The 110521-nt window shown below is 72.5% G+C and carries 96 protein-coding genes, 1 tRNA gene and 3 pseudogenes (1 of these 100 only partly in view); 68 read left to right on the top strand and 32 right to left on the bottom strand.

The genetic code is table 11. The features are described 5' to 3' along the window. The 10 genes from murD to JK356_RS08890 all read left to right on the top strand — a co-directional run. On the top strand, positions 1-1182 hold the 3' portion of the coding sequence (murD, locus tag JK356_RS08845) for a UDP-N-acetylmuramoyl-L-alanine--D-glutamate ligase (RefSeq protein ID WP_201867137.1). The gene continues 237 nt to the left of window position 1, outside the view; the window shows 1182 of its 1419 coding nt (coding positions 238-1419); its start codon lies beyond the left edge, outside the window; its stop codon occupies positions 1180-1182. A 48-nt stretch (positions 1183-1230) separates the two neighbouring features. Further along, complete coding sequence (gene ftsW, locus JK356_RS08850) at positions 1231-2586, top strand: putative lipid II flippase FtsW (RefSeq protein ID WP_201867030.1); 1356 nt, start codon at positions 1231-1233, stop codon at positions 2584-2586. A gap of 29 nt (positions 2587-2615) precedes the next feature. Next, positions 2616-3707, top strand: a complete 1092-nt coding sequence (murG, locus tag JK356_RS08855; protein WP_201867031.1) for an undecaprenyldiphospho-muramoylpentapeptide beta-N-acetylglucosaminyltransferase — start codon at positions 2616-2618, stop codon at positions 3705-3707. 37 nt (positions 3708-3744) lie between these two features. Further along, on the top strand, positions 3745-4554 hold the full coding sequence (locus JK356_RS08860) for an FtsQ-type POTRA domain-containing protein (protein ID WP_201867032.1): 810 nt from the start codon (positions 3745-3747) through the stop codon (positions 4552-4554). Positions 4555-4835: 281 nt separating this feature from the next. Continuing rightward, the gene (gene ftsZ / locus JK356_RS08865; RefSeq protein WP_201867033.1) at positions 4836-6062 is read left to right on the top strand and encodes a cell division protein FtsZ; all 1227 of its coding nucleotides are present in this window, start codon (positions 4836-4838) and stop codon (positions 6060-6062) included. Between the two features lie 10 nt (positions 6063-6072). Continuing rightward, positions 6073-6804 carry a peptidoglycan editing factor PgeF gene (gene pgeF, locus JK356_RS08870; RefSeq protein ID WP_201867034.1) on the top strand — a complete coding sequence of 244 codons (732 nt, stop codon included), beginning with the start codon at positions 6073-6075 and terminating at the stop codon, positions 6802-6804. After that, positions 6801-7529: a YggS family pyridoxal phosphate-dependent enzyme gene (locus JK356_RS08875; RefSeq protein WP_201867035.1), complete on the top strand. Its 729-nt coding sequence runs from the start codon at positions 6801-6803 to the stop codon at positions 7527-7529. Before pgeF ends, JK356_RS08875 begins: the two co-directional genes overlap by 4 nt. Positions 7530-7668: 139 nt before the next feature. Then, the gene (locus JK356_RS08880) at positions 7669-8304 is read left to right on the top strand and encodes a cell division protein SepF (protein ID WP_201867036.1); all 636 of its coding nucleotides are present in this window, start codon (positions 7669-7671) and stop codon (positions 8302-8304) included. Positions 8305-8374: 70 nt separating this feature from the next. After that, positions 8375-8659 carry a YggT family protein gene (locus JK356_RS08885; RefSeq protein WP_201867037.1) on the top strand — a complete coding sequence of 95 codons (285 nt, stop codon included), beginning with the start codon at positions 8375-8377 and terminating at the stop codon, positions 8657-8659. Between the two features lie 49 nt (positions 8660-8708). Continuing rightward, entirely contained in the window at positions 8709-9887 is a 1179-nt protein-coding gene (locus JK356_RS08890; protein ID WP_201867038.1) for a DivIVA domain-containing protein, read from the top strand. Positions 9888-10016: 129 nt separating this feature from the next. Here JK356_RS08890 and ileS read toward each other — a convergent pair whose 3' ends face one another. Beyond that, a complete protein-coding gene (gene ileS, locus JK356_RS08895) occupies positions 10017-13154 on the bottom strand; it encodes an isoleucine--tRNA ligase (protein ID WP_201867039.1) in 3138 nt (1045 codons plus the stop codon). 696 nt (positions 13155-13850) lie between these two features. Between ileS and JK356_RS22530 the strand changes: the two genes are divergently transcribed. Genes JK356_RS22530 through JK356_RS08910 form a run of 3 tightly spaced genes read left to right on the top strand, consistent with a single transcriptional unit; the run spans position 13851 to position 15872 of the window. Beyond that, positions 13851-14282, top strand: coding sequence for a TraR/DksA family transcriptional regulator (locus JK356_RS22530; RefSeq protein WP_374100625.1), 432 nt, complete (start codon positions 13851-13853; stop codon positions 14280-14282). Positions 14283-14323: 41 nt separating this feature from the next. After that, entirely contained in the window at positions 14324-14917 is a 594-nt protein-coding gene (lspA, locus tag JK356_RS08905) for a signal peptidase II (protein WP_374100626.1), read from the top strand. A gap of 13 nt (positions 14918-14930) precedes the next feature. Beyond that, entirely contained in the window at positions 14931-15872 is a 942-nt protein-coding gene (locus JK356_RS08910; protein ID WP_201867042.1) for an RluA family pseudouridine synthase, read from the top strand. On the opposite strand, the gene JK356_RS08915 is transcribed toward JK356_RS08910, so the two are convergent. Then, positions 15844-16983, bottom strand: coding sequence for a mechanosensitive ion channel family protein (locus JK356_RS08915; RefSeq protein ID WP_201867043.1), 1140 nt, complete (start codon positions 16981-16983; stop codon positions 15844-15846). The genes JK356_RS08910 and JK356_RS08915 overlap by 29 nt on opposite strands. A 132-nt stretch (positions 16984-17115) precedes the next feature. Here JK356_RS08915 and JK356_RS08920 point away from each other — a divergent pair, with 132 nt between their 5' ends. Further along, positions 17116-17691 carry a dienelactone hydrolase family protein gene (locus JK356_RS08920; RefSeq protein ID WP_201867044.1) on the top strand — a complete coding sequence of 192 codons (576 nt, stop codon included), beginning with the start codon at positions 17116-17118 and terminating at the stop codon, positions 17689-17691. 56 nt (positions 17692-17747) lie between these two features. Here JK356_RS08920 and JK356_RS08925 read toward each other — a convergent pair whose 3' ends face one another. The 6 genes from JK356_RS08925 to JK356_RS08950 form a co-directional block, all read right to left on the bottom strand. Beyond that, positions 17748-18665 (bottom strand): thioredoxin domain-containing protein, encoded by a 918-nt coding sequence (locus tag JK356_RS08925; protein WP_201867045.1) that lies wholly within the window; start codon positions 18663-18665, stop codon positions 17748-17750. Between the two features lie 39 nt (positions 18666-18704). Next, a complete protein-coding gene (locus tag JK356_RS08930; protein ID WP_236670966.1) occupies positions 18705-19406 on the bottom strand; it encodes a hypothetical protein in 702 nt (233 codons plus the stop codon). A gap of 82 nt (positions 19407-19488) precedes the next feature. Further along, complete coding sequence (locus JK356_RS08935) at positions 19489-19968, bottom strand: hypothetical protein (protein WP_201867046.1); 480 nt, start codon at positions 19966-19968, stop codon at positions 19489-19491. A 67-nt stretch (positions 19969-20035) separates the two neighbouring features. Beyond that, positions 20036-20383 (bottom strand): alpha/beta hydrolase, encoded by a 348-nt coding sequence (locus JK356_RS08940; protein ID WP_201867139.1) that lies wholly within the window; start codon positions 20381-20383, stop codon positions 20036-20038. Positions 20384-20626: 243 nt separating this feature from the next. Beyond that, the gene (dnaE, locus tag JK356_RS08945) at positions 20627-24184 is read right to left on the bottom strand and encodes a DNA polymerase III subunit alpha (protein ID WP_201867047.1); all 3558 of its coding nucleotides are present in this window, start codon (positions 24182-24184) and stop codon (positions 20627-20629) included. A gap of 273 nt (positions 24185-24457) precedes the next feature. Then, positions 24458-24607 carry a hypothetical protein gene (locus tag JK356_RS08950; RefSeq protein WP_201867048.1) on the bottom strand — a complete coding sequence of 50 codons (150 nt, stop codon included), beginning with the start codon at positions 24605-24607 and terminating at the stop codon, positions 24458-24460. Between the two features lie 181 nt (positions 24608-24788). On the opposite strand from JK356_RS08950, the gene JK356_RS08955 reads away from it, so the two are divergent. The 4 genes from JK356_RS08955 to JK356_RS08970 all read left to right on the top strand — a co-directional run bounded on the left by JK356_RS08955 (position 24789) and on the right by JK356_RS08970 (position 28654). After that, complete coding sequence (locus tag JK356_RS08955; RefSeq protein WP_201867049.1) at positions 24789-26006, top strand: NYN domain-containing protein; 1218 nt, start codon at positions 24789-24791, stop codon at positions 26004-26006. Between the two features lie 84 nt (positions 26007-26090). Next, complete coding sequence (locus tag JK356_RS08960) at positions 26091-27119, top strand: ABC transporter ATP-binding protein (protein WP_201867050.1); 1029 nt, start codon at positions 26091-26093, stop codon at positions 27117-27119. Beyond that, positions 27116-27889: an ABC transporter permease gene (locus JK356_RS08965; RefSeq protein WP_201867051.1), complete on the top strand. Its 774-nt coding sequence runs from the start codon at positions 27116-27118 to the stop codon at positions 27887-27889. Before JK356_RS08960 ends, JK356_RS08965 begins: the two co-directional genes overlap by 4 nt. 78 nt (positions 27890-27967) lie before the next feature. Further along, a complete protein-coding gene (locus JK356_RS08970; RefSeq protein WP_307815483.1) occupies positions 27968-28654 on the top strand; it encodes a hypothetical protein in 687 nt (228 codons plus the stop codon). Between the two features lie 15 nt (positions 28655-28669). Here JK356_RS08970 and ybaK read toward each other — a convergent pair. Together ybaK and JK356_RS08980 are read right to left on the bottom strand one after the other, a co-directional pair. After that, positions 28670-29172: pseudogene (ybaK, locus tag JK356_RS08975) on the bottom strand (Cys-tRNA(Pro) deacylase). Positions 29173-29242: 70 nt separating this feature from the next. Further along, complete coding sequence (locus JK356_RS08980; protein WP_201867052.1) at positions 29243-30019, bottom strand: LON peptidase substrate-binding domain-containing protein; 777 nt, start codon at positions 30017-30019, stop codon at positions 29243-29245. Between the two features lie 102 nt (positions 30020-30121). Here JK356_RS08980 and hisD point away from each other — a divergent pair, with 102 nt between their 5' ends. Genes hisD through hisF form a run of 8 tightly spaced genes read left to right on the top strand, consistent with a single transcriptional unit; the run spans position 30122 to position 35934 of the window. Further along, the gene (gene hisD / locus JK356_RS08985; RefSeq protein ID WP_201867053.1) at positions 30122-31438 is read left to right on the top strand and encodes a histidinol dehydrogenase; all 1317 of its coding nucleotides are present in this window, start codon (positions 30122-30124) and stop codon (positions 31436-31438) included. A gap of 25 nt (positions 31439-31463) precedes the next feature. Beyond that, complete coding sequence (locus JK356_RS08990) at positions 31464-32621, top strand: histidinol-phosphate transaminase (RefSeq protein WP_201867054.1); 1158 nt, start codon at positions 31464-31466, stop codon at positions 32619-32621. 5 nt (positions 32622-32626) lie between these two features. Continuing rightward, on the top strand, positions 32627-33217 hold the full coding sequence (hisB, locus tag JK356_RS08995; protein ID WP_201867140.1) for an imidazoleglycerol-phosphate dehydratase HisB: 591 nt from the start codon (positions 32627-32629) through the stop codon (positions 33215-33217). Beyond that, a complete protein-coding gene (locus tag JK356_RS09000; protein WP_201867055.1) occupies positions 33214-33372 on the top strand; it encodes a hypothetical protein in 159 nt (52 codons plus the stop codon). Before hisB ends, JK356_RS09000 begins: the two co-directional genes overlap by 4 nt. Before the next feature lies 1 nt (position 33373). Then, positions 33374-34030, top strand: a complete 657-nt coding sequence (gene hisH, locus JK356_RS09005; protein WP_201867056.1) for an imidazole glycerol phosphate synthase subunit HisH — start codon at positions 33374-33376, stop codon at positions 34028-34030. After that, a complete protein-coding gene (priA, locus tag JK356_RS09010) occupies positions 34030-34758 on the top strand; it encodes a bifunctional 1-(5-phosphoribosyl)-5-((5-phosphoribosylamino)methylideneamino)imidazole-4-carboxamide isomerase/phosphoribosylanthranilate isomerase PriA (protein WP_201867057.1) in 729 nt (242 codons plus the stop codon). Before hisH ends, priA begins: the two co-directional genes overlap by 1 nt. After that, a complete protein-coding gene (locus JK356_RS09015) occupies positions 34755-35162 on the top strand; it encodes a Rid family hydrolase (protein ID WP_201867058.1) in 408 nt (135 codons plus the stop codon). The genes priA and JK356_RS09015 overlap by 4 nt, the downstream gene beginning before the upstream one ends. Position 35163: 1 nt before the next feature. Then, positions 35164-35934, top strand: a complete 771-nt coding sequence (hisF, locus tag JK356_RS09020; RefSeq protein ID WP_201867059.1) for an imidazole glycerol phosphate synthase subunit HisF — start codon at positions 35164-35166, stop codon at positions 35932-35934. 138 nt (positions 35935-36072) lie between these two features. Here hisF and JK356_RS09025 read toward each other — a convergent pair whose 3' ends face one another. From JK356_RS09025 to JK356_RS09035, 3 genes are read right to left on the bottom strand one after another with little or no spacing between them, the layout of a single operon-like run. Continuing rightward, the gene (locus JK356_RS09025) at positions 36073-36816 is read right to left on the bottom strand and encodes a succinate dehydrogenase/fumarate reductase iron-sulfur subunit (RefSeq protein ID WP_201867060.1); all 744 of its coding nucleotides are present in this window, start codon (positions 36814-36816) and stop codon (positions 36073-36075) included. Next, positions 36813-38762, bottom strand: a complete 1950-nt coding sequence (locus JK356_RS09030) for a fumarate reductase/succinate dehydrogenase flavoprotein subunit (protein ID WP_201867061.1) — start codon at positions 38760-38762, stop codon at positions 36813-36815. Before JK356_RS09030 ends, JK356_RS09025 begins: the two co-directional genes overlap by 4 nt. A gap of 1 nt (position 38763) precedes the next feature. Beyond that, on the bottom strand, positions 38764-39480 hold the full coding sequence (locus tag JK356_RS09035) for a succinate dehydrogenase cytochrome b subunit (RefSeq protein ID WP_201867062.1): 717 nt from the start codon (positions 39478-39480) through the stop codon (positions 38764-38766). Between the two features lie 108 nt (positions 39481-39588). On the opposite strand from JK356_RS09035, the gene JK356_RS09040 reads away from it, so the two are divergent. Then, positions 39589-40551, top strand: coding sequence for a LysR family transcriptional regulator (locus JK356_RS09040; protein ID WP_201867063.1), 963 nt, complete (start codon positions 39589-39591; stop codon positions 40549-40551). Here JK356_RS09040 and JK356_RS09045 read toward each other — a convergent pair. The 6 genes from JK356_RS09045 to JK356_RS09070 form a co-directional block, all read right to left on the bottom strand. Next, complete coding sequence (locus JK356_RS09045) at positions 40506-41147, bottom strand: hypothetical protein (RefSeq protein WP_201867064.1); 642 nt, start codon at positions 41145-41147, stop codon at positions 40506-40508. The genes JK356_RS09040 and JK356_RS09045 overlap by 46 nt on opposite strands. 62 nt (positions 41148-41209) lie before the next feature. Further along, entirely contained in the window at positions 41210-42118 is a 909-nt protein-coding gene (locus JK356_RS09050; protein ID WP_236670969.1) for a carbohydrate ABC transporter permease, read from the bottom strand. Next, the gene (locus JK356_RS09055) at positions 42115-43080 is read right to left on the bottom strand and encodes a carbohydrate ABC transporter permease (RefSeq protein ID WP_201867065.1); all 966 of its coding nucleotides are present in this window, start codon (positions 43078-43080) and stop codon (positions 42115-42117) included. The genes JK356_RS09050 and JK356_RS09055 overlap by 4 nt, the downstream gene beginning before the upstream one ends. Positions 43081-43134: 54 nt before the next feature. Continuing rightward, positions 43135-44433: an ABC transporter substrate-binding protein gene (locus tag JK356_RS09060; RefSeq protein WP_201867066.1), complete on the bottom strand. Its 1299-nt coding sequence runs from the start codon at positions 44431-44433 to the stop codon at positions 43135-43137. Positions 44434-45258: 825 nt separating this feature from the next. Next, positions 45259-46095 (bottom strand): ABC transporter ATP-binding protein, encoded by an 837-nt coding sequence (locus tag JK356_RS09065; RefSeq protein ID WP_201867067.1) that lies wholly within the window; start codon positions 46093-46095, stop codon positions 45259-45261. 96 nt (positions 46096-46191) lie between these two features. After that, positions 46192-46824: a TIGR03085 family metal-binding protein gene (locus JK356_RS09070; protein ID WP_201867068.1), complete on the bottom strand. Its 633-nt coding sequence runs from the start codon at positions 46822-46824 to the stop codon at positions 46192-46194. Positions 46825-46885: 61 nt separating this feature from the next. Between JK356_RS09070 and hisI the strand changes: the two are divergent. From hisI to JK356_RS09120, 10 genes and pseudogenes are all read left to right on the top strand, one after another. Next, a pseudogene (gene hisI / locus JK356_RS09075) lies at positions 46886-47253 on the top strand (phosphoribosyl-AMP cyclohydrolase). An 11-nt stretch (positions 47254-47264) separates the two neighbouring features. Continuing rightward, positions 47265-48785 carry an anthranilate synthase component I gene (locus tag JK356_RS09080; RefSeq protein ID WP_201867070.1) on the top strand — a complete coding sequence of 507 codons (1521 nt, stop codon included), beginning with the start codon at positions 47265-47267 and terminating at the stop codon, positions 48783-48785. Further along, a complete protein-coding gene (locus JK356_RS09085) occupies positions 48782-49393 on the top strand; it encodes a TIGR02234 family membrane protein (protein WP_201867071.1) in 612 nt (203 codons plus the stop codon). Before JK356_RS09080 ends, JK356_RS09085 begins: the two co-directional genes overlap by 4 nt. 65 nt (positions 49394-49458) lie before the next feature. Next, entirely contained in the window at positions 49459-49758 is a 300-nt protein-coding gene (locus JK356_RS09090; protein WP_236670970.1) for an HGxxPAAW family protein, read from the top strand. Positions 49759-49941: 183 nt separating this feature from the next. Beyond that, complete coding sequence (locus tag JK356_RS09095) at positions 49942-50343, top strand: DUF2752 domain-containing protein (RefSeq protein ID WP_201867142.1); 402 nt, start codon at positions 49942-49944, stop codon at positions 50341-50343. A 133-nt stretch (positions 50344-50476) separates the two neighbouring features. Then, the gene (gene trpC, locus JK356_RS09100) at positions 50477-51283 is read left to right on the top strand and encodes an indole-3-glycerol phosphate synthase TrpC (protein WP_201867072.1); all 807 of its coding nucleotides are present in this window, start codon (positions 50477-50479) and stop codon (positions 51281-51283) included. Positions 51284-51573: 290 nt separating this feature from the next. After that, positions 51574-52836 carry a tryptophan synthase subunit beta gene (trpB, locus tag JK356_RS09105; protein WP_201867073.1) on the top strand — a complete coding sequence of 421 codons (1263 nt, stop codon included), beginning with the start codon at positions 51574-51576 and terminating at the stop codon, positions 52834-52836. After that, entirely contained in the window at positions 52833-53678 is an 846-nt protein-coding gene (trpA, locus tag JK356_RS09110) for a tryptophan synthase subunit alpha (RefSeq protein WP_201867074.1), read from the top strand. The genes trpB and trpA overlap by 4 nt, the downstream gene beginning before the upstream one ends. Positions 53679-53797: 119 nt before the next feature. After that, the gene (locus JK356_RS22335; RefSeq protein ID WP_307815485.1) at positions 53798-55024 is read left to right on the top strand and encodes a DUF1266 domain-containing protein; all 1227 of its coding nucleotides are present in this window, start codon (positions 53798-53800) and stop codon (positions 55022-55024) included. A gap of 119 nt (positions 55025-55143) precedes the next feature. Beyond that, positions 55144-56211 carry an NAD-dependent epimerase/dehydratase family protein gene (locus JK356_RS09120; protein ID WP_201867075.1) on the top strand — a complete coding sequence of 356 codons (1068 nt, stop codon included), beginning with the start codon at positions 55144-55146 and terminating at the stop codon, positions 56209-56211. Positions 56212-56276: 65 nt separating this feature from the next. Here the strand turns inward: JK356_RS09120 and JK356_RS09125 are convergent, their stop codons facing one another. Then, positions 56277-57413 carry a HAMP domain-containing sensor histidine kinase gene (locus tag JK356_RS09125; RefSeq protein ID WP_307815486.1) on the bottom strand — a complete coding sequence of 379 codons (1137 nt, stop codon included), beginning with the start codon at positions 57411-57413 and terminating at the stop codon, positions 56277-56279. A gap of 4 nt (positions 57414-57417) precedes the next feature. Next, entirely contained in the window at positions 57418-58170 is a 753-nt protein-coding gene (locus tag JK356_RS09130; RefSeq protein WP_201867076.1) for a response regulator transcription factor, read from the bottom strand. A gap of 116 nt (positions 58171-58286) precedes the next feature. Here JK356_RS09130 and JK356_RS09135 point away from each other — a divergent pair, with 116 nt between their 5' ends. From JK356_RS09135 to JK356_RS09145, 3 genes are read left to right on the top strand one after another with little or no spacing between them, the layout of a single operon-like run. Further along, entirely contained in the window at positions 58287-58997 is a 711-nt protein-coding gene (locus JK356_RS09135; RefSeq protein ID WP_374100627.1) for a glycosyltransferase family 2 protein, read from the top strand. Then, complete coding sequence (locus tag JK356_RS09140; RefSeq protein ID WP_201867078.1) at positions 58994-59698, top strand: DUF2064 domain-containing protein; 705 nt, start codon at positions 58994-58996, stop codon at positions 59696-59698. The genes JK356_RS09135 and JK356_RS09140 overlap by 4 nt, the downstream gene beginning before the upstream one ends. Next, positions 59695-60378 (top strand): bifunctional 2-polyprenyl-6-hydroxyphenol methylase/3-demethylubiquinol 3-O-methyltransferase UbiG, encoded by a 684-nt coding sequence (locus tag JK356_RS09145; RefSeq protein WP_201867079.1) that lies wholly within the window; start codon positions 59695-59697, stop codon positions 60376-60378. Before JK356_RS09140 ends, JK356_RS09145 begins: the two co-directional genes overlap by 4 nt. Here the strand turns inward: JK356_RS09145 and JK356_RS09150 are convergent. The 3 genes from JK356_RS09150 to JK356_RS09160 are packed head-to-tail and all read right to left on the bottom strand — an operon-like array spanning position 60339 to position 63434. Then, positions 60339-60812 (bottom strand): hypothetical protein, encoded by a 474-nt coding sequence (locus JK356_RS09150; protein WP_236670971.1) that lies wholly within the window; start codon positions 60810-60812, stop codon positions 60339-60341. The two genes, JK356_RS09145 and JK356_RS09150, sit on opposite strands and share 40 nt — an antisense overlap. Continuing rightward, entirely contained in the window at positions 60809-62011 is a 1203-nt protein-coding gene (locus JK356_RS09155; protein ID WP_374100628.1) for a molybdopterin-dependent oxidoreductase, read from the bottom strand. The genes JK356_RS09150 and JK356_RS09155 overlap by 4 nt, the downstream gene beginning before the upstream one ends. A 34-nt stretch (positions 62012-62045) precedes the next feature. After that, the gene (locus JK356_RS09160) at positions 62046-63434 is read right to left on the bottom strand and encodes a hypothetical protein (RefSeq protein WP_374100631.1); all 1389 of its coding nucleotides are present in this window, start codon (positions 63432-63434) and stop codon (positions 62046-62048) included. A 113-nt stretch (positions 63435-63547) separates the two neighbouring features. On the opposite strand from JK356_RS09160, the gene JK356_RS09165 reads away from it, so the two are divergent. The 9 genes from JK356_RS09165 (at position 63548) to JK356_RS09205 (ending at position 76155) form a co-directional block, all read left to right on the top strand. Next, the gene (locus tag JK356_RS09165) at positions 63548-64300 is read left to right on the top strand and encodes a thioredoxin domain-containing protein (RefSeq protein WP_201867081.1); all 753 of its coding nucleotides are present in this window, start codon (positions 63548-63550) and stop codon (positions 64298-64300) included. Positions 64301-64378: 78 nt separating this feature from the next. After that, on the top strand, positions 64379-65392 hold the full coding sequence (gene lgt, locus JK356_RS09170; RefSeq protein ID WP_201867082.1) for a prolipoprotein diacylglyceryl transferase: 1014 nt from the start codon (positions 64379-64381) through the stop codon (positions 65390-65392). A 118-nt stretch (positions 65393-65510) separates the two neighbouring features. Then, positions 65511-66227 (top strand): VIT1/CCC1 transporter family protein, encoded by a 717-nt coding sequence (locus JK356_RS09175; RefSeq protein WP_201867083.1) that lies wholly within the window; start codon positions 65511-65513, stop codon positions 66225-66227. 333 nt (positions 66228-66560) lie between these two features. Beyond that, positions 66561-71123: a glutamate synthase large subunit gene (gene gltB / locus JK356_RS09180; RefSeq protein ID WP_201867084.1), complete on the top strand. Its 4563-nt coding sequence runs from the start codon at positions 66561-66563 to the stop codon at positions 71121-71123. After that, a complete protein-coding gene (locus JK356_RS09185; protein WP_201867085.1) occupies positions 71116-72576 on the top strand; it encodes a glutamate synthase subunit beta in 1461 nt (486 codons plus the stop codon). Before gltB ends, JK356_RS09185 begins: the two co-directional genes overlap by 8 nt. Positions 72577-72719: 143 nt before the next feature. Beyond that, on the top strand, positions 72720-74024 hold the full coding sequence (locus JK356_RS09190; RefSeq protein WP_201867086.1) for an extracellular solute-binding protein: 1305 nt from the start codon (positions 72720-72722) through the stop codon (positions 74022-74024). Further along, positions 74014-75063, top strand: coding sequence for a carbohydrate ABC transporter permease (locus JK356_RS09195; protein ID WP_201867087.1), 1050 nt, complete (start codon positions 74014-74016; stop codon positions 75061-75063). Before JK356_RS09190 ends, JK356_RS09195 begins: the two co-directional genes overlap by 11 nt. Beyond that, positions 75060-75890, top strand: coding sequence for a carbohydrate ABC transporter permease (locus JK356_RS09200; protein ID WP_201867088.1), 831 nt, complete (start codon positions 75060-75062; stop codon positions 75888-75890). The genes JK356_RS09195 and JK356_RS09200 overlap by 4 nt, the downstream gene beginning before the upstream one ends. A 52-nt stretch (positions 75891-75942) precedes the next feature. Further along, on the top strand, positions 75943-76155 hold the full coding sequence (locus JK356_RS09205) for a DUF6011 domain-containing protein (protein WP_201867089.1): 213 nt from the start codon (positions 75943-75945) through the stop codon (positions 76153-76155). A gap of 52 nt (positions 76156-76207) precedes the next feature. Here JK356_RS09205 and JK356_RS21785 read toward each other — a convergent pair. Further along, positions 76208-76762, bottom strand: a pseudogene (locus tag JK356_RS21785) (aminoglycoside phosphotransferase family protein); the annotation flags it as partial. A 158-nt stretch (positions 76763-76920) separates the two neighbouring features. On the opposite strand from JK356_RS21785, the gene JK356_RS09210 reads away from it, so the two are divergent. Both JK356_RS09210 and JK356_RS09215 read left to right on the top strand, forming a co-directional pair. Continuing rightward, entirely contained in the window at positions 76921-77268 is a 348-nt protein-coding gene (locus JK356_RS09210) for a chorismate mutase (protein ID WP_201867090.1), read from the top strand. Between the two features lie 42 nt (positions 77269-77310). Then, the gene (locus tag JK356_RS09215) at positions 77311-77691 is read left to right on the top strand and encodes a VOC family protein (RefSeq protein ID WP_201867091.1); all 381 of its coding nucleotides are present in this window, start codon (positions 77311-77313) and stop codon (positions 77689-77691) included. A gap of 36 nt (positions 77692-77727) precedes the next feature. On the opposite strand, the gene JK356_RS09220 is transcribed toward JK356_RS09215, so the two are convergent. Further along, a complete protein-coding gene (locus JK356_RS09220) occupies positions 77728-78441 on the bottom strand; it encodes a TetR/AcrR family transcriptional regulator (RefSeq protein ID WP_201867092.1) in 714 nt (237 codons plus the stop codon). Between the two features lie 439 nt (positions 78442-78880). Here JK356_RS09220 and pepN point away from each other — a divergent pair, with 439 nt between their 5' ends. The 5 genes from pepN (at position 78881) to JK356_RS09245 (ending at position 86994) form a co-directional block, all read left to right on the top strand. Continuing rightward, positions 78881-81430, top strand: a complete 2550-nt coding sequence (gene pepN / locus JK356_RS09225) for an aminopeptidase N (protein ID WP_201867093.1) — start codon at positions 78881-78883, stop codon at positions 81428-81430. A gap of 199 nt (positions 81431-81629) precedes the next feature. Beyond that, on the top strand, positions 81630-83093 hold the full coding sequence (locus JK356_RS09230; RefSeq protein WP_201867094.1) for a pyridoxal-dependent decarboxylase: 1464 nt from the start codon (positions 81630-81632) through the stop codon (positions 83091-83093). Then, on the top strand, positions 83090-84517 hold the full coding sequence (locus tag JK356_RS09235; protein ID WP_201867095.1) for a lysine N(6)-hydroxylase/L-ornithine N(5)-oxygenase family protein: 1428 nt from the start codon (positions 83090-83092) through the stop codon (positions 84515-84517). The genes JK356_RS09230 and JK356_RS09235 overlap by 4 nt, the downstream gene beginning before the upstream one ends. Before the next feature lie 87 nt (positions 84518-84604). Continuing rightward, the gene (pyk, locus tag JK356_RS09240; protein WP_201867096.1) at positions 84605-86038 is read left to right on the top strand and encodes a pyruvate kinase; all 1434 of its coding nucleotides are present in this window, start codon (positions 84605-84607) and stop codon (positions 86036-86038) included. A gap of 221 nt (positions 86039-86259) precedes the next feature. Further along, positions 86260-86994: a cupin domain-containing protein gene (locus JK356_RS09245; protein WP_201867097.1), complete on the top strand. Its 735-nt coding sequence runs from the start codon at positions 86260-86262 to the stop codon at positions 86992-86994. Between the two features lie 6 nt (positions 86995-87000). Here JK356_RS09245 and JK356_RS09250 read toward each other — a convergent pair whose 3' ends face one another. Both JK356_RS09250 and JK356_RS09255 read right to left on the bottom strand, forming a co-directional pair. Beyond that, a complete protein-coding gene (locus tag JK356_RS09250; RefSeq protein ID WP_201867098.1) occupies positions 87001-87780 on the bottom strand; it encodes a helix-turn-helix domain-containing protein in 780 nt (259 codons plus the stop codon). 73 nt (positions 87781-87853) lie between these two features. Further along, positions 87854-87937 (bottom strand) — tRNA-Leu (locus JK356_RS09255). Positions 87938-88030: 93 nt separating this feature from the next. On the opposite strand from JK356_RS09255, the gene JK356_RS09260 reads away from it, so the two are divergent. The 6 genes from JK356_RS09260 to JK356_RS09285 all read left to right on the top strand — a co-directional run bounded on the left by JK356_RS09260 (position 88031) and on the right by JK356_RS09285 (position 94188). Further along, positions 88031-88720 (top strand): ANTAR domain-containing response regulator, encoded by a 690-nt coding sequence (locus JK356_RS09260; protein ID WP_201867099.1) that lies wholly within the window; start codon positions 88031-88033, stop codon positions 88718-88720. 323 nt (positions 88721-89043) lie between these two features. Beyond that, positions 89044-90192, top strand: coding sequence for a branched-chain amino acid ABC transporter substrate-binding protein (locus JK356_RS09265; RefSeq protein ID WP_201867100.1), 1149 nt, complete (start codon positions 89044-89046; stop codon positions 90190-90192). A gap of 102 nt (positions 90193-90294) precedes the next feature. Further along, entirely contained in the window at positions 90295-91218 is a 924-nt protein-coding gene (locus tag JK356_RS09270) for a branched-chain amino acid ABC transporter permease (RefSeq protein WP_201867101.1), read from the top strand. Next, positions 91215-92657 (top strand): branched-chain amino acid ABC transporter permease, encoded by a 1443-nt coding sequence (locus tag JK356_RS09275; protein ID WP_201867102.1) that lies wholly within the window; start codon positions 91215-91217, stop codon positions 92655-92657. Before JK356_RS09270 ends, JK356_RS09275 begins: the two co-directional genes overlap by 4 nt. Positions 92658-92662: 5 nt before the next feature. Beyond that, on the top strand, positions 92663-93463 hold the full coding sequence (locus JK356_RS09280) for an ABC transporter ATP-binding protein (protein WP_307815489.1): 801 nt from the start codon (positions 92663-92665) through the stop codon (positions 93461-93463). Continuing rightward, positions 93460-94188, top strand: coding sequence for an ABC transporter ATP-binding protein (locus JK356_RS09285; RefSeq protein WP_201867104.1), 729 nt, complete (start codon positions 93460-93462; stop codon positions 94186-94188). Before JK356_RS09280 ends, JK356_RS09285 begins: the two co-directional genes overlap by 4 nt. On the opposite strand, the gene JK356_RS09290 is transcribed toward JK356_RS09285, so the two are convergent. Further along, positions 94149-94637 (bottom strand): PaaI family thioesterase, encoded by a 489-nt coding sequence (locus JK356_RS09290; RefSeq protein WP_201867105.1) that lies wholly within the window; start codon positions 94635-94637, stop codon positions 94149-94151. The genes JK356_RS09285 and JK356_RS09290 overlap by 40 nt on opposite strands. Positions 94638-94661: 24 nt before the next feature. After that, positions 94662-96929, bottom strand: coding sequence for an FdhF/YdeP family oxidoreductase (locus tag JK356_RS09295; protein WP_201867106.1), 2268 nt, complete (start codon positions 96927-96929; stop codon positions 94662-94664). Positions 96930-97038: 109 nt separating this feature from the next. Here JK356_RS09295 and polA point away from each other — a divergent pair, with 109 nt between their 5' ends. The 5 genes from polA (at position 97039) to coaE (ending at position 105169) form a co-directional block, all read left to right on the top strand. After that, a complete protein-coding gene (gene polA / locus JK356_RS09300; RefSeq protein ID WP_307815490.1) occupies positions 97039-99765 on the top strand; it encodes a DNA polymerase I in 2727 nt (908 codons plus the stop codon). A gap of 106 nt (positions 99766-99871) precedes the next feature. Then, entirely contained in the window at positions 99872-101446 is a 1575-nt protein-coding gene (locus JK356_RS09305) for a lytic transglycosylase domain-containing protein (RefSeq protein ID WP_307815491.1), read from the top strand. Positions 101447-101869: 423 nt separating this feature from the next. After that, the gene (gene rpsA / locus JK356_RS09310; protein ID WP_201867109.1) at positions 101870-103360 is read left to right on the top strand and encodes a 30S ribosomal protein S1; all 1491 of its coding nucleotides are present in this window, start codon (positions 101870-101872) and stop codon (positions 103358-103360) included. Between the two features lie 164 nt (positions 103361-103524). Then, complete coding sequence (locus JK356_RS09315) at positions 103525-104466, top strand: proteasome assembly chaperone family protein (RefSeq protein ID WP_201867146.1); 942 nt, start codon at positions 103525-103527, stop codon at positions 104464-104466. Positions 104467-104551: 85 nt separating this feature from the next. Then, positions 104552-105169, top strand: coding sequence for a dephospho-CoA kinase (gene coaE / locus JK356_RS09320; protein ID WP_201867110.1), 618 nt, complete (start codon positions 104552-104554; stop codon positions 105167-105169). A gap of 19 nt (positions 105170-105188) precedes the next feature. Here coaE and JK356_RS09325 read toward each other — a convergent pair whose 3' ends face one another. Then, entirely contained in the window at positions 105189-106580 is a 1392-nt protein-coding gene (locus JK356_RS09325) for a sodium:alanine symporter family protein (RefSeq protein WP_201867111.1), read from the bottom strand. A gap of 176 nt (positions 106581-106756) precedes the next feature. Between JK356_RS09325 and JK356_RS09330 the strand changes: the two genes are divergently transcribed. Continuing rightward, entirely contained in the window at positions 106757-108904 is a 2148-nt protein-coding gene (locus tag JK356_RS09330; RefSeq protein WP_201867112.1) for a tetratricopeptide repeat protein, read from the top strand. Here JK356_RS09330 and JK356_RS09335 read toward each other — a convergent pair. Then, positions 108802-110451, bottom strand: coding sequence for a translation initiation factor 2 (locus JK356_RS09335; RefSeq protein WP_307815498.1), 1650 nt, complete (start codon positions 110449-110451; stop codon positions 108802-108804). The two genes, JK356_RS09330 and JK356_RS09335, sit on opposite strands and share 103 nt — an antisense overlap. Positions 110452-110521: the final 70 nt, after the last annotated feature.

A 110521-nucleotide genomic window follows, 5' to 3' on the forward strand; every position in this document is an offset into this window, starting at 1 on the left:
GCGGCCGCGGCCGAGACGGGGGTGGAGGTCGTCGGCGATGTCGAGATCGCCTGGCGGCTGCGCGGCACGCGCGGCGGGGAGCCCGCCCCCTGGCTGGCCGTCACCGGCACCAACGGCAAGACCACGACCGTGCGCATGCTCGCCGCCATCCTCCAGGCGGCGGGCCTGCGCACGGCGGCGGCCGGGAACATCGGCACCCCGCTGACCGACGTGGTGCTCGCCGACGAGCCGTACGACGTGCTGGCGGTGGAGTTGTCCAGCTACCAGCTGCACTGGGCCCCCTCGGTCCGCCCCCACTCGGGGGCGGTGCTCAACCTGGCGCCCGACCACCTCGACTGGCACGGCTCGATGGCCGCGTACGCGGCCGCCAAGGGCCGCGTCTACGAGGGCAACACGGTCGCCTGCGTCTACAACACGGCCGACCCGGCCACCGAGGAGCTCGTCCGCGCCGCCGACGTCACCGAGGGCTGCCGCGCCATCGGCTTCACCCTCGGCGTACCCGGCCCCTCCGAGCTCGGCGTCGTCGATGACCTGCTGGTCGACCGGGCCTTCGTGCCCGGGCGCCACCGGCAGGCCCAGGAGCTGGCGGCCGTCTCCGATGTGAACCCGCCCGCCCCGCACAACGTCGCCAACGCCCTGGCCGCCGCCGCCCTGGCCCGCGCCTACGGCGTCGGGCCCGCCGCGGTCCGTGACGGCCTGCGCTCCTTCCGCCCCGACTCCCACCGCATCGCGCACGTCGCGGACGTCGCGGGCGTGGCCTACGTCAACGACTCCAAGGCGACGAACACCCACGCCGCCCAGGCCTCGCTGACGGCCTATCCCCACGTGGTGTGGATCGCCGGCGGGCTGGCCAAGGGCGCGGAGTTCGACGACCTGGTGCGCGCGACCGCCGGACGGCTGCGCGGCGCCGTGCTGCTGGGGGCCGACCGGGGGCGCATCGCGGGTGCCCTCGCGCGACACGCCCCGGATGTGCCCGTCGCCGACCTGGACCGGACGGACACTGGGGCGATGGCGGCCGCGGTGCGCGAGGCCGCGCGGCTGGCCCGGCCGGGAGACACCGTACTGCTGGCCCCTGCCTGCGCCTCGTGGGATATGTTCGCCAACTACAGCCAGCGAGGCGACGCCTTCGCCGCAGCCGTCCGCGACCTGGCCGCCGGTCAGGACCGAGGAAGCGCTCAGTAGACCCCGGCGGCCCGCGGACCGCAGGCGCGGGGCGAGGAGGGGCCGACCATGACACGCGAGCAGACGTCGGCGCGCAGGCCGCGCGCCGCCCGCCGGTCCGTCCCGGCGCGGCGCCCCGCCCGGGCCCCGTCGCGCCCGAGACGCCCGGCCCCTCCGCCGCCGCGCCCGCCGCGGCTGGCCCGGCTCACCGGCCTGGTGACCCGGGCGCGGCGCGCCTGGGACCGGCCGCTGACGGCCTACTACGTCCTGGCGGGGACGGGGCTGCTGCTGACGTCCCTCGGGCTGGTCATGGTTTTCTCCGCCTCGCAGATCCAGGCGCTGCGCTACGACCTGCCCGCCACGTTCTACTTCCGCAAGCAGCTGCTGGCCGCCGTGCTCGGGGCCGGGCTGCTGCTGCTCGCCGCGCGCATGCCGGTGAAGCTGCTGCGCGCCCTGACCTACCCGGTGCTGGCCGTCTCGGTGGTCCTGCTGGCGCTGGTGCAGGTGCCAGGGGTCGGCGTGGAGGTCAACGGCAGCACCAACTGGCTGAACGTGGGCGGCCCCTTCCAGTTGCAGCCCAGCGAGTTCGGCAAGCTCGCCCTCGTGCTGTGGGGCGCCGACCTGCTGGCGCGCAAGGGCGAGCGCGGGCTGCTGGCGCAGTGGCGCCACCTGCTGGTGCCGCTGGTGCCGGTCGCGCTGCTGGTCTTCGGACTCGTCATGGTGGGCGGCGACATGGGCACCGTGATGATCATGACGGCGGTCCTCTTCGGCCTGCTCTGGCTGGCGGGCGCCCCGACCAGGCTGTTCGCGGGTGCGCTGGCCACGGGCGCGGCACTCGTGGTGTTCTTCATCGTCACCGCCCCGCACCGGCTGGACCGCCTGGCCTGCATCGGCGCCACCGACCCCGGCCCGGACGACCGCTGCTGGCAGGCGGTGCACGGCCTCTACGCCCTCGCCTCCGGCGGCTGGCTCGGCTCCGGGCTGGGCGCCAGCGTGGAGAAATGGGGCGAACTTCCCGAACCGCACACGGACTTCATCTTCGCCATCACCGGGGAGGAGCTCGGCCTGGCAGGGACGCTGTCCGTGCTCGGTCTGTTCGCCGCTCTAGGCTATGCGGGTATCCGCGTGGCCGGGCGCACGGAGGACCTCTTCGTCCGTTACGCGGCGGGCGGGGCGACGGCGTGGCTCATGACCCAGACCGTGATCAATATCGGCGGGGTGCTGGGCCTGCTGCCCATTGCCGGGGTGCCCCTGCCGCTGTTCTCGTACGGAGGGTCGGCCCTGCTGCCCACGATGTTCGCCGTGGGGCTGCTGATCTCGTTCGCCCGGAGCGATCCGGCGGCCAAGGCGGCCCTGGCCATGCGGCGGCCGGCGACGCGCACGCTCGCGGGCCTGGGACGGAAGACGAAGCGACGGCGCGGGTGACCCGCCGTCCCGGAGAGCGGTGACATTCGGTGCATGTAGTTCTCGCCGGCGGAGGGACCGCCGGTCATATCGAGCCCGCGCTGGCACTCGCGGACGCCCTGCGCAGGCAGGACCCGACCGTGGGGATCACGGCGCTCGGCACCGAGCGCGGGCTGGAGACGCGACTGGTGCCACAGCGCGGGTACGACCTGGAGCTCATCCCCGCGGTGCCCCTGCCGCGGAAGCCCACACCCGAACTCCTCACCGTTCCCGGCCGGCTGCGCGGCACCATCAAGGCCGCCGAGGAGATCATCGAGCGCACCAAGGCCGACTGCGTCGTGGGCTTCGGCGGCTACGTCGCCCTCCCCGGCTATCTCGCCGCCAGGCGGCTGCGGGTGCCGATCGTCGTGCACGAGGCCAACGCCCGGCCGGGCCTGGCCAACCGCATCGGCGCCCGCTACACCAGATTCGTCGCCGTGGCCACGCCCGACAGCAAGCTGCGCCACGCCCGGTACGTGGGCATCCCGCTGCGCCGCAGCATCGCCACGCTTAACCGCCCGGCCATGCGTTCCGAGGCGCGGGCGTTCTTCGGGCTCGACGCGACGCTGCCGACCCTGCTGGTCTCCGGCGGCTCCCAGGGCGCGCGGCGGCTGAACGAGGTCGTGGCGGCCGCCGCACCCTTCCTCCAGCGGTCCGGCGTGCAGGTGCTGCACATCGTCGGCCCCAAGAACGACCTGCCGGAGCTGGACACGATGCCCGGTATGCCGCCTTACATACCGGTATCGTATGTGGACCGCATGGACCTCGCGTACGCCGCGGCCGACATGATGCTCTGCCGGGCGGGAGCGATGACCGTCGCCGAACTGTCCGCCGTCGGGCTGCCCGCCGCCTACGTCCCGCTGCCCATCGGCAACGGCGAGCAGCGGCTGAACGCCCAGCCGGTGGTCAAGGCGGGCGGCGGTCTCCTCGTCGACGACGCCGAACTGACGCCGGAGTGGGTCAGGGGCAACGTCCTGCCCGTGCTGACCGATCCGGCCCGGCTGACCGCCATGTCGCGCGCCGCCGCCGAGTTCGGCCGCCGGGACGCCGACGAGCTGCTCCTTGGCATCCTCCACGAGGCGGTCGCGGCGGGCAGAGGATGACGGGCGCCAGCCCTGGTTGCTGAGGAGTTGAGGGAGCGTGGCCGGACCGACGACCGCGGAGCGGGGCGGTGACCGCCGTCAGCGTCCGGCCGGCCCGCGCCAGCCCGCCGGGAGACCGGCGCGCCTGCTCGGGCTGCGCCGGCGCACCGCCGTGCTGCTGCTGGCGGTTCTGGCGGTGCTGCTCGGGGGCTTCGGCGCCTGGGCGCTGTACGGCTCAAACTGGCTGCGGATCGAGCGGGTCTCGGTGCACTGGCAGCAGGGTCCGCGCGAGCTGACGGAGGAGCAGATCATCGAGGCGGCCAGCGTGCCGGTCGGCTCTCCGATGGCCTCGCTGGACAAGGGCGCCGTGCGCGACCGGCTGCTGGAACGGCTGCCGCGCCTGGAGTCGGTCGAGGTCGTCCGCGGCTGGCCGCACGGGGTCACCCTGAAGGTGACGGAGCGTGAGCCCGAGCTCCTGGTGCCCCGCTCCGGCGGCTACACGCAGGTGGACGACGACGGCGTCGCGTTCGCCGAGACCCGCAGCCGGCTGCCGGGCGTGCCGGTGCTGGAGATGGCACTGGAGGACAGCCCCAGCCGTCACCGGTTCGATGAGGAGCGGGTGCTGCGTCATGTGGCCGCGATGGCCGCCGAGCTCCCCGCAGAGCTGCGCGACCAGGTCCGCCTCATCCGCGTTACCTCATACGATGCGCTGACGCTTCAGCTGACGGGCGATCGCACGGTGCGCTGGGGGAGCCCGGAGGACGCCAGAGCCAAGGCGGAGGCGCTCGCGCGCGTGATGGACGCGGCCGGGGAGGCAGCGTACTTCGACGTGAGCGTGCCCAGCGCCCCGGCAGTGTCCGGCGGCTGACGGCAAGCCACTTCCTGACGGGGGCGCACCCTGGTTGACGGCCCCCGAGCGCGATCACATAGGGTGAAAAGAAAAACGGGAGGTTCGGCGTGTTCATTGAACGCGTACCGCTCGCGACTTAGTGTCCGTTGCGAGGAATACGACGAACGGCAAGCACAGGTAACCCTAAACTGAAGCGTTAGGGTTCGGGACGGCTTATCCATCCGTCCCATCGGCATCAGTCGGCGCACTGCGGCCCCCGCGGGGCGACGACACGTAAATCGAGGCGAGAGGCCTTCGACGTGGCAGCACCGCAGAACTACCTCGCAGTCATCAAGGTCGTCGGTATCGGCGGAGGTGGCGTCAACGCCATCAACCGGATGATCGAGGTCGGTCTCAAGGGCGTCGAGTTCATCGCGATCAACACCGATGCGCAGGCGCTGCTGATGAGCGACGCCGACGTCAAGCTGGACGTCGGCAGGGAACTGACCCGGGGACTGGGCGCAGGCGCCAACCCCGAGGTGGGACGCAAGGCTGCCGAGGACCATCGCGAGGAGATCGAGGAGGTCCTCAAGGGGGCCGACATGGTCTTCGTCACCGCGGGCGAGGGCGGCGGCACGGGCACCGGCGGTGCCCCCGTCGTGGCGAACATCGCCCGTTCCCTCGGCGCGCTGACCATCGGCGTCGTCACCCGGCCCTTCACCTTCGAGGGCCGCCGCCGGGCCAACCAGGCGGAGGACGGCATCGCCGCCCTGCGCGACGAGGTGGACACCCTGATCGTCATCCCGAACGACCGGCTGCTGTCGATCTCCGACCGCCAGGTCAGCGTGCTCGACGCCTTCAAGTCCGCCGACCAGGTCCTGCTCTCCGGTGTCCAGGGCATCACCGACCTCATCACCACCCCGGGTCTGATCAACCTCGACTTCGCCGACGTGAAGTCGGTCATGTCGGAGGCCGGTTCGGCCCTGATGGGCATCGGCTCGGCGCGAGGCGATGACCGCGCGGTGGCCGCCGCCGAGATGGCGATCTCCTCGCCGCTGCTGGAGGCCTCTATCGACGGCGCGCGCGGCGTGCTGCTGTCGATCTCCGGTGGTTCGGACCTCGGCCTCTTCGAGATCAACGAAGCGGCTCAGCTGGTCAGCGAGGCGGCGCACCCTGAGGCGAACATCATCTTCGGCGCCGTCATCGACGACGCGCTCGGCGACGAGGTCCGGGTGACCGTGATCGCCGCCGGGTTCGACGGCGGTCAGCCGCCCGCCCGCACCCGGGAGAAGGTGCTCGGCTCCTACGGCGCCAAGGACGAGTCGGTTCCTCCGCCGCCCGAGCGCGAGCCCGAGCCCGAGCGTCCCGCCTTCGGCGGCATCGGCTCGCTGACCCCGCGCGAGCCGCTGGGGAGCGAGCGGGACCCGATGGGTGAGACGGCCGACCCGCCGGCCGAGCCCAAGCCGCCGACGCCGCAGGTGCCTTCCGCTCGTCCCTATGACTCGGGCCAGGTCGAGGAGCTCGACGTCCCCGACTTCCTGAAGTGACGCGAGGCACGTGATAGACCGGCAGCACACACCCAGCGGCGCCCACTTCGCCTTCACCGACCGGTGGGGCGGAGTGAGCGCCGCTCCGTATGACACGCTCAACCTGGGCGGCGCGGTCGGCGATGACCCCGCCGCCGTGCGCGCCAACCGCGAGCTGGCCGCGAAGACCCTGGGCCTTGCGCCGGACGCGGTCCGGTGGATGAACCAGGTACACGGCCGTGAGGTCGTCGTCGCCGACGGGCCGTGGCCCGGGGGCGAACCGCCGGAAGCCGACGGCGTGGTGACCGTGGCGGGCGGGCTGGCACTCGCGGTACTGACCGCCGACTGCGTGCCGGTGCTGCTGGCCGACCCGGTCGCGGGTGTGGCCGGAGCGGCGCACGCCGGGCGGCCTGGTCTGCTGGCGGGTGTGGTGCCCGCGACGGTGGAGGCGATGCGCGGGCTGGGCGCCGACCCGGCGCGGATCGTCGCCCGGACCGGTCCCGCGGTCTGCGGCCTGTGTTATGAGGTCCCGGCCGGGATGCGGGACGAGGCGGAGCGGACGGTGCCCGGCAGCGGTGCCGTCACCCGCGAGGGGACCCCGGCCATCGACATCCCCAGGGGCGTGCGGGCGCAGCTGGCGGCGTGCGGCGTCACGGACGTCGCCAGCTCGCCGGTGTGCACCCGCGAGTCGCGCGATCACTTCTCCTACCGGCGTGAGGGCACGACCGGGCGGCAGGCGAGCTATGTGTGGGTAGCGCCATGACCGCCACTCGCCGTGCCGAACTGGCCGCCCGGCTCGCCCGGGTGGAGGAGCGCATTGCCCGCGCTTGTGACGCGGCGGGGCGCGCACGAGAAGACGTGACCCTGATCGTCGTCACCAAGACGTATCCCGCCGACGATGTGAGAATCCTCGCGGAACTCGGGGTGCGGCACGTCGCGGAGAACCGTGACCAGGAGGCGTCCCGGAAGGCAGCTGCCTGCGCAGATCTTTCACTCACGTGGCATTTTGTGGGGCAGCTGCAAACAAACAAGGCGCGTTCGGTGACGAGTTACGCGGATTTTGTGCATTCCGTTGATCGCGAACGGCTGGTGAAGGCGCTCTCCGAGAGCGTCATGCGCCGGGAGCGCGCTCCGTTGCGCTGTCTCGTCCAGGTGGCGCTGGAGAAGGAGGACGGCGAAGGCGCTGCCGGGCGGGGCGGCGTAGCTCCCGAGGGGGTGCCCGAACTGGCGCGCGCCGTGGCGCGAGCGCCTGGGCTCACGCTCGCCGGACTCATGATGGTGGCACCGCTGTCCGGGTCGTATGCGGGCCGCCCAGGCGTAGCCTTTGCACGGCTGAGGGAAATCTCAAGAAGCCTGCGCGGGATCGATCCGGCTGCGACGATGGTCTCGGCGGGTATGAGCGCGGACCTGGAGGAGGCGATCGCGGCGGGAGCGACACACGTGCGCGTCGGAAGCGCGGTGCTCGGAGTCCGCTCCGGCCTCCGGTAACGTCGCCACGCAAGGGGATCACAACCGAAAATATGGTCAATCCCGGCGTGCCGGGAGGGGCCACGCCGAAAACGCAGGTGACGTGGATTCATGGCCCCGCAGGCGGAGCCGATCCACCACAGAGCGGAGGACGCAGTCGATGGCTGGCGCGATGCGCAAGATGGCGGTCTACCTCGGCCTCGTGGAGGACGACGGCTACGACCGCCCGGGTTACGGACCCGACGACGAGTTCGAGCCCGAACCGGAGCCGGAGCCCGAGACGGAGCGGGGGCGACGTCAGCAGACGCATGAACCCGCGCCTCGTGAGCGTGCGGAGGAGCCGGTGCGGGTAGTTCACCCGCCGGCGCAGCGGGAGACGGAGCCCGCACCCGCCTCGCTGCTGACCGAAAACAGACGGCCCGGGAGGATCGCTCCCGTGTCTTCCATCACATCAGAACGGCAGAACGTGGAGAAGAGCGCGCCGGTGATCATGCCCAAGGTCGTGTCGGAGCGGGAGCCCTACCGGATCACCACGCTCCACCCCAGGACGTACAACGAGGCCCGTACTATCGGGGAACACTTCCGCGAGGGCACGCCGGTGATCATGAACCTGACCGAGATGGACGACACCGACGCGAAGCGACTTGTCGACTTTGCGGCTGGTCTGGTCTTCGGTCTTCATGGCAGCATCGAGCGCGTGACGCAGAAGGTGTTCCTTCTGTCGCCTGCTAACGTCGACGTAACGGCGGAGGACAAGGCCCGCATCGCAGAGGGCGGGTTCTTCAACCAGAGCTGACAGACAGCACCGGAAGGACAGCGCCCGGCCGCCCGGCCGGGCCGGGAGACAGGGGAGAGGGACAGGCAGGATGGGCATCGTTCAGCAGGTGATCCAGATCGCCCTGTACTGCCTGGTCGGACTGCTCCTCTTCCGGCTGGTGATGAGCTACGTCTTCATGTTCGCGCGCTCATGGCAGCCCGGTAAGGCGATGATTGTCGCCCTGGAGGCCACCTACACTGTCACCGATCCGCCACTGAAGGCGCTGCGTAAGGTCATCCCTCCGCTGCGCTTCGGGGGTGTGGCGCTTGATCTGTCCTTCTTCGTACTCATGATCATCGTCTACATCCTGATCATGGTCGTGGCCGGGCTGTGAGTGAGTACGGGCTTGGTCGTATGCCGACGATTTACGTTGAGGTGAAGAGATGCCGCTGACTCCCGAGGACGTGCGGAACAAGCAGTTCACGACCGTCCGCCTCCGAGAGGGCTACGACGAGGATGAGGTCGATGCCTTCCTCGACGAGGTCGAGGCAGAACTGACCCGGCTGCTCCGGGAGAACGAGGATCTGCGCGCCAAGCTGGCCGCGGCTACGCGAGCCGCCGCGCAGAACCAGCAGAACATGCGCAAACCGGAGCCGCAGGAGCGTCCCGGCGGCCCCATGCCCACTGCCATATCCGGACAGCAGCCGGGCCCGCAGCAACAGCAGCAGATGGGCGGACCGCCCCAACTGCCCGCGGGTCCCGGTGGTCCTGGCGGTCCCGGCGGCCCGCAGTCGCACCCCGGTGGCGGTCCGATGGGTGGTCCCGGTGGTCCCGGTGGTCCCGGGCACATGGGTCCGGGCGGCCCGCAGGGTCACCCCGGCGCCCCGGCGCCGATGGGCGGCCCCGGTGGCGGCCCCGGTCCGCACCTGCCCGGTGGCGGCAACGACAGCGCCGCGCGCGTGCTCTCCCTCGCGCAGCAGACCGCTGACCAGGCGATCGCGGAGGCCCGTTCCGAGGCCAACAAGATCGTCGGTGAGGCGCGCAGCCGCGCCGAGGGCCTGGAGCGCGACGCCCGTGCCAAGGCCGACGCGCTGGAGCGTGACGCGCAGGAGAAGCACCGTGTGGCCATGGGCTCCCTGGAGTCCGCCCGCGCCACGCTGGAGCGCAAGGTCGAGGACCTGCGCGGCTTCGAGCGCGAGTACCGGACGAGGCTGAAGTCCTACCTGGAGAGCCAGCTGCGGCAGCTCGAGAGCCAGTCGGACGACTCGCTCGCCCCGCCGCGCACGCCGGCCACCGCGTCGCTGCCGGCCTCCCCGTCGCCGTCGCTGGCCTCCGCCGGCGCGCCGTCGAGCGGTGGCGGCACCATGGGCGGCGGCGGACACCAGTCCATGGGCACCATGGGCGGCAACCAGTCCATGGGCGGCGGCAACCAGTCGGTGGGCGGCGGCCAGTCCGGCAGCAGCGGTGCCGGCAGCCAGCCCTCCTACGGCAGCGGCCAGCAGCAGATGTCCCCCGCCATGACCCAGCCGATGGCGCCGGTCCGCCCGCAGGGCCCGCAGCCGGTGCAGCACCAGGCTCCGTCTCCGATGCGCGGCTTCCTGATCGACGAAGACGACAGCTGAGGGCGTCGGCCGCACGCCCCGTGACGCGGCATCTGACATAGGGGCGGGGCCCGGATCACCTGATCCGGGCCCCGCCCCTTTTCTCCCCTTTTCTCCCTTTTTCCGGTTCTTTCCGCGTGCGTGCCGCGGTTACGCCTTGCGCAGCCGGAAGGTGAGGCCGAGCGCCTCGTCGCGGAAGGGCTCGCCGTAGGAGTCGTCGCCGTCGCCCTCGGCGAAGTCCGTGGCCAGCACCTCCGAGCTGATGAGCGCCTGGTGCTCCGCCACCGCGCGGCTCAGCTCGTCGTCACTAGCCCGCCACCGCACGGTGATGCGGTCGGTGACCTCCAGGCCGCTGTTCTTGCGGGCCTCCTGGATCAGCCGGATGACGTCGCGCGCCAGGCCCGCCCGCCGCAGCTCCGGCGTGATCTCCAGGTCCAGCGCGACGGTCGCTCCCGCGTCCGAGGCCACCGACCAGCCCTCGCGGGGCGTCTCGGTGATGATGACCTCCTCTGGGGTCAGCGGCACCCGCTCGCCCTCGACCTCGACCGCTGCCGTGCCCTGGCGGAGCGCGGCCGACAGCGCCGCGGCGTCCGACTCGGCGATGGCACGGGCCACTTCCTGGGTGCGCTTGCCGAACCGGCGTCCCAGCGCCCGGAAGTTCGCCTTCGCCGTGGTGTCCACCAGGGAGCCGCCGACGTCGGACAGCGAGGCCAGCGTGGCGACGTTCAGCTCTTCCGCGATCTGCTGGCGCAGCGCGTCGTCCAGCAGCTCGAAGCCCTGCGCCGCGATCAGCGCGCGGGACAGCGGCTGCCGCGTCTTCACACCGGACTCCGCGCGAGTGGCGCGGCCCAGCTCCACCAGGCGGCGCACCAGCAGCATGTCGCGCGACAGGTCCGGGTCGATCAGCGACCGGTCGGCCTCGGGCCAGGCGGCGAGGTGCACGGAGTCGGGGCCGTCCGGCGCCACCGGGACGATCAGGTCCTGCCAGACCCGCTCGGTGATGAACGGGACGATCGGCGCCATCAGCCGCGTCACCGTCTCCAGCGCCTCGTGCAGCGTGCGCAGTGCGGCCGGGTCGCCCTGCCAGAAGCGGCGGCGGCTGCGGCGCACGTACCAGTTCGACAGGTCGTCGATGAAGGTCGAGATCAGCTTGCCGGTGCGCTGGGTGTCGAAGTTCTCCATCGCCGACGTCGCCATGTCGACAAGGGAGTTCAGCTCGCTCAGCAGCCAGCGGTCCAGCAGCGGCCGGTCAGCGGGTGCCGGGTCCGACTCGCTGGGCGACCAGCCGGAGGTGCGGGCGTACAGCGCCTGGAAGGCGACCGTGTTCCAGTACGTGAGCAGCGTCTTGCGCACGACCTCCTGGATCGCGCCGTGGCCCACGCGCCGTGCCGACCAGGGGGAGCCGCCCGCGGCCATGAACCAGCGCACGGCGTCGGCGCCGTGCCGCTCCATGAGCGGGATGGGCTCCAGGATGTTGCCCAGGTGCTTGGACATCTTCCGCCCGTCCTCGGCCAGGATGTGGCCCAGGCAGACGACGTTCTGGTAGGAGGAGGCGTCGAAGACCAGCGTCCCGACGGCCATCAGCGTGTAGAACCAGCCCCGGGTCTGGTCGATGGCCTCGCAGATGTACTGCGCCGGGTACTGCCGCTCGAACATCTCCTTGTTGCGGTAGGGGTATCCCCACTGCGCGAACGGCATCGACCCGGAGTCGTACCAGCCGTCGATGACCTCGGGCACCCGCTCGGCCGTCAGCGAGCAGCCCACCGCGGTGCACGTGAATGTGATCTCGTCGATGTAGGGGCGGTGCGGGTCGAGGCCGGACTGGTCGGTGCCGGTCAGCTCAGTCAGCTCGGCGAGGGAACCGACACAGGTCAGGTGGTCCTCCGGGCAGCGCCAGATCGGCAGCGGGGTGCCCCAGTAGCGGTTGCGGGACAGCGCCCAGTCCACGTTGTTGTTGAGCCAGTCGCCGTAGCGGCCGTGCTTGACCGACTCGGGGTACCAGGTGGTCCGCTCGTTCTCCCGCAGCATCGCGTCCTTGACGCGGGTGGTGCGGATGTACCAGGACGGCTGGGCGTAGTACATCAGCGGCGTGTGGCAGCGCCAGCAGTGCGGGTAGCTGTGCTCGTACGAGACGTGGCGCAGCAGCAGGCCGCGCTTGGCGAGGTCGGCGACGAGTGCCTCGTCGGCCTTCTTGAAGAACTGGCCGCCCACCAGCGGCAGGTCCTCCTCGAAGGTGCCGTCGGGCCGCACCGGCGTCACCACCGGCAGGCCGTAGGCGCGGCAGGTGCGCAGGTCGTCCTCGCCGAAGGCGGGGGACTGGTGCACCAGGCCGGTGCCGTCCTCGGTGGTGACGTAGTCCGCCAGCACCACGAAGTGGGCGCGCGTGTCGAACTCCACCAGGTCGAACGGCCGCTGGTACGTCCAGTGCTCCAGCTCCGAGCCGCGGAACGTCTGCCCCGTCGGCTCCCAGCCCTCACCCAGCGCCTTGGCCAGCAGCGGCTCGGCCACCACCAGCTTCTCCTGGCCGTCCGTGGCGACCACGTACGTCACTTCGGGGTGGGCCGCCACCGCCGTGTTGGACAGCAGGGTCCACGGTGTCGTCGTCCACACCACCAGGGACGCCTCCCCGGCCAGCGGGCCGGAGGTCAGCGGGAAGCGGACGTAGACCGAGGGGTCGACGACCGTCTCGTAGCCCTGCGCCAGCTCGTGGTCGGACAGGCCGGTGCCGCACCGGGGGCACCACGGCGCGACCCGGTGGTCCTGGACGAGCAGGCCCTTGTCGAAGATCTGCTTCAGCGACCACCAGACCGACTCGATGTAGGACGGGTCCATCGTCCAGTAGGCGTCGTCCAGGTCGGTCCAGTAGCCCATGCGGGTCGTCAGCTCGGCGAAGGCGTCGGTGTGGCGCGTCACCGACTCGCGGCACTTCGCGTTGAACTCCGCGATGCCGTACTCCTCGATGTCCTTCTTGCCGCTGAAGCCGAGCTCCTTCTCCACGGCCAGCTCGACGGGCAGGCCGTGGCAGTCCCAGCCCGCCCGGCGCACCACGTGATGCCCGCGCATCGTCTTGTAGCGCGGGAAGATGTCCTTGAAGACCCGGGCCTCGATGTGGTGGGCCCCCGGCATCCCGTTGGCGGTCGGCGGGCCCTCGTAGAACACCCACTCCGGCCGGCCCTTGGACTGCTCCAGGCTCCGGGCGAAGGTCTTCGACTCGCGCCACAGAGCGAGCACCTCGTGCTCGAGCGCGGGCAGGTCGACCTGGGCGGGCACGGGCCGGTACTTGCTCATGGGATCGTCCTCCGGCGGACACGGCTGTGATCTCCGTCAGAGGGACGAGAGCCGCCGCACGGGCTCCCGCGGTACCACCCTCCTTGGCCGGTGCGTACACGCCTTGCCCCGGCCCCCTCATTGGGCTGCGAATGCCGGTTCTACTCACGCTCGGCACGGGCCGAGGCTTTCTTCCGGCGGCTCCGGGGTGATCTTCACGTCGCGCTCGCCCCCGGGCTCGCACCGTCCCCGGGTCGCTCACGGCTGCTGGACGACGCTACTCGTCCCCATCCACGCCTTTTCGCTGGCCACCAGTGTACGGGCACGCGCACCGCGTCAGCGACCGGTTATGCATCAGCCCGGCCGGGGCACAACGCAGGGAGACCGGCGCGCCCTCGTTGCCCAGGACGTGTGGTCGATTTATCGTTCCCGGCACGATTCGCGAGCAAGATCACACTATGTGAAGGGGTCGCCGCCATGGTGGCGAGCAACACCGCGCCGGACGCGCCGGACGCTCCGGTACCGGAGAACGCCACGGGGCAGGCGGCGGAACGGCTCTCTCCGGCGTCCGGGGATGCCGCTCCCGCGAAGCAGACGACCGGGAAACGGACGGGAAAGCGGGCCGCCGCAGCGGCGGACGGGAAGACAGCGGACCGGAAGACGGGAGCCAGGAAAGTGGCGGCGAAGAAGAGCTCGACAGACAGTTCCCCGACCGCGGTGCCCCTCGCCCGCGCCTCAGCCCCGGTCGACCCCGCAGACCTGGCGGTCCGGGCGGGGGAGGAGCCGTGGAGCGCCGAGGAGGTCGACGAGGCCCGCGCCAAGCTGACGGCCGAGGCCGACAAGCTCCAGGAAGAGATCGTCTCCGCCGAGAAGGCGCTCACCGGGCTGATGCGCGACTCCGGCGACGGCGCGGGGGACGACCAGGCCGACACCGGCAGCAAGAACGCCACGCGCGAGCACGAGCTGGCGCTGGCGGGCAACTCGCGCGAGGTGCTCTACCAGACCCAGCGGGCGCTGGCCCGGCTCGAGGCGGGCACCTACGGGCTGTGCGAGAGCTGCGGCAACCCCATCGGCAAGGCGCGGATGCAGGCCTTCCCCCGCGCCACGCTCTGCGTCGACTGCAAGCAGCGGCAGGAGCGCCGCTTCTGACGGGTTCCGGCACGGGAACCGCCGTGTCGTACCCTCGTCACGTGAGCAGCGAGGCGGAGCCGACCATCGAATCACCCCAGGATCCCGGCGGCGGGAGCGAAGCGGCCGGTGAGACCGGCGGGGAGCGGGGCGGCGCCGCCGCGCCGGCGGCCCGCCGGCGGGTGGGCGTGCTGGCCGCGGTCGCGGCCGTCGCCTACGTGCTCGACCTCGCCACCAAGACCTGGGTCGTCGAGTGGCTGGAGGGGCGGGAGCCGGTCGAGGTCCTCGGGGAGTGGCTGCGCTTCGAGGCGGTGCGCAACCCGGGCGCCGCGTTCGGCGTCGGCGAGGCGCTGACCGTGGTGTTCACGTGCATCGCCGCCGCCGTGATCGTCGTCATCGTCCGGCTGGCCCGCAAGCTGTACAGCGCGCCCTGGGCGGTCGCGCTCGGCCTGCTGCTCGGCGGCGCGCTCGGGAATCTCACGGACCGGCTGTTCCGTGCGCCGGGCGTGCTGGAGGGGCACGTCGTGGACTTCATCGCCCCGAAGTACTTCGCCGTCTTCAACGTGGCGGACTCGGCGATCGTGTGCGGCGGCATCCTGATCGTGCTGCTGTCCTTCCGTGGTCTCGACCCCGACGGAACGGTTCACCGGGACTGACATACTCGGACGGGTGAGTACGCTTCCCGAGACCCGTACCCTGCCGGTTCCCGAAGGCCTGGAAGGCGAGCGCGTGGACGCCGCACTCGCCCGGATGCTGGGCTTCTCCCGTACCAAGGCGGCCGAGCTCGCCGCCGCGGGCAAGGTCAGGCTCGACGGTGCGGCGGTCGGCAAGTCCGAGCGCGTGACCGGGGGCTCCTGGCTGGAGGTGGAGATGCCGCCGCCGCCCGGCCCGGTGCGCGTGGTGGCCGAGCCCGTGCCCGGGATGACCGTGGTCCACGAGGACGGCGATCTCATCGTGGTCGACAAGCCGGTCGGCGTCGCCGCCCACCCCAGCCCCGGCTGGAACGGGCCCACCGTCGTCGGCGGCCTGGCCGCCGCCGGGTACCGCATCGCCACCTCGGGCGCGGCCGAGCGGCAGGGCATCGTGCACCGGCTGGACGTCGGCACCTCGGGCCTGATGGTCGTGGCGAAGTCCGAGCACGCCTACTCACACCTCAAGCAGCAGTTCCGCGACCGGACCGTCGAGAAGCGGTACCACGCCGTGGTCCAGGGGCACCCCGATCCGCTCAGCGGCACCATCGACGCGCCGATCGGGCGCCACCCGCAGCACGACTACAAGTGGGCGGTGACCGCCTCGGGCAAGCCCTCCGTCACGCACTACGACCTCATCGAGGCGTTCCGTGCCGCCAGCCTGCTCGACATCAAGCTGGAGACCGGCCGCACCCACCAGATCCGCGTGCACATGGCGGCCCACCGCCATCCGTGCGCCGGGGACCTGACCTACGGCGCCGACCCGGTGCTGGCCCGCCGGCTCGGCCTGACCCGGCAGTGGCTGCACGCGGTGTCGCTGGGCTTCACGCACCCCGCCGACGGGCGCTGGAGCGAGTTCACCAGCGACTATCCCCAGGACCTGGCCAGGGCGCTCAGGACGCTGCGTGAGGAGAGCGCCTGACCACGCCGTTGCCGGTCCCCTCCGGTGCCCCGGACCCGTCGCCCGCCCGCTCGGCCTGCTCGGCGGGGCGGGGCGGACGGACGGCCGCCTCGGACGTCGGGACGCGGGGCAGCGCGTACGGGTGGTGATCGCGCAGCCAGGTGATCAGCTCCTCGCGCACCGCGCAGCGCAGCGTCCACACGTCGCTGGCGTCACGGGCGGACATCGCGGCGCGCACCTCGATCGTCGTGGGCGTGGTGTCGGTGACGACCAGGCTCCAGGAGCGGCCGTCCCAGTCCTTGCGGCCCAGCAGGAACTCCCGCAGGTGCTCCCGCAGCTCGGCGATGGGCGCCGCGTGGTCCAGGTAGAGGTAGACGGTGCCGGTGATCTGCGTGCCGCCGCGCGACCAGTTCTCGACGGGCTTGCTGTTGAAGTACGACACGGGCATCGTCAGCCGCCGGTCGTCCCAGATCCGCACGGTGAGGAAGGCAAGGGATATCTCCTCCACGGTGCCCCACTCGCCGTCCACGACCACCGTGTCGCCGATCTTGACCGAGTCGCCGAAGGCGACCTGGAGCCCGGCGAAGAGGTTGCCCAGTATGGACTGGGCCGCGACACCGGCGATGATGCCGATGATGCCGGCCGAGGCCAGCATGGACGTGCCCAGCGCCCGCAGCTCGGGGAAGACCAGCAGTATCGCCACGGCCGCGGCGACGACGCCCAGCACGGTGGTGACCACCCGCCGGATCATGCCGAGCTGGGTGCGGAACTGCCGCACCCGCGCGGTGTCGTCCGTGCGGGCCTCGTAGCGGGAGATGTAGTTCTCGGCGACCGCGCCCGCCGCGCGTATCACCAGCCACGCGGAGGCGGCGATGGTGATCGTGGCGAGGATGTCGCGGAAGACGTCGCCGCGCCGGACGTTCAGCTCGAAGGCGTCGTAGGCGACGTACACGGCGGAGGAGGCCAGCAGCAGCTGGAGCGGCGTCTGGCAGCGGCGCAGCAGGCCGAAGAGCCGGGTGTCGTGCCGCCGCTCGTCCGCGGCGCGCAGCAGCCGGTCGATGAGCCAGCCGATGAGCACGGTCAGCGTGAGGGTGCCGCCGATCACGAGTACCGGCCGCAGCACGTCCTGCATGGCGTCCTCTCAGCTCCTTGTGTCTGTGGTCACCGGCGGCGCGGAGCCGCGCAGTCCGTCTGCCAGGCTAACTGGCACGATGGTGGCTCCTGGATGGGTGACCATGCCTAGCACCGGAAGGCGGCCGAGACCATGACGGATGTCATGCTGTTCCACTCTGCGTACGGGCACCGCTCCGCCGTGGTGGAGGCGGCGGCCAGGCTGCGTGACGCCGGCCACCGGGTCTTCACCCCGGACCTGTACAACGGGCGTACGGCCCGGACCATGGCGGAGGGGGCGGAGGTCTCGGAGGAGATCGGCCGGGACGAGCTGCTGCGCCGGGCCATCGCCGCCAGCGCGCCGCACGCGGACGGGGGCCTGGTGTATGCCGGGTTCTCGCTGGGCGCCGCGATCGCGCAGCGGCTGGCGCTGGGCGACGAGAAGGCGCGGGGGCTGCTGCTCCTGCACGGCACCGCGGACATCGAGGACGGGACGACGGTGGACGACCTGCCGGTGCAGCTGCATGTCGCCGATCCCGATCCGTTCGAGACGCACGACTGGCTCAGCGCCTGGTACCTGCGGATGCGGGCGGCGGGGGCGGACGTGGAGGTCTACCGCTACCCGGGCGCCGGGCACCTGTTCACCGACGCCGGGCTGCCGGACTACGACGAGGAGGCGGCCGAGGCGGCGTGGCGCACGGCGCTGGGCTTCCTCGACAGCCTCGGCTGACGCGGGCGGCGCGCCCGCCGCCCGCGTCACAGCCGGGATAACCACCGGCTACGGGGTCACTGCGTGTTCTGCTCGACCATCGCCTCGAACTCCTCGGCGGTCTGCGGAGTCTGGATGATCTCGTCGTTCCACGCCAGCGTCGGCGTGCCCTCGACGCCCTCGGCGTTGTTGAACTTCTCGGACATCTGCAGGGCCCAGGCGGCGAAGGTGCTGTTGCGCACGTCCCGCTCGAACTGCCGGTTGTTCTCCAGCTCGGGGACAGACTGGGCCAGCTCGATCAGGTGCTCGTCGTCGCCGAAGGCGTCCTCGGACTCCGGCGGGTGGTTCTCCGCCGTGTACAGCGCGTCGTGCAGGTCGAGGAACGCCTCCTCGCTGACGTTGAGCGCGGCGCCCAGCGCGGACAGGGCGTTCTTGGAGCCGGTGCCGCCGGCCACGCCGTCGAGGAACGTGCCGAAGACGTACTGCACGCGGTAGGTGCCGTCCTCCATGCCCTGGCGGACGTTCTCGCCCATGAGCTGCTCGAAGGAGGCGCAGGCGGGGCAGCGCGGGTCCTCGTAGAGGGTGAGGGTGTGCTCGGCGTCCTCGTCACCGATCTCGATGGTCAGGCCGTCCTCGCCGGAGGCATGGGCCGGGGCCTCGATGGGATACGACGGCGTGCCCTCGGCGTTCTCGCCGCTGTCGGCGTTATCGGCGTTGTCAGAATTGTCGGAGTTGTCTGAGTTATCGCCGTCGCCCTCACTGGCCGCGTCGAGCTGTTCCTGGACGGCCTCCCAGTCCGTGGCGTCGCCGCTGCCGTCGTCGCCCATGTTGGCGACGGCCAGGCCGATGCCGCCCGCGATGGCCAGGACGACAACCACCGCTCCGGCGACGGTCAGCTGGCGGCGGATCCTCTCCCGCTTGGCCTGCTTCTCCCGCTCGGCGCGCAGGCGTTCGCGGGCGGCTCGCTTGGCTTCGGCTGAGTTGCGCTTGCTCATGGCTGTTCCGGTTCTCTCCGTGTGTGCGTCGGACGTGGTCTACAGGCCGGGGTGAAGGCGCGGCGGTGGACCACGGCGGAGCACCGTGTGGGAGAGCAGCGGCAGGGCCGGGGCCGGCAGGCTCAGGCGGGCCCGCGGCGCGGGGCGGGGCTCGGCGTGCGGGGCCGGGCTCAGGGCGGCGACGGCCACGAGCAGCGGGCGGAACGTGGCCGCGGCGGCGGCGCGCAGCAGGCGGACCAGCGCGGCCTCGCCGCCGCGCAGCCAGGCGGCCGCGGTGAGGCCGACGGCCACGTGCGCCGCGAGCAGCAGCCACGGGCCGGCGGGGTGCGCGGTCGCCAGCGGGTCGTCGGCGCCGGAGGCGAGCCGGGCCAGCGGGGTGCCGACCTCCCCGCCCGCGCATACCAGGTCGATGCCCATCACCCGCAGCGGGCCCGTCACGGGACCGCCGCCGGGGCCGTAGCAGGCCGCCTGGCCGGTGGTGAAGACGGTGTCGGCGGCCAGCTGGAGCGGCAGCAGCAGCGCCGCGATCTGCCAGAACCGGCGCTCCCGCCCGCCCGCCAGCGCGAACGCGATCAGGAACACTCCGGCCGCCACGGCGGCGACCACGGGCACCGGCAGCGGCTGTCCCGACAGCAGCACGTGGGCCCCGGCGGACAGCGTGACGCACAGTGCGGCGAACACCGCCGCGCGCGCCACGCGCATGCCCGGGGTGCGAGGGGCACCAGATGCTGATACGACCATCGGGCCGAGTGTGCCATGGCTGGCGTCAAGGAGGTATAAGCGGTAGCCGTTCAGTTCCGGTCAGCTGTCCCGGACCGGCGCGTCAGTGCTCGTTTTTCGCGCTTTCATGACCAGGTGTGCTGAAACAGGCGGACACCAGCGAGACGTGCAGTCGTGGGTCGTCACTGTCCGGGCCGATGAGTGAGACGTGAGCCGCGTACTCCAGGGTGCGGTTTTCGAAGAGTACGACGGGCTGGCGGTCAGGGCTGTCGGCCCTTCGGTCCTCGATGATCTCCCAGCCCTGTCGGGGCAGTTCCCTCCGGAGGTTGTCGAGCCCTTCCTCCAGCTTCGCCGTCGGCAGCCCGTAGATGGACCAGGGATGCCGCATGAGGAACAGCCGGTCGTTACCGGTGGCCCGGTCGTTCCCCGGGCAGTCACTCACTCCCGGGCCGGGCTCGGTGACCTCGCCGCGGATGCCCGCCGCGTCCAGGATCGCGCTGGAGATCTCTGCCGCCTCCTGTCGCCCCTCGTCTGCTGACTTGATCGCTGGAGGATCCTCTTCCCGGGCTTCCGTGCTGTCCATAAAACCACAACCTGACATAAGAAAGAGAAGTAAGAGGGCGATCCTGCCCTTATGAGGTCTCACTGCGTCATCCGTTCGTGGCATCGTCGTAGTTCCCGACGATCACGCGCGCCTGGTTGAGCAGGCTCTTGCTTCCTGGTTTCCAGTAATCGGTGGTCGCGATACGGCCTGGTTCCAGAGCTGCGGCTCCGATGACCGTGCTGCCGTAGCTGTGGCCGACCAGCGTGGTATGGCTGGCGTCGGGGCCGCCTTGTGCCACGGAGAGTCCGTCGAGGAAACTGTTCAGGGCTGGGGCGGCGTCCCGGGCATAGTGCTCGAAGGGGGCGTCACGGATTGCACTATCGGGAGCGTCGTAGCCTAGCCAGGTGATGGGGGAAACCGTGCCGCTTGTAAGGACGCTGTGGGTCCTTGCCAGCTCGCCGTTCCTCGGAGCGGAAGTCCCGCACTAAGCCGTCGACACCCTCAGCCTGGCCGTCAGCGAAGTCAGCAACGCGCCGTAGCTCCCCCGGTGCTGATGCCAAGATCCGCCGCAGCACCGCTGTCCGTTCCGTTAACGCGCATCGTTCAACTCCTCCCCAGCCGTGCCACGGGGTGCGCTCCCTCGCACTCCCGTGCCGGCACGGGAGAGATTGTGGCACGGCCGGGGAGGGGAAGAGGGTCAGGCGGCGATGCCGGCCCAGGCGGACTGGCCGAAACTGCCCTTGATCTCGGAAGCGATGTGCTCCGGGTTGACCAGGAAGCCCAGCTCGTAGACGACCGTCTTCTCGCGGCCCTCGACCTTCAGGCGGACGGGGGAGTCGCCCGGGTGGGCGCTCAGGGTCCGCTTGAGCTCGCCGACGACCTCCGGGTTGATGCGGTGCTCCGGCAGCACGAGGACGACGGGAGGCATGCCGCCGTGCTCGGCGGCCGAGATGTCCAGCGCCGTGATCTCCTGGCCGAAGACGCTGATGCTGCTGTCCCGCTCGTTCAGTCGCCCGCGCACGGAGATGACGTTGTCGTCGACCAGCTCGTGCTGCACCAGGGCGTAGGTCTTGGGGAAGAACAGCACGTCCACGCTGGCGTCACGGTCGGCGAGCGTGACGATCGCCCACGGGTCGCCCTGCTTGTTGATCCGCCGGTCGATGGCGCTGATCAGGCCGGAGAGCCTGACCTCGCCCTCGGTGCGGCCGGAGGCCAGCAGCTCCGCGATGGAGGTGTCGCGGTTGCGGGCCAGGATGTGCTCGGCCCCGTCCAGCGGGTGGGAGGAGACGTACAGGCCGAGCATCTCGCGCTCCAGCGCGAGCTTCGTCTTGCGGTTCCACTCCTGGTCGCTGATGGGGAAGTCCAGGCCCATGGCCGGGCTGTCGTCCTCGCCCGTGTCCATCGAGCCGAACAGGTCGTCCTGGCCAATGGCCTGCTGCTTCTTGATCGGGATGACGGCGTCGATCGCCGTCTCGTGGATGTCGCACAGCCCCTTGCGGGTGTGGCCGAGGGAGTCGAACGCGCCGGCCTTGATGAGGGAGTCGATGGTGCGCTTGTTGCACACCGTGAGCTCCGACTTCTCGAGGAAGTCCGCGAACGACGTGTACTTGCCCTTGCGCTTGCGGGTCTCGACCAGGGACTCGATCACGTTGGCGCCGACGTTGCGCACGGACTGGAGGCCGAAGCGGACGTCGTCGCCGACGGCCGAGAAGTCGGCCACCGACTCGTTGATGTCGGGGGAGAGCACCCGCACGCCCATCTTCCGCGCCTCGGCGAGGTACAGGGCGGCCTTGTCCTTGTCGTTGTCCGTGGACGTCAGCAGCGCGGCCATGAACTCGGCCGGGTAGTTGGCCTTCAGGTACGCGGTCCAGTAGGACACCATGCCGTAGCAGACGGTGTGCGACTTGTTGAACGCGTAGCCGGAGAAGGGGACCAGCACGTCCCACACCGCCTGGATCGCCTCGTCCGAGTAGCCGTTCTTCCGGCAGCCCTCCCGGAACGGGACGAACTCCTTGGCCAGCACCTCGGGCTTCTTCTTGCCCATGGCGCGGCGGAGCAGGTCGGCCTGGCCGAGGCTGTAACCGGCCAGGATCTGCGCGGCCTTCTGCACCTGCTCCTGGTAGACGATCAGGCCGTAAGTCGGCTCGAGCACCTCGCGCAGCGGCTCCTCCACCTCCGGGTGGATCGGCTCGATCTCCTGCTGCCCGTTCTTGCGCAGGGCGTAGTTGGTGTGCGAGCCGACGCCCATGGGGCCGGGCCGGTACAGCGCGAGCACGGCGGAGATGTCGTCGAAGCAGTCCGGCTTCATCAGCCGCAGCAGGGAGCGCATCGGGCCGCCATCGAGCTGGAACACGCCGAGCGTGTCGCCCCGGGCCAGCAGGTCGAACGTCTTCTTGTCGTCCAGCGGGATGTCGGCCGTGTTGATCTCGATGCCGCGGTTTTCCTTGATCAGCTGGATGGCGTGATCGATGACGCCCAGGTTCCGCAGGCCCAGGAAGTCCATCTTGATCAGGCCCATCTCCTCGCACTGCGGGTACGAGAAGCCGGTGATGATCACGCCGTCCCGGTCCCGCTTGTGCATCGGGATCAGGTCGAGCAGCGGGGTGCGCGAGAGGATCACGGCGGCGGCGTGGACGCCCGTGCCGCGGATGAGGCCCTCGATGCCGCGGGCGGTGTCGAGGACCTTCTTGACGTCCGGCTCGTTCTCGTACATCTGCCGGACCTCGGCCGCCTCGTTGTAGCGGGGGTGCTCGGGGTCGAAGATGCCGGAGAGCGGGATGCTCTTGCCCATCACGTCCGGCGGCATCGCCTTGGTGATGCGGTCGGACATGGAGAACGGGTAGCCGAGGATGCGCGCGGCGTCCTTCACGGCGGCCTTGGCCTTGATGGTGCCGAAGGTGTTGACCTGCGCGGTGTACTCGGTGCCGTAACGCTCGCTCAGGTAGCGGACCATGACATCGCGCTGGCGGTCGTCGAAGTCGATGTCGACGTCCGGCGGGTTGATGCGCTCGGGGTTGAGGAAGCGCTCGAAGAGCAGGCCGTGGCGGAGCGGGTCGACCTCGGTGATGCCCGTCAGGTAGGCGACCAGGGAACCGGCCGCCGAGCCGCGGCCGGGGCCGACCGGGACGCCGTTCTCGCGCGCGTAGCGGCAGATGTCGGCGACCACGAGGAAGTAGGAGTCGAAGCCCATCGGCGTGATGACGCCCAGCTCCGTCTCCAGGCGCTCGCGGACCTCCGGCGGCGGGTTGTCGCCGTAGCGCTTCTTCAGGCCGCGCTCGCACTCCTTGCGCAGCCAGCTCGCCTGGGTCTCGCCCTCGGGCACGTCGAACTGCGGCATCTGGTCGACGTAGGCGAAGACCTCCTCGTACGACTCGACCATCTCCGCGACGCGCAGGGTGTTGTCGCAGGCCTCGGGGAGATCGCGGAAGAGCGCGCGCATCTCCTCGGGGGTCTTGATGTAGTAGCCGGAGCCGTTGAACTTGAACCGGTTCGGGTCGGCCTTCGTCTTGCCAACGCCGACGCACAGCAGGCTGTCGTGGGCGTCAGCCTGGTCCTCGGTGACGTAGTGCGAGTCGTTGGTCGCCAGCAGCGGGATGTCCAGCTCCTTGGCGATCTTCAGCAGATCCTGGCGGACCTCGCGCTCGATGTCGATGCCGTGGTCCATCAGCTCCAGGAAGTAGTTCTCCTTGCCGAAGATGTCCTGGTATGTCGCGGCCGCCTTCAGCGCCTCGTCGTACTGGCCCAGGCGCAGCCGGGTCTGGACCTCACCGGAGGGGCAGCCGGTGGTGGCGATGATGCCCTCGGAGTACTGCGAGATCAGCTCGCGGTCCATGCGGGGCTTGCCGTAGTAGCCCTCGAACGAGGCGAGCGAGGAGAGCCGGAACAGGTTCCGCAGCCCACGCGCGTTCTTCGCCCACATCGTCATGTGGGTGAACCGGCCGCCGCCGGAGACGTCCTTGCTCCCCTCGCCGTCCTCGGAGACGGCCCGCTTGCCGCCCGGGCCCCAGAAGACTGGCTTCTTCACGAAGCGCGACTCGGGCGCGACGTACGCCTCGATGCCGATGATCGGCTTCACGCCCGTCTTCTTGGAGATGTCGAAGAACTCATACGCGCCGAACATGTTCCCGTGGTCGCTCATCGCGATGGCGGGCATGCCCTGGCGCTCCGCTTCGGCGAACAGCTTGCTGTTCTTGGCAGCTCCGTCGAGCATCGAGTACTCGGTGTGAACATGCAGGTGAACGAAGCTGTCAGCCATGTGGCGAGGGCTCCTCGTGAATGGTTCACAGGGGATACGCGGAAATGAGGAGACCCACCCTAACGCGCGGGACACGGGCTGACGGGGGCGGCTGGCGGGGCGTCAGGGGCCGCTGCGGCAACGGCTGCCGGGAGCCCTTGGCGGCAGCCGGGGCGGAGCCAGAGATGTGACGTGCGTCATGTCGAGTCGGGGGTGCGCCAGGCAGCGCGCACGCCAGCGGGCGCGCTCCGTGCCACGAGCGCGCCCGCTGGCGGCGGTAACGGACGCCGCCGGTCAGTTGTGGCCGAACCGCCGCTGTCGCTTGCGCGGCATGTCGGCCGGCGTCGCGGTGGTGCGCGGCGGGCTGGGCGCGGGAGCGGGCTGCTCACGCGGGGGCGCGGGAGCGGGTGACTGCCGGCGGTCGCGGTTCTTGTTCTTTGCCATCTTCGCCTCCTTGCGGCCTCCTTGGGACGAGGATCGCATCTGCTCGCATAGTTCGCATGTCGGATAATGAGGGCAGCCGACTCGCCACGCCGAAGATCGAGTTGGGGCAGATAAGAACCGGCTGGTCGGGCAGACTCATGAAAATGCCCGAGGGGCGAGGCCTGGCGAAAGAAGGTGCATCGTGGACCGCTGCGTCGTCCTGGTGGACGCCGGTTACCTGCTGGGCGCCGCCGCCAGCCTGCTGGCCGGCGAGCCGTCCCGGCCGCGCATCACCGTTGACCACGCCGCGCTGATCCAGGGGCTGCGCGAGCGGGCCGAAGAGGAGACCGGGCGGGGCCTGCTGCGCATCTACTGGTTCGACGGCGCCCCCGACCGCGTCCCCCAGCCCGAGCACCGGCGGCTGCGTGTCATGCCACGCGTCACCGTGCGGCTCGGCGCCCTCACCCGCAGCGACGGGCGCTGGGCGCAGAAGGGCGTGGACGCCGCCATGCACGCCGAACTCACCGAGCTCGCACGCAACCGCGCCTGCGCCGACATCGTCCTCGTCACCGGCGACGGCGACCTGCTGCCCGGCCTGATGTCCGCCAAGGAACACGGCGTCGCCGTGCACCTGTGGGCGGTGCAGGCGGCCGACGGCGACTACAACCAGTCCGAGGACCTCGTCGCCGAGGCCGATGAGCGGCGCGTGCTCGACCGGGCCTGGATCACCCGCGCCGTCCGCCTCAGCGAGCCGCCCGCCGCGTCCCCCCACCCGGAACCCCGTTCCGAGATCGCCGCCATCCTGGCCGCGCCGCCGCCCGAGCCCGCCCCGGCCCGGCCCGCCGTCCACCCGGCCCCGAGCCGGAACGGCACCACCCCGCCCCGGCCGCCCGCCGCGTGCGCGGCGCCCGCCGGCCGCGACAGCGCCCCCGGCGGCCACAAGACCGTGCCCACCCCCAAGGACCTCGCCACGCTGGGATCCCGCCCGCCGCAGCCGGAGCCCGAGCCCACCGCCACGCTGCGCTGGTCATCCGACCGCGGCTGGGTCGACCGGGGCGTGCCGGAGGAGTCACCCGAGGCGGCGGCGCTGCCGATGCTCTCCGAACTCACCTCACCCGAACAGCGCTGGGCCGACCGCGAGGAGGACATCACGGCCGTCAGCGGCGATCCGTTCGAGGTCGGGCAGGTCTTCGCCCGCCGCTGGGCCGAGCGCCTCACCACCCCCGCCCACCTGGCCCAGCTGGCCGGCCAGTACCCCCGCATCCCGCACCGCATCGACGGCGAGCTGCTGCGCTACGCGGCCCGCTTCGGCCTGCTGTCACACAAGGACGACCAGCTCGACGAGCGCGACCGGTACGCCATCCGGGCCGGCTTCTGGCGGGAGGTTGACGCCAGGACCGGCACCGAACGCGCCTCCTGACGGTGGTCCGGCCCGCCCCGCGGGCCCGGCGGAGCCAACCCCCGCTGCCCGCGCGCGGCGGCCGGCCACGTAGGCTCGGCTGCCGTGCCCACTTCCACCGCGCGGGCCGGGCAGCAGGCCAACGACCGCACCGCGCCGCCCGGCACGGCCGCCGAGGCGGCCTTCACCGTGCGCGGACTCGTCAAGACCTACCGCGGCAAGCGGGGCACCGAGCCGGTGACGGCCAGCGACGGCGTGCACCTCGACGTCGCCCGGGGCGAGATCTTCGGCCTGCTCGGCCCGAACGGTGCCGGCAAGACCACGCTCGTCAAGCAGCTCACCGGGCTGCTGCGCCCCGACGCGGGCAGCATCACGCTGCTCGGTCACGACCTGGTGCGCCACCCCCGCCGGGCCGCCCGCCTGCTGGCCTACCTCGGGCAGGAGTCCACGGCGCTGGATGAGCTGACCGTCGCCCTCGCCGCCGAGACCACCGCGCGGCTGCGCGGCCTGGCCGCGCCCGCCGCCCGCCGCGAGCGGGACGAGGTCCTCGACGAGCTGGGCCTGGCGCCGCTGGCCTCCCGCCCGCTCAAGCGCCTCTCCGGCGGCCAGCGGCGGCTGGCCTGCGTCGCCGCCGCGCTGACCGGCGGGCGGCCCGTGCTCGTGCTCGACGAGCCCACCGCCAACATGGACCCCGTCGCCCGCCGCGCCGTGTGGGCCGCCATCGACCGGCGCCGCGCCGAGCACGGCACCACCGTCCTGCTCGTCACCCACAACGTCCTGGAGGCCGAGACCGTGCTCGACCGGGTCGCCGTGCTCGACGCCGGACGGGTCATCGCCTGCGACACCCCCGGCGGCCTGAAGGCCCTCGTCGGCACCGACGTGCGCCTCGACCTCGTCTGGCGCGCCGATCCGCCCGGCGACGAGCCCGCGCTGGCCGCCCTGCGCGCCGCCGCCGACGTCAGCGGCCGCCGCTGGACGCTGCGGCTGCCGCCCGAGGAGGCCCGGGCCGCCGTCACCACCGTCACCCAGGGACCGGCGTTCGCCGCGCTGGACGACTTCACGCTCGCCACCCCGAGCCTGGAGGACGTCTACCTGGCGCTCGGCGGCCGCGGCACCGGGCTGGTGCGCTCATGACCGCCCCGCTCGCGCCGCCCGCCCGGCTGTGGCCCGCGCTCGCCGCGGTCTACCGCGCCCAGCTCTCCCGCGCCCGCGTCGCCCGCATCCCGCTGCTGTTCGTCGCGACGTTCCAGTCCCTGGGAATCATGGTCCTGATGCGCGGCGTCGTGGACGGAGGCGGCGGCGCCGACGCGGACGAGGCCCGTGCCGTCGTGGCCGGGTCGGCCGTGCTCGTCGTCGCCTTCGTCGCCCTCAACCTCCTCGCCCAGTACTTCGGGCAGCTGCGCGCCACCGGCGGGCTCGACCACTACGCCACGCTGCCCGTGCCCGCCGCTGCCGTGGCGCTGGGGACGGCCGCCGCCTACGCCTCGTTCACCGTGCCCGGCGTGCTCGTCACCGCCCTGGCCGGCGGCCTGCTGTACCAGCTGCCGCTGGGCGGGATCTGGGTGGCGCTCGCCGTCGTCCCCCTGGCCGGCGCGGCGCTCGCCGGGCTCGGCGCCGCGCTCGGTCTGCTCGCGCCGCGTGCGGAGCTCGCCACACTGTGCGGGCAGATCGGCATGTCGGCCGCCCTGCTCCTGGGCGTGCTGCCCGCCGCCAGCCTGCCCGGGCCGGTGCGCTGGCTGCGCGACCTGCTGCCGTCCACCTACGGCGTGGAAGCGCTCGCCGGGGCGCTGCGGCCCCGCCCGGACTGGGGCTCCATCGCCGCCAATCTCGGCGTCTGCGCGGCCGTCGGCGCCGCCGCCCTCGCGCTCGCGACCTGGGCCTACCGCCGCGCCGCGCGGCGCTAGGGCCGCGCGCACGGCCACGCTCAGCCGAACGGCCGTCCCAGGCACCGAACACACGCCCGCACCTGGCAGGATGACCGGGTGACCCCACCTCAGCCATCACCCGACCACGACACTGATCGCGACACGGACCACACCGCCGGCGCCGGCGGTGCCCACGGCCCCGCCCCCGCCTCGCGGCATGACCCCTGGGCCGCGCCCCCGCCCGCCGGGGATGACGCCGGGCCCGCGGCGGCGGGCCGGTGGCGCGGCGAGATAGCCGAGGGGCTGGCGGTGGCGGCGGCGGTCGCCGCCGTGACCGGCGTGGCGCTGGGACTGCTGTGGCTGTGGCTGGCGCCGCGCGTGCCGCTCGTCTACGACGGCGAGGCCGTGCTGCTCAGCAACGCCGAGGGCGAGGAGGCCATCGGCGCCGACGGCACGTTCCTGCTGCTGGGCCTCGGGCTCGGCGCCGTGGCGGGCGGCGTGGTGTTCCTGCTGCGCCGCCACGGCGGCGTCGGGGTGGCCGCAGGTCTCGCCGCGGGCGCGCTGGGCGGCTCCCTGCTGGCCTTCCGCCTCGGGGTCTGGCTGGGCCCCGGCGAGGACATCGCCGCCCGCGCCCACCAAGCGGGCCGCGGTGTCGTCTTCGACGCGCCGCTCGACCTCGGCGCCCACGGTGTGCTGTTCGGCCTGCCGTTCGCCGCGCTCGCTGTGCACCTGCTGTGCGTCGCCGCCTGGGGGCCGCGCGACCCCGAGCCGCGGCCCGCCGAACGGCCCCACTGGGGCGGCTGACTCCCCTTTGCCTGCTCAGTCCCGCGCGATCGGCGCGGTCACCGCGCCGGTCAGCGCCACCAGGCGGGGGCCAGCTCGATCTCCAGGCCGCGCCGCCCGGCCGAGACGAACACCGACGGGTGCCCCAGCGCCGAGCCGTCCACGACGGTCGGCAGCCGCTCGCGCTGGCCCAGCGGCGAGATCCCGCCCCGCACGTACCCGGTCGTCCGCTCGGCCACCGCCGGGTCGGCCATCGCCGCCCGCTTCCCGCCCACCGCCGCCGCCAGCGCCTTCAGGGCGAGCGAGCCCGCCACCGGCACCACGGCGACCACCAGCGCCCCGTCCACCTCGGCGACCAGCGTCTTCAGCACCCGCGCCGGGTCAGTCCCCAGCGCCCGCGCCGCCTCCTCGCCGTACGAGGCGGTGCCCGGGTCATGTGCGTAGGAGTGCACGGTGAACGGCACGCCCGCCCGCGCCGCCGCCACCGTCGCCGGGGTGCTGCCCGCGCCCGCCTGGCCGTCCCGCCGCTTCCTGCCCACGCTCCGCCTCCCCTCGCCGCCCGGCGGCCCCGGGCCTTGTCAGTCAGGTCAGTCAGGTCAGACAGGTCAGTCAGTTCAGGCTGGTCGGCCGCGCCGTCAGGTCGGCGGCGGGCACCGACGGCACCCTGCTGATCAGGGCGGTCTCCCGGCGCAGGACCGACAGCTCCTCGGCCAGCCGCGCGGCGGTGTCGGGCATCTCCAGCAGCCGCTGCTTGTCGGCCGTGTACAGCCTGGCCGCCGCCGCCACCAGGTAGGAGACCACCCCCGGTTCCCGGGGCAGCTCCTGCCCCGGCGCCAGCGTGCGCTCGCTCGCACCCGCCAGCGCGCGCTGGTAGGCGCGGAACGCCCGCAGCACGCCCTCCGCAAGTGCCCCGGCGCCTTCGCCCGGCTCCTCCGGCACCCGCTCCACCTCGGCCGTCAGGTACGGCCCCGAGGCGTCGACCGACAGCAGCCGGCACCGGGTCGTGCCGGTCGCCAGCACCTCATAACCGGCAGCATCCCCGGCAGCACTCCCGGCCGGGCCCGCCTCCGGCCGGGGCCGGATCGTCGAGGCGTCCGCGACGCAGCCGACGCGGTAGAACGAGTCCATCGGATCGGGCGCGAACCCCGCGCCCGGCCCCGCGTCCGGCGGCTGGGCGCCCTCCTCCGGCAGGCCGGTCGCGGCCGGGACCACCTCGTGCCCGTCTTTGATCGCCACGACCACGAACGGTCTGGGGCCGTCCTCCGGCAGGTCAAGCAGGTCCCGCATCAGTGCCCGGTAGCGCGCCTCGAAGACGTTCAGCGGCAGCACCAGACCGGGAAACAGCACCGTGCTGAGCGGGAACAGCGGCAGACGGGTGGTGGTCACAGGGGGCGAGCCTATCGGCTGGCCCGGCACGCGGGACCGCTGCCGAGCCCGCATCGTGAAACCGGCTGAGGGGTCACCCGCGCGGTCTGCGAGACTGGAGCCGTGCTGAACCGAATCGATCTGCGGGACTCCGGCTCCCCCGGGGTCGACCGCGAGCTGCTGCCGCGCGCCGAACTCGACGTCGAGGCCGCCGTTGAGGCGGTCCGTCCCATCTGCGAGGACGTGCGCCATCGCGGCACCGCGGCACTGATCGACTACGCGGAGCGATTCGACGGCGTCCGCCTCGAGACCGTGCGCGTCCCCGCCGAGGCGCTCGAGCGGGCCCTGGCCCAGCTGGACCCGGCGGTGCGCGCGGCCCTGGAGGAGTCCATCCGGCGCGCCCGGGCCGTCCACCGCGACCAGCGGCGCACCGACTCCACGGTCCAGGTCGTGCCCGGCGGCACCGTCACCGAGCGGTGGGTGCCCGTGGACCGCGTGGGCCTGTACGTGCCGGGCGGCCGGGCCGTCTACCCGTCCTCCGTGGTGATGAACGTGGTGCCCGCCCAGGAGGCGGGCGTCGGCTCGCTCGCCGTGGCCTCGCCCCCGCAGCGCGAGCACGGCGGCCTGCCGCACCCCGCCATCCTCGCCGCCTGCGCCCTGCTCGGCGTGGAGGAGGTCTACGCGGCGGGCGGCGCCCAGGCCGTCGCGATGTTCGCGTACGGCACCGAGGACTGCGCGCCGGTCAGCCTCGTCACCGGCCCGGGCAACGTCTACGTCGCCGCCGCCAAGCGGCTGCTGCGCGGCCTCGTCGGCATCGACGCCGAGGCGGGGCCCACCGAGATCGCCGTCCTGGCCGACGGCAGCGCCGACCCGCGCATCGTGGCCGCCGACCTGATCAGCCAGGCCGAGCACGACGTGCTGGCCGCCGCCGTCCTGGTCACCCCGGACGAGACGCTGGCCGACGCCGTGGACGCCGAGCTCGCCACGCAGGTCGCCGCCACCAAGCACCAGCAGCGCATCACCCAGGCGCTCGGCGGGCGCCAGTCCGGCACGGTCCTGGTCCGCGACCTCGGCCACGGCCTGGCCGTGGTGAACGCCTACGCGCCCGAGCACCTGGAGATCATCACCGAGGACCCCGCGGGGCTGGCCGCGGGCGTGCGCAACGCCGGGGCGGTCTTCCTCGGCCCCTACGCCCCGGTCTCGCTGGGCGACTACTGCGCGGGCTCCAACCACGTCCTGCCCACGGGCGGCTGCGCCTGCCACTCCTCGGGGCTGTCCGTGCAGTCGTTCCTGCGCGGCATCCACGTCGTGGACTACGGCCGCGAGGCCCTGGCGGAGGTAGCGCGGCACGTGGTCACCCTCGCCGACGCCGAGGACCTGCCCGCCCACGGCGCGGCCGTCCGCGCGCGGTTCGACTGGAAGACCCCGCCAAGCCCGTGAGCACCACCCCCCGACGACAGGCACCATGACCAGCATCGACGATCTGCCCATCCGGGACGAGCTGCGCGGCAAGTCGCCCTACGGCGCCCCGCAGCTGGAGGTCCCGGTGCGGCTGAACACCAACGAGAACCCCTACCCGGTCCCGGACGCCCTGGTGCGCCGCATCGCCGAGCGCGTCTCCGAGGCCGCCCGCACCCTCAACCGCTACCCCGACCGCGACGCCGTCGCGCTGCGCACGCAGCTGGCGTCCTACCTCACCCGCACCACCGGCTACGAGCTGGGGCCCGCCCGGGTATGGGCCGCCAACGGCTCCAACGAGATCATCCAGCAGCTGCTCCAGGCGTTCGGCGGTCCCGGGCGCACCGCCATCGGCTTCGACCCCACCTACTCGATGCATGCCCTGATCGCCCGGGGCACCGGCACCGGCTGGATCTCCGGGCCGCGGCGCGAGGACTTCACGGTGGACACCGAAGCGGCCACCGCCGCCATCCGCGAGCACCGGCCGCACGTGGTGTTCGTCTGCTCGCCCAACAACCCCACCGGCACCGCCGCCGATCCCGAGGACGTCATCGCCCTGTACGACGCGGCGCAGCGGGCCGCCGGGGGGCACGGCGCGCTGCTGGTCATCGACGAGGCGTACGCCGAGTTCAGCCACCGCCCCTCGCTGCTGCCGCTGCTGGAGGGGCGCCCCAACCTCGTCGTGACGCGGACGATGTCGAAGGCGTTCGGCGCGGCCGGGCTGCGGCTGGGCTACCTGGCGGCCGACGCGGCCGTGGTCGACGCGGTCCAGCTGGTGCGGCTGCCGTACCACCTCTCCGCCGTGACGCAGGCCACGGCGCACGCGGCCCTGGAGTTCGCCGATACGCTGCTCGGGTACGTCGAGGAGCTCAAGGCCGAGCGCGACCGGGTGGTCAAGGAGCTGCGCGCGATGGGCTGCGAGGTGACCGACTCCGACGCCAACTTCGTGCAGTTCGGGCGCTTCGACGACCCCAGGGCCGTCTGGCAGCGGCTGCTGGACCGGGGCGTGCTGATCCGCGACTACGGCATTCCCGGCTGGCTGCGCGTGACGACGGGTACCCGGCCGGAGAACGACGCGTTCCTCGACGCGATGCGCGCGGTGATGGACACGCCGTCGGGCGGCGGGGGGAACAGCAAGAGCAGGGAGAGCGAGGGCAACACATGAGCCAGGTGGGACGCGTGGGGCGCGTGGAGCGCACCACCAAGGAGACCTCCGTGACCGTCGAGATCAACCTCGACGGCACCGGCCAGGTCGAGGTGGCCACCGGCGTCGGTTTCTTCGACCACATGCTCGACCAGCTCGGGCGGCACGGCCTGTTCGACCTGACGGTCAAGACCGAGGGCGACCTGCACATCGACAGCCACCACACCATCGAGGACACAGCCCTGGCGCTCGGCGCCGCGTTCCGCCAGGCGCTCGGCGACAAGCGCGGCATCGTCCGGTTCGCCCACGCCTCCGTGCCGCTGGACGAGTCGCTCGCCCACGTCACCGTGGACCTGTCCGGCCGCCCCTACCTGGTGCACTCCGAGCCGGAGGGCATGGCCCCGATGATCGGCTCCTACGACACCACGATGACGCGGCACATCCTGGAGTCGTTCGTCGCCCAGGCCCAGGTCGCGCTGCACGTCCAGGTGCCCTACGGGCGCAACGCCCACCACATCGTGGAGTGCCAGTTCAAGGCGCTGGCCCGCGCCCTGCGGTACGCCAGCGAGCTCGACCCGCGCCAGACCGGCATCCCCTCGACGAAGGGCGCGCTGTGAACGGCGTCTCGACCCTGCTGATCGTCGTCGGGCTGTTCCTGGCGGGCGGCGTGTACTCCTTCCACAAGCAGCAGATGCCCAGGGGAGTCGTCGTGCTGCTGGCCATCGGCAGCGCGATGTGCCTGCTGGCCGGCGTGCTGAGACTGGAGGTGTGAGATGGCGGCCTCGGCCGCGGCGGCGAAGGACGTCGTCGTCTTCGACTACGGCTTCGGGAACGTCCGGTCCGCCGAGCGCGCGCTCGCCCGGGCGGGCGCCCGTGTCGAGATCACCCGGGACTTCGACCGCGCGATGAACGCCGACGGGCTGGTCGTGCCCGGCGTCGGGGCGTTCGCCGCCTGCATCGCCGGGCTGCGCGAGGCCCGGGGGGACTGGGTCATCCAGCGGCGGCTCGCGGGCGGCCGGCCGGTCCTCGGCATCTGCGTAGGCATGCAGATCCTCTTCGAGCGGGGCATCGAGCACGGCACCGAGAGCGAAGGGCTGAGCGAGTGGCCCGGCACCGTCGGGCCGCTGAAGGCGGACGTCGTCCCCCACATGGGGTGGAACACCGTGCGCGCCCCCCAGGACTCCGCGCTGTTCGCCGGGACCGGCCCCGAGGAACGCTTCTACTTCGTTCACTCCTACGCCGTCCACGACTGGGAGCTGCCCGCCCCGGCCTCGGCGGCGGTGACCGCGCCGAAGGTCACCTGGTCCACCCACGGCGAGCCGTTCGTCGCCGCCGTGGAGAACGGCCCGCTGTGGGCCACCCAGTTCCACCCCGAGAAGTCCGGCGACGCCGGCGCCACGCTCCTCACCAACTGGATCGAGACCCTGTGATGACCCCCGCACTCGAACTCCTTCCCGCCGTCGACGTCCGCGACGGCCAGGCCGTGCGCCTCGTGCACGGCGAGTCCGGCACCGAGACCGGCTACGGCGACCCGCTGACCGCCGCGCTCACCTGGCAGCGCCAGGGCGCGACCTGGCTCCACCTGGTGGACCTCGACGCCGCGTTCGGCACCGGGAACAACCGGGAGGTCATCGCCGAGGTCGTCCGCGCCATGGACATCCGCGTGGAGCTGTCCGGCGGCATCCGCGACGACGACACGCTCGCCGCCGCCCTGGCCACCGGCTGCACCCGGGTGAACCTGGGCACGGCAGCGCTGGAGTCCCCCGAGTGGGTCGCCAAGGTCATCGCCGAGCACGGAGACCGCATCGCCGTGGGCCTCGACGTGCGGGGCACCACCCTGCGCGGCCGGGGCTGGACCCGCGACGGCGGTGACCTGTACGAGACGCTGGAACGGCTCAACCGCGAGGGCTGCGCCCGGTACGTCGTCACCGACATCAACAAGGACGGCACCCTCAAGGGCCCCAACCTCGACCTGCTCCGCTCGGTCTGCGCGGCCACCGACCGGCCCGTCGTGGCCTCCGGCGGGGTGTCCTCCCTTGACGACCTGCGCGCCCTGGCCACCCTGGTACCGCAGGGCGTCGAGGGAGCCATCGTGGGCAAGGCGCTCTACGCCAAGGCGTTCACCCTGGAAGAGGCGTTGGAGGCAGTGTCGGTATGACGATCGAGCGCGTGCGGACCGGAGCGAGCCCGTGGCAGGAGAGCATCGGATCCGCGCGCGCCGTGGCGGCCGGCGACCTGGTGCTGGTGGCGGGGACGATGCCCCCGGCGGCCGGCGCCGCCGCCACGGGCGACCCGTACGAGCAGGCGCGCGCCGCGTTCGCCGACGCGGTGGCCGCGCTGGGGCCGTTCGGCCTCGGCGTCGAGTCGGTCATCCGCACGCGCGTCTACCTCAGTCACGGCAGGGACGCCGAGGAGGTCGTGCGGGCGCACAAGGACGTGTTCGGAGAGACCGGCCCGGTCGCCACGCTGGTCGTGGTGGCGGGCTTCGCCGACTCCCGGGTGCTGGTCCAGGTCGAGCTGGAGGCCTACCGGGGGACGGCTGCACAGCGAGGAGAGCCGTAGCGTGAGTCTGGCCGTACGAGTCATTCCCTGCCTGGACGTGGACGGCGGCCGGGTCGTCAAGGGCATCAACTTCCAGAACCTCCGGGACGCGGGCGACCCCGTGGAGATGGCCCGCGTGTACGACGCGGAGGGCGCGGACGAGCTGACGTTCCTCGACATCACGGCCTCCTCGGGCAACCGGGAGACCACCTACGACGTGGTGCGGCGCACGGCCGAGCAGGTGTTCATCCCGCTGACGGTCGGCGGGGGAGTGCGCTCGGCCGAGGACGTGGACCGGCTGCTGCGCGCCGGCGCGGACAAGGTGGGCGTCAACACGGCGGCCGTCGCCCGGCCCGAGCTGGTGCGGGAGATCTCCGAGCGGTTCGGCAGCCAGGTGCTGGTGCTGTCGGTGGACGCCCGGCGCTGCCGCGAGGGCACCACCACGCCGTCCGGCTTCGAGGTGACCACCCACGGCGGGCGGCGCGGGACCGGCATCGACGCCGTCGAGTGGGCGCACCGCGCCGCCGAGCTGGGCGCCGGCGAGATACTGCTGAACTCCATGGACGCCGACGGCACCAAGGACGGCTACGACACCGAGATGATCAAGGCGGTGCGTGCCCACGTGCGCATCCCGGTCATCGCCTCGGGCGGCGCGGGCGCGCCCGGTCACTTCGCACCGGCGATCGAAGCCGGCGCCGACGCGGTTCTCGCCGCCTCCGTCTTCCACTTCGGCGACCTGCGGATCGGCCAGGTCAAGGACGCGCTGCGGCAGGCCGGCCAGCCAGTGCGCTGACGGTGCCCGCAGGGCCTGCAGGCCGCACGCCCCGGTCGGGAGGCGCGCCACCGTAACGGCGGCGCCCCCGCCCGTCCGGAGCCGTGCGGCCCGGACAGGCGGGGGCGCGGGGTGCGGGGGCATGCCCAGGGGAGCCGCTCATCCCCCCTTGCGCGCCGCCCGCAGGTACTCGCGGTTCATCGTGGAGATCGCCGTCAGCGGGATGCCCTTGGGGCAGACCGTGGCGCAGGCGCCGGTGTTGGTGCAGCCGCCGAAGCCCTCGCTGTCCATGGTGTCGACCATGTCGAGCACCCGCGACTCCCGCTCGGGCGCGCCCTGCGGCAGCGAGTTGAGGTGCACCACCTTCGCCGAGGTGAACAGCATCGCCGAGCCGTTCGGGCAGGCCGCCACGCAGGCACCGCAGCCGATGCACTCGGCGTGCTCGAAGGCCGTGTCCGCCGCGTCCTTGGGCACGGGCGTGGCGTGGGCCTCCGGCGCCGAGCCCGTCGGAGCGGTGATGTAGCCGCCGGAGCCGATGATCCGGTCGAACGCCGACCGGTCCACCACGAGGTCCTTGACCACGGGGAACGCCGCCGCGCGCCACGGCTCGATGTCGATGGTGTCGCCGTCCGAGAAGTGCCGCATGTGCAGCTGGCAGGTCGTGGTCCGCTCGGGGCCGTGCGGCTGGCCGTTGATGACCATGCCGCAGGCACCGCAGATCCCTTCGCGGCAGTCGTGGTCGAACGCCACGGGCTCCTCGCCCCGCTGGATCAGCTCCTCGTTGAGGGTGTCGAGCATCTCGAGGAAGGACATGTCGGGGGAGATGTCCGTGACCTCGTAGGTGGTCATGGCGCCCTCGGCGTCGGGACCGGACTGGCGCCAGATGCGCAGGGTGAGGTTCACGCGTAGCTCCGCTGGGTCGGGTGGACGTACTCGAAGGTCAGGGCCTCCTTGTGCAGGACGGGAGCCTGGCCGGTGCCGGTGAACTCCCAGGCCGCCGCGTAGCAGAACTCGTCGTCCCGGCGGGCGGCCTCGCCCTCGGGCGTCTGGCTCTCCTCGCGGAAGTGGCCGCCGCAGGACTCCTCGCGGTGGAGCGCGTCCAGGCACATCAGCTCCGCCAGCTCCATGAAGTCCGAGACGCGGTTGGCCTTCTCCAGCGACTGGTTCAGCTCGCTGCCGCTGCCCGGCACCCGGATCCGCTCCCAGAACTCCTCGCGCAGCGCGGGGATCCGCTCCAGCGCCTTGCGGAGCCCGGCCTCCGAGCGGGACATGCCGCACTCGTCCCACAGCAGCTGGCCCAGCTCGCGGTGGAAGGAGTCGGGGGAGCGGTCGCCGTTGTTCGACAGCAGCCGGTAGAGCCGGTCGGTGACGTTGCTGACGGCCTCGGTGACGGCCGGGTGGTCCTCGCCGATCTCCTTGTCGCGCGGGTTGCGGGCCAGGTAGTCGGCGAGCGTGGCCGGGAGGATGAAGTAGCCGTCGGCCAGGCCCTGCATCAGCGCCGAGGCGCCGAGCCGGTTCGCGCCGTGGTCGGAGAAGTTGGCCTCACCGATGGCGAACAGCCCCGGAATGGTGGTCTGGAGGTCGTAGTCCACCCACAGGCCGCCCATCGTGTAGTGGATGGCCGGGTAGATCCGCATCGGCACCTGGTAGGGGTCCTCGGCCGTGATGCGCTCGTACATCTCGAAGAGGTTGCCGTACTTCTCGGCGACCTTCTCGCGGCCCATGCGGGCGATGGCGTCGGCGAAGTCCAGGTAGACGCCCTGCCCGCCGGGGCCCACGCCGCGGCCCTCGTCGCAGACGTTCTTGGCGGCCCGGGAGGCGATGTCGCGCGGCACCAGGTTGCCGAAGGACGGGTAGATCCGCTCCAGGTAGTAGTCGCGCTCGTCCTCGGGGATCTCGGCGGGCGGGCGGGTGTCGCCTTTGCGCTTGGGCACCCAGATGCGGCCGTCGTTGCGCAGCGACTCGCTCATCAGCGTCAGCTTCGACTGGTGGTCGCCCGAGCGCGGGATGCAGGTGGGGTGGATCTGCGTGAAGCAGGGGTTGCCGAAGTAGGCGCCGCGGCGGTGGGCCCGCCAGATGGCTGTCGCGTTGGAGTTCTTGGCGTTGGTGGACAGGTAGAAGACGTTGCCGTAGCCACCGGTGGCCAGGACGACGGCGTCCGCGAGGTAGGTGTCCACCCGGCCGGTGATCAGGTCCCGGGCGACGATGCCGCGCGCCCGGCCGTCGACCACGATCAGGTCGAGCATCTCGGTGCGCGGGTGCATCTCGACGTTGCCCGCCGCGATCTGGCGGGAGAGCGCCTGGTAGGCGCCCAGCAGCAGCTGCTGGCCGGTCTGGCCGCGGGCGTAGAAGGTGCGGGAGACCTGCACGCCGCCGAAGGAGCGGGTGTCGAGCAGGCCGCCGTACTCGCGGGCGAACGGCACGCCCTGGGCCACGCACTGGTCGATGATCTCGACCGAGACCTGGGCCAGCCGGTAGACGTTCGACTCGCGGGCGCGGAAGTCGCCGCCCTTGACGGTGTCGTAGAACAGGCGCTGGATGGAGTCGCCGTCGTTGCGGTAGTTCTTCGCGGCGTTGATGCCGCCCTGGGCGGCGATGGAGTGGGCGCGCCGCGGCGAGTCCTGGTAGCAGAACTGCACGACGTGGTAGCCCTGCTCCGCCAGCGTGGCGCCGGCGGCGCCGCCCGCCAGGCCGGTGCCGACGACGATCACGGTGTGCTTGCGGCGGTTGGCGGGGTTGACCAGTTTCGCCTCGAAGCGGCGCCGGTCCCAGCGCTCCTCGATCGGGCCGCCCGGCGCCTTGGTGTCGGCGATGGGCTCGCCGGTGGTGTAGTCCGCGTAGGAGGGCATGTCAGTCCACCAATCCCGTCATCACGCCGATGGGTACGGAGAGGAAGCCGGCGATCAGCACCAGGGCGAAGCCGTTGGCGGTCGCGCGCAGCACGCGGTTGCGGGCCGGGCTGCCGGCGCCCAGGGTCTGGGCGGCGCTGAAGAGGCCGTGCCGCACGTGCAGCCCGACGGCGAGCATGGCCACGATGTAGATCGTGTTGCCGTACCAGGTGCTGAACGTCTCGGTGATGTTGTGGTAGGGCTCGCCGGACCGGAAGTCGGGGTTGACCGTGCCGGTCGTCAGGTCGAGCACGTGCCAGAGCACGAACAGCGCGATGATCACGCCGCCCCAGCGCATCGTGCGGGTCGCGTAGGTCTGCGGCTGGCGCCGGTGCACGTAGCCCACGGGGCGGGCGGCCAGGTCCCGGCGGCTGAGCTGGACGGCGGCGACGATGTGCCCCACGACGGCGGCGAGCAGCACCGGGCGCATGAGCCACAGGAACCACTCGTGGTGCAGCACGGGCTCGCCGATGGTGCGCAGCCAGTGGGCGTAGCCGTTCATCTCGTCCGGGCCGAAGAACACCTTGAGGTTCCCCAGCATGTGCGCCACCAGGTAGAGCAGCATGATGACGCCGGTGACGGCCATCACCGTCTTCTTGCCCACCGTCGAGCGCCAGACCCTGACCACCATGGGGGCCGGCGCACGGGGGCCGCTTCGCTGATCACTCGCCACAGCCATGACATCAGACGGTAGGAAAGACCAGCGTCATCAGTCCAAGACATAGCTTCGCTGATTCCCATAGGCATCGCCTATCGAGGTCGGGTCCCTGCGAGTAGGCTCGGTGCCATGCAGCTCCAGCAGCTCCGCTACTTCACCGCCGTCGCCGAGATGCGGCACTTCACGCGGGCGGCGCAGCGCGAGCACGTGGCACAGCCGTCGCTGTCCCAGCAGATCCGCGCGCTCGAACGCGAGCTGGGAGCCGAGCTGTTCCACCGGGCGCGCGGCCACATCACGCTGACCGACGCGGGCACCGCCCTGCTGCCCCTGGCCCGCCGCATCCTCGCCGACGCCGAGACCGCACGCCGCGAGGTGCAGGAGGTCGCCCAGCTGCGACGGGGGCGCGTGCGCCTGGGCGCGCCTCCCAGCCTCTGCGCCAGCCTGGTGCCCGACGTGCTGCGCAGGTTCAAGGACAGCTACCCGGGGGTGGACCTCTTCGTCCACGAGGACGGCTCCCAGGACCTGGTGCGCATCCTCGCCGCCGGCGAGCTGGACCTGGCCCTGATCATCACGCCCGTGCCCGGCCAGGCGCCCGCGCTGACCACCCGCGAGCTGCTGCGGGAGGAACTCGTCGTGATCTCCGCTCCCGAGGACCCGCCGCCGGTGCCCGAGGGATCACGCATCCGCATCCGCGACCTGCGCGACCGGCCGCTGGTGATGTTCCGGCGCGGCTACGACCTGCGGGAGCTGACCCTCGCGGCGTGCGGCCGCGAGGGCTTCGAGCCGGCCTTCAGCGTCGAGGGCGGCGAGATGGACGCGGTGCTCAACTTCGTGCGGGCCGGGCTGGGGCTCGCGGTGGTGCCGAGCATGGTGGCCGCGCGCTCCGGGCTGCGCGCCACGCCGTTCGCGCCCCCCGGGCTGCACCGCACCATCTCAGTCGCGCACCGCAGCGACGTCTCGCCGCCGCGCGCGGCCCGCGAACTCCAGCGCATCGTCATCGGTTCGGTCCGTCCGGCCCGTGACGGCGGCCACGTCCCGCAGACGGGTCAGGCCGCCCCCGGCTCCTCGGCCGGCTCGCCGTCCCCGGCCTGACGGGTCTGCCTGCGGTGCTCCACGGCCACGGTCGCCAGGGCCAGCAGCCCGCCGGTCACGAGCAGCAGCGGCAGCAGCATCCACACGAACACGCCGCACATCACGCAGGCGAAGGCCAGCAGCACGGACCCGGAGACGTCCCCCGCCGCCCGCTGGGCCGCGGCACGCACCAGCGCGCCCGCCGCCGCGGCGCCTGCCGCCTCGCGCGGCCCCTCCTCCCAGGCGGCCGCCGTGCGCAGCAGCAGCACCGCCAGCGCCGCGAGCAGCACCAGCGAGGCCACGCGCACGCCGCCGGACCCGGGAACGACGCCGGCCTGCCCCAGCGACAGGTTCCACAGCAGCAGCAGCGCAACCAGGGTGAAGCCGGCCGCGGCGGCCCACAGCGCGCGCCAGGCCGCCGCGAAGTCCCGCAGCAGGTCGGCCATGCGCACGCTCCGCCCGGTTACGTGGCGCCTGAGATGCGCGACGCCGGCCGCCACCGCCGGGAGGGCGGTGACGACCGGCAGGGACAGCACGGCGACCACGACGCCCGTGATCAGGATCTCGCCGAACAGACTGAACCCGGTGGTCCAGCGCCTGGCGCCCGGCTCGGCCATCTGGTCCGTCCCTTCTGTCGCTGCTCAGGGCCCGTCCGGCCTGCCTGGCCGGCCCGGCCGCGTCAGCTCTTCATGCCCGAGGTGGCCATGCCCTCGACGATATAGCGCTGGAAGAGGGCGAAGAACAGCAGCACGGGGACGAGCGCGAGGACCGCCGCCGCCATCTGGCCGCCGTAGTCCGAGACGCTCGTCTGGTCCACGTACTGGCGCAGCATGAGCGGCAGGGTGTAGTTGTCCGGCGACCGCAGGTAGATCAGCGGCGCCAGGAAGTCGTTCCAGCTCCAGATGAACGCGAAGATCGACGCGGTCGCCAGCACGGGCCGCATCAGCGGCAGCATGATCCACAGGAAGATCCGGCCGTGGCCGCAGCCGTCGATGCGCGCCGACTCGTCCAGCTCCCGCGGCACCGTGCGCATGAACTGCACCATCAGGAAGACGAAGAACGCCTCCGAGGCCAGGAACTTGCCGATGAGCAGCGGCGTGAACGTGTCCACCCAGCCCAGCTCGTTGAACATGATGAACTGCGGGATGATCACCACGTGGTACGGCAGCAGCAGCGTGCCGATCATCAGCGCGAAGTACAGGTTCCGCCCCGGGAAGGAGATCCGGGCGAAGGCGTAGGCCGTCAGCGAGCACGACAGGCAGACGCCGATCACGGACCCGACCGCGAGGATCATCGAGTTCGTGAAGTACGTCCAGAACGAGATGCCGCCGATGCCCTCCAGAGCGGTTCTGAAGTTGTCCAGCGTGCTCTCGTCCGGTATCAGCCCGGTCTCGCCGATGATGTTGCTGCTCGGCCGGAACGCCGAGATCACCATCCAGGCGCCGGGGTAGAGGATGATCACCGCCAGCGCGATCGACACGGCGTGGAACACGACGGTCCTGGCGGCGCGGCGGCCCCGGCGGCGCTGCGGCCGTGCGGCGTGACGCGGCGGTGTGGCGGCCGTCTTCCGGGTCATGATGGTGGTCATCGCCCCTCCCCCGCGTAGAACACCCAGTAGCGGGAGGTCCGAAAGAAGATCAGTGTGATGATGCCGACGGCGATGACCAGCAGCCACGCCATCGCGGCGGCATAGCCCAGCTGGCCACGGGGACCGAAGCCGCTCTCGTACAGGTAGAGGGTGTAGTAGAGCAGCGAGTTGTCCGGGCCGTGCCCGCCCTGGGCGATGATGTACGCCGAGCCGAAGACCTGGAACGAGTGGATCGTCTCCAGCACCAGGTTGAAGAACAGCACGGGCGACAGCATCGGCAGCGTGATGTGCCAGAAGCGGCGCACCCTGCCGGCGCCGTCCATGGCCGCCGCCTCGTACAGCTCGTTCGGGATCTGCTTCAGACCGGCCAGGAAGATGACCATGGGCGCGCCGAACTGCCAGGTCGTCAGCAGGATCATCATCGCGAGCGTCAGGTCGGGATCACCGATCCAGCCGCCCTCGGACAGGCCGAAGAACTGGCCGGTCTCGTCGACGATGCCGTTGTCGTTGAACATCGCCCGCCAGACGATGGCGATCGAGACGCTGGCGCCGATCAGCGACGGCGCGTAGAAGAGCGAGCGGTACGTGCCCTGCCCGCGGCGCCGGTTGTTCAGCAGCATGGCGATGGCCAGCGCTGCCGCCAGCTTGACGGGCGTGCCGATGACCGCGTACTTCACCGTCAGCTCGACGGAGTCGAGGAAGAGCGGGTCATCGAAGAGCCGCTCGAAGTTCTCCAGTCCGATCCACTCGCCGCCTCGGATCGGGTGGTAGTCAGTGAACGCCAGGTAGGCGGACGCGACCATGGGGCCCGCCGTCAGCGCGATGAACCCCAGCAGCCAGGGGGCGAGGAAGACATAACCGGCCCGGGTCTCGGCCCCCCGGCGCGCCGGCCGCCGCGAGGACGGCCGGCGCGCGGGCTTGCCGGTCTCCGGAGCCCGGGGCGCCTCTTTGGTGATAGTCACGAGGAGCTTCCGTTCGGTGGTGCGGTGCGGTCGGACGTCCGGACACCGGCACGATCAGTAGGTGACGATGTTTGTTTCGAGGGAGTCGAAGACACGTGAGACGTACTCGTCGACGCCGATCGTGCCGAAGCCGAACTCCTTGCCGATGATTTCGACGTACTCGTTCTCCACGGCGCCGAAGCCCTGCGCGTGGATGGGTGTGGTCTCGGTGGCGTAGCCCTCTTCGCGGACGCGCTGCTCGTACTCGATGACCTTCTCGTCGTAGCTGCCCGGCTCGACCTCGAGGGCCTCCAGGCGCTGCTGCGAGGCGGGCACGCCAACCTCGGTGCCGATGATCTGCCCGGCCTCGACGTCGTTGACCAGGAAGTTGATCAGCTCGGCGGCCTCTTCGGGGTGGTCCGTGTTGGCCCCCATCGACATCTGCATGCTCGGCTTGAAGAACATGTGCTTCTGGCCGTCAGGGCCGGAGGGCGGAGGCATCAGCTCCAGGTTCTCGGTGTCCAGCTGGGAGCCGTAGTTGGCCAGGAAGTTGTCCCAGGTGAACTCGGCCACGGACTCGCCCGAGTCGAACGCGCCCAGCGGCTCCAGCTGCTCGTTGCGCTCCGCGGGGAAGGTGTAGGGGCGCACCTCGTCGCCGGACTCCAGGAACTCCTGCAGGTCGTCCTCGGTGAAGTTCCAGTCGCCGTCGGGGTCGAACGGCTGGATGCCCTGCTGGAGCAGGTGGTGCATGAACAGCCACCAGATGGTGGTGTGGTCCGTGGCGCCGTAGATCCGCGGGTCGTGGTCCTCTCCGGCCTCGGTCACCTCGGCGACGAAGTCGTAGTACTCGTCCCAGGTGTAGTCCCAGTCGGGCGCCTCGACGTCGAGCTCGTCCAGCAGGTCCGGGTTGATGATCAGGGACCAGGTGTTGGTGCTCAGCGGGATCCCGACCCGCTGCTCATTCACCACTCCGGCTTCCAGGACATTCTCGTCAATAGTCGATATGTCGAGCTGCTCTCCTTCGAATTCGCTCATGTCGTACAGCAGGCCGTTGTTGGCGTATTCCTGGATGTACGACGTGTCCATCTGAAGGACGTCCGGGAGGTTGCCGCCCGTGGCATCCGTGCTGCGCTGCGTCCAGTAGTTAGGGAAATCGGCGAAGCTGGTCTGCACCCTGATGTTCGGATGCTGCTCCTCGAAGAGCTCGATGGCTCGCTCGTACCGGTTGGCCCGCTCATCGGCGCCCCACCATGTGAAGTTGAGGGTCACCCGGCCGCCATCGTCGCCTCCGTCGCCGGAGCCGCAGGCGGTGAGCGCCAGCGAGCCGACGGCGGCTGCGGCCAGACCGCGCATCGCGGTCCTCTTGATTGACATGAGAGCCTCCCTGCTCTGTCAATGCGTAACGGCACTTCGCAAGCCGTGTGTCTGCTGTGCATAAAGCGTTCTGTGACACGCGCGAAGTGAATCGTTACAATACCGCCACGAAGTGTGAAGGCAACGCGGCAGCGGATAACTATTCGGACACGCCATATCCGTCAGCTGGGCCGTCGCCAATTCCCCTGCGGTGGCAGGGGTTTCGGCAGCCGGTTCAGTCTGGGCGGAAGCGGGAATGCCCGGCTCGCGGTGCCCGGTGGCGGCCTGGGGCGGGCGCCGTCGCGGCCGCGTGGGCTTCGCGGCTCCCTTACCCATGGCGGTGACCCTTTCCTCGGTCCACTCGTGAATCGATTCATTCCACGCTCGGCCGGTGCCCCGGTCAGAAAAAAGGGGGAGAGGGGCGCCTGCCGGACGCAGCGCTAGAAGGTAAGCGCTTTCGGAGCGTGCAGGGAGTCTGGCAACGCCTGATCCGCCGCGTCAAGGGCCGCAGGTGATTTGTCGCTTCCCATCGCGCCCCGTAGTCGCCTGGCTCCGCCTGGCGAGGATGAGTGGTGATGTGTGGTTGTGATTAACTTCGGCTGTCTCTGTGCGGAACGGCGGCGCGCGGACCCGCCCGTGTTCCGCGCGGGGGCTCACGCGACGCCACCGCCTCCCCGGCGCCGCCTCGCGGACCGCCAGGGGCGCACGGCGGCGGTGGCACGCCCAGCCTGAACGTCCCGCTTCCGCCAGGCGCGCCGGCCGCAACCGCGGCCGGCGGCCGGCACCGCGGCAGGCCGCGGCAGCGGCCGCCGTCCGGCACGCGCGGAACGGATACCGGGCAGGCCGTCAGGACCTGCCGGGGGCGGTGCGGCCGGAACGGGCCAGCCAGCGGCCCTCGTGGCGGGTGACCGCGATGGGGCGGCCGAAGCATGCCGACAGCAGCTCGCCGGTGAGCGTGCGCGCGGCCGGGCCGCTCGCCAGCGGCCGGCCCTCCTTGAGCAGCAGTACCCACCCGGTGCTGGGGGGCAGCTCCTCCAGGTGGTGGGTGACCGTCACGGTCGCCAGCCCGGGGCGCGTCACCGCCAGCCGGTGCATGGCGTCAATCAGGTCCTCGCGGGACGGCAGGTCGAGGGCGTTGAACGGCTCGTCGAGCAGCAGGAGCGCCGGGTCGGCCATCAGGGCGCGCGCCAGGAGCACCCGGGCGCGCTGCCCGCCCGAGCAGACGCCGAACGGGCGGTCGGCCAGCTCCTTGCAGTCGAGCTCCGCCAGCAGCGCGTGCGCCCGCTCCCGGGTGGCGTCGTCGTACTTCCGCCACAGCGGCTGGACCGTCCCCGTCGCCCCGGTCAGCACGACGGTGTGGGCGGTGGCGCTCTGCGGGACCTTCTGCGCGGCGGACACCAGGCCGATACGGGTGCGCAGCTCCCGCAGATCCACCCGGCCCAGCTGGTGCCCGAGCACCTCCACCGTCCCCGTGGTCGGGTGCGTCACCGCGCCGAGCAGGCGCAGCAGCGTCGTCTTGCCCGCGCCGTTCGCCCCCAGCAGCGCCCAGTGCTCGCCCGCCCGCACGGTCCAGTCGATGCCGTCGAGGATCACCTGGCCCGTGGTGAGCCGGCGGACGCCGACTCCCGACAGCGCGGCGACGACAGGGGGTGCAGGGGCGGAGGTGAGGGGCTGGGCTGTCACGGGCGGCAGCCTACGTGCGCCCGCCCGGCGCGCGCTGGGCGTTCCACTACGCGAACGGGCCGGGGCCGGTGAGAGGGCCGGGCGCGGCGGAGCCGCTCAGCCCAGGCCGAGCGCGGCGTCGCGCGCGCGGGCCACGGCGGCCTCCTCGCCGGCCAGCTCCACCTTCGCCGCCGCCTGCCGGCCGGAAACGAAGAGCAGCAGCTCGCCCGGCTCCCCGGTCACGGTCACCACCGGGGTCCCCTTGTGCGCCACCACCGTCTGCCCGTTGGGCCGCCGCAGCACCAGCCCCACGGGGCTGCGCCTGCCCATCATCCGTGCAGCCCGCTCCAGCCGGCGCCACAGCACCTCGGCCAGCGGCGGATCCACCTCGCGCGGCGTGCCCAGCGGCCGGGCCCGGCGGACGTCCTCGCCGTGGATGAAGAACTCCACGGTGTTCGCCGCCTCGTCCACCTGCTTCCAGGCGAACGGCGACATCTTCGGCGGCCCCGTCCTGATGAGCTGGAGCAGCTCGTCGTAGGGCCTGGCCGCGTACTCAGCGCGCGTCCGCTCCAGCCGGGACGCCAGCGGCTTGATCACCAGCCCCGCGGCGTCGGCGCTGCGCTCGCGCACCACGACGTGCGCGGCGAGGTCCCGGGTCGTCCAGCCCTGGCACAGGGTGGGGGCGTCCGGGCCCGCCTCCTCAAGGACATCGGCGAGCAGTTGCCGCTCCCGCTTGGCGTGTGTCGACATGCCTCCCAGCCTAGGCGCTCGCCCCCCGTGGCCGTCCGTCCTCGCGCGCGCCGGGGGCAGAATGGGGGCATGCCCGCCAACGTCCCCGTTCTCGACCCGGCCATCGCCGCCCGCCTGAAGCGGAACGCCGACGGCCTCATCGCCGCCATCGCCCAGCAGTACGACACCGGCGAGGTGCTGATGCTCGGCTGGATGGACGACGAGGCGCTGCGCCGCACCCTGACCACCGGCCGCTGCACCTACTGGAGCCGCAGCCGCCGCGAGTACTGGACCAAGGGGGACACCTCCGGGCACGTGCAGCACGTGAAGTCCGTGGCACTCGACTGCGACGGCGACACCGTGCTCGTCAAGGTCGACCAGGTCGGCGGCGCCTGCCACACCGGAGACCGGACCTGCTTCGACGCTGGCGCGCTGCCGCTGGCGCAGTAGGCTCGGCCGCCATGACGACCCTGGACCTCGACCGCTTCCGGGTGCTGGCGAAGGACCGCCGGGTGATTCCGGTGACCCGGCGCCTGCTCGCCGACGGCGACACCCCGATCGCCCTGTACCGCAAGCTTGCCGCGGGACGTCCGGGGACGTTCCTGCTGGAGTCCGCGGAGAACGGCCGGACCTGGTCCCGTTACTCCTTCATCGGCGTCCGCTCCGCCGCGACCCTCACGGTCCGCGACGGGCAGGCGCACTGGCTCGGCACGCCCCCGGTCGGCGTGCCGGCCGGCGGGGACCCGCTGCGGGCGCTGCGCGAGACCCTGCGCGTGCTGCACACCCCGAGGGACCCGGACCTGCCGCCGTTCACGGGCGGCATGGTCGGCTACCTCGGCTACGACGTGGTGCGGCGGCTGGAGCGGATCGGGGAGCACACCCAGGACGACCTCGGGCTGCCCGAGCTGACCATGCTGCTGGCCTCCGACGTCGCGGTGCTCGACCACCGCGACGGCACGGTGACGCTCATCGCGAACGCCATCAACCACAACGACCTCGACACCGGCGTGGACGAGGCCTACGCGGACGCGGTGGCCCGGCTGGACGCCATGGCGGCCGACCTGGACCGCCCGGTGCCGGCCGGCGCCACGGCGCTCCCGCCGTCCGTGCTGCCGCCGTTCACCGCCCGCTGGGGCAGCACGGGCTACCAGCACGCCGTCGAGACCGTCAAGGAGTACATCAGGGCAGGAGACGCCTTTCAGGTGGTTCCGTCGCAGCGGTTCGAGACCCGCTGCGAGGCCAGCGCCCTGGACGTGTACCGGGTGCTGCGCGCGACCAACCCCAGCCCGTACATGTACCTGTTCCGCTTCGGGGGCGACGGCCGGGCCGGCGAGGGCTTCGACGTCGTCGGCTCCAGCCCGGAGGCGCTGGTGAAGGTCGAGAACGGCCGCGCCATGCTGCACCCCATCGCGGGCACCCGGCCGCGCGGCGCGACGCCCGGCGAGGACGCCGCGCTGGCCGAGGAGCTGCTGGCGGACCCCAAGGAGCGGGCCGAGCACCTGATGCTGGTGGACCTGGGCCGCAACGACCTGGGGCGGGTCTGCGAACCCGGCAGCGTTGAAGTGGTCGACTTCATGTCCGTCGAGCGGTACAGCCACGTGATGCACATCGTCTCGACCGTCACCGGCCGGCTGGCCCGTGACCGCACCGCCTTCGACGCGCTCACCGCCTGCTTCCCGGCCGGCACGCTGTCGGGGGCGCCGAAGCCGCGGGCCATGCAGATCATCGAGGAGCTGGAGCCCACCCGGCGCGGCCTGTACGGCGGCTGCGTCGGCTATCTGGACTTCGCCGGCGACGCCGACACCGCCATCGCGATCCGGACCGCGCTGCTGCGCGGCGGGACGGCCTACGTGCAGGCGGGCGCGGGCGTCGTCGCGGACTCCGACCCTGCGGCCGAGGACACCGAGTGCCGCAACAAGGCGTCCGCCGTCCTCAGGGCGGTGGCGGCGGCAGCGAGCCTGCGCGGTAGCGTGGAGGGGTGACCCGGAACCCCAGCGGCAGCGGCAGCGGAACCAGCGCGACCCGTCGCGCGCTGGCCGCGGCGTTGCTGTGCGGTGCCGCCGGAGCCGCCGTGGTGCTGATCTCAGCCGGGCAGACCTGGGGGGAGGCGGAGGCGACCATCGCCGACGCCGACTTCCCGGTCACCGCCAGCGGCTCGGACGTCTCCGGGCTGCCCAGTGCCCTGGCGCTGGTCGGCCTGGCCTCGCTGGTCGCGGTCTTCGCCGTGCGCCGCACGGGCCGGACGATCGTCGCCTCCGTGCTCTCCCTCAGCGGCGCGGGCGCCATCGCCGCCGCGCTGCTGGGCTCGGGCGACACCGAGGCGCTGGAGGCGAGCGCCGCCGAGGCCACCGGGCTGACGCACGCGGCTGTCGCCGGCGTGAGTCACACTGGATGGCCGTGGGTCTCCTCCCTGGGGGGCCTGCTGCTGCTGTTCGCCGGACTGCTCGCGCTCAGCTACGGACGGCAGTGGCCCGCCATGTCGGGCCGGTACGAGCGCGCGGCGCGGCGCGCGCCCCGGGCGGTCGACCCCGACCGTCCCGAGGACCTGTGGCGCGCACTGGACCGGGGCGAGGACCCCACCACCCCCTGATCCGTCCGGGACCATCCCGGAGCCACCGACGAGACACCGACGAGATACCGGAGCAAGGAGCACGCATGGCGGGCCACAGCGACCACGGAAACACCCCGGCCGCATGGACCGGTGTGATCATCATGATCATCGGGGCTGGTGTGGGGGGATACCTCACGATCCAGCAGCAGTGGCTCGGGATCGCGGCCGGCCTGGGCATCATGCTGCTGGGGCTGGTCGTCGGCCTGGTCATGCGCGCCATGGGCCTGGGCAAGCAGCCCGAGGCAGCCTCCCCGGCCGCCGGCCGGGTCAGCGTTCCGGCGCAGGCCAAGGCCGCGCCGTCCGGTGCCGCCGCGGAGCGGAAGCGGGCGGTCGCCGGCAAGTAGCCCGCCGCGCCACGGGCCCGCGCGGCCCGGACCGGCGCGGCAGCACACGTGAGCCAGGCCCCGGGCACCCCGCCCGGGGCCTGGCGGTGTGGTGGCGGCGTCACCGTCCCGGGCCCCCGCCGACGGCGCCGGGTTGCCGCGGCGGGCGGCGCGGCCGACGGTGGGAACGTGCGCCGTACCGAGATGACGCCGCTGGCCGGGCCGCTCGCGGCGCTCGGCTGCGCGGCCGCCGCGTCCGGCTATGTCGCGGCCGTCGACCCCCGGGAACCCGGGCACTATCCGGCCTGCCCCGTGCCCGCGCTCACCGGGCTGCACTGCCCCGGCTGCGGTGGCCTGCGCGCCGCCCACGCCCTGGCCCACGGTGACCTGGCCGCCGCGCTCGGCGCCAACGCGCTCGCCGTCGCCCTGATCGCCGCCGGGGCCGTGGCGCTGGCGGGCTGGCTGCTGGTCTCGCTCACCGGCGTCCGCGCGCCCCGCGTGCGCGCCGGCGCGTGGCCGCGCGTTCTCGGCTGGGCCGCGCTCGCCGCCACCGCCGCGTTCACCGTGCTGCGCAACGTGCCGCCCGGCGCCGCCCTCGCGCCCTGACCGGTGCGGGGTGGCTGCCAGCCGCCGCCCAGCGCCCGATACCATCGGAGTGTCTGATCCCTCGGTTACCGCCCCTCGGCCGCCAGCCAGGGACAGGGGCGGGGCCGACCCCGACGAGAAAGGGGCCGCTCGCGTGAGTGTGCTCGACGAGATCATCGAAGGAGTCCGCGCCGACCTCGCCGAGCGGCAAGCGCGCGTCAGCCTCGACGACCTCAAGGAGTCCGCCGCGAAGGCCCCGCAGGCGCGGGACGGAGTCGCCGCGCTCAAGGGCGATGGCGTCACCGTGATCTGCGAGGTCAAGCGCTCCAGCCCGTCCAAGGGGGCGCTCGCCGCCATCGCCGACCCGGCCGCGCTCGCCGCCGACTACGAGGCGGGCGGCGCCGCCGCGATCTCGGTGCTGACCGAGCGCCGCCGCTTCGGCGGCTCGCTGGAGGACATGGCCGCCGTCCGCGCCCGGGTCGAGGTGCCCGTGCTTCGCAAGGACTTCATCGTCACGTCCTACCAGCTGTGGGAGGCCCGGGCGCACGGCGCCGACCTGGTGCTGCTGATCGTGGCCGCGCTGGAGCAGCCCGCGCTGGTCTCGCTGGTGGAGCGCGCCGAGTCGCTGGGACTGACGCCGCTGGTCGAGGCGCACGACGAGGAGGAGGCGCGCCGCGCGGTGGACGCCGGCGCGAGGCTCATCGGCATCAACGCGCGGGACCTGAAGACCCTGGAGGTCGACCGGTCGACGTTCGAGCGGGTCGCCCCCGTGATCCCCGACGGCATCGTCCGGGTCGCCGAGTCGGGCGTCCGCGGCCCGCACGACCTGATCGCCTACGCGAACGCGGGCGCCGACGCCGTGCTCGTCGGCGAGTCCCTGGTGACCGGCCGCGACCCGCGCACGGCCGTCGCCGACCTGGTCGCCGCCGGCGCTCACCCGGCCCTGCGGCAGGGGCGCTGAGGCCCGTGCCGGCTGCCGCGCCCGCCGCCATCACGGCGGCCACCGCTCCGCCCGCCTTCGCCCGGCTCGCACCGGGCGCGCGCCCGCGCGGCTGCCGTGCGCCGGCGCGGCGGGCCCGCGGGCGGCGGGTGCGCTACCACATCGGCTGTGAGCCCGGCCAGATCAACGGGCGGCGATGGCGCTGAGCCGGCGGCCCGCATCCTTCTGACGCCCGCGGCCGTTACCCGACGTGGCCACCGCCAGCCAGCTGGCACCGACTTTCACCGCCTGATGCCCCGGAGGGCTCACGCATGTCCGAACCGCAGTTCTTCTTTCCCGACCCCGCCGGGTCGCTGCCCAGCGCCGAGGGATACTTCGGCGGCTTCGGCGGCACCTTCATCCCGGAGGCCCTGCGCGCCGCCGTGGAGGAGGTCGCGGCCGAGTACGACAAGGCGAAGAACGACCCGTCCTTCGGCGCCGAGCTGTCCGCCCTGCTCGCGGACTACGCCGGGCGCCCCAGCCCGCTGACCGAGGTCAGCCGCTTCGCTGAGCACGCCGGCGGCGCCCGTGTCTTCCTCAAGCGCGAGGACCTCAACCACACCGGTTCCCACAAGATCAACAACGTGCTCGGCCAGGCGCTGCTGACCCGGCGCATGGGCAAGACCCGCGTCATCGCCGAGACCGGCGCGGGCCAGCACGGCGTCGCCACGGCGACCGCCTGCGCCCTGTTCGGCCTGGAGTGCACGATCTACATGGGCGAGATCGACACCCAGCGGCAGGCGCTGAACGTCGCCCGCATGCGGATGCTCGGCGCCGAGGTGATCCCCGTCTCCTCGGGCAGCCGCACCCTGAAGGACGCCATCAACGAAGCGTTCCGCGACTGGGTCGCCAACGTGGGCCACACCCACTACCTGTTCGGCACCGCCGCCGGGCCGCACCCGTTCCCCGCGCTGGTGCGCGACTTCCACCGCGTCATCGGCGTCGAGGCCCGCGAGCAGGTGCTGCGGGCTGCCGGGCGGCTGCCCGACGCCGCCGTGGCCTGCGTCGGCGGCGGCTCCAACGCCATCGGCCTGTTCCACGCCTTTCTGCCCGACGAGGGCGTGCGGCTGGTCGGCTGCGAGGCGGCCGGCCACGGCGTGTCCAGCGGCGAGCACGCCGCGACCCTTGCCGCGGGCGAGCCCGGCATCCTGCACGGGTCCCGCAGCTACGTCCTGCAGGACGAGGAGGGGCAGATCACCGAGCCGTACTCGATCTCCGCCGGGCTCGACTACCCCGGCGTCGGCCCCGAGCACGCCTACCTCAAGGACAGCGGGCGCGGCGAGTACCTGCCCGTCACCGACGAGGAGGCGATGCAGGCGCTGCGGCTGCTCTCCCGCACCGAGGGCATCATCCCGGCCATCGAGAGCGCGCACGCCCTCGCGGGCGCCCTGACGGTGGGCCGCGAACTCGGCCCCGGCGGGCTGATCGTCGTCAACCTGTCGGGCCGGGGCGACAAGGACATGGACACCGCCGCCCGCTACTTCGGGCTGTACGACGGCGAGGACGGCACGAGCGGCGAGGGAGCGGCCGAATGAGCGGCACCAACGGCACCACCAGCACCACAGACAACGGCGGGCTCGCCTCCCTCAGCGGCGTGCTGGCCACGGCCAGGCAGGAGAACCGGGCGGCCCTCATCGGCTACTTCCCGGCCGGCTTCCCGACCCTGGAAGGCGGCATCCGCGCGGCCACCACCATGGCCGAGTCGGGCTGCGACATCATCGAGATCGGCCTGCCGCACAGCGACCCCGTCCTCGACGGCCCCGTCATCCAGACCGCCGACGACATCGCGCTGCGCGGCGGCATCCGCATCGCCGGGGTGCTGCGCACCATCCGCGAGGTCCACGCCGCCACCGGCGTGCCCGTGCTGTGCATGACGTACTGGAACCCCGTGGACCGCTACGGCCCCGAGCGCTTCGCCGCCGAGCTGGCCGAGGCGGGCGGTGCCGGCTGCATCCTGCCCGACCTGCCCGTCGAGGAGTCCGAGGCCTGGCGCAAGGCCGCCGAGGCCCACGGGCTGGCCACGGTGTTCGTCGTCGCCCCCAGCAGCCGCGACGAGCGGATCGCCGCGGTCGCCGCCGCGGGCAGCGGCTTCGTCTACGCCGCGTCGCTGATGGGCGTCACCGGCACCCGCGAGTCGGTCAGCCAGGACGCCGAAGACCTGGTGCGCCGCACCCGCGGTGCGACCTCGCTGCCGGTCTGCGTGGGCCTGGGCGTCTCAAACGGCGAGCAGGCGGCGAGCGTCGCGGCCTTCGCCGACGGCGTCATCGTCGGCTCGGCGTTCGTGCGCCGCGTCCTGGACCACCAGGACGACGAGGCGGCCGCGGCCAGCGCGATCCGGCAGCTGGCCGGGGAGCTGGCAGCGGGCTGCCGCCGGTAGCGGTCCGGCACCGGGCTGGCGGGGGCGGCGGGCAGCCGTCAGGTAGAGTCATCGCCCATGGCTGGTTACCTTCCCCAAGTGCGGCCGCAGCGCGCCGGGTTCGCCGGAAGGGGCCGGCGGTGAGCGGCCCGGCAGCCGCCGGGGAGCCGCCGTGGCAGCCGCCCTCCGCGGTGGAGCAGGCGCTGTACGAGGCCGGCTCGGCCGGCGACTGGGACGCCTACTTCGCCGCCCTTGCCGGCACGGACCTGTACCTGCCGCAGTCCAGGGAGTTCTCCGACGCCGTGCCCGACCGGTTCCGGCCGGAGCCGTTCCGCGATCCCCGGTTCGACGGGCTGTGCGTGGCGGCGTTCACCCGCGGCATGGTGCCGCCGCCCGCCGGCGGCCGGATCTTCGAGCGCGCCACGCTCAGAACGCTCGCGAAGATCTGGCCGCAGCCGGTCCGCTGGCTCGCCGTCAACCCCGGCACGCCCGTGGAGACCTACCTGCCCGCCGACCCCAAGCGGTGGAAGCGGCATGCCAAGCGGGCGCCCGAGGAGCCGCGCCTGAAGACGCTGTGGACCGGCCACGTGCGCGACGCCATGGCCCACGGCCTGGCCTGCGGCGCCCTGCTGATGGTCAACAACGGCGCGCTGTGGAACCACCTCGGCTGGCAGCACGGCGGCTACACCGAGGAGAAGACGCTGCTGAAGACGTGGTGGGACGTCACCCGCCGCGACGACTGGCTGCACCTGACCAGTCTGCTGCTGCGCGGCGAACTCTCCCCGCCGGTCTGGGAGTTCGTGCTGCGGGTGCGGCAGGCGATGCGCGCGGACTCCGGTGTCCTGCCCGCCGCCGCGCAGTGGCGTGACACCGCCGAGCGGGTGATGGTCTCCCGGGCGGCCCAGGTCGTCGACGCCACCGGCCAGCCGCCCGGCTTCGACCTGCACGCCGACATCGCGCTGGTGCAGGAGCTCATCGGCCGCGTGCTGCGCTACGAGGCGCGGTTCCGCGCCGACGGCCTGCTGGCGGAAGGGGAGTGCGTGCGGTCCGTGCTGGCCTGGGACATCGGGCGCGGCTCCTGCATGGCCCGCTGGGGGCTGGGCGCGCAGCTGTGTGACCTGGACGAGACGCGGCAGGCCGTGCTGAGCGCGGGCGCGGCGGCCCGGCAGGTCTACAGCTCCTGGGGCGACTTCGCCGCCGGGTACGTCCTCGGCCGCTGCCTGCACTTCGACAGCGAGGAGTTCGGCAGCTGGTACACGGAGATGGTCGACGTGCACCGCCTGCTGACCACCGACCCGGAGAGCCCGTGGCTCAGCGTGCCGTGGTACGTCGACGAGCAGCCGCCGGCCGGCCCCGCCAGGGCCTGAGGACCGCCGCGCCCCGGGCAGCCGGGGGAACTCAGGCCGCGCGCCGGCGGATCTTACGGAACGCTGACGCTCCGCGTTTGGCCCGCCGCCAGGGCGCCGCCCGCGCCTAGCGTGGGCGCATGCGCGTGCTCGTCACCGGAGGGGCCGGGTTCATCGGCTCCCACATCGTGGAGGAACTGCATTCCCGCGGGCACCAGCCGGTGGGCTTCGACACCCGCCCGTGGCCGGGGGCGCCGCCCGGCGTGCCGTGGATCACCGGCGACGTCCGTGACGCCGTGGCCCTGGCGGACGCCCTGCGCGGCGTCGACGCCGTCTGCCACCAGGCCGCGCGGGTGGGCCTGGGCCGCGACTTCGCCGACGCGCCCGGCTACGTGGACGTCACCTGCCTGGGAACGGCGCGGCTGCTGACGGCCATGGCGCGGGCAGGCGTGGACAAGCTGGTGCTCGCGGGGTCGATGGTGGTCTACGGCGAGGGCCGGTACGACTGCTCCGAACACGGCACCGTGCGCCCCGGGCCACGCCGCGAGGAGGACCTGGCGGCCGGGCGGTTCGAGCCGCGCTGCCCCCGCTGCGGTGCGGCGCTGCGCCCCGGCCTGGTCACCGAGGACGCCCCGGCCGACCCCCGCAACGTCTACGCCACCACCAAGCTGGCGCAGGAACACCTGGCGGCCTCGTGGGCACGCGAGACCGGCGGCCGCGTGATCAGCCTGCGGTACCACAACGTCTACGGCGACCGCATGCCGCGGGACACGCCCTACGCCGGGGTCGCTTCGTTCTTCCGCTCCGCGCTGGCGCGCGGTGAGGCGCCCCGCGTCTTCGAGGACGGCGCGCAGCGGCGTGACTTCGTGCACGTCACGGACGTGGCCGCCGCCAACGCCGTGGCGCTCACCGCCCTGCCCGGCCGCCCGGCGGGCACGCTGCGCGCCTACAACACCGGCAGCGGCGAGGTCAGGACGGTCGGGGAGCTGGCCCGCGCGCTCACCGCGGCCTGCGGCGGCCCCGAGCCGGTCGTCACCGGCGAGTACCGGCTGGGCGACGTGCGGCACATCACCGCCTCCTCGGAGCGGCTGCGGCGTGAGCTCGGCTGGCGCCCCGGCGTCGGCTTCGCCGAGGGCATGGCGCGCTTCGCGGCGCACGAGCCCGCCGCGGACACCGCCGGGCAGGCGGACCCGTCGCCGGCCTCCTGAACGCCCCGCGCACCGCGCCGCACGGCCCCAGCGCGGCCGTGCGGCGCGGCCCTGCGGCGGCGGCGTCACACGCCCTGCGGCGCGGCCGGCAGGATCACCTCGAAGCGGCAGCCGCCCGGCACGTTCCGCACGCCGGTGCGCCCCTCGTGCGCCTCGACGATGCCGCGCACGATCGCCAGGCCGAGCCCCGCGCCCGACGGGGGAGTACGGGCGTCGGTGCCGCGCCAGCCGGTGTCGAAGACCCGCGGCAGATCGCCCTCGGGGATGCCGCCGCAGCCGTCGGTCACCGACAGCACCACCGAGTCCTCCCGGCGCGTGGCCGCCACCGCGACCGTGCCGTCGGCCGGCGTGTGGCGTATCGCGTTGACCAGCAGGTTCGCCAGCACCCGGCTCATCTCCTTGCCGTCCACCTCGACCGGCACGGACTCCACGCCCGCGTCCGCCAGCCGCACCCCGCGCTGCCGCGCCAGCGGGTCCGCGCCGGCGATGGCGTCGCTGATCAGGTCGTACACCGACATGCGGCTGGGGGTGAGCGCCAGCGCCCCGGCCTGGATCCGGGACAGCTCGAACAGGTCGCCGACCATCGTGCTCAGCCGCTCCACCTCGCTGCGGATCTGCTGGTGGTAGCGGGCCGGATCCTCCGCGATGCCGTCCTCCAGCGCCTCGGCCATGGCCCGCAGCCCCGCCAGCGGGGACCGCAGGTCGTGCGAGATCCAGGCCACCAGCTCCCGGCGTGAGGACTCCAGCGCGCGCTCCCGTTCCCGGGCCGCGGCCAGCCGGCGGCTCGCGCCGTCCAGCTCCCGCGCCAGCGCGGCGAGTTCGGCGGGCATCGGGCCGCCCGGCGGGGTGAAGCCGCCGCCCTCGCCCAACACGCGCGCCGCCCCGGCCAGGCCCCGGTGCGCGCCGATCACCCAGCGCCCCAGCAGCAGCGCGGTCACCGTCGCGGCCACCGCCGCCACCAGGCCGACCGTCACGACTACGGCCAGGTCGTGCGCCGAGAGGAACATCGCCCAGGCCACCGACAGCGTGCCCGCCAGCATCGCGGCCACGGTCACCGCCGTCAGCACCGCCAGCGACACCGCGACTGAGCGGCGCCGGACCGCCGCCAGCGCCGCCGCCCCCGCCGCGCCCGCCACCGCGGCACCCACCGCCGCGTACAGGGCGATCAGCGGCAGCTCCCTGAGCAGATCCGCCGGACCCACGCCGTCAGCCCTCCTCCCCGTTGCCGGTTCCGGCCCCGGCCCCGGCGCCGACGCCGGCCGCGCCGTCGAAGCGGTAGCCGACCCCCCACACCGTCGTGATCAGCCGGGGCCGCGCCGGGTCCGCCTCCACCTTGTGCCGCAGCCGCCGCACGTGCACCGTCACCGTCGACAGGTCGCCGAAGTCCCAGCCCCATACCCGCGACATCAGCTCCTCCCGGCTGAACGCCACCCCGGGGTGGCGCAGGAAGTGCGCGAGCAGGTCGAACTCCCGCAGCGTCAGCCGCAGCGGCCCCCTGCCGTCGGCGGCCGTCCGCGCGGCCGGGTCCACCGTGATGCCCCCGCCGTGCAGCACCGGACCGCCCGGGGCGGCCCCAAGGCCGCCGGCCGTCCGCCGCAGCACCGACGACACCCGCAGCACCAGCTCCCGCGGGCTGAACGGCTTGGTCACGTAGTCGTCGGCGCCGACCTCCAGCCCCAGCACGCGGTCCTCCTCGTCGCCGCGTGCCGTCAGCATCACCACCGGCACCGGCCCCAGCTTCTCCCGCAGCCGGGTGCAGACCCGCAGCCCGTCCAGGCCGGGCAGCATCAGGTCCAGCACCACCAGGTCCGGCGGCGCGGCGGCCGCGCGGGCCAGCGCGGACGGGCCGTCGGCCGCACGGTCCACGGTGTAGCCGGCTCTCAGCAGGTAGCCGGCCACCACCTCGGTGACGGTCGGATCGTCGTCCACGACGAGCACGCGGCGGGATGGCTGGTTCATGCCAGCGAGTCTCACACCCGCGGCCGCCCGGCGTGGCGCGGGGCAGGGGCACGCGGCACCGACGTCAGGGTTTCGTAAGACGCCAGCGCCCGGTATGTCCGGTTCGTGCTCGTAGGGTGGGGGCCGTGATCCAATCCCAACACCCCGTTGGCGACCTCGTGTTGCCCTGTCTCAACGAAGCTGAGGCCCTGCCCTGGGTGCTCGGCCGCGTCCCGGCCAGATGGCGCCCGGTCGTCGTGGACAACGGCTCCACCGACGGCTCCGCCGCACTCGCCGAGCGCCTCGGCGCCCGCGTCGTCCACCAGCCCGTGCGCGGTTTCGGCGCCGCCTGCCACGCCGGGCTGGCCGCCGCGACCGCGCCGCTGGTCGCCTTCTGCGACTGCGACGCCAGCCTCGACCCCGCGGACCTGCCGCGCCTGGCCGAACCCGTGCTGACCGGGCAGGCCGACCTCGTCCTCGGCCGGCGCCGGCCCACCGCACGCGGCGCCTGGCCCGCCCACGCCCGCCTCGGCAACCGGGCGCTGGCCCGCATGACGCGCCGCCGCACCGGAGCACCGCTGCACGACCTCGGCCCGCTGCGCGTGACCCGCACCGAACCGCTGCGCGCCCTCGGCCTGACCGACCGGCGCAGCGGCTACCCGCTGGAAATGGTGGTCCGCGCCGCCGACGCCGGCTGGCGCATCGAGGAGACCGACGTCGCCTACCGCCCGCGCGCCGGCCGCTCCAAGGTCACCGGCACCTGGCGCGGCACCTGGCACGCCGTCCGCGACATGCGGTCCGTCCTCGCCGCGCCCGCCGCGGCGCCCGGGAAGGCGGTGACGCCGTGACCCGGCCCGCCCGCACCGCTCCGGACGCCCCGGCCGGCCCGGCCGCGCTGCTCGTCATCGCCAAGGAACCCGTGCCCGGCCGCGTCAAAACCCGGCTCACCCCGCCGTTCACACCGGTCCAGGCCGCCCGGCTGGCCGAGGCCGCCCTCGCCGACACCCTGCGCACGCTGCTGCGCGTGCCCGCGCGGCGCCGCGTCCTCATCCTCGACGGCCGCCCCGGCCGCTGGCTGCCCCGCGGCTGGCACGTCGCGCCGCAGCGCGGCGACGGCCTCGACGACCGCATCGCCCGCGCCTTCACCGCCTACGGCGGGCCCGGGCCCGCGCTGCTCGTCGGCATGGACACCCCCCAGCTCACCCCCGGGCTCCTCGCACCCGCCACCGCGCCCGACGGCTGGCCCCCAGGCCGCGCCTGGATCGGCCCGGCCGCCGACGGCGGCTTCTGGGCGCTCGGGCTCCGCGAGCCGGGCGACGCCCGCCACGTGCGCGGCGTGCCGATGTCCGAGCCCTACACCGGCGCCGAGCAGCGCCGCCGCCTCGAAGCGGCCGGCCTGGACGTCCGGGACCTGCCCGAGCTGCGCGACGTGGACACCGCCGCCGACGCCACCGAGGCCGCCAGCCAGGCCCCCGGCAGCGCCTTCGCCGCCGTCCACCGCAAGCTGCTCGCCGCCGGATCCCTACCCGAGGAAGCCGTCCGCCGATGACCACCGCTACCGCAACCCCTGCCCACGGGCCGGCCTCAGAGCCCTGGTCCGCCGACCCCTACGCCCGCGCGCTGGCGCGCGGCCGCGGCCCGCTGTACCTGCGGTGCTCCGACGGCCGCCGCCTGCCGCTCGACGTGGCACGCTGGTGCGCCGGCCCGAACCCGGCCGACCGCACCGTCCTGGCCCGCTGCGCCGGCGCCGTCCTCGACGTCGGCTGCGGCCCCGGCCGCATGGTCGCCGCGCTCGCCCGGCAGGGCCGCCCCGCCCTCGGCATCGACACCGCACCCGCCGCCGTCGCCCGCACCCGCGGCGCGGGCGGCGCCGCCCTCCTCCGCTCCGTCTTCCAGGACCTCCCGCGCGAAGGCTGGTGGGGCAGTGTCCTGCTCCTGGACGGCAACGCCGGCATAGGCGGCGACCCCGCCGCCCTGCTGCGGCGCCTGTACCAGCTGACCGCCCCCGGCGGCCTGCTGCTCGCCGAGGCGGCCGCGGGGCCGCCCGACGCCGACGAACGACTGACCGCCCGCCTCGACGACGGCGACGGCCCGGCAGGCCCGCCGTTCCCCTGGGCCAGAACCGGCCACCAGGCGCTGCGGGCCCACGCCGAACGCGCCGGCTGGCACACCGCCGGGCAGTGGACCGTTCAGGACCGGCCGTTCCTCGCACTGCGCCGGCCCGCCTGAGCCGCCCGCCGCCGCCCCACCGCGACCGCCCGCAGCCACAGCAGGCACGTCACGGCCGCCGTCACCCCCAGCACCAGCAGCAGCCCGCGCGGATAGTCCAGCGGCAGCACACTCGGATTGGCCGGCTCCCCGGGCCGCAGCAGCGCCGGCAGCGCCACCAGCACCGCGCACCCGGCGACCACCAGCCCGCCCCGCACCACCCCCGCCGCCGGCAGCCGCCGCACCAGCCAGCCCACCGCCAGCACCAGCGGCGCCAGCAGCGCGTCGTGCACCACCGCCGCCCCCGCCAGCCACACCGCCACCCGGCGCGGCGTCTCCGGCCCCGTCAGCGCAACCAGCTGCCACACCCCCACCGCGCCCAGCGCCACCCCGCACACCCCCAGGGCAGCCCGCACCACCGTCAGCGTCCGCACCGCCGTACCCGTCCCCCTCACCGGTCCGCCTCCCCGCCCGCCGGCCCGGCCGGCTCCAGCCGCCCCACCCACTTCGTCTGGCACACCCCCGGGCGGTTCGGCGCGATCACCCGCGCCGGAAAGCCGTGGTCCAGCGACAGCACCTCGCCGTTCAGCCGCAGCGCCAGCAGCGTCAGCGGATCCCACGCGTACGGGCCCGGCATCTCCGTCACCCCGAACGAACCCCGCTGCTGAAGCGACACCACCCGCACCGGCGAGCCCTCCGCCGCCCCCGCCCGCCGCAGCAGCTCCGCCAGCCGCACGCCCGTCCACTCCGCGTCCGCGCTCCACCCCTCCACGCACGCGATCGGCAGCCGCGCCGTGTGCTGCGGCATCGCCCGCAGCTCCGCCAGCGACACCGTGAAGCCGCGCGGCCCGGTCACCGTCAGCCGCCACACCGACGGTGACAGCTCCGCTTCGCTCAGCCCGGCCTGCGCCGCCGTCCGGTTCACCGGCAGCCCCTGCGGGCCGTGGTCCGGATGGCGGGGCGCCAGCAGCGTCAGGTCCCGCAGCGGCGGGAACGTCTGCCCCGCCGTCACCGCCGTCACCGTCGCCGCCGCCGCGCCCACCCCGCGCAGCAGCGACCGCCGCTCACCCGCGAACTCCCCGGCGTCACCGGCGTCCCCGGCCCGGGCGCGCCGCCAGTGCGCCACCACCACGGGCGCCACCACCGCCAGATGCACCAGCAGCGCCCCCGCCAGCACCCACGCCAGCGCCCAGTGCACCCGGCGGAAGGAGAACGGCCACGGGTACCACCCCACGATGTTCACCGCCCCGAGCACCACCTCCAGCAGCGCCGCCGCCACCAGCACCGCCACCGACGCCCGCGCCAGCCCGTGCCGCACCGACCGCACCGGCGGCCAGGCGAACAGCCGCGGATACACCGACCACAGCTTCGCCAGCAGCACCGGCACCAGCGCAAGCCCCGTGGCCACGTGCAGCCCCTGCGAGACCCGGTACCCCCACACCGGCCGCGTCGGCAGCTGCGGCGCCAGCCAGCCCGGCGGCGTCTGCAGCAGGTGGCTGATCAGGCCCGTCACCAGGCACACCGCCATCCCCGCGCCCAGCCACCGGCCGAGCACCACCACCGTCCGCGCGTCCCGCGGCCCGCCCCTGAACCGGGGCCACCACGCCGGCGGCGTCTCCCGCTCCAGCCTCAGCACCCTCGCACCCCTTCGCATCCCCAGCCTTGAGTCCCTTGCGCCCTCGGCCCTCTCACCACCGCGTCAGCCACAGGTGGTTGACGGCCAGCGCCAGCACCGCCTGCGCCGCCAGCCACCACCGCACCCGCTCCCGCGGCAGCAGCGCGGCGGCCGGCAGCAGCCACAGCAGGAACGGCAGCCAGATCCGCTCCGTCTCGGCCTTGCTCATCCCCGACAGGTCCGCGACCGCCATCGCCAGCGCCCCGGAGGCCACCAGCAGCACCAGCGCGGCCCGCCCCCGCACGACCTCACCCGCACGCCACGCCGCCGCGTACGCGCGGCCCGCCCCCGGCAGCGCCACCCCCCAGCGCCGCAGCGCCGCCGCCGACGCCAGCCCGGCGGTCAGCACCTGCGCCGCCAGGTTCGCCCACACGAAATACGCGTATGGGCGCGTCGACGCCGCCCCCTGGTAGTAGCGCTCCACCAGCGTCAGATAGCCGTCCAGCCACCAGAACCCGCCCGCCGTGAACGCCACCACCCACGGCACGATCCCGGCCAGCACCCACGGCAGCGGCCGGGCGTTCCGCGCCAGCAGCAGCACCCCCGCCCCGATGATCCCGATCAGCACCAGCCCGTACGACAGGTACAGCAGCAGCCCGAACAGCACGCCCGAACCGGCCGCCGCCGCGCGCGGCGCCCGCGCCGCCCCCGTCGCCGCCAGCGTCAGCAGCGCCACCGCCCAGGCCGCCACGGCCGCGAAGTAGCCGTCCGCCGACACCCCCAGCCACACCGCGCCCGGCGCCAGCACCACGAACGGCGCCGCGCGCCGCGCCAGATCCTCCCCGGCCAGCTGCCGCACGGTCACCAGCACCGCCGCCGCGGCGCTGCCCGCCGTCGTCACGCAGAACACCGCCGCCCAGCCGCCGCCGCCCAGCCCGATCCGGTCCAGCGCCTCGAACGTCAGCAGCGCCCCCGGCGGATGGCCCGCCACGTGCGCGGGCCAGTTGAACTCCGGCGAGCCGAACAGGATGTGGTCGGTGAAGGTCCGCAGGAAGTGACCGACGTCCCCGACCTCGCCCACCGACGCCAGGTACTCGTTGTGGTACAGCAGCCGTCCGGCGGCGCCGCGCTCCCAGCCGTCCACGAGCGCCAGCGCCCACACCCACGCCATCGAGCCGCCCCAGGCGCCCCACAGCAGCCGCCGCCAGGGCAGCCGCCGCGCCAGCACCGGCCCGTACGCCACCGCCAGCCCCGCCAGGGCCAGCGCGGCCGGCGTGCCGGGCCCCACGTGCGGATTCCACCGCGCGTGGATCGGCGGCCACGGCAGTACCAGATCGTTCTCGTCATTGATCGCCGCCCCCGTGACGGCCGCGGCGGCGAACAACGCCACCGCCGCGCCCGCGGCGGCCACATCGGCCCGTTGTGTCACCCGGCTCACGCTAAGCGCGCCGCACCGCCCCAGGGCCCGTCACCCAGGGAAGCGTCACCGCTTCGTCAGATCCCGGTCCGCCGGATCCCGGCGCCGCCGCCGGCACCCGCCCGTGTCCTGCCCCGCGGCGGGGTCGTTGGCCTGGCGTGAGCCAGAACAACCACAGCAACCGGAAGCCCAAGCGCACCGCCCGCGAGCGGCTGCGGCAGGAACGGAAGAAGGAGAGGGCGGCCGAGCGCCGCAAGCGGACGCTCAAGGTCGCGGCGGCCGCCGTCGCCGTCCTCGCCATCGCCGCCGGAGCCGGCATCATCGCCACCGGGCGGGACAGCGACGACTCCGGCAACGGCCCCGAGGCCCGCCCGGTCTCCGTCGGCCAGAACGACGCCCCCGCCACCCTCACCGTCTACGAGGACTTCCGCTGCCCGGCCTGCGCCGCCTTCGAGACCGGGTTCCGCGACACCATCCACGAACTGACCGGCGCCGGGAAGCTGCGGGTGGAGTACCACCTGGTCACGATCATCGACGGCAACCTGGGCGGCTCCGGCTCCCGGCAGGCCGCCAACGCCGCCGCCTGCGCCCGCGACGAGGGAAAGTTCACCGAATACCACGACGTCCTCTTCGCCCGGCAGCCCGCCGAGACCGAGGACGCCTACGCCGACACCAGCCACCTGCTGGAGCTGGCGGACGAGGTCAGCGGCCTGGACAGCCCGGCGTTCCGCGACTGCGTCACCGGCGGCAAGCACGACGACTGGGTGCGCCGCTCCAACGCGGCGTTCCTCGACTCCGGCTACAACGCCACCCCCACCGTGCTGCTCAACGGTGAGGACGTCTACGGCGACAGCTCCGACCCCCTCACCCCCGAACGCCTCGAAGAGCGGGTGAACGACCTCGCCAGCTGACCGCCCGGATGACAGCACGCCCGTTACCGCCCCGTGGTTTACCCCCCGGAGCCGGGGCACGGTAGCGTCTGGGACACCATGGAGATCCTTGCCTCTATCCCCAGCCCGAGCGAGAGCGAGGTCCACCTCGGACCGTTCCCGCTGCGCGGCTATGCGCTGTGCATCATCATCGGCGTCTTCGTCGCGATCTGGCTCGGCGGCCGCCGCTGGGTCGACCGGGGCGGACGGCCGGGGACCGTCGCCGACATCGCGGTGTGGGCGGTGCCGCTCGGGCTGGTCGGAGCCCGGATCTACCACGTCGTGACCGACTACCAGCTGTACTTCGGCGAGGGCCGCGACTGGGTCGACTCGGTCAAGATCTGGGACGGCGGCATCGGCATCTGGGGCGCCATCGCCGGCGGCGCGCTCGGCGCGTGGATCGCCTGCCGTACCCGCGGCATCGCGCTGCCGCCGATGGCCGACGCCATCGCGCCCGGCATCGCCTTCGCGCAGGCCATCGGCCGCTGGGGCAACTGGTTCAACCAGGAGCTGTACGGCCGCGAGACGGACCTGCCCTGGGCGCTGGAGATCGACAACGGCCTCGACCAGGGCACCTTCCACCCGACCTTCCTGTACGAGTCGCTGTGGTGCCTGGGCGTCGGCCTCCTGGTGATCTGGGCCGACCGCCGGTTCCGCTTCGGCCACGGCCGCGCCTTCGCCCTGTACGTCGCGGCGTACACGGCCGGCCGCTTCTGGATCGAGTCACTGCGCATCGACGAGGCGCACGAGGTGCTCGGCATGCGGCTGAACAACTGGACGTCGCTGCTGGTCTTCACCCTCGCCGTGCTGTACCTCGTGCTCTCCGCCCGCCTCAGGCCGGGCCGCGAGGAGACCGTCGAGCCCGCCGACGAGGACACCGCCGGGGACGGGGACGACGGCCACCAGGACAGGCAGAACGGCCCGGACGGGCAGCACAGCCAGGACGGCCAGGGCAGCCAAGGCAGCCAGGACGGCCAGAACGACGGGGACACCGGCGGGAACGGCACCGGGCCGGCCACCGCGGCGGACACCGGGAAGACCAGCGGCAACGCCCAGGACCCCTCCCGCGCCTAAGGCCGCCCGCACACCGCGGGCGGGGCCTGGTCAGTATGGCCTGCCTTGCTAGCGGACCGCCGCGGCCCGTGCCACCCTTGCACCCGGTGAACACCCGAGTCAGGGGGAGGTCAGCGCCATGTCCGCAACCGCGTCCGTCTCCGCTGAAGCGCACCACAGCCACCGCGACGTCAGCGGTGGCTGGCTGCGTCCCGCTGTCTTCGGCGCCATGGACGGCCTGGTGTCCAACCTGGGCCTGGTCTCCGGCGTCGCGGGCAGCTCCGCTTCCTCCTCCGCCGTCGCGATCGCCGGAATGGCGGGCCTGGCCGCGGGCGCGTTCTCCATGGCGGTGGGGGAGTACACCTCGGTCGCCTCGCAGCGCGAGCTCGTCCTCGCCGAACTGGAGGTCGAACGCCGTGAGCTGCGCCGCCACCCGGCCGCCGAGCTCGACGAGCTCACCCAGGTCTACGTGCGGCGCGGCGTCGCACCCGAGCTGGCCCGGGAGGTGGCGCGGCAGATGTCGGCCGACCCGGAACAGGCGCTGGAGATACACGCCCGCGAGGAGCTGGGCGTCGCACCCGGCGACCTGCCCTCGCCCACCGTGGCCGCCCTCTCCTCGTTCTTCTCCTTCGGCGTGGGCGCGCTGCTGCCCGTGCTGCCGTATCTGCTCGGCGCCACGGCGCTGTGGCCCGCCGCCGTGCTGGCGCTGCTCGGCCTGTTCCTGTGCGGCGCCGTCGTCAGCCGCGTGACCAGCCGCAGCTGGTGGTACAGCGGCCTGCGGCAGCTCCTCCTCGGCGCCGCCGCCGCGGCCGTCACCTACGGCGTCGGAGCCCTCTTCGGCACCGCGCTCACCTAGGCCACCCGGCGCGCCCCCCGGCGCCGCCAGACCGCGCGGGAGGCGCGGGGAACACCCACGCGGTACTGTGTGTTTCCCCAGGGTTTCAATTGTTTGACAGCGGGCATGAGCCCACCGGCCCATGGGCATAGGCGCCCGCACAGGCCACTCCTCCCGGCGGCCATGCCCGCCCTCTCCGGATCACTCGGGCAGCGCGAAAGTCCACATCGCGGACGTTCCTATCCGCTTCCCGGGAACCGGGCCATCGTGTAACCTGCACGAAAATTTCCCTCTCCATGCCAGGGCCAGCGTCGTCCCTCGGAGCCACGCACCAAGACGACGACGGGAGAGCCGATGCGTTCTGCGTCCCACCCGGCACGACAGGGGATGTACGACCCGCGCTACGAGCACGACGCCTGCGGCGTCGGCTTCGTCGCCACGCTCACGGGTGAGGCCAGCCACGACCTCGTCGACAAGGCCCTCACCGTCCTGCGCAACCTGGAGCACCGCGGCGCCACCGGCTCCGACCCCGACACCGGTGACGGGGCAGGCATCCTCCTCCAGGTCCCCGACGCGTTCCTCCGCGACGTCGTGCCGTTCCCGCTCCCGGCCGCCGGCTCCTACGCCGTCGGCACCGCTTTCCTTCCCACCGACGGCCCCGACGCCGCCGCCAGCCAGGTGGCCCGCATCGCCGAGAGCGAAGGGCTCACCGTCCTCGGCTGGCGGGACGTCCCCGTCGCGCCCGAGCTGCTCGGCGAGGCGTCCCGCGCCGTGATGCCCGTCTTCCGGCAGCTGTTCGTGGCCGACGCCAAGGGCGCGCTGGAGGGCATCGCCCTCGACCGGCGCGCCTTCGTTCTCCGCAAGCGCGCCGAGCACGAGGCCGGGGTCTACTTCCCCTCGCTGTCCGCGCGCACTCTCGTCTACAAGGGCATGCTCACGACCGGGCAGCTGGAGCCGTTCTACCCCGACCTGTCTGACCGGCGGCTCGCCAGCGCCATCGCCCTGGTCCACTCGCGGTTCTCCACCAACACCTTCCCGAGCTGGCCGCTCGCCCACCCCTACCGGTTCGTCGCCCACAACGGCGAGATCAACACCGTCCAGGGCAACCGCAACTGGATGCGCGCCCGCGAGTCCCAGCTCGCCAGCGACCTGTTCGGCGAGACCATCGACGGCAAGACCCCGCTGGAGCGGGTCTACCCCATCTGCACCCCGGGTGCCTCCGACTCCGCGACCTTCGACGAGGTCCTCGAACTCCTCCACCTCGGCGGCCGCTCCCTGCCGCACGCCGTGCTGATGATGGTCCCCGAGGCGTGGGAGAACCACGAGTCCATGGACCCGGCCCGCCGCGCCTTCTACCAGTACCACTCCACGCTGATGGAGCCCTGGGACGGCCCGGCCTGCGTGACGTTCACCGACGGCACCCAGGTCGGCGCCGTGCTCGACCGCAACGGCCTGCGCCCCGGCCGCTACTGGGTCACCGACGACGGGCTCGTCGTGCTCTCCTCCGAGGTCGGCGTCCTGGACATCCCGCCCGCCAAGGTCGTCCGCAAGGGCCGCCTCCAGCCGGGCCGGATGTTCCTGGTGGACACCGCCGAGCACCGCATCATCGAGGACGACGAGATCAAGGCCGCCCTGGCCGCCGAGCACCCCTACGAAGAGTGGCTTGAGGCCGGCCTCATCGACCTCGGCGACCTGCCCGAACGCGAGCACGTCGTCCACACCCACGCCTCGGTCACCCGCCGCCAGCAGACGTTCGGCTACACCGAGGAGGAGCTGCGGGTCCTGCTGGCCCCCATGGCGAAGACCGGCGCCGAGCCGATCGGCTCCATGGGCACCGACACCCCGATCGCCGCCCTGTCGGACCGGCCGCGGCTGATCTTCGACTACTTCACCCAGCTGTTCGCGCAGGTCACCAACCCGCCGCTGGACGCCATCCGCGAGGAGCTCGTCACCTCCCTGCACTCCTCGCTCGGGCCGCAGAGCAACCTGCTCGAGCCCACCCCCGCGTCCTGCCGCAGCGTGACCCTGCCGTTCCCCGTCATCGACAACGACGAGCTGGCCAAGCTCATCCACATCAACGCCGACGGCGACATGCCCGGCTTCGCCTCCGCCACCCTCTCCGGCCTGTACCGGGTCGCGGGCGGCGGCCAGGCGCTCGCCGACCGCCTCGCCGAGATCTGCGCCGAGGCCGACGCCGCCATCGCCAGCGGCGCCCGCCTGCTGGTCCTCTCCGACCGGCACTCCGACGCCGAGCACGCCCCCATCCCGTCGCTGCTGCTCACCTCCGCGGTCCACCACCACCTCATCCGCACCAAGCAGCGCACCCAGGTCGGGCTGCTCGTCGAGGCCGGCGACGTCCGCGAGGTCCACCACGTGGCGCTGCTCATCGGCTACGGCGCCGCCGCCGTCAACCCCTACCTGGCCATGGAGACGGTCGAGGACCTCGTCGCCCGCGGCACCTACCTGCCCGGCATCGACGCCCAGACCGCCATCCGCAACCTCATCAAGGCGCTCGGCAAGGGCGTGCTGAAGGTGATGTCCAAGATGGGCATCTCCACCGTCGCCTCCTACCGCGGCGCTCAGGTCTTCGAGGCCGTCGGCCTGGACCAGTCGTTCGTCGACACCTACTTCCACGGCACCACCTCCAAGATCGGCGGCGCCGGGATCGACGTCATCGCCCGCGAGACCGCCGAGCGTCACGCCAAGGCCTACCCCGCCTCCGGCGTCGCCCCGGCCCACCGCAACCTGGAGATCGGCGGCGAGTACCAGTGGCGCCGCGAGGGCGAACCGCACCTGTTCGACCCCGAGACGGTCTTCCGTCTCCAGCACTCCACCCGCGAGCGGCGCTACGACATCTTCCGCCAGTACACGCAGCGGGTGAACGAGCAGTCCGAGCGGCTGATGACGCTGCGCGGCCTGTTCCGCCTGAAGACCGGCGAGCGCCCGCCCGTGCCGCTGGAGGAGGTCGAGCCCGCCAGCGAGATCGTCAAGCGGTTCTCCACCGGCGCGATGAGCTACGGCTCCATCTCCAAGGAGGCCCACGAGACCCTCGCCATCGCCATGAACCGGCTGGGCGCCAAGTCCAACACCGGCGAAGGCGGCGAGGACCCCGAGCGGCTGCGCGACCCCGCCCGCCGCAGCGCCATCAAGCAGGTCGCCTCCGGCCGCTTCGGCGTCACCAGCGAGTACCTCGTCCACGCCGACGACATCCAGATCAAGATGGCGCAGGGCGCCAAGCCCGGCGAGGGCGGCCAGCTGCCCGGCCACAAGGTGTACCCGTGGGTCGCCAGGACCCGGCACTCCACGCCCGGCGTCGGCCTCATCTCGCCGCCGCCGCACCACGACATCTACTCCATCGAGGACCTGGCGCAGCTCATCCACGACCTGAAGAACGCCAACCCCAGCGCCCGCATCCACGTGAAGCTGGTCTCCGAGGTCGGTGTGGGCACCGTCGCCGCGGGCGTCTCCAAGGCGCACGCCGACGTCGTCCTCATCTCCGGCCACGACGGCGGCACCGGCGCCTCGCCGCTGACCTCGCTCAAGCACGCCGGCGGCCCCTGGGAGCTGGGCCTCGCCGAGACCCAGCAGACGCTGCTGCTCAACGGGCTGCGCGACCGGATCGTCGTGCAGACCGACGGCCAGCTCAAGACCGGCCGCGACGTGCTGATCGCCGCGCTGCTCGGCGCCGAGGAGTACGGTTTCGCCACCGCCCCGCTGGTGGTCTCCGGCTGCGTCCTGATGCGCGTGTGCCACCTGGACACCTGCCCGGTCGGCATCGCCACCCAGAACCCGGTGCTGCGCGAGCGGTTCACCGGCAAGCCGGAGTTCGTCGAGACGTTCTTCGAGTTCGTCGCCGAAGAGGTCCGCGAGCTGCTCGCCGAACTCGGCTTCCGCAGCCTCGACGAGGCCATCGGCCACGCCGAACTCCTCGACGTCTCCCGGGCCGTCAACCACTGGAAGGCCCAGGGCCTGGACCTGGCGCCGCTGCTGTACGTGCCCGAGCTGCCCGACGGCGCGGCCCGGCGCCGCACCACCAGCCAGGACCACGGCCTGGCCAAGGCCCTGGACAACGAGCTGATCCGGCTGGCGGCCGACGCGCTGTCCGCCCCCACCGCCGAGGAGGCGCAGCCGGTCCGCGCCCAGCTCCCCATCCGCAACATCAACCGCACCGTCGGCACCATGCTCGGCCACGAGGTGACCAAGCGGTTCGGCGGAGCCGGGCTGCCCCGGGACACCATCGACATCACCTTCACCGGCTCCGCCGGGCAGTCCTTCGGCGCGTTCGTGCCGCACGGCATCACGCTGCGCCTGGAGGGCGACGCCAACGACTACGTCGGCAAGGGCCTGTCGGGCGGCCGCATCATCGTCCGCCCCGACCGCGACGCGGAACACCTCCCCGACCACTCCGTCATCGCGGGCAACACCCTCGCCTACGGCGCCACCGGCGGCGAGATCTACCTGCGGGGCCGGGTCGGCGAGCGGTTCTGCGTGCGCAACTCCGGCGCCACGGTCGTCGCCGAGGGCGTCGGCGACCACGGCTGCGAGTACATGACCGGCGGCCGGGCCGTCGTGCTCGGCGAGACCGGCCGGAACTTCGCGGCCGGCATGTCCGGCGGCATCGCCTACGTCCTCGACCTCGACGAGCGCCACGTCAACCCCGGCTTCGTCCAGATCGAGGGGCTGGAGGAGGATGACCGGCAGTGGCTGCACGAGACGGTGCGCCGCCACGCCGAGGAGACCGGCTCCGCCGTCGCCGCCAGGCTGCTGGCCAACTGGGAGGCCGCACTGGCGCGTTTCAGCAAGATCATGCCCACCACCTACAAGGCCGTGCTCGCCGCCAAGGACGCCGCCGAGCGGGCGGGGCTGAGCGAATCGGAGACCCACGAGAAGATGATGGAGGCGGCGACCCATGGCTGACCCGAAGGGCTTCCTCACCACCGGGCGCGAGGTCGCCCAGACCCGCCCGGTCAGTGAGCGCGTCAAGGACTGGAACGAGGTATACGTCCCCGGCTCGCTGCTGCCCATCATCAGCAAGCAGGCCGGGCGGTGCATGGACTGCGGCATCCCGTTCTGCCACAACGGCTGCCCGCTGGGGAACCTCATCCCCGAGTGGAACGACTACGCCTACCGCGGCGACTGGGCCGCCGCCAGCGAGCGGCTGCACGCCACCAACAACTTCCCGGAGTTCACCGGCCGGCTGTGCCCCGCGCCCTGCGAGTCCGCCTGCGTCCTGGGCATCAACCAGCCCCCCGTGACCATCAAGAACGTCGAGGTCACCATCATCGACAAGGCGTGGGAGGCCGGGCGCGTCACCCCGCAGCCGCCGCAGCGGCTGTCCGGCAAGACCGTCGCCGTCATCGGCTCGGGCCCTGCCGGCCTCGCCGCCGCCCAGCAGCTCACCCGCGCCGGCCACACCGTCGCCGTCTACGAGCGCGCCGACCGCATCGGCGGCCTGCTGCGGTACGGCATCCCCGAGTTCAAGATGGAGAAGCGGCACCTCAACCGCCGCATCGAGCAGATGCGGGCCGAGGGCACCAAGTTCCGCACCGGCATCGAGGTCGGCCGCGACATCGACGCCGCCGCGCTGCGCAAGCGGTACGACGCCGTCGTCATCGCCGCGGGCGCCACCACCCCCCGCGACCTGCCCGTGCCGGGCCGCGAGCTGAAGGGCGTGCACCAGGCCATGGAGTACCTGCCGCTGGCCAACAAGGTGCAGGAGGGCGACCTGGTGGAGTCGCCCATCTCCGCCAAGGGCAAGCACGTCGTGGTCATCGGCGGCGGCGACACCGGTGCCGACTGCGTCGGCACCGCCCACCGCCAGGGCGCCGCGTCCGTCACCCAGCTGGAGATCATGCCCAGGCCGGGGGAGGAGCGGCCCCCGCACCAGCCGTGGCCCACCTACCCGATGACGTTCAAGGTCACCTCCGCGCACGAGGAGGGCGGCGAACGCCTCTACGAGGTGTCCACCACCCGCTTCGAAGGCGACGAGAACGGCAACGTGCAGTGGCTGCACCTGGTCGAGGTCGACTTCCGGGACGGCAGGTTCCACCCCCGGCCGGGCACCGAACGCCGCATCCCCGCCCAGCTCGTCACCCTCGCCATGGGCTTCACCGGCACCGACCAGGAGAACGGCCTGGTCAGCCAGTTCGGCCTGGAGCTCGACGAGCGCGGCAACATCGCCCGTGACGCCGACTACGCCACCAACGTCGACGGCGTGTTCGTCGCGGGCGACGCCGGGCGCGGCCAGTCCCTCATCGTCTGGGCCATCGCCGAGGGCCGCGCCGCCGCCAGGGGTGTGGACCGGTACCTCACCGGGGAGAGCAGCCTGCCCTACCCGATCCGGCCCACCGACCGGGCGCTCGCCGTCTGACCCCTCCCACCTCACCGTCCCCTCCAGTGGTGTAGACCACTAACGGTGCCGTTCCGTGATACCGGCATCTAGTAAGCCCGCGGGCGCGCTGCCACAATCGACGCTCACCAGCGCGATGGTCTACGCAACTGGAGGGGACCGCCATGACGCACTCTCCCCGGGGCAGAACCCCCCGCGGCAGGGCCCGCCGGCTGACCGCCGCAGCGGCCGTACTCTCCCTCGCCGCCCTCACCGCGTGCGGCGACGAGGGCAGCGGCTCCTCCTCCGGCGGCGGCACGCTCGACGTATGGATCATGGAGGGCACCAACCCCGACGCCCGCCCCTACTTCGACGACCTCGCCGCCGCCTTCGAAGAGCGCACCGGCGCCACCCTCAACGTCCAGTTCATCCAGTGGGCCGACGCCCACGACCGCTTCATCACCGCCATGGCCGGCAACGAGCTGCCCGACGTCGCCGAGTTCGGCACCACCTGGGCCGCCGAATTCGCCGCCGCCGGCGCCCTGACCGACCTCACCGACACCATCGAGGAAGCCGGCCTGACCGACGACCTCGTCCCCGCACTCGCCGAGGCCGCCACCGTCGACGGCCGCATGTACGGCATGCCCTGGTACGCCGGCGTCCGCTCCCTGATGTACCGCGCCGACATCTTCGACGAACACGACCTCGAACCCCCCACCACCTGGCAGGAACTGCGCGACGTCGCCCTCCAGCTGCGGGACCTCGAACCCGACATGATCCCCTTCCCGGTCAGCGGCGACAGCGAGTACGGCCTCTACCCGTTCATCTGGGGCGCCGGCGGCGACCTCGCCCGCCAGAACGACGACGGCCAGTGGGAAGCCACCATCAACGAACCCGAAGCCGTCGAAGGCATCGAGTTCTACACCTCCCTCGCCACCGAAGACGGCCTGTCCGTCGCCGCCGCCAACACCTGGCTGGAGACCGACCAGCTCGAAAGCTTCCAGAACGGCGAAGCCGCCATGGTCCTCAACGGCAACTGGACCGTCGCCACCCTCCTCGAAGACGACCCCGCCTGGGAAGACCGCCTCGGCGTCGTCCCCATACCCGGCCAGGACGGCGGCTTCAGCCCCTCCTTCGTCGGCGGCTCCCTCCTCGGCGAGTTCAACAGCGACCAGCCCGACCTCGCCTGGGAACTCATCGAGATGATGTCCACCGGCGAGTACGGCGCCCAGTGGGCCGAGGAATCCGGCTACTTCCCCGGCCAGCAGTCACAGCTCGAACAGGTACAGCAGCAGGCCGACCCGCTCGTCGCCCCCTTCGCCCAGCAGATGAACGAAGCCGGCGCCACCGTCCCCGTCGCCGAACCCTGGGGCGCCATCCAGGGCGAAAAGATCATCAGCCAGATGCTCCAGGCCATACTCGGCGGCGAATCCGTGCAGGCAGCGGCCGACCGGGCCGCCGAAGCGATGGACGAGAACTTTGCCGGCTGACACCCAGACCACCGGCGGCCCCAACGGCGCCAGCGACGGGGGCGGTGCCGCCGGCGGCACCGCCCCCGCCCCCGTCAAGGCCCCCGGCACCCCCGGCAGCAGCGGCACCCCGCCCCGGCCCCAGCGCCCCCGCAGAACCGGCCCGGCCCGCGCCGCCCTGCGGCCCTGGCTGCTCCTGGCCCCCGCCCTCGCCGTCCTCGCCGTCCTGCTGCTGTGGCCGATCGCCCGCGTCGTCATGCTGTCCTTCCAGGACTACGGCCTGCGGGAGATCAACACCGGCGAGACCAACTACACCGGCCTCGACAACTACCGGGACATCCTCAGCGACGGCTTCCTGTGGGACACCGTCCTGCCCAACACCGTGGTCTTCGCCGCCCTGTGCGTCGGACTCACCGTCCTCCTCGGCACCCTCGTCGCCCTGCTGCTCCAGCGCCTCGGCCGCACCTGGCGCACCATCTGCTCCACCGTCATCCTCGCCGCCTGGGCCATGCCCGCCGTCACCGGCACCTACGTGTGGATCTGGATCTTCGACCCGCTCAACGGCATCGTCAGCGGCGGCCTCGACAGCATCGGCGCCATCGAACCCCGCGAAACCAACTGGTTCACCGACCGCTGGGCGTTCTACGGCATCGCCACCCTCAACGTCGTCCACCACAGCTTCCCGTTCGTCGCCCTCACGGTCTACGCCGGACTGCTCACCATCCCCCGCGAACTCCCCGAAGCGGCCCTCATGGACGGCGCCAACGCCTGGCAGCGGTTCCGGCACATCACCGTCCCCACCCTCCGCCCCGTCTTCCTCGTCGTCACCATCCTGTCCACCATCTGGGACTTCAAGGTCTTCGCGCAGATCTACCTCATGCCAGGCGGCAGCGGCAGCAACCCCGACGTCCTCAACCTCGGCGTCTGGTCCTACATCGAGTCCTTCAACCGCAACGCCTACGGCACCGGCTCCGCCATCGCCGTCCTCCTCACCCTCCTGCTCCTGGCCATCACCGTCCTGTACGTCAGGGCCCTGTTCAAGGAGAGGGACGAACTGTGACCCGCGCCCGCCGCTCCACCGCAAGCCGCCTGGGACTCGGAGCCGCCGTCGCCGCCCTGCTGGCCTTCACCCTCTTCCCCGTCTACTGGATGGTCAGCTCCGCCCTCGACCCCGGCGCCGGCCACCGCGGCGCCGCCGTCCTCCCCGAAGGCCTCACCCTCGACCACTTCCGGTACGTCCTCGACACCGGCGACTTCAGCCGCTACCTCGCCAACTCCGCCCTGGTCGGCCTGGGAACCGTCCTGCTCTCCGGCCTGCTCGCCCTCTTCGCCGCCGTCGCCGTCGCCCGCTTCCAGTTCCGCATGCGCACCACCGTGCTCGTCCTCATCCTCGTCGTGCAGATGGTGCCGCTCGAAGCCCTCGTCATCCCGCTCTTCCTCCAGATGCGCGACCTGGACATGCTCAACAGCCTCCTCGGCCTCACCCTCGTCTACCTGGCCTTCTCCCTGCCGTTCGCGGTCTGGACCCTCCGCGGCTTCGTCGCCGCCGTCCCCAGGGAAGTCGAGGAAGCCGCCTACCTCGACGGCTGCGGCTGGTGGCGCATGTTCACCTCCGTGCTGCTGCCCCTCGTCGCCCCCGGACTCGTCGCCACCAGCATCTTCGCCTTCATCGTCGCCTGGAACGAGTTCGTCCTCGCCTTCACCTTCCTCCAGGACGACACCAAGTACACCGCCGCCGTCGGCCTCCACCGCTTCTTCGGCCAGTACGACACCGAATGGGGCGCCGTCATGGCCGGCTCCACCCTCATCACCCTCCCGGTGCTCGTCTTCTTCGTCCTCGTCCAGCGCCGCCTCGCCGGCGGACTCGCCGCCGGCGCCATCCGCTGACCCCCACGCACCCGGCCGCCGCCTGACCGCCGCGGATGGTATGCCTGCTGCCATGACCGCTGACCCCCAGCCCCTGCCTGGCGCGGACGAGGCGCCGCCCGAACAGCCGCCCGAGGTGCTGTGCGCGCTGTGCGGGCGGCCGCTGCACGACCGCCTGGCCCGGCAGTGGCGCCTGGGCCCCGAATGCCGCGAGAAGCTGAAGCTGCGGCTCGCCCCCTCACCGCCGCCGCACGAACCGGCGCAAGAGACGCTGCCGGGCATCTGACCGGACGCCAGCACCCAAGCGGCGCGCAGCCCGAACACGGCCTCACATCCGGGACCACGTCGACCTCACAGCCCGGCGCGAAGGGAGCAAACCCTGCGCCAGCAACGGGCGTATGACCACCAGGCACCGCAACGACGACCACACGCGCACCACATCGAGGCCGGCCCCGCCGCCGTATCCGGCGAGCAGGTCGCCAAGGCGGTCCGGAGCCCGCGGCCGCAGGGCCGCCCCGGCCATCTCGCGGCTGCGGGCGACCAGGCCGGCAGGCAGAACGCCGGTGGCCACCAGCCGCTCGCACTCCTCGTCAAGCTCCGCCGCCAGCGCGGCGGCGCCTCGCGCACCCTCCGCAGGGCGGCACCCGCCGCGGCCCACGCCCGCCGCCGACGCACCCGACAGCCCCCCGAGACGCCCCAGCACGGTGCCCGGCACGCGGCGGTCGCCAGCACCGGCGGCTGCCGCCACAGCACACGCGGAACCGGAACCAGCGCCCGCGACATCGCCCCCCGGCGTCGACGCGCGCCTGGCCGGTATCCACTTCCAGCAACACCTCACCCACGCGCAGGGGCGCCCCCTCAGCATGGCCGACGACGACCTCGCCCCCGGCCATGAGCGGCAAGCGTCCCCGGAGAAGCACGCCCGCGCCACGGAAGTCCCGGGCGCCGCCGCTGCCCGCGCTCCGCCGCACCCGGCGCCCCGCCCGGCCAGCGTCCGGATCGTGGCCTCACCCCGCTCACCCCCCGCCGCGGCCGCATAGGCTTAGCCACCATGAAGAGCCTCGATGACCTCGACGACAGCGTGCGCGAGGAGCTGCTCCAGCTCCGCGAAAGCATCGACAACATCGACGCCGCCGTCGTCCACATGCTCGCCGAGCGCTTCAAGTGCACCCAGCGCGTCGGCAAGCTCAAGGCGGAACACGACCTCCCGGCCGCCGACCCCGAACGCGAGGCCCGCCAGATCGCCCGGCTGCGGCGCCTCGCCGAAAGCGCCCGCCTCGACCCGGGGTTCGCCGAGAAGCTGCTCAACTTCATCATCGCCGAGGTCATCCGCCACCACGAAACCCTCGCCAGCGCCTCCGACACCGCCAGGCCGGACGGCGGCGCCCGCCGCCCCTGAAACCCCCTGGCCCCGGCGGCCGCGACCGCCTACGGTGCCCGCATGCACAGAAGCCGCGTCTACGCCGTACTCATCGACACACCAGAAGAAGAAGCGGAGCAGGCGGCGGCCTTCTGGTCAGCGGCGCTCGGCGCCACCGCCCGGCCCGACCCGGACCACAGCCAGTTCACCGTGCTCCACGGGGCGCTCCCCGGCATCGTCGCCGCCATCCAGTCCGTGAACGACGCGCCGCGCTACCACGTCGACATCGAGTCCGACGACCCCGAAGCCGAGACCCAGCGGCTGATTGCCCTCGGCGCCACGGAGATCACGCGCTGGCTCGACTGCCGCGTCCTGCGCGCCCCCGGCGGCCACCTGCTGTGCGTGCTGCCCGTGCACAGCCCGCCCGAAGTCTTCCAGGCCGAGGCCCGCACCTGGCCCTGACACCGCCGCGCCCGGCCAGCCGGCCGGGCGGGCCGCTCAGACGCCGGGCTGGAACAGCCCCGTCAGCACCCGCCCCAGCAGGCGGTCGAAGAGCCGCTCCGCGGGCTCACCACCCTCACCACCGGCAGCCGGCTCCGCCAGCGCAGCGGCCACGTGCGGATGCCCGCCCGCCTCAGTCAGCCGCGCCAGGTACTCCTCGTGCGCCCGCTGCCACTGCGGCATGGTCCGGCCCGCGCGGCGCTGAGCCAGCTCGGTGCGGCTGAGCGACGCGACCACCGTGTTCATCACGCCGACCGCCTCCAGCTTGTCCCGCGCGGACACGGGCACCTCAGCGACCGCCGCCAGGGCATGCTCCAGGAAGACAGCGGCGCGCGGACCCGCCGGCATACCCGAGGCCGTGGCATCCAGCAGCCACGGGTGACGGTGGTAGACGCCGCGGACGCCCCGGCACAGGACCAGCAGGTCATCGAGCCACCGCCCCGTCCCGAGCCCGTCATAGGAGATCTCCCCGTACACGCGGTCGGTCATCAGCTCGATCAGCTCGTCCCGCGTGGCCACATACCGGTACAGCGAGGCGGGGGCGGAACCAAGCTCCTGGGCGACGGCCCGCATGGTCACGGCGGCCAGGCCCCGTTCGTCGGCCACCGCCACCCCGGCGCTGGCCAGGCGGTCCCGGTCGAACGCCGGGGCCGGGCCCCGCCCGGAGCGCTCGGGGCGCAGCCAGATACTGGCCGGAGATCGGTCGGGCACCATCTCCTCCTTCTGCGAACGACGTACGCGGTATCTTAGCCGGGCGCGCACCGCCCCCACCGCCACGCCCCCAGGGCCGCCGGCACCCCACCCGCCGCAAAACCCACTGCCCAACCCCGCCCGCCCAGACCGGGTTGCGCGGTGCCGGAGACAAGACACCACCCACTCCCGCCGGGCAGCCACACCCCTCACCCCCAGCGAAGGAACCTCCCGTGCCGCCCGCCCCACCTGACCGAACCCCCCGTCACCGACAGCGGCGCCGGCCCCCTACGCCCTCACCCCCGGCCCTGACCGCGCCATCTGGGCCGCTCACGAAAACAGCGCCGCCGCCCGCCTCACCCGCCCCCGCACCTGACCCCACGACACACCGCGATCGCCCACCCCCACCAGCGGGGGAGCGGGACACCAACCCCCCGCCACCGTGCGGCAGCATGGCCCCATGGCAGCACTCACACGCGACGAAGCCGAGGCCCGCGCCCGACTCCTCACCGTCCACCGCTACACCATCGACCTCGACCTCACCCGCGGCCCCGACACGTTCGTCTCCACCACCACCATCGACTTCACCACCCGCCACCCCGGCGACACCTTCGCCGAACTCCGCCCCGCCACCCTCCACCACGCCACCCTCGACGGCCAGCCCCTCGACCCCGCCACCCTCACCGACGGCCGCCTCCCCCTCACCGGCCTCACCCCCGGCGACCACCGGCTCACCGTCACCGCCGACATGTCCTACTCCCGCACCGGCGAAGGCATGCACCGCTTCACCGACCCCGCCGACGGGCTCACCTACCTCTACAGCATGTGCTGCCTCACCGACGCCCCCGCCATCTTCGCCGCCTTCGACCAGCCCGACCTCAAAGCCGTCTTCGACGTCACCGTCACCGCCCCCGACGACTGGACCGTCCTCGGCAACGGCACCGCCACCCCCGTCCCCGGCCAGCCCGGCCGCTGGCGCTGCGCCACCACCCCGCCCCTGAGCACCTACGTCATCGCCATCGCCGCCGGCCCCTACCACAGCATCCGCACCGAACACGCCGGCATCCCCTTCGGCCTCCACGTCCGCCGCTCCCTCGCCGAACACCTCGACAAGGACGCCGGCGAAATCCTCGCCCTCACCCGCGCCTGCTTCGACCGCTACCACCAGATCTTCGACGAGCCCTACCCGTTCGACTCCTACGACCAGGCATTCGTCCCCGAATTCAACGCCGGCGCCATGGAAAACCCCGGCCTGGTCACCCTCCGCGACGACTACATCTACCGCTCCGCCGTCACCGACAGCCAGCGCGAACAACGCGGCGTCGTCATCGCCCACGAAATGGCCCACATGTGGTTCGGCGACCTCGTCACCCTCCGCTGGTGGGACGACATCTGGCTCAACGAGTCCTTCGCCGAATACATGGGCTACCAGGTCCTCGCCGACGCCACCGACTACCAGCCTTGGACCGAATTCGCCGCCACCCGCAAACCCTGGGGCTACGACGCCGACCAGCGCCCCTCCACCCACCCCGTCGCCCCCGCCCCCGGCGCCGTCACCGACACCGCCGCCGCCTGGACCAACTTCGACGGCATCTCCTACGCCAAAGGTGCCTCCGCCCTCCGCCAGCTCGTCACCTGGCTCGGCAACGACACCTTCCTCAAGGGCGTCAACGACCACTTCGCCCGCCACCGCTTCAGCAACGCCACCCTCGACGACTTCATCGACGCCATGGCCCGCGCCTCCGGCCGCGACGTCCACGCCTGGGCCCACGCCTGGCTCCGCACCCCCGGACCCGACACCCTCACCCCCGCCATCGAACAAAGCCCCGCCAACGACACCTGGACCCTCCACCTCACCCACACCAGCCACCCCCACACCCCCCGCCCCCACCGCCTGCGCCTCGGCTGCTACGACACCCCAGAGACCCCAGAGACCCCAGAAACCCCCGGCACCCACACACCCCAGCCCACCCCCCGCACCCCCCACCACCTCGACCTCCCCGCCGACACCACCACCACCCACCACACCTTCAACGGCCCCCGCCCCAGCCTCCTCGTCCTCAACGACGGCGACCTCACCTACGCCAAAATCCGCCTCGACCCCCACTCCCTCACCACCGCCACCCACACCCTCTCCACCCTCCCCGACCCCCTCACCCGCGCCGTCGTCTGGAACGCCCTCCGCGACATGGTCCGCGACGGCGAACTCCACCCCACCGCCTACCTGGACACCGCCCGCCGCCACCTCCCCACCGAACCCGTCACCTCCCTCACCGAAGCCGTCCTCACCTTCGCCCGCACCGCCATCGCCGACACCTACCTCGGCCCCACCCAGCGCATCACCGCCCTGGCCACCCTCACCGCCCTCGCCCACGACCTGCTCACCAGCCCCGACCCCGCCCGCCGCCTCGTCGCCACCCGCACCCTCATCGACACCGCCACCACCCCCGACGAAATCCGCTCCTGGTGGCACCACGGCACCGTCCCCGGCGGCCCCGCCCTCGACCCCGAACTCCGCTGGCGCCTCCTGCACCGCCTCGCCGTACTCGGCGCCACCACCCCCGACGAAATCGACGCCGAAACCGCCCGCGACCCCAGCGCCACCGGCGCCCAAGGCGCCGCCCGCTGCCGCGCCGCCCTCCCCGACCCCGCCGCCAAACAAGCCGCCTGGGACGCCATGTTCGGCCCCGACGACCGCCTCTCCAACTACCTGTTCACCGCCACCGCCCAAGGCTTCTGGCACCCCGAACACCACCACCTCACCGCCCCCTACCGCACCCGCTACTTCACCGACGCCCCCGCCCTCGCCGCCCGCCGCGGCCACGCCCTCGCCCAAGCCGCCACCCGCACCGCCTTCCCCCGCACCCACACCGACCACGACACCCTCCGCCACGGCGAACACTGCCTGACCACCACCCTCACCCCCGCCTTCCGCCGCGGCCTCACCGACCAGCTCGACGACCTCCGCCGCGCCCTCCGCGTCCGCGAACGCCACCACACCGACCACTGACACCCACCACACCCAAAAAAAAAAAGGGGCGGCGCGCCACCACCACGCGCCGCCCCCAACCACACCCGACCCCCGCCCCGCCACCCCGCTTCCCTCAATCGAGCGAAGACCCCCCACAACCCACCCAACACCCCACTACTCCGCGTACGTTGGGGCCAACACACCGCAACCGGCCGCCGCCCACACACGGAGGACGCCCATGCCCGCGCCCCACCCCCTCGCCGGTGGCACCGCGGGGCCCCGCGCCCTGCGGCCACTCCTCGACACCACCCTCACCGCCCTTGCCGACGGCGCCGCCGACCGCGGCGGCCCCCTCCCCCCAGGCGGCCCCGACGCCGTCACCCGCCGCCTCACCACCGTCCTCCACCCCGCACTGCCCGAACACGGCACCGACCCCCACACCGCACTCCGCGACCTCATCCACGCCCTCACCCACGGCGCCGCCGACCCCGCCGACCCCCACTGCACCGCCCACCTCCACTGCCCCCCACTCGCCATCGCCACCGCCGCCGACCTGGCCGCCAGCGCCCTCAACCCCTCACTCGACTCCTGGGACCAGGCCCCCGCCGCCTCCGCCCTCGAACAACACCTCACCCGCGAACTCGCCACCCTCGTCCACCCCGACGGCCCCCACCCCGACGCCCTCGTCACCACCGGCGGCACCGAATCCAACCTCCTCGCCGCCCTCCTCGCCCGCGAACACCACGGCACCCACCTCGCCCTCATCTGCGGCGCCAACGCCCACCACAGCATCCAGCGCGCCGCCTGGCTCCTCGGCCTCCCCGCCCCCCTCGTCCTGCCCACCCCCCGCGGCGTCCTCGACCCCCACCACGTCCACACCACCCTCACCTGCCTCACCCCCCACACCCCCGCCCTCGTCATCGCCACCGCCGGCACCACCGACGCCGGCGCCATCGACCCCCTCACCACCCTCGCCGACACCGTCGCCCACCACCGCACCACCCGCCCCACCACCCTCCACGTCGACGCCGCCTACGGCGGACCACTCCTCCTCAGCCACACCCACCGCCACAAACTCGCCGGCCTCCACCGCGCCGACACCGTCACCCTCGACCTCCACAAACTCGGCTGGCAGCCCGCCCCCGCCGGCCTCCTCACCACCCCCGACACCACCGCCTTCCGCCCCCTCGCCCACCACGCCGACTACCTCAACGCCCCCGACGACACCGACGCCGGCCTCCCCGACCTCCTCGGCCGCTCCCTGCGCACCACCCGCCGCGCCGACATCCTCAAAACCGCCGTCACCCTCCGCGCCCTCGGCCGCACCGGCCTCGCCGCCCTCATCGACGCCACCTGCTCCACCGCCCAGCGCCTCGCCGACCTCATCGCCGCCGAACCCCGCCTCACCCTCCACGCACCCCCCACCATCAGCACCGTCCTCTTCCGCCCCACCGGCGCCACCGACGACCAGGTCGCCCGCCTCCGCCGCGACCTCCTCACCAGCGGCCGCGCCGTCCTCGGCCGCGCCCGCGCCCACCACCCCCGCCACCCCCACCAGCCACCCCCGCTCTGGCTCAAAGCCACCCTCCTCAACCCCCACACCCAGCCAAGCGACCTCACCGCACTGCTCAAACTCGTCCTCGACCACACCCCCGACACCCCCCGCACCCCCCACACCACCCAGGAACCACCGCCCCGATGACCACCCCCGCCACCTCCACCAAGCCCACCGACCCCCGCCACCCCCTCGACCTCGCCGGCATCGGCATCGGCCCCGCCAACCTCTCCCTCGCCGCCCTCGCCCACCCCCTCCCCGCCCTCACCACCGCCTTCTACGACGAACGCCCCGCCTTCCACTGGCACCCCGGACTCCTCATCGACGGCACCACCCTCCAAGTCCCCTTCCTCGCCGACCTCGTCACCCTCGCCGACCCCACCAGCCCCTACACCTTCCTCAACTACCTCCGCCACGAACAGCGCCTCTACCCCTTCTACTTCGCCGAACGCTTCCACGCCCCCCGCGCCGAATACGACGCCTACTGCCGCTGGGTCAGCCAGCGCCTGCCCACCTGCCACTTCCGCCACCGCGCCACCGCCATCCGCTGGCTCCCCGACCACGCCGTCTACGCCCTCGACCTCACCCGCCTCACCCCCGACGGCAGCCCTCACAGCACCCACCGCATCCACGCCCGCAACCTCGCCCTCGGCATCGGCACCGCCCCCCACGTCCCCACCCCGCTCCAGCCCCTCCTCGGCACCGACGACGGCGCCCCCGTCCTCCACAGCGCCGACTACCTCACCCACCGCCCCCGCCTCCTCGCCGCCGACCACATCACCGTCATCGGCTCCGGCCAGTCCGGCGCCGAAGTCTTCCTCGACCTCCTCCGCCACCGCCCTCACGGCCGCGAACGCCTCCACTGGCTCACCCGCAGCCCCGCGTTCGCGCCCATGGAATACAGCAAGCTCGGCCTCGAACACTTCACCCCCGACTACACCCGCTACTTCCACGCCCTCCCCGAACCCACCCGCGACCGCCTCCTCACCCGCCAGTGGCAGCTGTACAAGGCCATCGACCACGACACCCTCGCCGCCATCCACGACGAGCTCTACCAGCGCACCCTCAGCGGCACCTGGCCCGACGCCCGCCTCACCCCCGGCGTCACCCTCCGCGCCGCCAGCCGCACCGGCCCCACCGGACTCGAACTCCACCTCAGCCACGACGAACAGGGCCACCGCACCCGCCTCACCACCAGCGCCCTCGTCCTCGCCACCGGCTACCGCGAACGCCCCCTCGACGACCTCCTCGGCCCCCTCGGCACCGCCCTCCACCGCGACACCGCCGGACGCCCCGTCATCGAAGCCGACTACCGCCTCCGCCTCGACCCCGCCCTCACCGGCGCCATCTACGCCCTCAACGCCGAACGCCACACCCACGGCGTCGGCGCCCCCGACCTCGGCCTCGTCGCCCACCGGAGCGCCGTCATCCTCAACTCCCTCACCCAGCGCACCGCCTACCCGCTCCCGGAACGCACCGCCTTCACCACCTTCGGGCTGCGCGCCGACGGCACCCGCGAACCGGCCACCGTGCCCCGGCAGCTCAAAAGAGCGGGAAACCGCTCATTCTGAGAATTGTGGGTGTCTTTTTAAAACATGGACGTCGCGTGGTCACTTCCCGATAGAAGCGTACCCATCGGTAACTCCTAGGGTTGACTTATGCGCCGAGCCAAAATCGTCTGCACACTTGGGCCTGCCACGGACTCATATGAGCGCATCGCGGCGCTCGTTGAAGCCGGAATGGACGTCGCCCGACTCAACCTGAGCCACGGCGACCACCGCGAACACGAACTCCGCCTCCAGCGCGTCCGCCGCGCCGCCACCGAAAAAGGCCGCAGCGTCGGAATTCTCGCGGACCTCCAGGGACCCAAGATCCGGCTCGGCACCTTCCTCGAAGGCCCCGTACTCCTCGAACCCGGCGACGAATTCACCATCACCACCGAAGACGTCCCCGGCAACCAGCACATCTGCGGCACCACCTACAGCGGCCTCGCCGCCGACGTCACCCCCGGCGAACGCGTCCTCATCGACGACGGCCGCGTCGCCCTCCAGGTCACCGCCGTCGACGGCCCCCGCGTCCACACCCGCGTCACCGAAGGCGGCCTCGTTTCCGACCACAAAGGCATCAACCTCCCCGGCGCCGCCGTCTCCGTCCCCGCCCTCTCCGCCAAAGACGTCCAGGACCTCCGCTGGGCCCTCCGCGCAGGCGCCGACATCATCGCCCTCTCCTTCGTCCGCAACGGCGACGACATCAAGGACGTCCACCGCGTCATGGCCGAAGAAGGACGATTCCTCCCCGTCATCGCCAAAATCGAAAAACCCCAAGCAGAACAGAACCTCCAGGACATCATCGACGCCTTCGACGGCATCATGGTCGCCCGCGGCGACCTCGGCGTCGAAATCCCCCTCGAACGCGTCCCCCTCCTCCAGAAGCGCGCCATCGCCCTCGCCAAACGCAACGCCAAACCCGTCATCGTCGCCACCCAGATGCTCGACTCGATGATCGAGTCCTCCCGCCCCACCCGCGCCGAAGCCTCCGACGTCGCCAACGCCATCATGGACGGCACCGACGCCGTCATGCTCTCCGGCGAAACCAGCGTCGGCCGCTACCCCATCGACACGGTGCGCACCATGAGCCGCATCGTCGCCGCCGCCGAAGACGACCTCCTCTCCCACGGCCTCACCCCCCTCGCCGACAGCCACAAGCCCCGCACCCAGGGCGGCGCCGTCGCCCGAGCCGCCGCCGAGATCGGCGACTTCCTCCAGGCCACCCTCCTCGTCGCCTTCACCCAGAGCGGCGACACCGCCCGCCGCCTCGCCCGCTACCGCTCACCCATCCCCGTCATCGCCTTCACCCCCGACCCCGCCACCCACGCCCAGCTCACCCTCACCTGGGGCGTCGAAACCCACCTCGTCCCCACCGTGCAGACCACCGACGACATGGTCGCGCAGATGGATGAGCAGCTCCTCCGCCTCGGCCGCTGCCGCCGCGGCGACACCGTCGTCATGACGGCCGGATCGCCGCCCGCCACCCCTGGCACCACCAACCTCGTCCGCGTCCACCACGTCGGCGAGGACGACGCCCCCCGCTGAGCCCACACAGGTGCCACGTCTGAAGGGTCCCGCCGCCGCCACCGGCGCCGGGACCCCTTGTCACGTCCACCACCACCGTGATTGGCTCGTCTCACCCGCAGCGAAAGCGCTTACCGAAGACAGCGCGGCGCCCCGGCAACGTCCCACCGGGCACCCGAGGAGACCGCCACGTGACCGCCGGCCAGCTCCTCACCTGGTAAGGAACAGAAGGACAGCAGCCCATGACCCTGGAAAACCCCCTCCCCGGCGCCATCGGCCTGAGCCACATCACCCCCTACGACTGGACCGCCACCGACGGCGTCCGGGGCGGCAGCCCTCACATGCACACCGCCTGCACCGAGGCCTACGTCGTCACCGCCGGAAAGGGAGCCGTCCAGACCCTCAGCCCGCAGGGCTACCACCACACCCCCCTCGAACCCGGCACCATCGCCTGGTTCAGCCCCGGCACCGTCCACCGCATGATCAACGAGGACGGGCTCAAGGTCACCGTCCTCATGCAGAACAGCGGCCTCCCCGAAGCAGGCGACGCCGTCTTCACCTTCCCCGCCGAGATCCTCGCCGACCCCGAGCGCTACGCCGAAGCCGCCGCCCTCCCCGCCAAGGAAGGCCCCGAAGCCGAGAAGGCCGCCCGCGCCCGCCGGGACCTCGCCATCGAGGGCTACCTGCCCATCCGTGACGCCCTCCGCGACGGCGACCCCGAACCGCTGCGCGCCTTCCACGCCGCCGCCGCCCGTCTCGTCTCCGGCCGCGTCGCCGCCTGGCGCGCCCGCTGGCGCGACGGGGCGCTCGCCGCCGCCGAACGGACCGGCGCACACCTCGACGCTCTGGAGAAGGGCGACCCCACCCACCTGTGGCAGGCCGCTATGAACACCACCGGCCCGACCCGCGCCGCTGGCTGCGGCATGTGCGGCCACCGCCAGGAGTACGAGGTCCCCGGCGTCACGCTCCCGGCCTGACGCGGGTCAGTACTTGGGCCCCACGTGCGCGTCCATCAGCGCCACGGACGCCTTGCGGGCGATCGAGACGTTGAACGGAGCGCCGTTGCGTTCCAGGATTCTCCACTCGGCCCCTACCAGGTCGAGAGCATAGGTAAAGAGCCCTCGGATGTCGTCAGAGCGGTTACTGAAGAAGTACCGAGCGTATTCGTACCGTTTCCTCTCGCCCGCGACTGACTTGGTCGTCCAGTTGGTGACGCGGCAGCCGTCGGAGTGGATGCAGCCCCGGATGAATGCCCAGGCGTATCGATCCACGAGCGCGTGCTGCCAGGGCTCCAGCGCGATATGGCGGTCGTGCTTCCTCCCTGCACCGTGCTGAGGGAAGAGGCATGTCCAGTGGTGTGTGAACGACTTCACTTCCGTGCAGCCCTTCAGCTGACGGTGCCGGATCCGCGGCGTGACCATCACGGCCCTCATGGCGTCTTCGGCTGCCGTGATCAGACCGGGCCAGAGGTCGTCACAGAAGATCGAGAGATGATGCTGACCAGGACGGGAAACGATGTGGCCGTCCCCTAGATACAACCCGAGGAGGTAGACGTAGGCGCGCTCGTCGAAATCACGGGGTGTGCAGCGTGGGCAGTCGTGCGGTCGCTGGAAGGGCACACCGAGGGACCGGCGTTCTTCAGAGCGCCACCAGGAGATCGTGCCAGGCGGGACCCGGAGTCGCTCGGCGACCGAGGCTACCGTGGCACCGCCTCTCAGCAGTGTGAGCGCTTCCGTACGGATGGCGGGGGGATAGGACTTCACACGCGCACAGTCGCAGACGGGCCAGTGCCGAGGGGAAGAGAAGGAAGAACATCACTCGGCTGAGTGACCCTTGTGCCGGGTGCGGGATTCGAACCCGCATGCCCTATCGGGCGGAGGTGTTTGAGACCTCTGTGTATCCCGGTTCCACCAACCCGGCATGTTCATCGCCACAGAAGTCTATCCGTTCCTGGCAGCCGCAAGCCACTAGGTACCCTCGTCAGTGGCCACCTTGTACGAACCGAGGAGCAGCGTGAGCACCCCCGACGTTCCGGATGAGAACCCCACTCCCGCCGAAGCCGCCTCTGCTGCGGAGGGGAGCGACGCGCACGTGCCGCCGCAGACGACGCGTGTCGTGATCGCCGAGGACGAGGCCCTGATCCGGATGGATCTCAAAGAGATGCTGGAGGAGGAGGGCTACTCCGTCGTCGGTGAGGCGTCGGATGGCGAGCGTGCCGTGGAGCTGGCCCGGGAGCTGCGGCCGGACCTGGTGATCCTGGACGTGAAGATGCCGGTGATGGACGGGATCTCGGCGGCGGAGAAGATCGCTGCCGAGGCGATCGCGCCGGTGCTGATGCTGACGGCGTTCTCGCAGCGGGAGCTGGTGGAGCGGGCCAGGGACGCGGGTGCGATGGCGTACCTGGTGAAGCCGTTCAGCAAGAGTGACGTGGTTCCGGCCATCGAGATCGCGGTGTCGCGGTTCCATGAGCTGAAGGCGTTGAGCGGCGAGGTGGCGGACCTGACGCAGCGGCTGGAGACGCGGAAGCTGGTGGACCGGGCGAAGAGCGTGCTGCAGACGCAGTACGGGCTGACGGAGCCGGCGGCGTTCCGGTGGATCCAGAAGACGTCGATGGACCGCCGGCTGTCGATGCGGCAGGTGGCGGAGGCCGTGCTCCAGGACGCGGCTGAAAAGGCGCAGAAACAGCAGAAGTCCCAGAAGTAACTTAGGTTTCGTCTCTGTGGGCGAGTGCAGGTAAAACTGCCCATAACTTGATACGTAGTGGTATGGCGCGTCCCTTTTCTGGGGCGCGCTTCTGTTTTGCCTGGCATAAGGCCGATCTTGGCTGGATCATCCGCTTACCGGCGGGTCGTGTTGTGTTTCGGGCATGTGGCGCAGGTCACGAGGAGATCACAACTGTCGCCGTGGAGTGTCTGTGAAGCTTCCGGGGCAATAGATTCCGCTGCACGCCGCACCGGTGTTCGTTGGTGCGTGTCATCGGTGCGGCTTGTTCGTTGTTGCTAGGTCCGCTTCCAGGGGGTTTTGTCGTGCTCGGAAGAACCGTCGTGAGGTGCGCGATACCCGTCGCGGCCGGTGCGTTGCTGCTGACCGGATGCGGCGGTGGCGGAAGCGATGCGGTCAAGATCGCCTTTCAGGGGCCGCTTTCAGGGGACAACGTCGCGCTGGGGGAGAACATGGAGCGCGGCATTCAGCTGGCGATCGATGAGGCGAACGCTTCGGGGGACTATGACTTCGAGATTGAGTACTTCCCGACGGACGACGCGGGGCAGGAGGGGCAGGCCAACACGGCGGCGCAGCGGGCGATCGATGACCCGGCGGTGGCGGCTGTGATCGGTCCCGCTTTCTCCGGCCCGGCGAATGTCGCCGGGCCGTTGTTCGGTGAGGCGGGGCTGGCGGCGGTGTCGACGTCGGCGACGGATCCGTCGTTGACGGAGCAGGGTTTTCCGACGTTCCTGCAGGCGGTTCCGGCGGACAGTCTGCAAGGGGCGGCGATGGCTGAGTTCCTGGCGGCGCAGGACGGCGTGGAGACCGTGATGGTCGTGGACAACGTGACGCCGTACGGGGAGGGTCTGGCGGATGTCGCGGCGGCGGACCTTGCGGATGCGGGGATCGAGGTGCTGCGGGAGAGCGTGCCGGAGGACACGGTGGATTACGGCAGCGCCGCGCGGACGGTGGTGAACTCCGGTGCTGATGCCCTGATTTACGCGGGTTACTATGCGGCGCTTGGTCCGTTCGCGACGCGTTTGCAGGAGGCGGGCTTCGACGGGATCGGGGTGTCGGGGGACGGTTCGAACGACCCGGAGCTGCTGAATCTGGCGGGGGGCGCGGTGGAGGGCTGGTATCTGACCTGCCCGTGTACGGATGCGTCGGAGAACCAGGCGACGCAGGCGTTCGCGGAGCGGTACGAGGAGGAGTTCGGGGTGGCGCCGGGGACGTACTCGGCGGAGTCGTACGACGCGACGAACATGATCATTGAGACGATTGCGGAGCTGGGTGGGGATCCGTCGCGTGAGGAGCTGTACGAGGCGCTGGCGAATGCTGAGTACGAGGGGCTGACGAAGACGTTCTCGTTTACGGAGAGCGGGGCGCTGGCGAACGAGACGATCTACTTCTACCAGGTTGAGGGTGGGGAGATCGGTTATCTGGGGGAGACGAGCGAGCTGGTGGGCGGCTAAAAGCGGTCGCTGGTGGGCCTGGCCGGTGCGGGTCGTGTGGCTCGTGCCGGCCGGGTGCGGCCGTGGTGTCTGGTCCGGTTCTCTTGTTGAGGAAGTCCGTGCATGTCTCCTTCGGATTTTTGGGACGTTCTTGTCCTGGGCGTGGTGCTGGGTTCGCTGTATGCGGTGATTGCGATTGGTTACACGCTGGTGTATGGCGTGCTGCAGCTGCTGAACTTCGCGCATAGCGAGGTGTTTATGTCGGGGGGGTTTGGTGGGCTGATTGCGCTGACGATTGTGGAGCCGGTGGCTGAGCCGTCGGTGGTGCAGTCGGCGTGGTATGTGGTGCTGGGGATGTGTGCGGGGGCGGCGCTGGGGGGTGTGGTTGCGTTCGGTCTGGAGCGGGTGGCGTACCGTCCGTTGCGGCGGCGGCATGCGCCGCGGCTGGTTTTTTTGATTACGGCGGTGGGGGCGTCGTTCTTCCTGTACAACCTGGCGGGGAAGCTGTTCGGGCGTCAGCCGATTCCGATGCCGGATATGTATGAGAATCGCCGGTTGTTTTCGGTGTTTGGTGCGTCGGTGAATGTGACGCAGGCGATCATCGTGGTGGCGGCGGTGCTGATGCTGGTGGGCGTCGATTTTGTGGTGAACCGGACGAAGCTGGGGTCGGGTATCCGGGCGGTGGCGCAGGATCCGGAGGTGGCGTCGCTGATGGGGGTGGATATTGACAAGGTGGTGTCGCGGACGTTTGTGCTCGGGGGGCTGATGGGTGGGGTCGCCGGGTTCTTGTTCGGGACGAATCTTCAGGTGGAGTACACGATGGGTTTTCTCCCCGGGATTACGGCGTTTGCGGCGGCGGTGCTGGGGGGCATCGGGAATGTTCGCGGGGCGATGCTGGGTGGTTTGACGCTGGGGATCGTGGAGGCGTTCACGGTGGAGCTGACGAGTGATTCGTGGCGGTATGTGGGCGCGTTTGCGGTGCTGGTGCTGGTGCTGATGTTCCGGCCGACGGGGATCCTGGGTGAGCGTGTGGGGAGGGCGGCGTGAGCGCGGGTGTGTCCGTGGCGGGGCTGCGGAAGAGGGCGTGGTATCAGCGGCCGCGGTGGCGTCGGCTGGGGGCGCTGCTGGTGACGGCGGTGGTGCTGGCGCAGGTGACGGGGGAGCAGGGGGTCAGGGGGGATCTGTTCGCGGCGCTGGAGGCGAATGCTACAGGGCCGGGGATGTGGCTGTGGCTGGGGGTGGCGCTGCTGGTCTGGGTGGTGCGGGAGTTTCTGCACGACTGGGTGCGGGGTGTGGTGTCGGGGGTGCGTGAGGGGGCGGCGCGGCCGGTGGCGGGGCCGCGTGAGGCGCTGGGGCTGCAGGGGGCGCCGTGGTGGGCGGTGCATGTGTGGCTGCCGGTGATGGTGGTGCGGGGGGTGCGGTATGTCGCGGAGTTGGTGCGGCGTGACCGGCGGCTGCGGTGGGGCGGGATGGCGGCGTTGCTGCTGTTTCTGGTGTTTCTGCCGTTGATGGTGGCGACGTACTGGCAGCAGGTGCTGGTGGACCAGATCGGTGTGTATGTGCTGCTGGCGATCGGGCTGAATGTCGTGATCGGCTGGGCGGGGATGCTGGATCTGGGGTTTATCGCGTTCTTTGCGATCGGGGCGTACAGCGCGGCGTACTGGACGGGTGCGCTGCCGGTGAGGCCGCCGGTGGAGCTGAATAACTTTCTGGTGATTCCGGTGGCGGTGGTGACGTGCTTGATCGCGGGGGTGTTGCTGGGGGCGCCGACGCTGCGGCTTCGGGGTGACTATCTAGCGATTGTGACGCTGGGTTTTCACGAGATTGTGTATCTGATGGCGCGGAACTGGACGGATGTGACGGGGGGTACCCGGGGGACGTCGCCGGAGCGGGTGGACAACTTTTCGCTGGATCTGGGTTTCCTGTCGTATGAGTGGGGGCTGGATCCGGTGCCGTATTACTGGTTGCAGCTCGGGTTCGCGGTGCTGATTGTGTTTTTGTTTATGCGGCTTGAGCATTCGCGGGTGGGGCGGTCGTGGACGGCGATCCGTGAGGATGAGATCGCGGCGGCGGCGTCGGGGGTGGACACGGTGCGGTTCAAGCTGCTGGCGTTTGCGATCGGGGCGTCGACGTCGGGTGTGGCGGGTGTGATCTACGCGAGCAAGCAGGGGTTCATCAACTCGGAGATGTTCGTTGTTCTGATGTCGGTGCTGGTGCTGTCGTATGTGATTTTCGGCGGCATGGGGTCGATTCCGGGTGTGATGGCGGGGGCGGCGTTGCTGGTGTGGCTGCCGGAGGCGCTGCGGGATTCGGTGGATCCGGCGGACCGTTACATGTATCTGGGGGCGGTGCTCGTGGTGATGATGATTTACCGGCCGCAGGGGCTGATTCCGTCGCGGCGGCGGCAGCGGGAGCTGCGGCTGGCGGAGGGCGTTCCGGCGTCGGCGTCGGTGTCGGCGTCGGTGTCGGGGGGTGAGAAGGCGTGAGCGGTGTGGATGAGATTCTGCGTGCGAGCGGTGTGACGCTGCGGTTCGGGGGGCTGACGTCGCTGGACGGGGTGGACCTGCGGGTGCGCCGGGGTGAGATTCTGGCGGTGATCGGTCCGAACGGTGCGGGGAAGACGTCGCTGTTCAATTCGCTGACGGGGGCGTATGTGCCGCAGGAGGGCAGCATTGTGTTCTGTCCTCGGGGCGGAGGGCGGCATGAGCTGCGGGGGCGTAAGCCGTTCCGGGTGAACCGGCTGGGGGTGGCGCGGACGTTTCAGAACATCCGGTTGTTCGGGGCGTTGACGGCGCTGGAGAACGTGAAGATCGCGGTGGAGGCGCGGCAGCGGACGGACGCGTTGTCGATCATGCTGGGGCTGCCGAACGCGCGGCGTGATGAGGCGGTCAGTGACCGGCGGGCGCATGAGGTGCTGTCGTTTGTGGGGCTGGAGGGCCGGCTGAATGAGGTGGCCTCGCAGTTGAGTTACGGGGAGCAGCGGCGGCTGGAGATTGCGCGGGCGCTGGGGTCGCAGCCGGAGCTGCTGCTGCTGGATGAGCCGGCGGCGGGGACGAATCCGACGGAGAAGCGGGAGCTGGAGGAGCTGATCCGGCGGATTAATCGTGAGCTGGATGTGAGTGTGCTGTTGATCGAGCATGACATGCGGTTGGTGATGTCGGTGGCTGACCGGGTGGTGGTGCTCAATTTCGGGCGGAAGATCGCGGAGGGTGCGCCGGATGAGGTGCAGCGGGACAGTGCGGTGATTGAGGCGTATCTGGGTGCGCCGGCGGAGGGGGGTGCGTCGCGGTGACGCTGCTGGAGCTGCGTGATCTGCGGGTGGCGTACGGGGCGATTGAGGCGCTGCGGGGGGTGTCGCTGTCGGTGGGGGCCGGTGAGGTGGTGGCGCTGCTGGGGGCGAATGGGGCGGGGAAGTCGACGACGCTGCGGACGGCTTCGGGGATGCTGCGGCCGGTGTCGGGTGAGGTGGTGCTGCGGGGGGAGCGGGTGGACGGTATTCCGTCGCATCAGCTGGTGCGGCTGGGGGTGGGGCATGTGCCGGAGGGGCGGCGGGTGTTTCCGCGGATGACGGTGCTGGAGAATCTGCGGATGGGGGCGTACCGGTTGCGGCGGCCGGATCCGGGGGATCTGGAGCGGGTGTTTGCGTTGTTTCCGGTGCTGGCGGAGCGGCGGCGGCAGGTGGCGGGCACGCTGTCGGGGGGTGAGCAGCAGATGCTGGCGATCGGGCGGGCTTTGATGGGGAAGCCTGAGGTGCTGCTGCTGGATGAGCCGTCGATGGGGCTGGCGCCGCTGATCGTGCAGCAGATTTTCGGGATTCTGCGGGAGATCAGTGCCCAGGGCACGACGCTGCTGCTGGTGGAGCAGAACGCGGCGCAGGCCCTGGAGCTGGCTGACCGTGGGTATGTGCTGGAGACGGGGCGGGTGGTGATGTCGGGTCCGGCGGGGGAGTTGCTGGCGGATCCGCGGGTGCGTGAGGCCTATCTGGGGGAGTCGCCGGAGGAGTCGGGGGTGGGCTGAACGGCGGGGCGCAGGGCGCAGGTGAGGCGGGCGGTGCTGACGCGTTTGCCGTTGTCGTCGGTGATGATGATGTCGTAGGTGGCGGTGGTGCGGCCGGTGTGGGCGGGGGTGGCGGTGCCGGTGATGGTGCCGGTGCGGACGCTGCGGTGGTGGGTGCAGTTGAGGTCGACGCCGACGGCGATTTTGCTGGGGCCGGCGTGGAGCATGGCGCCGATGGAGCCGAGGGTTTCGGCGAGGACGGCGGAGGCGCCGCCGTGGAGGAGGCCGTAGGGCTGGGTGTTGCCGTCGACGGGGAGGGTGCCGGTCACGCGTTCGGGGGCGGCGGTCAGGACGCGGAGGCCCATGCGTTCGCCGAGCTGGCCGGCGGAGAAGAGTGCGGGGAGGTCGATGCCGAGGCCGGCCCACTGTTCGATGATGTGCGGCGGGAATTCGGTGGTGGTGTCGCCCATGGGGGGTGTTTTTACCAGGCCGGGTCAGGGGCGGGGCGCGGGGGTGAGGCGGATCACGAGGGATTTGCTGGCGGGGGTGTTGCTGGTGTCGGCGGTGTGGTCGAGGGGGACGAGGACGTTGGTTTCGGGGTAGTAGGCGGCGGCGCAGCCGCGGGCGGTGGGGTAGTGGACGACGCGGAAGCCGGGGGCGGTGCGTTCGGTGCCGTCGTCGGCTTCGCTGGTGAGGTCGGCGTAGTCGCCGTCGTTGAGGCCGAGGGCGCGGGCGTCGTCGGGGTGGACGAGGATGACGCGGCGGCCGTTGCTGATGCCGCGGTAGCGGTCGTCGAGGCCGTAGATGGTGGTGTTGTACTGGTCGTGGGAGCGGAGGGTCTGGAGCAGGAGCCGGCCGGGGGGTGTGCGGGGCCAGGTGACGGGGGCGGCGGTGAAGTGGGCTTTGCCGCTGGGGGTGGGGAAGCGGCGGTGGTCGCGGGGGGCGTGGGGGAGGGCGAAGCCGCCGGGCTGGGCGACGCGGGTCTCGAAGTCGTGGAAGCCGGGGATGGTGCGGGCGATGCTGGCGCGGATGGTGCGGTAGTCGCGGGCGAACTGTTCCCAGGGGGTGGTGGAGCCGGGGCCGAGGACGCGGCGGGCGAGGCGGGCGATGAGGGCGGGTTCGGACAGCAGGTGAGGGCTGGCGGGGGCGAGGCGGCCGCGTGAGGCGTGGACGATGCCCATGGAGTCTTCGACGGTGACGAACTGGTCGCCGTCGCGCTCGGTGCGTCCGAGGACGGGGAGGATGAGGGCGCGGGCGCCGGTGACGCAGTGGGAGCGGTTGAGCTTGGTGGAGACGTGGACGGTGAGGCGGGCGCGGCGCAGGGCGTCTTCGGTGGTGGTGGTGTCGGGGGCGGCGGCGGCGAAGTTGCCGCCGAGGGCGAAGAAGACGCGGGCGCGGCCGTCGCGGAGGGCGCGGATGGCGCTGACGGTGTCGAGGCCGTGGTGGCGGGGCGGGGTGAAGGCGAACTCGCGGGTGAGGGCGTCGAGGAAGGCGGGGTCGGGTCGTTCGGTGATGCCCATGGTGCGGTCGCCCTGGACGTTGCTGTGGCCGCGGACGGGGCACAGGCCGGCGCCGGGGCGGCCGATGTCGCCGCGCAGGAGGAGGAAGTTGACGATTTCCTTGATGGTGGGGACGGCGTGGCGGTGCTGGGTGAGGCCCATGGCCCAGCAGACGATGGTGGAGCGGGCGCCGAGGATGGTGTCGAAGGCGCGTTCGATCTCGGTGCGGGTGAGGCTGGTGGCGGCGAGGGTGGTGTCCCAGTCGGCGGTGCGGGCGGCGGCGGCGAGGTCGTCGAAGCCCAGGGTGTGGTCGCGGATGAATGCGGCGTCGTAGGCGCCGCGTTCGATGAGGAGCTTGTTGAACAGGCGGAAGAGGGCCTGGTCGCCGCCGATGCGGATCTGGAGGTACTGGTCGGTGAGCTGGGTGCCGGGTCCGGCGAGGCCGCGGGGGGTCTGCGGGTTGCGGAAGCGCATCATGCCGGCTTCGGGCAGCGGGTTGATGGTGAGGATGGTGGCGCCGGCGGCCTTGGCGCGTTCCAGCGCGGTGAGCATGCGGGGGTGGTTGGTGCCGGGGTTCTGGCCGGCGACGATGATGAGGTCGGCCTGGTAGAGGTCGTCCAGCAGGACGCTGCCCTTGCCGACACCGATGGTTTCGGTGAGGGCGGAGCCGGACGACTCGTGGCACATGTTGGAGCAGTCGGGCAGGTTGTTGGTGCCGAATTCGCGGGCGAAGAGCTGGTAGAGGTAGGCGGCTTCGTTGCTGGTGCGGCCGGAGGTGTAGAAGACGGCCTGGTCGGGGTGGTCGAGGGCGTGGAGTTCCCCGGCGATGAGGGCGAAGGCGTCGTCCCAGTCGATGGGCTGGTAGTGGGTGGCGCCTTCGGGCAGGTACATGGGGTGGGTGAGGCGGCCCTGCTGGCCGAGCCAGTAGCCGGATCGGGTGGCGAGTTCGCTGACGGGGTGGGCGGCGAAGAACTCGGGGGTGACGCGGCGGCGGGTGGCTTCCTCGGCGATGGCTTTGGCGCCGTTCTCGCAGAATTCGGCGGTGTGGGGGGTGCCGGGTTCGGGCCAGGCGCAGCCGGGGCAGTCGAAGCCGTCGTGCTGGTTGACGCGCAGCAGGGTGAGGGCGGTGCGGCGGGTGCCCATCTGGCGGTGGGCGGCGCGCAGGGCGTGGGTGATGGCCGGGAGGCCGGCGGCGCTGCGGCGCGGGGGGCGGGTGCCGGGGGCGTCCTGGACCGGGTCGGAGGCGGGCGGCTGGGCGGTCATGGGGCGGCTCTCCCTTGGCTGGGGGTCGGGGCGGGCCACGCGCGTCCGTGGTGGGCCCAGGGTAGCTGGGGTGGCCGGGCTGTCAGTGGTCCGTGGCAGGATCGGCTGCGTGGCTGAGAACGTGGCTGAGAACGCATCGCTGTCGTCGTCCGCTCCCCGCCTGCTGCTGCTGGACGGGCATTCGCTGGCGTACCGGGCCTTCTTCGCGTTGCCCGCGGAGAATTTCACGACGGCGGTGGGCCAGCCGACGAACGCGATCTACGGGTTCACCTCCATGCTGGCGAACACGCTGCGTGACGAGCAGCCGACGCATGTGGCGGTGGCGTTCGACGTGTCGCGGAGGACGTGGCGTTCGGAGCGGTACGCGGAGTACAAGGCCACGAGGTCGCAGACGCCTGATGAGTTCAAGGGGCAGGTGGAGCTGATCGGCGAGCTGCTGGACGCGATGCGGGTGCGGCGGTTCGCGGTGGCGGGGTTTGAGGCGGACGACGTGATCGCGACGCTGGCGGACCGGGCGGCGGCCGAGGGGTTCGAGGTGTCGATCGTCACGGGCGACCGGGACACCTTCCAGCTGGTGAACGAGCGGGTGACGGTGCTGTATCCGACGAAGGGCGTGTCGGAGCTGACGCGGTTCACGCCGCAGAAGGTGGAGGAGAAGTACGGGCTGCCGCCCGCGCTGTACCCGGATTTCGCGGCGCTGCGCGGTGACCCGTCGGACAACCTGCCGGGGATTCCGGGGGTGGGGGAGAAGACGGCGGCGAAGTGGCTGGCCCAGTTCGGGTCGCTGGAGGCGCTGCTGGAGCGGGCCGGTGAGGTGAAGGGGAAGGCGGGGCAGAACCTGCGGGAGCGCCTGGAGTCGGTGCGGCTGAACCGCGCGCTGACCGAGCTGGTGCGGGATGTGGAGCTGGGGTGTGACCCGGCGGATCTGGTGCGGCAGCCGTATGACGTGCCGGCGCTGGAGGGGCTGCTGGACGCGCTGGAGTTCCGGAACCCCAATCTGCGGGAGCGGCTGTTCGCGGTGGACCCGGGGGCGGCGGAGCAGGAGGAGCCGGCCGGGGAGGGCGTCGAGGTCGACGGGGTGGTGCTGTCGTCGGGCGGCCTGGCGCCGTGGCTGGCGGAACACGGCGGCGGGCGGCTGGGCCTGGTGACGGTGCAGGACTGGAAACTGGGCGCGGGCAGTGTGCACGCGGTGGCGCTGGCGGCGGCGGAGGGCCCGGCGGCGTGGTTCGATCCGGCGGGTCTGGATGAGGCGGATGAGCGGGCGTTCGCGGCGTGGGCCTCGGACGCGTCCCGCCCGAAGGCGGTGCACCAGTCGAAGGAGGTGCGGCGGGCGTTCGCGGAGCACGGCTGGGAGCTGGCGGGTGTCGTCGTCGACACGGCGCTGGCGGCGTACCTGGTGCAGCCGGGGCGGCGCCGGCTCAGTCTTGACGCGCTGAGCGAGGAGTTCCTGGGCCGGGAGCTGGTGCCCGCGGGGGAGGGCGCGGGGCAGCTGGCGCTGGACGGTGCCCTTGCGGACGCGGAGGAGGCGGAGGCCGAGGCGCTGATGCGGCAGGCCAGGGCGGTGCTGGACCTGGGGGAGGTGCTGGGGGCGCGGCTGGCGGACGTGGGGGCGGCGGAGCTGCTGACGGATCTGGAGCTGCCGGTGTCGGAGCTGCTGGCGCGGATGGAGCGCGCGGGCATCGCGGCTGACCGGGCGTGGCTGGAGCGGCTGGAGCAGCAGTTCGCGGCGGCGGCGCAGGAGGCGGTGGCGCAGGCGCACGCGTCGGTGGGGCATGAGTTCAATCTGGGCTCGCCGAAGCAGCTGCAGGAGGTGCTGTTCGGGGAGCTGGCGCTGCCGAAGACGAAGCGGACCAAGACGGGCTACACCACGGACGCGGACGCGCTGACGTGGCTGGCGACGCAGACGGAGCACGAGCTGCCGGTGATCATGCTGCGTCACCGTGAGCAGGCGCGGCTGCGGGCGACGGTGGAGGGGCTGATCAAGACGATCGCCTCGGACGGCCGCATTCACACCACGTTCCAGCAGACGGTGGCGGCCACGGGCCGGCTGTCGTCGACGGACCCGAACCTGCAGAACATCCCGGTGCGTACGGATGAGGGGAGGGCGATCCGGCGGGGCTTCACCGTGGGCGAGGGATACGAGTGCCTGCTGACGGCGGACTACAGCCAGATCGAGCTGCGGGTGATGGCGCATCTGTCAGAGGACGCGGACCTGATTGAGGCGTTCACGTCGGGTGAGGACCTGCACACGACGGTGGCGTCGCAGGTGTTCTCGGTGCCGAAGGACCGCGTGGACGCGGAGATGCGCCGCAAGATCAAGGCGATGAGCTACGGGCTGGCGTATGGCCTGTCGGCGTTCGGCCTGTCGCAGCAGCTGGGGATCACCTCGGAGGAGGCGCGGGCGCTGATGGACACGTACTTCGAGCGGTTCGGCGGGGTGCGTGACTATCTGCGGCGGGTCGTGGACGAGGCGCGCGCCACCGGGTACACCGAAACGATGTTCGGGCGGCGCCGGTATCTGCCGGACCTGACGAGTTCGAACCGGCAGCGCCGGGAGATGGCGGAGCGGATGGCGCTGAACGCGCCGATCCAGGGCACGGCGGCGGACATCGTGAAGATCGCGATGCTGCGGGTGGACGAGGCGCTGGCGCAGGCGGGCCTGTCGTCGCGGCTGCTGCTCCAGGTGCACGACGAGATCGTGCTGGAGGTGGCGCCAGGTGAGCGGGAGCGGGTCACCGAGCTGGTGGTGGACCGGATGGCGGGGGCGGTGCGGCTGCGGGCGCCGCTGGACGTGTCGGTGGGCGCGGGCGCCACGTGGGAGGCGGCTGCGCACTGACGGGCGCACCGCGGGCCGCCGGGCGGCGCCGGGCGATTCTGGTATGGGAACCGCACCTGTCGTACTGTCGTCCCGGTCATCGGAGACACGTATGGGAGGGGTGCGCGTGGCGTTGCGCAGTGGGGGTCGCAAGGGCAGGGTCCGTAAAGGCCTGTCGGGCTCGGCGGTGGCGGCGGCCGCGATGGCGGCGCTGACGGCGTCTCAGTCACCGGAGGTCATCGCGGGCCAGCCCGACGACGCGCGGGAGCCCGGTGCCGCCGCTGCCGAGCAGCCGGATGACGCGCTGCGCGGGGGCACGGGCGACGGGCTGCCCTACCACACCGATCTGCCGCCGCTGGACGGTGTCGAGCCTGACACCGGCGAGGACGGCGGAGGCGGCGGCAGACCTGGTCCGTCCGGCCCGCTGCCGGAGGAGGCGGGTATCCCGGCCACTGTGCTGGACGCGTACCGGCGAGCGGAGGCGGCGCTGGCCGGCACCCGGCCGGGCTGTGGTCTGGACTGGGAGGTGCTGGCCGCGATCGGGAAGGTGGAGTCGGGCCACGCCCGCGGCGGTGCCGTGGACGCCGACGGGACGACGACGTCCCCGATCCTGGGGCCGGTGCTGAACGGCGACGGCTTCGCCCGCATCACGGACACCGACGGCGGCGCCTGGGACGGCGACACCACGTTCGACCGGGCGGTCGGCCCGATGCAGTTCATTCCGTCCACCTGGGCGGTGTGGGGTGCCGACGGCAACAACGACGGCGTCCGTGACCCGAACAACGTGTACGACGCGGCGCTGGCCGCGGGTGAGTACCTGTGTGCCGGGGACCGGGATCTTGGCACGGAGGCGGGCCTGAACCGGGCGCTGCTCAGCTACAACCACTCGTGGGATTACGTGTGGACCGTGCGTGCCTGGCTGGACTTCTACCGGGACGGCGCCCGCGAGGTGCCTGACGGGCAGGGCCCGCTGCCGACGAGCCCTGGCCCGGGCAGCCCGGAGGGCCGGGACAGCGGCCGTGACACGGACCGCACGGACCGTGACCGCCCGCGGGGCGAGGACTCGCGCGGCGGCTCGTCCACGCCGCCGGCCAGCGCGACGGGCGGCGTGTCACGGCCCGGCGGCCAGGAGGACGAGCAGGACAGCGGCGACGAGGAACGCCCGGACCCGTCTCCTGCCGACCCCGGAGAGGAGCGTCCCGGCGACGGTGACGACGGCGGCCCGGAGGAGCCCGGGCAGCCGGAGGAGCCGGGCGAGCCGGAAGAGCCTGAGCAACCTGGCAACCCGGATGAACCGGGCGACCCGGAGGAGCCGGAGGAGCCGGGCGGCCCGGAGGAGCCTGGTGACCCGGAGGAACCGGTTGATCCTGGCGAACCCAGCGATCCCGGCGATCCGGAGGAACCGGGCCAGCCAGGTGCACCGGACTGCCCGGTCGAACCGGATGATCCGGAAGACGCGGATGATCCGGAAGGCCTGGAGGAATCAGAAGATCCCGAAGAATCTTCCCCGATTACGGGCGAGTCCGCTGGGGAGCAGGACGCTAAGACGCCTCCCAGTGCCGAGGAGCCCGGCGACGGCTGCGAGGACCCTGAGGAGCCTGAGCAGCCCGAGGAGCCTGAGGAGCCGGAGCCGTCTCCTGAGCCAGGCCTGCCTGGCGCCACGGCGCCCGGCACGCCCGCAGTCACCCGTCCGGGTGGTTGATCGTGCCGGATGCCCCCCGGGTGCGCCTGCGGGCGTGCTCGGGGGGAGCCGCCTTTCCTGACCTGCGGCGGTGGCCGTAGAATCCAGGTCCTAACGCGCCGTGCGCCCGTCAGCGCTTGCCGTGCCGCAGCACGAGGCACCACCGTTTCGTGGCGGTTTCGGCCGGAAAGTGGCCTTGATGGGGGGAACCGCGCATTGACCCTGCTCCAAAGCGCCCGTATGCTATAAGACGCGCTGCGGGCCTGCGCGCCTCGGACGGAGCAGGCCGCGCTCGCAACTGTTGTATGTCCCCTCGGTTGTCGAGGCGCTTCCGGCTACGGAGCTGAGAGCGCCTCTCAGGCTGTCCGGCTTCGGCAGTGCGATACGGGCCTTCGGCGTATGCAGTGCCTACGACTTCATGTCCGCACCGGAGCCCTTTACCACATGACGAGCAGCACCGAGCCCACCGTGACCACTCCGCAGGTTGCGGTCAACGACATCGGTTCCGAGGAAGCCTTCCTCGCCGCGATCGACGAGACGATCAAGTACTTCAACGACGGCGACATCGTCGACGGCGTCATCGTGAAGGTCGACCGGGACGAGGTCCTGCTCGACATCGGTTACAAGACCGAGGGTGTAATCCCCTCGCGAGAGCTGTCGATCAAGCACGATGTCGACCCGAACGAGGTCGTCGCCGTCGGTGACGAGATCGAGGCCCTTGTCCTGCAGAAGGAGGACAAGGAAGGCCGCCTCATCCTGTCCAAGAAGCGTGCCCAGTACGAGCGTGCGTGGGGCACGATCGAGAAGATCAAGGAAGAGGACGGCATCGTCACCGGAACGGTGATCGAGGTCGTCAAGGGCGGCCTGATCCTCGACATCGGGCTGCGTGGCTTCCTCCCGGCCTCGCTCGTGGAGATGCGCCGCGTCCGTGACCTCCAGCCCTACGTCGGCAAGGAGCTCGAAGCCAAGATCATCGAGCTCGACAAGAACCGCAACAACGTGGTCCTCTCCCGCCGTGCCTGGCTGGAGCAGACGCAGAGCGAGGTCCGCCAGACCTTCCTCACCACCCTGCAGAAGGGCCAGGTGCGCTCCGGCGTCGTTTCCTCGATCGTCAACTTCGGCGCCTTCGTGGACCTCGGCGGCGTGGACGGTCTGGTGCACGTCTCCGAGCTGTCCTGGAAGCACATCGACCACCCCTCCGAGGTCGTCGAGGTCGGCCAGGAGGTCACCGTCGAGGTTCTGGACGTGGACATGGACCGCGAGCGCGTCTCGCTGTCCCTGAAGGCCACCCAGGAAGACCCGTGGCAGCAGTTCGCCCGGACGCACCAGATCGGGCAGGTCGTGCCCGGCAAGGTCACGAAGCTGGTGCCGTTCGGTGCGTTCGTCCGGGTCGACGAGGGCATCGAGGGCCTGGTCCACATCTCGGAGCTGGCCGAGCGCCACGTCGAGATCCCGGAGCAGGTCGTCCAGGTCAACGACGAGATCTTCGTGAAGGTCATCGACATCGACCTGGAGCGCCGCCGGATCAGCCTCTCGCTGAAGCAGGCCAACGAGAACTTCGGCCCGGACCCGCTGGCGGTCGAGTTCGACCCGACCCTGTACGGCATGGCCGCCTCCTACGACGAGCAGGGGAACTACATCTACCCCGAGGGCTTCGACCCGGAGGCCAACGACTGGCTGCCGGGGTACGAGAAGCAGCGCGAGGAGTGGGAGCGCCAGTACGCCGAGGCGCAGGCCCGCTTCGAGCGGCACCAGGCCCAGGTCATCAAGTCCCGGGAGGCCGACGCCCAGGCCGAGGCGGAGGCCAGCGGTGCGGCCGGCCAGTCCGGCTCGGGCGGCTCGTACTCCTCGTCGGGCGGCGATGACTCGGGCGCCCTCGCCTCGGACGAGGCGCTGGCGGCGCTCCGCGAGAAGCTGGCCGGCGGGCAGAGCTGACCCCGGTTCACCAGTTCTGACCCACGCACGGCCGGGGGCCCGTTCCGCAGGGAGCGGGCCCCCGGCCGTCGTGCGCGAGACCGCTCACCACCTCGGGGGAATGCCCCTGCGGTACGGTGCGTTATGCCCGGTACACGGGAGACGGCAGAAGGAGTGCGGTGACGTTGCGCGACCCGCAGGAGTTGTACGCGTGGGATCCCCGCGGCCTTGAGCAGGCCGAGCAGGCGATAGGGGGCCCGGACAGCGCCGGCCCGGTGCTGCTCTACTACTTCGACGGCTTCATCGACGCCGGAGAGACCGGCAGCCAGCTCATCGAGGAGCTGCTGGAGGGCAGAGAACGCGTCACGGTCGCCCGGTTCGACCACGACCGGCTGATCGACTACCGTGCGCGCCGCCCGCCTATGACGTTCCGCCGTGACCGCTGGAGCGCCTACGAGACGCCCGCGCTCGAGCTGGTCCTGCTGCACGACGCGACGCGGCAGCCGTTCCTGGTGCTCTCCGGTCCCGAACCCGACGTGGAGTGGGAGGCGTTCGCCGCCGCCGTGCGCCAGATCGCCGAGCGGCTGCGGGTCCGTCTCGCCGTCAGTTTCCACGGCATCCCGATGGGTGTGCCGCACACGCGGCCCGTGGGCCTGACGCCCCATGGGAACCGGTCGGACCTGGTTCCCGGTCAGCGGAACCTTTTCGAGGAGGCGCAGGTCCCGGGCAGCGCGGGGGCGCTGGTGGAGCTGCGGCTGTCCGAGGCGGGGCGTGACGTGCTGGGCGTCGCGGCGCACGTCCCCCACTACATCGCCCGGTCCCGGTACCCCGACGCGGCGCTCGTCGTCCTGGAGGCGATCACCGCGGCCACCGGCCTGGTGCTGCCCGAGGCGGTGCACGCGCTGCGCAGCCGGGCCGTGAAGACACAGGACGAGATCGAGCGGGAGCTCGCCGAGGGCGACTCCGAACTCGTCGCCGTGGTGCGGGGACTGGAGCAGCAGTACGACGCGCTCGCCGGGGCCGCGACCCGCGGCAGCCTGGTCGCCGAGCCGGTGGAGCTGCCCTCGGCCGAGGAGCTGGGAGAGGTCTTCGAGCGGTTCCTCGCCGAGCGCGAAGACGACGACTGACGCGCCGGCGGCCCCCGCCCGCGGGGCCCGCGCCCGCGGGGCCCGCCGCCCGGGGCGGTCCGGCCGCCCCGGTACCCTTCGGCCCATGCTCACTGTGGGACTGACCGGCGGCATCGGCGCGGGCAAGAGCGAGGTGCTGCGGCTGCTCGCGGAGCGGGGGGCCGTGACCATCGACGCCGATCGCCTGGCGCGGGAGGCGGTCGCGCCCGGTACCCCCGGACTGGCGGCGGTCGTCGCCGAGTTCGGGCCCGAGATGCTCACGCCCAGCGGCGAGCTGGACCGGGCCAGGCTCGGTGCGGTGGTCTTCGCCGACGACGCGCGCCGCGCCGCCCTGAACGCCATCGTGCATCCCCGGGTCAGGGCACGGGCCGCCGAGCTGCGGGCGGCCGCCGGCCCCGGCGCCATCGTCGTCGAGGATGTGCCGCTGCTCGCGGAGAACGGGCTGCAGGACGACTACGACGCGGTGATCGTCGTGGACGCCTCCGATGAGGTGCGGCTGAAGCGGCTGACGGAGCAGCGCGGCATGAGCGAGGAGGACGCGCGGGCACGGATGGCCGCGCAGGCCAGCCGCGAGGAGCGGCTGGCCATCGCCGACTTCGTCGTGGACAACAACGGCACCCGGGCCGAGCTGCGGCAGCAGACGGACGCGCTGTGGGAGCGGCTGCGGCGACTGGCCCGCGAGCGGGGGCAGGCCGCCCGGTAGCGGCCGGCCCCCGCCGCCGTCACAGGTCCTTCTGGGCCCGTTCGATCTCCCGCTGGGGATCGCGCAGGTACGCCCGGGTCTCCCGGACGACGAGCCGCGACAGTATCAGCAGGCCGATCAGGTTGGGCAGCGCCATCAGCCCGTTCGCCACGTCGGAGAACAGCCAGATGGTCTGGAGGTTGGAGACCGAGCCGACGTAGACCATGGCGACGAACAGGACGCGGTAGGGCATGATGGCCCGCACGCCCCACAGGCTCTCCACGCACCGGTCGCCGTAGTAGCCCCAGCCGATGATGGTGGACGCGGCGAAGAAGATGATGGAGATGACCACCACGTGGCTGGCCCAGTCGCCCAGGCCCTCCTGGAAGGCGGCGATCGTCATCGGCGCGCCTTCCTCGACGCCCGGGTCGTCCCACACGCCGGTGACGACGATGGTCAGGCCGGTGAAGCTGACGACGACCAGCGTGTCCAGGAACGTCTGGGTCATCGACACCAGGCCCTGGCGGGCGGGGTGCGAGGACTGGGCCGCCGCGGCGGCGATGCCGCCGGTGCCCAGGCCGGACTCGTTGGAGAAGATGCCGCGCGCGACGCCCCAGCGGATGGCTTCCATCACGGCCGCGCCCGCGAAGCCACCGGCGGCGGAAGTCCCGGTGAAGGCGTCGGAGACGACCAGGCTGATGGCCGAGGGCAGCTCGCCGATGTTGGCCGCGATGACGGTGACGCAGCCCAGGACGTAGAGGACGGCCATGAGCGGCACGAACGCGGCCGTGACCTGGCCGATCACCTTGATGCCGCCGAGGATGACGACCGCGGCGCCGATGGTGAGGATCACGCCGGTCACCCAGGTGGGGACGCCCCACTCGGAGTCGGCCGAGGTCGCGACCGTGTTGGCCTGCGTGCCGTTGCCGATGCCGAACGCGGCGATGGCGCCGGCGGCGGCGAAGAACACCGACAGGAACACGCCGAGCCGGCCGGGGATGCCCTGGCGCAGGTAGTGCATGGGGCCGCCGCTCATGCGGCCGGTGGCGTCCTTGCGGCGGAAGCGGACGCCGAGGAACGCCTCGGAGTACTTGGTCGCCATGCCGAACAGGCCGGTGATCCACATCCAGAACAGCGAACCGGGGCCGCCGAGGTAGAAGGCGGTGGCGACGCCCGCGATGTTGCCGATGCCGATGGTGGCGGCCAGCGCGGTGGTCAGCGCCTGGTAGTGGGAGATGTCGCCCTCGCCCTTGCCGTCCGGCTCCTTGCGCTGGATGAGGGCCAGGCGGAGCGCGGGGAACAGCTGCCGGACCTGGAGACCGCGCAGCAACACGGTCAGGTAGATACCGGTCGCGAGGAGGAGGGGAATGAGCAGAAAGGGGCCAACGATGAAGTCGGAAGCCTCACTCAGGAAATCATCAAGCCAATCCATGTCCTGCACCCTGGGTTGATATGGACCGCACCGCACCACCGGAAGGACGGCAGGCTATCCGGTCAGCAGGCGCGCGGAAAAGTCACTCGCGCCTCTTCGTGCTCCCGCGCGCCAGGAGTGTCGGGAAGCGCCGCAAACGCGCCCCGGCCGAGCCGGTTACGCTCTAGAGTTGCCCTGTGGCCGAGGAGACACGGAACGCGGTGACCGGCCCGGCGCGGGTGGGATCCCTCATCCAGGCCGGACGCGTCGACGCCCTCCACCAGCATTTCCATCTCGCGCCGCCGCCGGGGCCCATCCCCCGGCAGCTCCCCGTGACAGGGGCCCATTTCGAGGACCGGGAAGAGGAACGGCGCCGGGTGCTGGCAGCCGTGGCGGGCCGTTGCGGCGATGCGGACCCGGCCCGGCCCCGCATCGTCGTGCTCAGCGGGGTCGGCGGCATCGGCAAGACGACCCTGGGCCTGCGCCTGGCGCACGAACTGGCGCCGCGGTATCCCGACGGCGCGCTCTACGTCGACCTCGACGAATGCCGCTCCGACGGCGCCGCCGACATCTCCCAGGCCCTGGCGCTGCTGCTCGGCGGCCACGACGAGTGGCTGCCCGCGGGCCTCGCCGGGCGGCGGGCACAGTACCGGGAACGGACCGCGGGGCTGCGGCTGCTGGTCGTCGTGGACAACGCGCGGTACGAGGCCGAGACCGAACCCCTCCTCCCGGCCTCGCCCCACGCGCTGGTCATCGTCACCAGCCACGCCCGGTTGCCGGGGCTGGAAGCGGACGACGCGGTGTCCGTGCCGCTGGGGCCGCTGAAACCCGAGCACTCCATAGCGCTGCTGCGCCGCGTCGCGGGCGATGCGCGGCTGTCCGCCGATCCGGCGGCCGCGGACGAACTGGTCCGGATATGCGGCGGGCTGCCCGCCGCACTCCGCGTCGCCGGGCAGTGGATGCGCGCACACAGCCGGTGGCGGCTGCCCCGGCTGGTCGCGGAGTTGCGGGCTGAGCTGAACCAGAAAGGGCTGCCAGTGGTGGAAGCAGTATGGGACGCGGCCTACCGCGGGCTGTCGGCCCGCGCTGCCCGGTTGTACCGGCTGCTGGCCGAGCACCCCGCCGCCCATTTCCCGCCGGAGTCGGCCGCCGCGGCCCTCGGCGAGGGCCAGGACGCCGCCGACGACGCGCTGGACGAGCTGGAGCGGGCGAGCCTGCTGGAGGTCCGGCTGGATGGCCATCTGTACCTGCACGGTCTGCTGCGCGCGCACGCCCGGCGCCGCGCCCGCGCGGCAGGGGACGCGGCCGAGGCACGCCAGGCGGCGCGGCGGGTGGTGCGCTGGTACCGGCGCCAGGCCGAGCGGGCCGACGAACTGGTGGCGGGCCCCCGGATGCGGCTCGCCACGGCGGTGGAGGAGCTGCCGTACGCGCCGGACGTGGCGTTCGACGGCGGGGCGGACGGCGCCCGGCGGTGGCTGGAGCACGAACGCGTCGCGCTGTACGGCTGCGTGCGGCTGGCGTTCGCTCACGGGGAGGACACCGAGGCGTGGTCGCTGTGCGAGCCGCTGTGGACGCACTTCATGAACCACCGGCACTACGCCGACGCGATCGATGTCTTCCGCATCGGCGTGGAGGCGGCCGGGCGGGACGGTCACCCCGCCGCCCAGGTGCGCATGCGCTGCCAGCTGGCGCGCCCGCTGTGGGAGACCGGGCAGTTCGACGAGGCGGGGCACGAGGTGCGGGCGGCAGAGCGCACCGTGTCGGCGCTGCCGGACGCCGACCCCCGGCTGCTGCCGTCGGTGCTGGAGTTCGGCGGCAGGCTGCGCGCCGAGCAGGGCGACTGGGAGGACGCCGCGGCGGCGTTCGAACGCGCCCGGCGGCTGCACGCGGACGCCGGCAACGGCTACGGCGTGCTGCTCCAGACCCATCTGCTGGGGCAGGCGGCGGCGCGGCTCGGGCAGCACCGGCGGGCGGCCGCGCTGCTGGAAGAGGTCCGTGAGCGGGCAGCCAAGGAGGGGCGCACGCGCCTCGCCGGCCGGGCGGCGCACGAGCTGGGGCTGGCGCTGGCGGCGCTGGGAGACGCCGGGCAGGCGAAGGAACGGCTGACCGAGGCGCTGGTGAACGCGCGCCGCCGCGGCTCGGGTTACGACGAGGCGCGGGCGCGGGAAGCGCTGGCCGCGCTCGCCGAGTCGCTGGGTGACGCCGGGGAGGCGGCGGAGCACCGCGCGGCGGCGCGGGCCCTTCAGGCGCGGGCGGGCGCGCTGCCCCAGCCGCCGCACCCGTCGCCCGGTGCCTCGCCCGGTGTCTCGCCCGGTGGCGTCCCGCCGGCAGCCTCGGAGAGCTGAACGCGGATGGTCAGCGGCCCGGCCAGGCAGCGCAGTGTGGCCGGGAGCGGCGGCGGGCCGGGGCGGCGGGTGAGCCAGGCGTACGCGGCGGACAGCACGGCGGGAAGCGCATCCGGGCGTACCCGGCCGCCGCTGCCCGACGCCGCGCGCGGCGACACGCTCAGCAGCCCGCCGCCGCGCACCCGCAGCAGGCACCGGCCGTCCGGCAGGATCACCGCGGCCGTGCGGCAGCCGGGGTAGTCGGCCAGCGCACGGGCCGTCCAGCCGTCCTCGGCCTCGGCGCGGCGGTACAGCAGCGCGGCGCTGAGTACCTGGCGCAGCGCCGCCCGGTCGGCCTCGGCCGCGACGTGCGCGCCGGACGGCGGCAGGGCGGCGGTGAGCGGGCGCCGTTCCACGCGGACCTCGTCGCCGTCGGCCTCGGCCAGGACGCTGTGGGCGGCGACGGGGCGCGGCCTGGTGACGGGGTCCGGCAGCGGCTCGGGCACCGGCGGCTCCAGGGGCGGGTCCAGGGCGAGCAGCCGGTACAGCTCCGCGCGCAGCAGGTCGAGTGCGCGGCCCTGGGCGGCGAAGGCGGGTTCGGCGAGCCGCCGCGAGGCGCCGGGCCGGTGGGCGGCCAGGGCGGCGTCGAGCTGTCCGGCAAGCGGCGTGCCCTCGGCCGTCTCCAGGCGGGGCACGGTGCGCAGCAGGGTGTCCATGGGGCTGCCCGGGATGAGTTCGCCGCCGCCGTCGCAGGCGGCCAGCAGGGGGAGGTCGAGCGCGGCCGCGTACAGGGCGGTGGAGCCGTGGTCGGTGACGACCAGGTCGGCGGCGGTCAGGACGGCCGCCCACTCCTGGTGCGGCCGGGCGAGGAGCAGCCCGGCGCGCAGCGCGGGATCGAGCCACTGGGCGAGGACGAACGGGCCGTGGCGGACGTGCTCGTTGGGGTGCAGCACCAGCGCCACCTGGTAGGCGTCGCAGGGCAGACCGGTGACCAGGCGCAGCGGGAGGCCGGGGTGGCGGGCGAAGAGGGAGTGGGGGCCCCAGGTGGAGGTGAGGACGATCAGGCGGCGGTGCCCGGTGCCGAGCGCCTCGCGGTAGCGGTCGCGGCGGGGGAGGGACTCGCGGAGGCGTTCCAGCGTGGGATCGCCGGTGACGACGGCGGGCTCGGCGGCGGCGGGGCTGGCATGGGCCAGCCGGGCGAGCTGGCTGGGGTGGGCGAGGGCGTGGAGCGAGGCGATGGGTTTGCCGAGGCGGAGCAGGCGCGCCGGATCCAGGCCAGGCGGCTTGCCGTAGCCGGCGCCGTGGGGGAGGAGCGCCAGCGGCGGCCGCAGCAGGTGGAGCGCGCCGTTGGGGCTCGCGGCGATGGCGAGGTCGTGGTGGCGGGTGACGGCCTCGTCCCAGGGGATGGTTCTGGCTCCCGCGCCCTCGAGGGCGGCGAAGGCGTCGGCATCGAAGCGGGAGCCGGGGACGAGCGTGAAAGTGACGGTGACGCGGTGGTCCCCGGCGAAGACGGGGAGGGCGTCAAGGAGGCGGTGGAGGGTCGTGGCGGACCGGACGACGCAGAGCACGGCACGGCTCGCTGTCTCGCTGTCTCGCTGCCTCGCTGCCTCGCTGCCTCGCTGCCTCGCTGCCTCGCTG

This window comes from Streptomyces sp. 7-21 (assembly GCF_016741785.1).
In the GTDB taxonomy this organism is placed as follows: domain Bacteria; phylum Actinomycetota; class Actinomycetes; order Streptomycetales; family Streptomycetaceae; genus Streptomyces.

What these genes read in the sequence shown, in the direction of transcription:
- ftsW (WP_201867030.1), top strand. Translation starts at nt 1,231, where the DNA reads ATGACACGCGAGCAGACGTCGGCGCGCAGGCCGCGCGCCGCCCGCCGG.
- JK356_RS08875 (WP_201867035.1), top strand. Translation starts at nt 6,801, where the DNA reads ATGACCGCCACTCGCCGTGCCGAACTGGCCGCCCGGCTCGCCCGGGTG.
- JK356_RS08880 (WP_201867036.1), top strand. Translation starts at nt 7,669, where the DNA reads ATGGCTGGCGCGATGCGCAAGATGGCGGTCTACCTCGGCCTCGTGGAG.
- JK356_RS08885 (WP_201867037.1), top strand. Translation starts at nt 8,375, where the DNA reads ATGGGCATCGTTCAGCAGGTGATCCAGATCGCCCTGTACTGCCTGGTC.
- JK356_RS08890 (WP_201867038.1), top strand. Translation starts at nt 8,709, where the DNA reads ATGCCGCTGACTCCCGAGGACGTGCGGAACAAGCAGTTCACGACCGTC.
- ileS (WP_201867039.1), bottom strand. Translation starts at nt 13,154, where the DNA reads ATGAGCAAGTACCGGCCCGTGCCCGCCCAGGTCGACCTGCCCGCGCTC.
- JK356_RS08915 (WP_201867043.1), bottom strand. Translation starts at nt 16,983, where the DNA reads ATGCAGGACGTGCTGCGGCCGGTACTCGTGATCGGCGGCACCCTCACG.
- JK356_RS08920 (WP_201867044.1), top strand. Translation starts at nt 17,116, where the DNA reads ATGACGGATGTCATGCTGTTCCACTCTGCGTACGGGCACCGCTCCGCC.
- JK356_RS08925 (WP_201867045.1), bottom strand. Translation starts at nt 18,665, where the DNA reads ATGAGCAAGCGCAACTCAGCCGAAGCCAAGCGAGCCGCCCGCGAACGC.
- JK356_RS08930 (WP_236670966.1), bottom strand. Translation starts at nt 19,406, where the DNA reads ATGGTCGTATCAGCATCTGGTGCCCCTCGCACCCCGGGCATGCGCGTG.
- JK356_RS08935 (WP_201867046.1), bottom strand. Translation starts at nt 19,968, where the DNA reads ATGGACAGCACGGAAGCCCGGGAAGAGGATCCTCCAGCGATCAAGTCA.
- dnaE (WP_201867047.1), bottom strand. Translation starts at nt 24,184, where the DNA reads ATGGCTGACAGCTTCGTTCACCTGCATGTTCACACCGAGTACTCGATG.
- JK356_RS08950 (WP_201867048.1), bottom strand. Translation starts at nt 24,607, where the DNA reads ATGGCAAAGAACAAGAACCGCGACCGCCGGCAGTCACCCGCTCCCGCG.
- JK356_RS08965 (WP_201867051.1), top strand. Translation starts at nt 27,116, where the DNA reads ATGACCGCCCCGCTCGCGCCGCCCGCCCGGCTGTGGCCCGCGCTCGCC.
- JK356_RS08990 (WP_201867054.1), top strand. Translation starts at nt 31,464, where the DNA reads ATGACCAGCATCGACGATCTGCCCATCCGGGACGAGCTGCGCGGCAAG.
- hisH (WP_201867056.1), top strand. Translation starts at nt 33,374, where the DNA reads ATGGCGGCCTCGGCCGCGGCGGCGAAGGACGTCGTCGTCTTCGACTAC.
- priA (WP_201867057.1), top strand. Translation starts at nt 34,030, where the DNA reads ATGACCCCCGCACTCGAACTCCTTCCCGCCGTCGACGTCCGCGACGGC.
- JK356_RS09015 (WP_201867058.1), top strand. Translation starts at nt 34,755, where the DNA reads ATGACGATCGAGCGCGTGCGGACCGGAGCGAGCCCGTGGCAGGAGAGC.
- JK356_RS09030 (WP_201867061.1), bottom strand. Translation starts at nt 38,762, where the DNA reads ATGCCCTCCTACGCGGACTACACCACCGGCGAGCCCATCGCCGACACC.
- JK356_RS09035 (WP_201867062.1), bottom strand. Translation starts at nt 39,480, where the DNA reads ATGGCTGTGGCGAGTGATCAGCGAAGCGGCCCCCGTGCGCCGGCCCCC.
- JK356_RS09040 (WP_201867063.1), top strand. Translation starts at nt 39,589, where the DNA reads ATGCAGCTCCAGCAGCTCCGCTACTTCACCGCCGTCGCCGAGATGCGG.
- JK356_RS09045 (WP_201867064.1), bottom strand. Translation starts at nt 41,147, where the DNA reads ATGGCCGAGCCGGGCGCCAGGCGCTGGACCACCGGGTTCAGTCTGTTC.
- JK356_RS09050 (WP_236670969.1), bottom strand. Translation starts at nt 42,118, where the DNA reads ATGACCACCATCATGACCCGGAAGACGGCCGCCACACCGCCGCGTCAC.
- JK356_RS09060 (WP_201867066.1), bottom strand. Translation starts at nt 44,433, where the DNA reads ATGTCAATCAAGAGGACCGCGATGCGCGGTCTGGCCGCAGCCGCCGTC.
- JK356_RS09070 (WP_201867068.1), bottom strand. Translation starts at nt 46,824, where the DNA reads ATGTCGACACACGCCAAGCGGGAGCGGCAACTGCTCGCCGATGTCCTT.
- JK356_RS09080 (WP_201867070.1), top strand. Translation starts at nt 47,265, where the DNA reads ATGACGACCCTGGACCTCGACCGCTTCCGGGTGCTGGCGAAGGACCGC.
- JK356_RS09090 (WP_236670970.1), top strand. Translation starts at nt 49,459, where the DNA reads ATGGCGGGCCACAGCGACCACGGAAACACCCCGGCCGCATGGACCGGT.
- JK356_RS09095 (WP_201867142.1), top strand. Translation starts at nt 49,942, where the DNA reads ATGACGCCGCTGGCCGGGCCGCTCGCGGCGCTCGGCTGCGCGGCCGCC.
- trpB (WP_201867073.1), top strand. Translation starts at nt 51,574, where the DNA reads ATGTCCGAACCGCAGTTCTTCTTTCCCGACCCCGCCGGGTCGCTGCCC.
- trpA (WP_201867074.1), top strand. Translation starts at nt 52,833, where the DNA reads ATGAGCGGCACCAACGGCACCACCAGCACCACAGACAACGGCGGGCTC.
- JK356_RS09120 (WP_201867075.1), top strand. Translation starts at nt 55,144, where the DNA reads ATGCGCGTGCTCGTCACCGGAGGGGCCGGGTTCATCGGCTCCCACATC.
- JK356_RS09130 (WP_201867076.1), bottom strand. Translation starts at nt 58,170, where the DNA reads ATGAACCAGCCATCCCGCCGCGTGCTCGTCGTGGACGACGATCCGACC.
- JK356_RS09145 (WP_201867079.1), top strand. Translation starts at nt 59,695, where the DNA reads ATGACCACCGCTACCGCAACCCCTGCCCACGGGCCGGCCTCAGAGCCC.
- JK356_RS09155 (WP_374100628.1), bottom strand. Translation starts at nt 62,011, where the DNA reads ATGCGAAGGGGTGCGAGGGTGCTGAGGCTGGAGCGGGAGACGCCGCCG.
- lgt (WP_201867082.1), top strand. Translation starts at nt 64,379, where the DNA reads ATGGAGATCCTTGCCTCTATCCCCAGCCCGAGCGAGAGCGAGGTCCAC.
- JK356_RS09175 (WP_201867083.1), top strand. Translation starts at nt 65,511, where the DNA reads ATGTCCGCAACCGCGTCCGTCTCCGCTGAAGCGCACCACAGCCACCGC.
- gltB (WP_201867084.1), top strand. Translation starts at nt 66,561, where the DNA reads ATGCGTTCTGCGTCCCACCCGGCACGACAGGGGATGTACGACCCGCGC.
- JK356_RS09185 (WP_201867085.1), top strand. Translation starts at nt 71,116, where the DNA reads ATGGCTGACCCGAAGGGCTTCCTCACCACCGGGCGCGAGGTCGCCCAG.
- JK356_RS09190 (WP_201867086.1), top strand. Translation starts at nt 72,720, where the DNA reads ATGACGCACTCTCCCCGGGGCAGAACCCCCCGCGGCAGGGCCCGCCGG.
- JK356_RS09205 (WP_201867089.1), top strand. Translation starts at nt 75,943, where the DNA reads ATGACCGCTGACCCCCAGCCCCTGCCTGGCGCGGACGAGGCGCCGCCC.
- JK356_RS09210 (WP_201867090.1), top strand. Translation starts at nt 76,921, where the DNA reads ATGAAGAGCCTCGATGACCTCGACGACAGCGTGCGCGAGGAGCTGCTC.
- JK356_RS09215 (WP_201867091.1), top strand. Translation starts at nt 77,311, where the DNA reads ATGCACAGAAGCCGCGTCTACGCCGTACTCATCGACACACCAGAAGAA.
- pepN (WP_201867093.1), top strand. Translation starts at nt 78,881, where the DNA reads ATGGCAGCACTCACACGCGACGAAGCCGAGGCCCGCGCCCGACTCCTC.
- JK356_RS09230 (WP_201867094.1), top strand. Translation starts at nt 81,630, where the DNA reads ATGCCCGCGCCCCACCCCCTCGCCGGTGGCACCGCGGGGCCCCGCGCC.
- JK356_RS09235 (WP_201867095.1), top strand. Translation starts at nt 83,090, where the DNA reads ATGACCACCCCCGCCACCTCCACCAAGCCCACCGACCCCCGCCACCCC.
- pyk (WP_201867096.1), top strand. Translation starts at nt 84,605, where the DNA reads ATGCGCCGAGCCAAAATCGTCTGCACACTTGGGCCTGCCACGGACTCA.
- JK356_RS09245 (WP_201867097.1), top strand. Translation starts at nt 86,260, where the DNA reads ATGACCCTGGAAAACCCCCTCCCCGGCGCCATCGGCCTGAGCCACATC.
- JK356_RS09270 (WP_201867101.1), top strand. Translation starts at nt 90,295, where the DNA reads ATGTCTCCTTCGGATTTTTGGGACGTTCTTGTCCTGGGCGTGGTGCTG.
- JK356_RS09290 (WP_201867105.1), bottom strand. Translation starts at nt 94,637, where the DNA reads ATGGGCGACACCACCACCGAATTCCCGCCGCACATCATCGAACAGTGG.
- JK356_RS09295 (WP_201867106.1), bottom strand. Translation starts at nt 96,929, where the DNA reads ATGACCGCCCAGCCGCCCGCCTCCGACCCGGTCCAGGACGCCCCCGGC.
- rpsA (WP_201867109.1), top strand. Translation starts at nt 101,870, where the DNA reads ATGACGAGCAGCACCGAGCCCACCGTGACCACTCCGCAGGTTGCGGTC.
- coaE (WP_201867110.1), top strand. Translation starts at nt 104,552, where the DNA reads ATGCTCACTGTGGGACTGACCGGCGGCATCGGCGCGGGCAAGAGCGAG.
- JK356_RS09325 (WP_201867111.1), bottom strand. Translation starts at nt 106,580, where the DNA reads ATGGATTGGCTTGATGATTTCCTGAGTGAGGCTTCCGACTTCATCGTT.